This window comes from Solirubrobacter ginsenosidimutans, from assembly GCF_027587205.1.
The window spans coordinates 1-115,343 of record NZ_JAPDOD010000014.1 but is presented as its reverse complement, the minus strand read 5'-3'; the positions used below and the strand labels follow the sequence as shown (position 1 = coordinate 115,343).

99 protein-coding genes, 6 tRNA genes, 1 pseudogene and 1 riboswitch (1 of these 107 running past the window's edge) are annotated in these 115,343 nt (G+C 71.0%); of the genes and pseudogenes, 48 read left to right on the top strand and 58 right to left on the bottom strand.

Going from position 1 to position 115,343, the window contains the following annotated elements:
* The 4 genes in view from OM076_RS16115 to OM076_RS16100 are tightly spaced (at most 3 nt apart) and all read left to right on the top strand, a layout consistent with a single transcriptional unit that may run on beyond the window.
* On the top strand, positions 1-5,394 hold the 3' portion of the coding sequence (locus OM076_RS16115; RefSeq protein WP_270041028.1) for a PKD domain-containing protein. The gene continues 1,272 nt to the left of window position 1, outside the view; only the last 5,394 of its 6,666 coding nucleotides appear in the window; its start codon lies off the left edge, out of view; it ends in the stop codon at positions 5,392-5,394.
* Positions 5,391-8,633 carry a hypothetical protein gene (locus OM076_RS16110; protein WP_270041027.1) on the top strand — a complete coding sequence of 1,081 codons (3,243 nt, stop codon included), beginning with the start codon at positions 5,391-5,393 and terminating at the stop codon, positions 8,631-8,633. Before OM076_RS16115 ends, OM076_RS16110 begins: the two co-directional genes overlap by 4 nt.
* Positions 8,634-8,636: 3 nt before the next feature.
* A complete protein-coding gene (locus OM076_RS16105) occupies positions 8,637-11,930 on the top strand; it encodes an Ig-like domain-containing protein (RefSeq protein ID WP_270041026.1) in 3,294 nt (1,097 codons plus the stop codon).
* Positions 11,927-14,503: a lipase family alpha/beta hydrolase gene (locus OM076_RS16100; RefSeq protein WP_270041025.1), complete on the top strand. Its 2,577-nt coding sequence runs from the start codon at positions 11,927-11,929 to the stop codon at positions 14,501-14,503. Before OM076_RS16105 ends, OM076_RS16100 begins: the two co-directional genes overlap by 4 nt.
* Here OM076_RS16100 and OM076_RS16095 read toward each other — a convergent pair.
* The 4 genes from OM076_RS16095 to OM076_RS16080 all read right to left on the bottom strand — a co-directional run bounded on the left by OM076_RS16095 (position 14,487) and on the right by OM076_RS16080 (position 18,004).
* Positions 14,487-15,191, bottom strand: a complete 705-nt coding sequence (locus OM076_RS16095; RefSeq protein WP_270041024.1) for a hypothetical protein — start codon at positions 15,189-15,191, stop codon at positions 14,487-14,489. The genes OM076_RS16100 and OM076_RS16095 overlap by 17 nt on opposite strands.
* Positions 15,192-15,244: 53 nt before the next feature.
* On the bottom strand, positions 15,245-16,813 hold the full coding sequence (locus tag OM076_RS16090; RefSeq protein WP_270041023.1) for an OmpA family protein: 1,569 nt from the start codon (positions 16,811-16,813) through the stop codon (positions 15,245-15,247).
* Positions 16,814-16,906: 93 nt separating this feature from the next.
* Entirely contained in the window at positions 16,907-17,305 is a 399-nt protein-coding gene (locus tag OM076_RS16085; protein WP_270041022.1) for a hypothetical protein, read from the bottom strand.
* Positions 17,306-17,434: 129 nt separating this feature from the next.
* Positions 17,435-18,004: a hypothetical protein gene (locus OM076_RS16080; RefSeq protein WP_270041021.1), complete on the bottom strand. Its 570-nt coding sequence runs from the start codon at positions 18,002-18,004 to the stop codon at positions 17,435-17,437.
* A gap of 49 nt (positions 18,005-18,053) precedes the next feature.
* Between OM076_RS16080 and OM076_RS16075 the strand changes: the two genes are divergently transcribed.
* The 6 genes from OM076_RS16075 to OM076_RS16050 all read left to right on the top strand — a co-directional run bounded on the left by OM076_RS16075 (position 18,054) and on the right by OM076_RS16050 (position 22,621).
* Positions 18,054-18,416, top strand: a complete 363-nt coding sequence (locus tag OM076_RS16075; protein WP_270041020.1) for a nuclear transport factor 2 family protein — start codon at positions 18,054-18,056, stop codon at positions 18,414-18,416.
* Positions 18,417-18,444: 28 nt separating this feature from the next.
* Positions 18,445-18,978 carry a helix-turn-helix domain-containing protein gene (locus tag OM076_RS16070; RefSeq protein WP_270041019.1) on the top strand — a complete coding sequence of 178 codons (534 nt, stop codon included), beginning with the start codon at positions 18,445-18,447 and terminating at the stop codon, positions 18,976-18,978.
* Positions 18,975-20,132: a pyridoxal phosphate-dependent aminotransferase gene (locus OM076_RS16065; protein WP_270041018.1), complete on the top strand. Its 1,158-nt coding sequence runs from the start codon at positions 18,975-18,977 to the stop codon at positions 20,130-20,132. Before OM076_RS16070 ends, OM076_RS16065 begins: the two co-directional genes overlap by 4 nt.
* Before the next feature lie 19 nt (positions 20,133-20,151).
* Positions 20,152-20,730, top strand: coding sequence for a hypothetical protein (locus OM076_RS16060; protein WP_270041017.1), 579 nt, complete (start codon positions 20,152-20,154; stop codon positions 20,728-20,730).
* A 14-nt stretch (positions 20,731-20,744) separates the two neighbouring features.
* Complete coding sequence (locus tag OM076_RS16055) at positions 20,745-21,638, top strand: carbohydrate kinase family protein (RefSeq protein WP_270041016.1); 894 nt, start codon at positions 20,745-20,747, stop codon at positions 21,636-21,638.
* 104 nt (positions 21,639-21,742) lie between these two features.
* Positions 21,743-22,621: a hypothetical protein gene (locus tag OM076_RS16050; protein ID WP_270041015.1), complete on the top strand. Its 879-nt coding sequence runs from the start codon at positions 21,743-21,745 to the stop codon at positions 22,619-22,621.
* Here OM076_RS16050 and OM076_RS16045 read toward each other — a convergent pair.
* The 3 genes from OM076_RS16045 to OM076_RS16035 are packed head-to-tail and all read right to left on the bottom strand — an operon-like array spanning position 22,538 to position 23,924.
* Complete coding sequence (locus OM076_RS16045; RefSeq protein ID WP_270041014.1) at positions 22,538-23,017, bottom strand: DUF6691 family protein; 480 nt, start codon at positions 23,015-23,017, stop codon at positions 22,538-22,540. The genes OM076_RS16050 and OM076_RS16045 overlap by 84 nt on opposite strands.
* Positions 23,014-23,466, bottom strand: a complete 453-nt coding sequence (locus OM076_RS16040) for a YeeE/YedE family protein (RefSeq protein WP_270041013.1) — start codon at positions 23,464-23,466, stop codon at positions 23,014-23,016. Before OM076_RS16040 ends, OM076_RS16045 begins: the two co-directional genes overlap by 4 nt.
* Positions 23,467-23,498: 32 nt before the next feature.
* On the bottom strand, positions 23,499-23,924 hold the full coding sequence (locus OM076_RS16035) for a GFA family protein (protein ID WP_270041012.1): 426 nt from the start codon (positions 23,922-23,924) through the stop codon (positions 23,499-23,501).
* Between the two features lie 92 nt (positions 23,925-24,016).
* Between OM076_RS16035 and OM076_RS16030 the strand changes: the two genes are divergently transcribed.
* Together OM076_RS16030 and OM076_RS16025 are read left to right on the top strand one after the other, a co-directional pair.
* Positions 24,017-24,451 (top strand): hypothetical protein, encoded by a 435-nt coding sequence (locus OM076_RS16030; protein ID WP_270041011.1) that lies wholly within the window; start codon positions 24,017-24,019, stop codon positions 24,449-24,451.
* Between the two features lie 24 nt (positions 24,452-24,475).
* Positions 24,476-24,991: a hypothetical protein gene (locus OM076_RS16025; protein ID WP_270041010.1), complete on the top strand. Its 516-nt coding sequence runs from the start codon at positions 24,476-24,478 to the stop codon at positions 24,989-24,991.
* Here the strand turns inward: OM076_RS16025 and OM076_RS16020 are convergent.
* A complete protein-coding gene (locus tag OM076_RS16020) occupies positions 24,963-25,751 on the bottom strand; it encodes an HpcH/HpaI aldolase family protein (RefSeq protein WP_270041009.1) in 789 nt (262 codons plus the stop codon). The genes OM076_RS16025 and OM076_RS16020 overlap by 29 nt on opposite strands.
* Before the next feature lie 112 nt (positions 25,752-25,863).
* Positions 25,864-29,418 (bottom strand): PKD domain-containing protein, encoded by a 3,555-nt coding sequence (locus tag OM076_RS16015; RefSeq protein WP_270041008.1) that lies wholly within the window; start codon positions 29,416-29,418, stop codon positions 25,864-25,866.
* A gap of 100 nt (positions 29,419-29,518) precedes the next feature.
* Here OM076_RS16015 and OM076_RS16010 point away from each other — a divergent pair, with 100 nt between their 5' ends.
* On the top strand, positions 29,519-30,970 hold the full coding sequence (locus OM076_RS16010; RefSeq protein WP_270041007.1) for a calcium-binding protein: 1,452 nt from the start codon (positions 29,519-29,521) through the stop codon (positions 30,968-30,970).
* Here the strand turns inward: OM076_RS16010 and OM076_RS16005 are convergent.
* From OM076_RS16005 to OM076_RS15995, 3 genes are read right to left on the bottom strand one after another with little or no spacing between them, the layout of a single operon-like run.
* Positions 30,954-31,790 (bottom strand): class II glutamine amidotransferase, encoded by an 837-nt coding sequence (locus OM076_RS16005; RefSeq protein ID WP_270041006.1) that lies wholly within the window; start codon positions 31,788-31,790, stop codon positions 30,954-30,956. The genes OM076_RS16010 and OM076_RS16005 overlap by 17 nt on opposite strands.
* Before the next feature lie 60 nt (positions 31,791-31,850).
* A complete protein-coding gene (locus OM076_RS16000; protein ID WP_270041005.1) occupies positions 31,851-32,663 on the bottom strand; it encodes an ABC transporter permease in 813 nt (270 codons plus the stop codon).
* Entirely contained in the window at positions 32,660-33,628 is a 969-nt protein-coding gene (locus OM076_RS15995) for an ATP-binding cassette domain-containing protein (protein ID WP_270041004.1), read from the bottom strand. Before OM076_RS15995 ends, OM076_RS16000 begins: the two co-directional genes overlap by 4 nt.
* Positions 33,629-33,700: 72 nt before the next feature.
* Here OM076_RS15995 and OM076_RS15990 point away from each other — a divergent pair, with 72 nt between their 5' ends.
* Together OM076_RS15990 and efeO are read left to right on the top strand one after the other, a co-directional pair.
* Positions 33,701-34,816, top strand: a complete 1,116-nt coding sequence (locus OM076_RS15990) for an endonuclease/exonuclease/phosphatase family protein (protein WP_270041003.1) — start codon at positions 33,701-33,703, stop codon at positions 34,814-34,816.
* A gap of 87 nt (positions 34,817-34,903) precedes the next feature.
* On the top strand, positions 34,904-36,082 hold the full coding sequence (gene efeO / locus OM076_RS15985) for an iron uptake system protein EfeO (protein ID WP_270041002.1): 1,179 nt from the start codon (positions 34,904-34,906) through the stop codon (positions 36,080-36,082).
* On the opposite strand, the gene OM076_RS15980 is transcribed toward efeO, so the two are convergent.
* The 5 genes from OM076_RS15980 to OM076_RS15960 all read right to left on the bottom strand — a co-directional run bounded on the left by OM076_RS15980 (position 36,079) and on the right by OM076_RS15960 (position 40,809).
* Positions 36,079-36,543, bottom strand: coding sequence for a GNAT family N-acetyltransferase (locus OM076_RS15980; RefSeq protein ID WP_270041001.1), 465 nt, complete (start codon positions 36,541-36,543; stop codon positions 36,079-36,081). The genes efeO and OM076_RS15980 overlap by 4 nt on opposite strands.
* Positions 36,540-37,523 carry a diiron oxygenase gene (locus tag OM076_RS15975; RefSeq protein ID WP_270041000.1) on the bottom strand — a complete coding sequence of 328 codons (984 nt, stop codon included), beginning with the start codon at positions 37,521-37,523 and terminating at the stop codon, positions 36,540-36,542. Before OM076_RS15975 ends, OM076_RS15980 begins: the two co-directional genes overlap by 4 nt.
* Positions 37,520-39,730 carry a class I tRNA ligase family protein gene (locus tag OM076_RS15970; protein ID WP_270040999.1) on the bottom strand — a complete coding sequence of 737 codons (2,211 nt, stop codon included), beginning with the start codon at positions 39,728-39,730 and terminating at the stop codon, positions 37,520-37,522. The genes OM076_RS15975 and OM076_RS15970 overlap by 4 nt, the downstream gene beginning before the upstream one ends.
* A gap of 41 nt (positions 39,731-39,771) precedes the next feature.
* A tRNA-Leu gene (locus OM076_RS15965) sits at positions 39,772-39,981 on the bottom strand.
* A gap of 48 nt (positions 39,982-40,029) precedes the next feature.
* A complete protein-coding gene (locus OM076_RS15960; protein WP_270040998.1) occupies positions 40,030-40,809 on the bottom strand; it encodes a LysM peptidoglycan-binding domain-containing protein in 780 nt (259 codons plus the stop codon).
* Positions 40,810-41,021: 212 nt separating this feature from the next.
* Here OM076_RS15960 and OM076_RS15955 point away from each other — a divergent pair, with 212 nt between their 5' ends.
* The 4 genes from OM076_RS15955 (at position 41,022) to OM076_RS15940 (ending at position 48,035) form a co-directional block, all read left to right on the top strand.
* Positions 41,022-42,002 carry a DUF4232 domain-containing protein gene (locus tag OM076_RS15955; RefSeq protein WP_270040997.1) on the top strand — a complete coding sequence of 327 codons (981 nt, stop codon included), beginning with the start codon at positions 41,022-41,024 and terminating at the stop codon, positions 42,000-42,002.
* A 430-nt stretch (positions 42,003-42,432) separates the two neighbouring features.
* Positions 42,433-44,589, top strand: coding sequence for a PKD domain-containing protein (locus tag OM076_RS46115; protein WP_270040996.1), 2,157 nt, complete (start codon positions 42,433-42,435; stop codon positions 44,587-44,589).
* A 44-nt stretch (positions 44,590-44,633) separates the two neighbouring features.
* Entirely contained in the window at positions 44,634-47,414 is a 2,781-nt protein-coding gene (locus OM076_RS15945; protein ID WP_270040995.1) for a PKD domain-containing protein, read from the top strand.
* 84 nt (positions 47,415-47,498) lie between these two features.
* Positions 47,499-48,035 (top strand): hypothetical protein, encoded by a 537-nt coding sequence (locus tag OM076_RS15940; protein ID WP_270040994.1) that lies wholly within the window; start codon positions 47,499-47,501, stop codon positions 48,033-48,035.
* Here OM076_RS15940 and OM076_RS15935 read toward each other — a convergent pair.
* The 5 genes and pseudogenes from OM076_RS15935 to OM076_RS15915 all read right to left on the bottom strand — a co-directional run bounded on the left by OM076_RS15935 (position 48,032) and on the right by OM076_RS15915 (position 54,178).
* Positions 48,032-48,604, bottom strand: coding sequence for an SGNH/GDSL hydrolase family protein (locus tag OM076_RS15935; RefSeq protein ID WP_270040993.1), 573 nt, complete (start codon positions 48,602-48,604; stop codon positions 48,032-48,034). The two genes, OM076_RS15940 and OM076_RS15935, sit on opposite strands and share 4 nt — an antisense overlap.
* 86 nt (positions 48,605-48,690) lie before the next feature.
* Entirely contained in the window at positions 48,691-50,607 is a 1,917-nt protein-coding gene (locus tag OM076_RS15930; protein WP_270040992.1) for a M13 family metallopeptidase, read from the bottom strand.
* Between the two features lie 30 nt (positions 50,608-50,637).
* Positions 50,638-50,856 (bottom strand): annotated as a pseudogene (locus OM076_RS15925) (ABC transporter permease); the annotation flags it as partial.
* A 446-nt stretch (positions 50,857-51,302) separates the two neighbouring features.
* On the bottom strand, positions 51,303-52,229 hold the full coding sequence (locus OM076_RS15920) for an ArgK/MeaB family GTPase (RefSeq protein WP_270040990.1): 927 nt from the start codon (positions 52,227-52,229) through the stop codon (positions 51,303-51,305).
* Complete coding sequence (locus OM076_RS15915; RefSeq protein ID WP_270040989.1) at positions 52,226-54,178, bottom strand: ethylmalonyl-CoA mutase; 1,953 nt, start codon at positions 54,176-54,178, stop codon at positions 52,226-52,228. The genes OM076_RS15920 and OM076_RS15915 overlap by 4 nt, the downstream gene beginning before the upstream one ends.
* Before the next feature lie 57 nt (positions 54,179-54,235).
* On the opposite strand from OM076_RS15915, the gene OM076_RS15910 reads away from it, so the two are divergent.
* Positions 54,236-55,072, top strand: coding sequence for an MBL fold metallo-hydrolase (locus OM076_RS15910; RefSeq protein ID WP_270040988.1), 837 nt, complete (start codon positions 54,236-54,238; stop codon positions 55,070-55,072).
* On the opposite strand, the gene OM076_RS15905 is transcribed toward OM076_RS15910, so the two are convergent.
* From OM076_RS15905 to OM076_RS15885, 5 genes are read right to left on the bottom strand one after another with little or no spacing between them, the layout of a single operon-like run.
* Positions 55,069-55,401, bottom strand: coding sequence for a hypothetical protein (locus OM076_RS15905; protein ID WP_270040987.1), 333 nt, complete (start codon positions 55,399-55,401; stop codon positions 55,069-55,071). The genes OM076_RS15910 and OM076_RS15905 overlap by 4 nt on opposite strands.
* Before the next feature lie 2 nt (positions 55,402-55,403).
* Entirely contained in the window at positions 55,404-56,651 is a 1,248-nt protein-coding gene (ccrA, locus tag OM076_RS15900) for a crotonyl-CoA carboxylase/reductase (RefSeq protein WP_270040985.1), read from the bottom strand.
* A gap of 19 nt (positions 56,652-56,670) precedes the next feature.
* On the bottom strand, positions 56,671-57,618 hold the full coding sequence (locus OM076_RS15895; protein WP_270040984.1) for a magnesium transporter CorA family protein: 948 nt from the start codon (positions 57,616-57,618) through the stop codon (positions 56,671-56,673).
* A 3-nt stretch (positions 57,619-57,621) separates the two neighbouring features.
* Positions 57,622-59,175 carry an MFS transporter gene (locus tag OM076_RS15890; protein ID WP_270040983.1) on the bottom strand — a complete coding sequence of 518 codons (1,554 nt, stop codon included), beginning with the start codon at positions 59,173-59,175 and terminating at the stop codon, positions 57,622-57,624.
* Positions 59,172-59,621: a MarR family winged helix-turn-helix transcriptional regulator gene (locus OM076_RS15885; RefSeq protein WP_270040982.1), complete on the bottom strand. Its 450-nt coding sequence runs from the start codon at positions 59,619-59,621 to the stop codon at positions 59,172-59,174. The genes OM076_RS15890 and OM076_RS15885 overlap by 4 nt, the downstream gene beginning before the upstream one ends.
* A 54-nt stretch (positions 59,622-59,675) precedes the next feature.
* Between OM076_RS15885 and OM076_RS46110 the strand changes: the two genes are divergently transcribed.
* The gene (locus tag OM076_RS46110) at positions 59,676-60,602 is read left to right on the top strand and encodes a S1C family serine protease (RefSeq protein ID WP_270040981.1); all 927 of its coding nucleotides are present in this window, start codon (positions 59,676-59,678) and stop codon (positions 60,600-60,602) included.
* A 13-nt stretch (positions 60,603-60,615) separates the two neighbouring features.
* Complete coding sequence (locus tag OM076_RS15875) at positions 60,616-61,395, top strand: sugar phosphate nucleotidyltransferase (RefSeq protein WP_270040980.1); 780 nt, start codon at positions 60,616-60,618, stop codon at positions 61,393-61,395.
* 367 nt (positions 61,396-61,762) lie between these two features.
* Here the strand turns inward: OM076_RS15875 and OM076_RS15870 are convergent, their stop codons facing one another.
* Positions 61,763-62,176, bottom strand: a complete 414-nt coding sequence (locus tag OM076_RS15870; RefSeq protein WP_270040979.1) for a hypothetical protein — start codon at positions 62,174-62,176, stop codon at positions 61,763-61,765.
* Between the two features lie 76 nt (positions 62,177-62,252).
* Between OM076_RS15870 and OM076_RS15865 the strand changes: the two genes are divergently transcribed.
* Positions 62,253-63,926 carry an exonuclease domain-containing protein gene (locus OM076_RS15865; RefSeq protein WP_270040978.1) on the top strand — a complete coding sequence of 558 codons (1,674 nt, stop codon included), beginning with the start codon at positions 62,253-62,255 and terminating at the stop codon, positions 63,924-63,926.
* On the opposite strand, the gene OM076_RS15860 is transcribed toward OM076_RS15865, so the two are convergent.
* The 4 genes from OM076_RS15860 to OM076_RS15845 all read right to left on the bottom strand — a co-directional run bounded on the left by OM076_RS15860 (position 63,901) and on the right by OM076_RS15845 (position 68,730).
* Positions 63,901-65,769: a 3-keto-disaccharide hydrolase gene (locus tag OM076_RS15860; RefSeq protein WP_270040977.1), complete on the bottom strand. Its 1,869-nt coding sequence runs from the start codon at positions 65,767-65,769 to the stop codon at positions 63,901-63,903. The genes OM076_RS15865 and OM076_RS15860 overlap by 26 nt on opposite strands.
* Before the next feature lie 98 nt (positions 65,770-65,867).
* Entirely contained in the window at positions 65,868-67,745 is a 1,878-nt protein-coding gene (locus OM076_RS15855; protein WP_270040976.1) for a 3-keto-disaccharide hydrolase, read from the bottom strand.
* Positions 67,746-67,846: 101 nt separating this feature from the next.
* Positions 67,847-68,377 (bottom strand): hypothetical protein, encoded by a 531-nt coding sequence (locus OM076_RS15850; RefSeq protein ID WP_270040975.1) that lies wholly within the window; start codon positions 68,375-68,377, stop codon positions 67,847-67,849.
* Positions 68,374-68,730, bottom strand: coding sequence for a response regulator (locus tag OM076_RS15845; protein ID WP_270040974.1), 357 nt, complete (start codon positions 68,728-68,730; stop codon positions 68,374-68,376). The genes OM076_RS15850 and OM076_RS15845 overlap by 4 nt, the downstream gene beginning before the upstream one ends.
* A gap of 104 nt (positions 68,731-68,834) precedes the next feature.
* On the opposite strand from OM076_RS15845, the gene OM076_RS15840 reads away from it, so the two are divergent.
* Complete coding sequence (locus OM076_RS15840) at positions 68,835-69,194, top strand: VOC family protein (RefSeq protein ID WP_270040973.1); 360 nt, start codon at positions 68,835-68,837, stop codon at positions 69,192-69,194.
* Between the two features lie 37 nt (positions 69,195-69,231).
* Positions 69,232-70,980, top strand: coding sequence for a sensor histidine kinase (locus tag OM076_RS15835; protein WP_270040972.1), 1,749 nt, complete (start codon positions 69,232-69,234; stop codon positions 70,978-70,980).
* On the opposite strand, the gene OM076_RS15830 is transcribed toward OM076_RS15835, so the two are convergent.
* Positions 70,977-71,480 (bottom strand): TetR/AcrR family transcriptional regulator, encoded by a 504-nt coding sequence (locus OM076_RS15830; protein ID WP_270040971.1) that lies wholly within the window; start codon positions 71,478-71,480, stop codon positions 70,977-70,979. The two genes, OM076_RS15835 and OM076_RS15830, sit on opposite strands and share 4 nt — an antisense overlap.
* A gap of 58 nt (positions 71,481-71,538) precedes the next feature.
* Between OM076_RS15830 and OM076_RS15825 the strand changes: the two genes are divergently transcribed.
* Positions 71,539-71,877 carry a VOC family protein gene (locus tag OM076_RS15825; protein WP_270040970.1) on the top strand — a complete coding sequence of 113 codons (339 nt, stop codon included), beginning with the start codon at positions 71,539-71,541 and terminating at the stop codon, positions 71,875-71,877.
* Here the strand turns inward: OM076_RS15825 and OM076_RS15820 are convergent.
* The 3 genes from OM076_RS15820 to OM076_RS15810 are packed head-to-tail and all read right to left on the bottom strand — an operon-like array spanning position 71,874 to position 73,476.
* Positions 71,874-72,359: a hypothetical protein gene (locus tag OM076_RS15820; RefSeq protein ID WP_270040969.1), complete on the bottom strand. Its 486-nt coding sequence runs from the start codon at positions 72,357-72,359 to the stop codon at positions 71,874-71,876. The genes OM076_RS15825 and OM076_RS15820 overlap by 4 nt on opposite strands.
* 42 nt (positions 72,360-72,401) lie before the next feature.
* The gene (gene ygfZ, locus OM076_RS15815; protein WP_270040968.1) at positions 72,402-73,286 is read right to left on the bottom strand and encodes a CAF17-like 4Fe-4S cluster assembly/insertion protein YgfZ; all 885 of its coding nucleotides are present in this window, start codon (positions 73,284-73,286) and stop codon (positions 72,402-72,404) included.
* Between the two features lie 10 nt (positions 73,287-73,296).
* Entirely contained in the window at positions 73,297-73,476 is a 180-nt protein-coding gene (locus OM076_RS15810; RefSeq protein WP_270040967.1) for a hypothetical protein, read from the bottom strand.
* 20 nt (positions 73,477-73,496) lie between these two features.
* Here OM076_RS15810 and OM076_RS15805 point away from each other — a divergent pair, with 20 nt between their 5' ends.
* The gene (locus OM076_RS15805; RefSeq protein ID WP_270040966.1) at positions 73,497-73,856 is read left to right on the top strand and encodes a hypothetical protein; all 360 of its coding nucleotides are present in this window, start codon (positions 73,497-73,499) and stop codon (positions 73,854-73,856) included.
* A 4-nt stretch (positions 73,857-73,860) separates the two neighbouring features.
* Here OM076_RS15805 and OM076_RS15800 read toward each other — a convergent pair whose 3' ends face one another.
* Positions 73,861-74,415: a hypothetical protein gene (locus OM076_RS15800; protein ID WP_270040965.1), complete on the bottom strand. Its 555-nt coding sequence runs from the start codon at positions 74,413-74,415 to the stop codon at positions 73,861-73,863.
* A gap of 20 nt (positions 74,416-74,435) precedes the next feature.
* On the opposite strand from OM076_RS15800, the gene cofH reads away from it, so the two are divergent.
* From cofH to OM076_RS15780, 4 genes are all read left to right on the top strand, one after another.
* Positions 74,436-76,586, top strand: coding sequence for a 5-amino-6-(D-ribitylamino)uracil--L-tyrosine 4-hydroxyphenyl transferase CofH (gene cofH, locus OM076_RS15795; protein ID WP_270040964.1), 2,151 nt, complete (start codon positions 74,436-74,438; stop codon positions 76,584-76,586).
* Complete coding sequence (locus OM076_RS15790) at positions 76,583-78,247, top strand: alkaline phosphatase D family protein (protein ID WP_270040963.1); 1,665 nt, start codon at positions 76,583-76,585, stop codon at positions 78,245-78,247. The genes cofH and OM076_RS15790 overlap by 4 nt, the downstream gene beginning before the upstream one ends.
* A 63-nt stretch (positions 78,248-78,310) precedes the next feature.
* Entirely contained in the window at positions 78,311-78,871 is a 561-nt protein-coding gene (locus tag OM076_RS15785) for an RNA polymerase sigma factor (protein ID WP_270040962.1), read from the top strand.
* Complete coding sequence (locus OM076_RS15780) at positions 78,868-79,287, top strand: winged helix-turn-helix transcriptional regulator (RefSeq protein ID WP_270040961.1); 420 nt, start codon at positions 78,868-78,870, stop codon at positions 79,285-79,287. Before OM076_RS15785 ends, OM076_RS15780 begins: the two co-directional genes overlap by 4 nt.
* A 559-nt stretch (positions 79,288-79,846) precedes the next feature.
* Here the strand turns inward: OM076_RS15780 and OM076_RS15775 are convergent.
* Positions 79,847-80,692 carry an SCO family protein gene (locus OM076_RS15775; protein WP_270040960.1) on the bottom strand — a complete coding sequence of 282 codons (846 nt, stop codon included), beginning with the start codon at positions 80,690-80,692 and terminating at the stop codon, positions 79,847-79,849.
* A gap of 288 nt (positions 80,693-80,980) precedes the next feature.
* Between OM076_RS15775 and OM076_RS15770 the strand changes: the two genes are divergently transcribed.
* Complete coding sequence (locus tag OM076_RS15770) at positions 80,981-81,736, top strand: S1 family peptidase (RefSeq protein WP_270040959.1); 756 nt, start codon at positions 80,981-80,983, stop codon at positions 81,734-81,736.
* Complete coding sequence (locus tag OM076_RS15765) at positions 81,736-82,722, top strand: Vgb family protein (protein ID WP_270040958.1); 987 nt, start codon at positions 81,736-81,738, stop codon at positions 82,720-82,722. Before OM076_RS15770 ends, OM076_RS15765 begins: the two co-directional genes overlap by 1 nt.
* A 503-nt stretch (positions 82,723-83,225) precedes the next feature.
* Here OM076_RS15765 and OM076_RS15760 read toward each other — a convergent pair.
* The 5 genes from OM076_RS15760 to OM076_RS15740 all read right to left on the bottom strand — a co-directional run bounded on the left by OM076_RS15760 (position 83,226) and on the right by OM076_RS15740 (position 88,149).
* The gene (locus tag OM076_RS15760) at positions 83,226-84,557 is read right to left on the bottom strand and encodes an NHL repeat-containing protein (RefSeq protein ID WP_270040957.1); all 1,332 of its coding nucleotides are present in this window, start codon (positions 84,555-84,557) and stop codon (positions 83,226-83,228) included.
* Positions 84,558-84,739: 182 nt separating this feature from the next.
* Positions 84,740-85,678, bottom strand: coding sequence for a recombinase family protein (locus OM076_RS15755; protein WP_270040956.1), 939 nt, complete (start codon positions 85,676-85,678; stop codon positions 84,740-84,742).
* Positions 85,679-85,897: 219 nt separating this feature from the next.
* The gene (gene cofE / locus OM076_RS15750) at positions 85,898-86,626 is read right to left on the bottom strand and encodes a coenzyme F420-0:L-glutamate ligase (RefSeq protein ID WP_270040955.1); all 729 of its coding nucleotides are present in this window, start codon (positions 86,624-86,626) and stop codon (positions 85,898-85,900) included.
* Entirely contained in the window at positions 86,619-87,248 is a 630-nt protein-coding gene (cofC, locus tag OM076_RS15745; RefSeq protein ID WP_270040954.1) for a 2-phospho-L-lactate guanylyltransferase, read from the bottom strand. The genes cofE and cofC overlap by 8 nt, the downstream gene beginning before the upstream one ends.
* 7 nt (positions 87,249-87,255) lie before the next feature.
* Positions 87,256-88,149: a 2-phospho-L-lactate transferase CofD family protein gene (locus tag OM076_RS15740; protein WP_270040953.1), complete on the bottom strand. Its 894-nt coding sequence runs from the start codon at positions 88,147-88,149 to the stop codon at positions 87,256-87,258.
* Here OM076_RS15740 and OM076_RS15735 point away from each other — a divergent pair.
* From OM076_RS15735 to OM076_RS46875, 4 genes are read left to right on the top strand one after another with little or no spacing between them, the layout of a single operon-like run.
* On the top strand, positions 88,141-89,166 hold the full coding sequence (locus OM076_RS15735) for a UDP-N-acetylmuramate dehydrogenase (protein ID WP_308214342.1): 1,026 nt from the start codon (positions 88,141-88,143) through the stop codon (positions 89,164-89,166). The genes OM076_RS15740 and OM076_RS15735 overlap by 9 nt on opposite strands.
* A gap of 48 nt (positions 89,167-89,214) precedes the next feature.
* The gene (locus tag OM076_RS15730) at positions 89,215-90,186 is read left to right on the top strand and encodes a hypothetical protein (RefSeq protein WP_270040951.1); all 972 of its coding nucleotides are present in this window, start codon (positions 89,215-89,217) and stop codon (positions 90,184-90,186) included.
* Positions 90,186-91,820, top strand: coding sequence for a thrombospondin type 3 repeat-containing protein (locus tag OM076_RS46880; protein ID WP_270040950.1), 1,635 nt, complete (start codon positions 90,186-90,188; stop codon positions 91,818-91,820). Before OM076_RS15730 ends, OM076_RS46880 begins: the two co-directional genes overlap by 1 nt.
* The gene (locus OM076_RS46875) at positions 91,817-93,292 is read left to right on the top strand and encodes a thrombospondin type 3 repeat-containing protein (protein ID WP_270040949.1); all 1,476 of its coding nucleotides are present in this window, start codon (positions 91,817-91,819) and stop codon (positions 93,290-93,292) included. Before OM076_RS46880 ends, OM076_RS46875 begins: the two co-directional genes overlap by 4 nt.
* Positions 93,293-93,414: 122 nt before the next feature.
* On the opposite strand, the gene OM076_RS15715 is transcribed toward OM076_RS46875, so the two are convergent.
* The gene (locus tag OM076_RS15715; RefSeq protein ID WP_270040948.1) at positions 93,415-94,191 is read right to left on the bottom strand and encodes an enoyl-CoA hydratase/isomerase family protein; all 777 of its coding nucleotides are present in this window, start codon (positions 94,189-94,191) and stop codon (positions 93,415-93,417) included.
* Between the two features lie 25 nt (positions 94,192-94,216).
* Here OM076_RS15715 and OM076_RS15710 point away from each other — a divergent pair, with 25 nt between their 5' ends.
* The 4 genes from OM076_RS15710 to OM076_RS15695 are packed head-to-tail and all read left to right on the top strand — an operon-like array spanning position 94,217 to position 97,625.
* Complete coding sequence (locus OM076_RS15710; protein ID WP_270040947.1) at positions 94,217-95,188, top strand: hypothetical protein; 972 nt, start codon at positions 94,217-94,219, stop codon at positions 95,186-95,188.
* A 17-nt stretch (positions 95,189-95,205) separates the two neighbouring features.
* Positions 95,206-96,585 carry an amidase gene (locus OM076_RS15705; protein ID WP_270040946.1) on the top strand — a complete coding sequence of 460 codons (1,380 nt, stop codon included), beginning with the start codon at positions 95,206-95,208 and terminating at the stop codon, positions 96,583-96,585.
* Positions 96,582-97,352 carry an inositol monophosphatase family protein gene (locus OM076_RS15700; RefSeq protein WP_270040945.1) on the top strand — a complete coding sequence of 257 codons (771 nt, stop codon included), beginning with the start codon at positions 96,582-96,584 and terminating at the stop codon, positions 97,350-97,352. Before OM076_RS15705 ends, OM076_RS15700 begins: the two co-directional genes overlap by 4 nt.
* Before the next feature lie 30 nt (positions 97,353-97,382).
* Positions 97,383-97,625: a DUF6411 family protein gene (locus tag OM076_RS15695; protein ID WP_270040944.1), complete on the top strand. Its 243-nt coding sequence runs from the start codon at positions 97,383-97,385 to the stop codon at positions 97,623-97,625.
* 9 nt (positions 97,626-97,634) lie between these two features.
* Here OM076_RS15695 and OM076_RS15690 read toward each other — a convergent pair.
* The 4 genes from OM076_RS15690 to argG form a co-directional block, all read right to left on the bottom strand.
* A tRNA-Leu gene (locus OM076_RS15690) sits at positions 97,635-97,717 on the bottom strand.
* A 19-nt stretch (positions 97,718-97,736) separates the two neighbouring features.
* Positions 97,737-98,219, bottom strand: coding sequence for a hypothetical protein (locus OM076_RS15685; RefSeq protein ID WP_270040943.1), 483 nt, complete (start codon positions 98,217-98,219; stop codon positions 97,737-97,739).
* Positions 98,220-98,325: 106 nt separating this feature from the next.
* Positions 98,326-100,089: a S8 family serine peptidase gene (locus OM076_RS15680; protein ID WP_270040942.1), complete on the bottom strand. Its 1,764-nt coding sequence runs from the start codon at positions 100,087-100,089 to the stop codon at positions 98,326-98,328.
* Between the two features lie 48 nt (positions 100,090-100,137).
* Positions 100,138-100,219, bottom strand: a riboswitch (cyclic di-GMP riboswitch).
* 110 nt (positions 100,220-100,329) lie between these two features.
* Positions 100,330-101,682 carry an argininosuccinate synthase gene (gene argG, locus OM076_RS15675; protein WP_270040941.1) on the bottom strand — a complete coding sequence of 451 codons (1,353 nt, stop codon included), beginning with the start codon at positions 101,680-101,682 and terminating at the stop codon, positions 100,330-100,332.
* A 74-nt stretch (positions 101,683-101,756) separates the two neighbouring features.
* Here argG and OM076_RS15670 point away from each other — a divergent pair, with 74 nt between their 5' ends.
* Positions 101,757-102,617 (top strand): DUF3592 domain-containing protein, encoded by an 861-nt coding sequence (locus OM076_RS15670; RefSeq protein ID WP_270040940.1) that lies wholly within the window; start codon positions 101,757-101,759, stop codon positions 102,615-102,617.
* Positions 102,618-102,621: 4 nt separating this feature from the next.
* Here the strand turns inward: OM076_RS15670 and OM076_RS15665 are convergent, their stop codons facing one another.
* The 4 genes from OM076_RS15665 to OM076_RS15650 all read right to left on the bottom strand — a co-directional run bounded on the left by OM076_RS15665 (position 102,622) and on the right by OM076_RS15650 (position 106,306).
* Complete coding sequence (locus OM076_RS15665) at positions 102,622-103,488, bottom strand: RNA polymerase sigma-70 factor (RefSeq protein WP_270040939.1); 867 nt, start codon at positions 103,486-103,488, stop codon at positions 102,622-102,624.
* A gap of 11 nt (positions 103,489-103,499) precedes the next feature.
* Positions 103,500-104,051, bottom strand: coding sequence for a carboxymuconolactone decarboxylase family protein (locus OM076_RS15660; RefSeq protein WP_270040938.1), 552 nt, complete (start codon positions 104,049-104,051; stop codon positions 103,500-103,502).
* 84 nt (positions 104,052-104,135) lie between these two features.
* Complete coding sequence (locus OM076_RS15655) at positions 104,136-105,497, bottom strand: hypothetical protein (protein ID WP_270040937.1); 1,362 nt, start codon at positions 105,495-105,497, stop codon at positions 104,136-104,138.
* The gene (locus tag OM076_RS15650) at positions 105,494-106,306 is read right to left on the bottom strand and encodes a hypothetical protein (protein ID WP_270040936.1); all 813 of its coding nucleotides are present in this window, start codon (positions 106,304-106,306) and stop codon (positions 105,494-105,496) included. The genes OM076_RS15655 and OM076_RS15650 overlap by 4 nt, the downstream gene beginning before the upstream one ends.
* 200 nt (positions 106,307-106,506) lie before the next feature.
* Here OM076_RS15650 and OM076_RS15645 point away from each other — a divergent pair, with 200 nt between their 5' ends.
* Positions 106,507-107,451, top strand: coding sequence for an aminoglycoside phosphotransferase family protein (locus OM076_RS15645; RefSeq protein ID WP_270040935.1), 945 nt, complete (start codon positions 106,507-106,509; stop codon positions 107,449-107,451).
* 35 nt (positions 107,452-107,486) lie between these two features.
* Here OM076_RS15645 and OM076_RS15640 read toward each other — a convergent pair.
* A tRNA-Leu gene (locus tag OM076_RS15640) sits at positions 107,487-107,568 on the bottom strand.
* Between the two features lie 17 nt (positions 107,569-107,585).
* Positions 107,586-108,182 carry a hypothetical protein gene (locus OM076_RS15635; RefSeq protein ID WP_270040934.1) on the bottom strand — a complete coding sequence of 199 codons (597 nt, stop codon included), beginning with the start codon at positions 108,180-108,182 and terminating at the stop codon, positions 107,586-107,588.
* Positions 108,183-108,238: 56 nt separating this feature from the next.
* On the opposite strand from OM076_RS15635, the gene OM076_RS15630 reads away from it, so the two are divergent.
* Positions 108,239-108,309 (top strand) — tRNA-Trp (locus OM076_RS15630).
* Positions 108,310-108,384: 75 nt separating this feature from the next.
* Entirely contained in the window at positions 108,385-110,451 is a 2,067-nt protein-coding gene (locus OM076_RS15625; RefSeq protein ID WP_270040933.1) for a protein kinase domain-containing protein, read from the top strand.
* Here OM076_RS15625 and OM076_RS15620 read toward each other — a convergent pair.
* Complete coding sequence (locus tag OM076_RS15620; protein ID WP_372518047.1) at positions 110,432-111,058, bottom strand: FHA domain-containing protein; 627 nt, start codon at positions 111,056-111,058, stop codon at positions 110,432-110,434. The genes OM076_RS15625 and OM076_RS15620 overlap by 20 nt on opposite strands.
* Positions 111,059-111,281: 223 nt before the next feature.
* Between OM076_RS15620 and OM076_RS15615 the strand changes: the two genes are divergently transcribed.
* Positions 111,282-113,345 (top strand): hypothetical protein, encoded by a 2,064-nt coding sequence (locus OM076_RS15615; protein WP_270040931.1) that lies wholly within the window; start codon positions 111,282-111,284, stop codon positions 113,343-113,345.
* A gap of 97 nt (positions 113,346-113,442) precedes the next feature.
* Here the strand turns inward: OM076_RS15615 and OM076_RS15610 are convergent, their stop codons facing one another.
* Positions 113,443-113,580, bottom strand: coding sequence for a hypothetical protein (locus OM076_RS15610; RefSeq protein ID WP_202957087.1), 138 nt, complete (start codon positions 113,578-113,580; stop codon positions 113,443-113,445).
* 71 nt (positions 113,581-113,651) lie between these two features.
* On the opposite strand from OM076_RS15610, the gene OM076_RS15605 reads away from it, so the two are divergent.
* Together OM076_RS15605 and OM076_RS15600 are read left to right on the top strand one after the other, a co-directional pair.
* Positions 113,652-113,722 (top strand) — tRNA-Gly (locus tag OM076_RS15605).
* Positions 113,723-113,738: 16 nt separating this feature from the next.
* Positions 113,739-113,812, top strand: a tRNA-Pro gene (locus OM076_RS15600).
* Positions 113,813-114,456: 644 nt separating this feature from the next.
* Here OM076_RS15600 and OM076_RS15595 read toward each other — a convergent pair.
* Positions 114,457-114,945 (bottom strand): RNA polymerase sigma factor, encoded by a 489-nt coding sequence (locus tag OM076_RS15595; protein WP_270040930.1) that lies wholly within the window; start codon positions 114,943-114,945, stop codon positions 114,457-114,459.
* Between the two features lie 175 nt (positions 114,946-115,120).
* A partial coding sequence (locus OM076_RS15590) for a hypothetical protein (RefSeq protein WP_270040929.1) occupies positions 115,121-115,343 on the bottom strand: 223 nt, incomplete at its 5' end.

The following is a 115,343-nucleotide window of genomic DNA, read 5'->3' as shown; positions in this document are numbered from 1 at the left end:
CGGATCACGATCCGCGGGACCAGCGCGGTCTACGCGCGCAGCGTCGACGGGAAGTACACGACGCTGGTCTCGCGCCAGGCGGGCACGCTCAACACGACCCCGCACGGCGACAGCCGCCCGGTGGCGATCAGCGCCGACGGCCGCCGCATCCTCTACTCGGCGACCGGCGGCGACGTCGTCCTCGACCAGGACGAGAGCGAGGAGGACCCCGACCTCTTCGTCTTCAACCTCGACGGCGGCGCCACGACGCTCGTCACCGCCAAGGCCGGCAGCGCGAGCGCGGCGAGCAACGGCACGCCCGGCAAGGCGCTGTTCAGCGCCGACGGCAAGGTCGTCGTCTTCGAGTCCACCGCGACCGACCTCGTCCCGGGGTTCGTCGACCACAACGGCGCCGCCCCGAACCTCTACAAGCGCGACCTCACGACGAACACGACGACGCTGCTCGACGGCGCCAAGAGCTCGGCCACCGACGGCGCCGCCGGCACGCCGGAGCTGAAGGGCATCAGCCGCGACGGCCAAACGGTGATCTACACGAGCGACGCGCCGGACGTCCTCGCCGACCACGCCGGCGTCGCCCATGACCTCTACGCCCGCACGGGCGCGACCAACACGCTCGCGGGTGCAGGCGCCGACACCGCCGCGCTCAGCGCCGACGGCACCCACGTGTTCTTCTCCGCCGCCGACGGCCAGGTGTGGATGCGCGCGGGCGGCGCGCTGACGCTCGTGACCCGCGGCGTCCTGCCCGAGCAGGGCGCCAACGGGCCGTCGCGGGTCATCGACGCGACCGACACCGGCGACCAGATCCTCGTCTCGAGCACGGCGACCGACCTCACGCCCGCGCTGAAGCACCACGGCGACGAGCCCACGCTCTACCGGATCGCGACGGGCAGCTTCGAGGCCGAGCCGCTCTCCGCCCGCGCCGACGACACCGCCGACAAGACCCCGACGGCCCGCACCGGCGCGATGAGCGCCGACGGCACGGTCGTCGCCTACACGAGCAACGCCGCCAACCTCGTCGACGGCCTGATCGACGGCAACGGCGACGGCACGGACGCCTACGCCTGGATGGAACGGCGCGCCGCCGAGCGCGACCCGCTCAAGCCGACGGTCAAGATCACGACGCCCGCAGACCAGCAGGTCTACCGCGAGGGCGCGATCGTCCAGGCCGACTACAGCTGTGACGACGAGGGACCCTCGGGTCTGGCCTCCTGCGAGGGGCCGGTGCCGGTCGGCCAGCCGATCGACACGTCCGGCACCGGCTCGCTCACCTTCACCGTGACCGCCAAGGACGGCGCCGGCAACACCGACAGCGAGACCGTCACCTACCGCGTCGCGGCCGCGAACAAGAAGCTCACCTTGGCCTCGCGGGCCGCGGCCAACGCCGGCAACAGCCTCCCCACGGGCAACGCGCAGAGTGACACGCCGGTCTTCAGCAGCGACGGCGGCTACCTCGTGTTCCGCTCGGACGCCAAGGATCTCGTCGACGGCTTCATCGACGGCAACGGCGGCGAGAAGGGCGACGTCTTCCGCCGCGACGTGACCACCGGCAAGACCGAGGTCGTCAGCGCCGGCCTCCCGCGCGGCTCCGACAACGGCCGCCCGCGTGGCGCCAACGCCAACGCCTCGACGTCGAACACGGCGCGCGCCATCAGCGCGGACGGCCGCTACGTGCTGTTCAGCTCCGACGCCACCGACCTGATCGCCGCCCAGAGCTCCCCGGTCGGCACCCAGCTCTACCTGCGCGACATGCAGGAGGGCGTTACCAAGCTCGTCACGCACGCCCCCAGCGGGCTCGCGGGCGGCGACGCCGACCCCACCGGCTACGGGTTCTCGCGCGACGGCAAGACGATCGTCTTCGCCTCCAAGGCGCCGGCGCTCGTGGCCGACGACCACAACAACGGCGCCGACGTCTTCACCTACGCGATGGACACCGGCGCGCTGACGCTGGTCTCGGTCGAGGCGACCGGCAAGTTCCCCGCCGCCGGCACGAGCCTCGCGCCGCAGATCTCTGGCGACGGGCGCCGTGTGGTCTTCAGGTCGGACGCGAGCAACCTGACGGGCAAGCCGATCGAGGACGGCCGCGACCACCTCTACTGGCGGGACCTGACGACGTCGCAGACGTTGCTCGTCGACCGCAAGTGGGACAAGCCCGAGGAGGCGGCGAGCGCGAGCGAAGGCGGCGCGCGCCTGAGCGCCGACGGCGCGACCGTGCTCTTCGGCACGCGGGCGGGCGAGATCGTCGGTGGGTATGCGCCGCCGATCGCCGGCGAGGAGACGACGCAGCTCTACCTGCGCGACATGACGACCGGCGGCGCGGCCGTGCTCGTCAGCGCGGCGCAGGACAACCCGAAGGGCGGCACGGGCGGCACCGTCGACGAGGCCCAGCTCTCCCGCGACGGCAAGACCGTCATCTGGTGGAGCCAGTCCAAGCGGGTGATCGCGGACTTCGTCGACCACAACGACCGCGCGGGCTGGGACGACGGTGGCGATCTGTACCTGCGCCGCGCCGACGGCCCGGCGACCCTCGCCGTCCACGGCCCCCAGGGCGCCAACCACGGCCTGGAGATCTCGCCGCTGATCCGCTCGCTGGCCGACAACACCCGCTTCGCGACCATCTACGTCCCGACCACTGGCTGCGACCAGTGCCACTACGCCGAGGACGTCTTCCGCCTCGACCTCAAGCGCGGCCGCTTCAACAACGTCATCGTCGCGGCCAACACGCCGATCGACGACATCGTGACCTCCGACGACGGCCGCCGGATCGCGGCCACGACCGAGGCCGACAACCTGCTCGACGGGTTCGTCGACAACAACTTCAGCGCGACGGACGTCTTCTCTTGGTACGACGCCCCGCCGGTCGCGGTGGCGGACTCGCGCATCACGGGCTCGCTGAAGCTCGAGTTCGACGCGTCGGAGTCCGAGGACACCGACGGCCAGATCGAGTTCTACGCGTGGAAGTTCGGCGACGGGCCGGCCACGGGCGAGGGCGTAAAGGCCCAGCACAGCTACCCCGACGAGGGCAACTACGACATCACGCTGACGATCGAGGACGACGGCGGCAATGAGGTGGTTCACACCTTCGAGGTCGTCGCGATCAAGGGGATCCTGACAACCGGCCGGCAGCCGATCGATTTCATCGGCGTCGACAAGTACCTGCGCTGCAGTGTCGTCCGCGACGGGCCGGTGCTCGCCGACGGCGGCGGCGCCTGCGGCACGTTCGCCGCGGTCGACGGCAAGACGTACGGGCCGCCGGAGATCGTCGACGGGATTGAGACCTACACGCCCGTCAGCCAGGACCTGGCGACCGCGGGCGACGTCACGACGCTCACCACGGTCGTCGCGCTCGGCGCCACCGGCGTGAAGGTGCGCCAGACCGACGCCTACCTGGCCGGCAAGACCTGGTATCGCACCGACGTCGACGTCGTCAACGACGCCGACGCGGCCAAGTCGGCCACGATCTACCGCGCCGGGCGCTGCGCGATCGGCGACGAGGCCGGGCGCCGCTCGCTGCACGACGCGGGCACCTCGATGGCGGGTTGCGACGGCGCCGCGTCCAACGGCCGGCAGCTCGCCGCGTGGTTGCCGCTGAGCGGCGGCGCACGGCGCGACGCGGGTTCCGCCGAGGCCGTGCTCGGGCGCATCAAGGACGCCCAGCCGCTCGCCGACACGTGCGCGTGCGGCACGCAGCCCGACCCGGCCGCCGCCATCGGCTGGCGGGTCGAGGTCGCCGCCAAGGGGCACGCGTCGCTCGGCTCGCTCGCCGCGTTCGGCCCGGACGGCTCGATCCCGCTCACGCTCGCCTTCAAGGCCGACAAGAGCGAGGTCCAGCCGCTGGACGACAACGCGTTCACCGTCACGCTGCGCAACCCCAACGCGGGGGAGCGGGCGGTGTCCGCGGTCGCGGTCGACAACGCGGCCGCGTGGGATGTCACGCCCGGCACGACCACCGGCCTGACGACCGCCGAACCGGTCGTCGACGGCGGCGTCCCGACCTGGAAGGACATGAAGGTCGCGGGGCACGCGTCGGGTGAGCTGCGCTTCGCGGTGCAGCACCGTTCGGGCGAGCGCACGGCGACCTCGAAGGCGACGCCTTCCGGCGGCGACGTCGCGAACCTCGCCGCGACCGGCTTGGCCGACCTGAGCAGCGCGACGGCCACCGTGGTCGCCAAGTCGATCGGCACCGCCAAGCCGAACACGGCGATCACGAGCGGCCCGACCGGCGCGACGACCGATCGCAACCCCGCGTTCACGCTCGAGGCGTCCAAGGAGGGCGTGCACTACGAGTGCCGCTTCGGCGAGGACGCCTGGGCGCCGTGCGAAGGCAACCCGCACATGCCCGGCCCGCTGGCCGACGGCCCGTATGTGCTCGAGGCGCGCGCGGTGGACGCGATCGGCGCCGACGACACGCCCGCCAAGCGGACGTTCCTCGTCGACACCGCCGCGCCCGCCACGACGCTCTCCAGCGCGCCGCACGGCACGATCCGCGACCCGCGGCCGAACTTCTTCTTCTCGGCCAACGAGGCGGGGGCGAAGTTCCAGTGCCGGCTCGGTTCCGGCGCCTGGTTCGCGTGTGAGAGCCCGTACCGGCCGAGTGTGTTGGCTGACGGCGACTGGACGTTCGCGGTGAAGGCGGTCGACGCCGCCGGCAACGAGGACGCCACGCCTGCCACCGCTGCGTTCACCGTCGACACCACGCCGCCGGTGACCGTCATCGACGGCATCACCGGCAAGGTCCTGGGCGCCGCCCGCGGCGGGTCGAGCGCGTCCGCGGGCGGCGGCTCCGGCTCGACCGTGGCGCTCGGCGCCGACGGGGCGGCCGCGCTGAATGTCGCGTGCCCGGCCGACGGCCCGGCGTGCGAAGGCTCGGTGGGGTTGGCGAGCACGCCGCCGACGGCCTCGGCGGCGCAGGTGCGCGGCTCCGTCCCCGCCAATGCGGTGACGCTCGCGCGGGTCTCGTTCTCGGCCCAGCCCGGGCAGACGGTCAGCGTCCGCCTGAAGCTGAGCGCGACGGTGCGCAACACCGTCGAGCGCGTCGGCAAGATGGCGGTCTTCACCACGCTCGACCTCGGCACCGGCACGGTGACCCGTGGGTCGGACGTGGTGCTCACGCCCGACCCGCGCACGGTGCGCCTGCTCAAGGCGGGTCGCACGGTGAACGTCGTCGGCCACGCCGTGAAGCTGCGGCTGCGCTGCCCGGCGGCGGCCTGCAGGGGCTCCGTCCGGATCGGCGCGCATGACCGCGCGGCGTTCTCGATCAAGCGCACGGGCTTCGTGCGCGTGCGCATCGCCAAGCAGACCAAGCGCGGCAAGGAGCTGTCCGTGCTGCTGAAGACCCGCTCGGCGCCGTCCAAGCGGCTGACTTTGACCCTCAGGGCACAGGAGGCCCGTCGATGACCCGCACCCTCGCGTTGCTCGCGAGCCTCATCGTGCTCACGCTCGCTCCCGCCGCGCTCGCGGCGGGGAGCGAGGTGCACATCACCTCAGGGCCCGAGGGCGCCACGCGCGAGAGCGCGCCGGCGTTCGCCTTCACGGCCACCGACGCCGCGGAGTGCCGCCTCGACACCGGCCCGTGGAACCCGTGTGCGAACACGTTCCAGGCGCCCGCGCTGGCCGACGGCAGCCACCTGTTCGTCGTCCGCACCACGGACCACAGCGCGAATGACATCCGCTCGTTCCGGGTGGACACTGTCGCGCCGGCCGTGACCATCGACGGTGCCGACGACGTCACGGTGAACGACATCAGCACGACGGTCAGCTTCGGCTCGCCCGAGGGCGGCGTCGAGTTCAGCTGCGCGGTCGACGGCGAAGCCGCGGTGCCGTGCACGACGCCGTGGACGACGCCGGTGCTGACCAACGGCCAGCGCTCGATCCGCGTCATCGCGACCGACGAGGCGGGCAACGCGGGCGTGGCCACTCGCCTCGTGAAGATCGCCGCGGCACCGCCGGAGACCGTCCTCGACGGCCCGCGCGGGTCCACCCGCGACCGCGAGCTGCACTACGGCGTCTCCGCCGACCGCGCCGGCTCGACGTTCGAGTGCAAGGTCGACGAGGGCGAGTGGGCGAAGTGCGACGCGGCGTTCGATCCGCCCGCGTTCGCCCCGGGCGCGCACACCGTCCTCGCCCGCGCGACCGACGCGGCGGGCAACGTCGACCTCACGCCGGCGGGTGCCGACGTGACCGTCGAGAGCTGCGAGACGAAGGTGACGATCGGCGTCCTGGAAGCCGTCGCGGACTGCTTCACGCGCAACGAGAACGGCAACCTCGAGGCCGAGGGCTCGGTCAAGGTCAACGGCATCACGTTCAACGCGATCGGCGGCCACAAGCTGGTCTTCGACACGAAGAACAAGAAGCTCGCGCTGGGCGACGTGCACCTCAAGCTCGGCTCGATGACGCTCTACAAGGGCGATCTCGGCTACGCGGTGCCCGACGGCGATCGCGTCACGCTCGCGAAGTTCGACATGAAGACGCACTCGCGGACGGATGTGAAGTCCAAGGACTCCGAGAGCGCTTTGGACCTCGAGGGCGACGACAACGCCAACGTCCAGGGCTTCCAGCTCGCGGGCGAGGCCAAGCTCGAGCTGCTCAAGGGCGGCAAGGCGTTGCTCTCGGGCAACGTCACGCTGCCGAACGTCTTCACCGACGCCGAGGGCAACGGGCTCTCCGGCGCCGTCCAGATCGGGTCCGACAACGAGCAGGGCGTGCATCTGAGCGGCATCCAGATCAAGGCCCCGCTGGTGTTCATCGGCAAGGTCGAGGTCCACAACTTCTTCGTCAACTTCGCGGGGGAGCGCAACGGTGACGCGAAGGGCACCTGCAACGCCGATTCGCCCGGCCTGCGCTGGGAGGGCGGCGCCGAGAAGGTCGTGCTGCCGACGCCGGACAAGCTGACCGTCGAGAGCGTCGGCGTGGGCTTCGCCGACGGGGCGTTCTCCTACGCCAAGGGGACGCTGCAGGGCGGCTCGCCGGGGCTCTCGATCGGCGCGGGCGTGCGCGTGCAGAAGATCGCGATCTCGGTCTGTGCCGGCCCGCCGGTGACCGTCGAGGGACGCATTGCGATGACCGCCGCCGACGGCAAGTTGACGATCCCCGACGGCGGCCTCCTGTTCAAGGGCGGCGACCCGTGGTCGCTGCGCGCGGAGGCGCCGAGCGCCGTCTTCAAGGCCGACCGCGACTACACGTTCAAGGACGTCTTCGTCCAGTACGCGTCCTCGGGCGCGATCGACTTCGGCGCGCGGGTGAACTTCTCGCTCGGCCTGAAGGGCTCGGTGCCGATCGGCTCGCTCGACGCCGCGCTGGCGATCGACGCCGGTGTGAAGGGCTGGATCGAAGGCGGCAAGTTCAACGCCGACATCGACGCCACCGGGTGCTTCACCGGCAAGTTCACGATCGGCGACGCGATCCCGGTGAACATCCCGAAGGACCTCTGCCCGAAGATCAGCGGCGTCGTCTCGAGCACCGGCATCGGCCTGTGCGGCGAGCTCAAGGTGGGCGACAAGAACCTCGGCGGCGTCGGGGCGGGCTACGCCTGGGGCGGGGCGCTGAAGTTCATGGCGGGCACGTGTGACGTGGGTGCGTGGCGGGCGACGCGGCCGAGCGCCAGCGCCGCTTCGCCGGGCGCGAAGCGGGTGACGTTGCCGGGTGGGCAGCGCGGCGTGCTCGTCTCCGTGCGGGGGATCGGCCGCGTGCCGGTCGTGACCTTGCGCGGGCCGGGCGGCGCGGTGGTGCGGACGTCCGCCGACGTGGACGCGGCCGCGAAGACCGCGAAGTCGCTCGCGTTCGCCAACCGCGGCGAGAAGACCGTCTACGTGCTGCTCGCCACGCCGCGTGGCGGTCGCTGGACGGTCGAGCCGGCGTCCGGCTCGCAGATCGCCGAGGTGAAGGTCGCGAGCATGCGCCCGGCGGCGTCGGTGAAGGCGCGCGTGACGGGGCATCGGGTGACGTACCGCATCCCGCGGGTGAAGGGTCAGACGGTGACCTTCGAGGAGCGCGGGCGCGGCGTCGCGCACGTGCTCGGAACGGTGCGCGGGGGCGGGCGCGGCACGCTGCGCTTCACCCCCGCGGACGGCGCCGGCGGGACGCGCAAGATCGTCGCGACGGTGGTGCAGGACGGCCTCCCGCGCAAGCGCATGACGGTCGCCACGTACAAGGCGCCGCGGCGCGCCAAGCCGGGTGTTCCGGGCGCGGTGAACGTCGCGCTGGGCGGCGGCGAGACGCGCGCGAGCGCGTCGGGGGCCGGCGCCGCCGACGCGGCGCGACCCGACGAGGCCGACACGGCGCGAGCGTCGAGTTTCTCGCGCTCTGTTGACGAAAGTCGACGCTCGTTGGCCGGCGAGGCCGGTGGTGCCGCCGCGGGGCGGGCCGGCGTCGCCGACACGGCGCGCGCGAGCGCGGCCACGAAGCGCGCACTCACGATCACGTGGAAGCCCGCCAAGGGGGCCGCGCGCTACGGCGTGCGGGTCGTCCTGCCCGACGGGCGCAAGTTGTTCTTCCTGCGCGACGCGGATGACCGCAGCGTGCGTATCGCCGACGCGCCGGCCGACGGCCGCGTGATCGTCCGGGTGGTGGGGCTGCGTGCCGACAACGGCACGGGTCCGGCCGCCACGTCCAACACGAGCCTCTCTGGAGGGAAGTAAGTGATGCAGGGACGCATCCGCCGCCTGGTCGCCACGACCGTTGCGGCCATGGCGCTGTTCGGGACGGGCACCGCGCTCGCCGACGGCACGTCGGTGACCGGTGGGCCTTCGGGCACCACGACCGACGCGACGCCGACCTTCACGTTCACCGGCGAGCCCGGCGCGCGCTTCGACTGCAAGGTCGAGCCCACGAGCCCGGACTTCAAGCCGTGCAGCTCGCCGATGACGGTGCAGCTCACCGACGGCGACTACACGTTCACCGTCCGCGCGACCGACCAAGCGGGCAACGTCGAGACGAACCCGCCGAGCCGGACCTTCACGGTCGACACGAGCGCGATCGACACCGCGATCGACGCCGGTCCCGACGGCCTGACCAACGACCCGACGCCGAGCTTCACGTTCTCCACGGCGGCGTCCGGCGCGACGTTCGAGTGCCGGATCGACGGCGCCAACTCGAGCGTCCCCACCTACACCGGCTGCTCGACGCCGTTCACCGCGCCCAAGCTCCAAAGCGGCGCCTACACCCTCAAGGTCCGCGCCAAGAGCCCAGACGGCAAGGTCGACTCGACGCCCGCCGAGCGCGCGTTCACGCTCGACGCCGACAAGCCGGAGACGACCTTCACGAACGCTCCCGACGAGGGCTCGAAGATCACGATCCGCACGCCGGAGATCGTCACGACCTCCTCCGAGCCCGGCAGCACCTTCGAGTGCCGCCTGGACAACGTCACCAAGGAGAAGGTCGACACGGTCCCGTGGGCGCCGTGCGACGCCACGTGGAAGCTGCCGAGCCTCGACGGCGGCCAGCACACGGTCGAGGTCCGCGCCACCGACCCGGCAGGCAACACCGACGACTCACCCGCCAAGCGCACGTTCACCGTCCTCGTCTGCGACACCGAGGTGCGCTTCGGCGTCATCGAGGCGCTCGGCAAGTGCCTGGCCAACACCGGCACCGGCGCCGCACCCGTCTGGGAGTCCACGCAGAACATCAAGCTCAACGGCCTCACGCTGCCCGTCCTGGACGGCCAGAAGATCGTCCTCACCGGCCCGACGCCGGAGAAGCCGGGCGGCTCGCTGGCGATCACGAACGTCAAGCTCGAGATCGCCGGCATCAAGCTCTACGACGGCGGCTTCAGCTGGGACCTGCCCGACGGCAAAGCGGGCGAGGAGAAGGAGTTCAAGAAGATCGACCTCTCGGGCGCCGGCCAGAAGCTCTTCGGCATGAAGGTCGAGGGCTACGCGGCCCTGCGCCTACGTCGTCCCCAGAACGAGGGCGGCGCCTACAAGACCGTCTTCGCCCTGCACGTCGCGCTGCCCGAGGTCTTCAAGGCCGGCCCCAGCGAGGGCTCCGGCGGCGTCACCGGTGACGTCTCGATCAACATCGACGCCGAGGGCGTCCACCTCGACGGCCTCAAGATCCAGGTCACCAACGCCTACATCGGCAAGCTCGGAGTCAAGAGCGTCTGCCTGAGCTTCGCCGCGGCGGGCTCGTCCGCCGTCGCGCCCTGCACCGCGCCGAGCATCGGCGGCGGCAAGCCGCAGCCGTACATCGAGTGCCGCTCGGACAATCAAGAGGACCGGTGGGACGGCGCGATCGCGATCGTGCTGCCGACCGAGGCCAAGACCGAGCTCGGCCTCTGGGGCGGGCTGCGCGGCGGGCGCCTCAGCCACGCCGGCGCCTACGTCGACAACCTCGGCACCGCCGTCCCGCTCGCGCCCGGCGTCTTCCTGCAGAGCGTGCGCCTCGGCGTCTGCCTCGAGCCGCCGCCCTTCCAGGTCAAGGGCGGAGCGGGGATCTCGCTCGGCCCGTCGGTCAATGGCGTCTCGCTCGTCCGCCTCGACGGCGACATGCACTACTCCGACGCCTACGGCGACCAGCCGTGGTTCATCCGCGCCGACGGCCGCCTGCGGCTGTTCGACAAGCAGGTCGCCTCCGCCTACTTCCAGTACTGGGGCACGGGGATGATCGACTTCGGCTTCGAGGCCGGGATCGACTTCGGGCCGGCCAACATCAACGGCAACGTCGACGGCTGGATCCAGACCAAGTCGCCGTCCACGTTCAACGTCCAGGGTCACGTCGAGGTCTGCGTCGACAGCGTCGCGTGCGCCGAGGGCGACGCGGTCTTCTCGACCGTCGGCGCCGCCGGCTGCATCAGCGTCTCGATCGTGCGGGTCCCGATGCTGGTCAAGAACGACAACTGGAAGTGGTACGCGCCCTGGCGCATGCACGTCGAGATGGTCCCGATCAAGGTCAAGGGCGGCGCGGGCTACACGTGGTCGCGCAAGGACCTCGACCTGATGCTCGCGTCGTGCTCGATCGGCAAGTGGGTGCTGGCGCGCCCGTCGCAGGCCGGTGGCGCCCCGACGCTCGTCCTGGTCCCGGCCGACATGCCCGCCTTCACGGTGCGCATGCACGGCAAGGACGCGCCGCCGAAGGTCGACCTCGTCGGCCCCGACGGCCGCCGCATCGCGATGGACGACTACGAGGGCGGTGGGTTCGTGAAGGGCTCGCACCTGATCGCCACCAACCCCGACGACAACACGACGTCGATCATGGTCACCAACCCGGCCGCGGGCGAGTGGAAGATCGAGCCGCACGCCGACTCGTCCCAGATCACCGAGGTCGACCGCGCCTACGCCGAGCCCGAGCCGACGCTCGGCGCCGGGGTCGGCGGCACCGGCTACAAGCGCACGCTGGGCTACGCGTACGGGACGAACCCGGGCCAGAAGATCCAGTTCGTCGAGCGCGGCGAGCGCACGACCCAGGTACTCGGCGACGCCAAGCCGGGCCGCTGCAAGGCCGAGCCGGGCGGCATCGACTCCGAGATCAAGATGGCCTGCGGCCAGCTGAAGTTCACGCCCGGCCACGGCCCCGCGGGCAAGCGCGAGATCGTCGCCGTCATCACGCAGGACGGCCGCCCGCGCGACGAGAAGGTCGTCGCGACCTACGTCGCTCCGAAGGACCGCCTGCCCGGCCGCCCGCGGCTCCTGCGCGCCCGTCGCGCCGGCAGCAACGTGCTGGTCCGCTGGGCCGCCGTGCCCGGCGCGAACGGCTACACGGCGTCGGTGACGACGTCCGACGGGCGCAAGCTGTCGTTCGCTCCCGCGTCCGCGCGCAAGGCGATCAAGGTGCCCGGCGTCGGCCGCGACACCACGGTCCGCGTCGCGCTGCGCGCGCTGCGGATCGACGGCGCGGTCGGCAAGGCCTCCCGCCTGAAGGTCAAGGCCACGCGCAAGGACAACGTGGCCAAGCGCAAGGCGAAGCCGCTGAAGATCAAGCAGAAGGGAGGCCGTCGATGAGGCGCCTTGCCGCCGTCGCGCTCGCCTCGCTGGCGGCGCTCGTCACCGTTCCCTCCGCCGCCCACGCGGACCGGACGGATGACTTCAACAAGCCGATCCTGTTCGTGCCCGGCCCTGAGCAGGCGGATCCGAGCTGCGCGCCGTTCGACGACATGCAGGAGCACTTCGGCGAATACACGACGACGGTGGCCGGCCAGAAGGTGGGCTTCACGGGGCAGCTGATCGGCCTCGGGCTCTACGCGGGCTCGGACGGATGCAGCGAGGTCGTCGGGGCGGCGCGGGGCGACTCGATCGCGCAGCTCGGCGCCAAGCTCGCCGCCTGGATCAACCAGGCCTACACGTCGCAGAAGCAGCCGGTCGACATCGTCGCCCACGGCGGCGGCGGGCTCGTCGTGCGCTCGGCGCTGGCGCAGCAGCCGAAGCTGATGGTCGAGGACGTCGTCGCGCTGGGTGCGCCCAACGGGGGCTCGGCGGCGCTGGCCGCCGCCTGCGGCAGCCGGGCGGTCTGCGCGGAGCTGGCGCCTGGCAGCGACACGGTGAAGGGCCTGGCCTCCAACCCGCAGGGCGCGGGCGGCACCGACTGGTCCGTGATCGGCTCCGAGGCGGACACGCTGGTGCCCGCCGACTCGGCGGTCGCGATGGTCGCCGAGCACAAGACGATCTACCGCGCCGGCGGCCCGTCGCACGACGGCCTGCTGACCGACAGCTCCGACAACCAGGACGCGAAGATCCGCTACTCGCACGGCGCCGGCAAGTGGGTCGACTGGAACCAGGCGCCCCACGCCGTCGAGCGCGCCGCCGAGGACATGATCTTCGGCGGCGGGGCGAGCGCCGAGGTGTGCGGGCTGCAGGCGACCCAGCCCGAACTGTGCGGCCAGACCCCCGTGATCCTCGTGCCCGGGTTCGGCGCGTCGCAGATCGACTGCACGAGCCAGTTCGGGACGGGCAACATGTGGCCGCAGGCGCTCTTCAACAGCGACCGCTGGATCCAGATGTCGCTGGCCGATGACGGCAAGTCGCCGGCCGGGACGAGCGAGTGCGCGCGGACCGCCGCGCCGAACGGCCACGTGATCCAGAACATCGCCGGCCTCAAGGACTGGGCGAACATCCACGGCAAGTCCTGGGCGTGGCTGCAGCGGATCGCCCCCGGGCGCGCCTACGAGTTCGGCTGGGACTTCCGCAAGGGGCCGGACCAGTCGATCGCGGTCCTGGATCGCTTCATCGACGCGATCCGGGCGCGGCACGGCGTGCAGCGCGTGGCGATCGTCTCGCATTCCTACGGCGGGCTGCTGACGCGCTGGTACATCGACGACCCGCAGCGGGCGCGCAAGATCACGCGGGTGGCGAACTTCGGGTCCCCGTGGTGGGGCGCGCCGAAGGCCTGGTTCGCGCTGGCCTACGGCTACGAGTCCCCCGCGGGCGGCCCGATCGACAGCACCACCAAGCCCGAGATCTTCGGAGCGTTCACGCACAACCTGACGGGGCTGTACTACCTGATCCCGCCGCAGGCCTGGTTCGATGGCGCGCCGCCCCTGCTGCGCAACTGGCTCGAGGTCGACGACCAGTCCGTCAAGAGCGTGACGGGGGTGGTCGACGCGATCCGCGCCTTCAAGGGCAACGCGGGGATCGCGGCCGACGTGGCGAACAATCACGCGGCGCACATCGACGGCTTCAGCCGCAAGAACGGGGTCGATTGGCGCACGTTCATCGGCTCCGGGCTCGGCACGCTCGGCCACGTCCGCGCCTACTCCGACAGCAAGGCGGTGCAGTACTCGTGGATCAACGGCGACGGCACCGTGCCGCTGTTCTCCCAGCGCCAGTCGGCCAAGGCCGGCGACGATCAGCTGGGCGACGACGTCCCGACCTACAACTTCTGCGGGATCCCGCACATGGGCGAGATGGAGGACGCCAAGCTCCAGGACGCCGTGACGCCCTTCGTGGCCACCGGTGCCGACCCGATCGTCGACGGCAACACGCTCAAGCGCCAGCCGTGCTCGATCGACGCGAGCGAGTTCGTCAAGACCGGCAAGGAGGACGAGCGCTCGCTGTGGCTGTCGAAGCTCGCCAGCGCGGGGGCGGCGAGCGTGAAGGCGCACGCCGCGCAGGCCCCGGCGCGGATGACGGTCGACGAGGCCGAGCGTGCGGGCCTGATCGAGGTCATGCACGACGCCGGCCGCCTGACGTTCATCACCAACCAGCCGGTCGTCGTACACAGCGAAGGCGAAGGCAGCCTGCAGGTCACGCCGATCACCGGCGACGGCAAGCGGGGCCAGGCGCGCGTCTACGACGGCCCGGTCGAGGTCACCGCCGACGGATCCAAGAGCACGTCGCCGTCACCGAGTCGCGCGGCGGACGCGAAGGCGCCGCGGACCGTCGCGAAGTTCCGCCGTGGCCGCCTGACGCTGAAGGCGACCGACGCCTCGGGCGTCGCGGTGACGATGGTCAAGGTCGGCAAGGCGAAGGCGCGTCCCTACAAGCGGGCCATGAAGGTGCGCCGCGGGAAGACCGTCCGCTACTGGTCGATCGACACCTTCGGGAACACGGAGAAGGCGCGGACTAACAAAGCCGGCTAGGCAGCTTCGCCCAGTCGGTCTCCGCCAAGGCGGCGCGGATCGCGTTCACGCGGTCCGCGCCGAGCTTCTGCTCGGTCTCCTTACCACCGGCGCGGTCGACCCGCTTGCCGTCGGCGAAGACCTCCAGGCGCTCCTCACCGAAGCTCACGGAGACCAGCGGCGTGCCTTGCGGCGGATCGTCGCCCGCGGGCGCCTCATCGGTGCCGCTGTTCATGAACAGCGCGTCGCTGATCGCGCGCAGCGCCTCGACCTCACCGATCTCGCACCGCGCTTGGAGCTCCACGACCTTGCCGTCGCTCCACAGCCGCCACGTGCTGGGCACCGGCGGCTTCTTGCGCAGCTGGGCGATCGTGGTGAGCAGCGCTTCCAGGCGCGGGGCGGCCTTCGGCCACTCGTCGACCTCGATCGTGCGGCCGCCGAGCGTGAACCTCGCGTTCGCCGCGTCGGGCGGCGGCGGGTCCGAGCCCGCGATGTGATCGGGGAGGTCGGCGGTGGCCTCGATCGCGCCTCGGATCGTGGCGATCTGCTCCGGCGTGAACGGCTCGTAGGCCTTCCACTGCGGCTTGTCCTCGCCCGCGGTGCTGTGGAGCTCGTAGCGGCCGTCGGCGAACACGCGGCCGCCGTAATGGTGCAGGTGGTTGCCCGCCTCGTAGGCCAGCAACAGGCCGGTCGGGCTCGGCTCAGCCACGGGCGTCGAGGCTCCGCATCCGGCCAGGATCAAGATCGCGAGGGCGAGCCATCTCACACGGCGACGGGGTCGCCGGGCGTCGGCGCGGGGAAGTCCCCGGGGCCTGAGGAGGCGGCGCCGGCCGAGCCTGGCAAGGGGTCGTTCTTGGCGGTATGGGTGCCGAGCGCCCACGGGCTCTGCGCCGTGATCTGCTCCAGCGCGGCGTGGAAGGTCGAGTAGTGCTGCGGGCGCACGACGTTGCCGACGGACATGATCGAGTCGGTCGGCTCGCACACGGCGCCCTTGAGCGGCACACCGCCCGAGTCGACCATGTTCTTGACCAGGTTGTCGTGGGTGGCGGTGTCGCCCATCGCCGGCGTGCCCTGGGCGGGCGTCTGGCCGGGGGAGACGAGCGGCGTGGACGCGTATTCGTCGCCGAGGCCGAACGCGTGCCCGAACTCGTGCTGCAGCGTGTTCTGGGTCCCGCCGCTGCCGATCACGATGTCCACGCGGCGATCGTTCTCGACTTCGCCGCCGGTGGCGGTGGTGTCGCCGACGCCCGAGTCGGACACGCGCGTCGTCACGTTGACGAACCCGTGGTCGCGCATGAAGTCGGCGACGTGCGCGGCGCGGCGCTCGGACAGTGCCTGGTTGGCCGCCGGATCGCCGGTCGCGGAGGCGCGGCCGGTGAGGACGACGGGCGTCTGGATCGAGCGCGCGTCGGCGACGCCCGGGCTCGTCTCGGCGCCCTTGAACGTGTCGATCACCTTTTGCAGCTTCGTCGCCTGCCCGCCGACCACCGCGTCCTGGTTGACGCCGAAGGTGACCTTGTGGTTGAGGAAGCTGCCGGATGCGCCGGTGTTGCTCGTGACGTTCATGACCTGGTCGCGGGCGTTGGTCTGGGCGCCGGGCTCGACGTTGGCGCCGAGGCTGACGTCCGCGGGAATCTTGACCGGCTTGATCGTCATGTGGGAGGTGGGCATCGCGGACTTGGCGGCGACCTGGATGTCGACCTTGACCGTGGAACCGAGCCAGCTCCAGCCCTTCTTGCGCAGGAAGAACTCGTGCTGGCCGCTCCAGAAGGGCTCGATCGTCGTCTCGACGTCGGTCATGAACTGGGTCTTCTCGGGCGCGGTGTCGCCCGCGGGCCAGCGGAAGGCGGCGAGGCGGGTCTGGCGCTCGATCTCGGTCGGTAGGGCGTTGGCGTCGGCGAGCGCCTTCTCCAGGCCGGGGCGAGCGACCCCGGCGGCCGAGATGCCGTCGACGAACTCGACGCCGCAGCGCATGATGATCGTCAGCTCGCCCGCTGCGGGGTCGTAGGTGGCGTCGAAGCCGCCGGGGGCGTTGTTGAGCCCGGCGCCACCGGCGCCAGGCGTGAGGTCCGTGCCGCGGCGCACGCCCTCGGCCGCCCAGTCGTCGGCCTCCTTGATCTCCGCCTCGGTGGGGATCTCGTCGCGGGCGAGCGTGCGTCCGTTGCTCTGCGCCCAGCGCGCGACCATGCGCCCGAACGCGGCGTTGCCGACCTTCTGCTGCAGCGCGAGCATGCGCTGCGGGATGGGGAGCGGGCCCGCCGCTTCGGAGACCGCCGCCGCGGGCGCGGCGGTCTCGGTGAGCTGCTCAGCGTGCTGTTGCTCAGTGCTCACGTGGCGACACTAACCGACTTGCGGCGCGTCGGTCCAGGGCAGAACGTGCGGCCTTTCGGGTCACGTGCGGGCACGCGCACGCATGCACGCCAGTCAGAGACCGCCCATCCCCACCGGCGGAAGCCCGGCCTTCTCCGAATCGGAGAACAGGTCCCGCATACCCGTGCCGCCTCCAGGGGTCACGACGTCCACGGGAACACCCAGCGCCGCGACGCGCGTGGGCAGGTCACGGCGCAGCCACTTCGATATGCGGCGCGGCAACGTCGAGACGATCACCTGGTCGTAGGCACCGGTCGCAAGCACGTCGCGAATCGCGTCGAACGGATCGCCGCTCGTGCCCGTCAGGCCCTGCACGGGGCCGCCCGACGCACGCTCGAGAAGCGGCAACGCGACTTCAAGCGTCCAGTCGGTGTTCTCGCCCTTCGGCGCGTCAGGGACCAGCAACGCAAACGTCGACGGCTGATCACGCGCGTACCGCTTCACGGCATCCAACAAGTCGGGGGTCGCGGCCGTGCGGTTGGCGACGACGAGGACGTGGCGCGGAGATCCCATGGATTCCCCCTCTGGCGGAGTTCGTCACGCAGCGTGACGCGCACCCACGTTGCCGTCAAGCGATGGGCACTAATGCGGGTGGTCGCCGCCGCCGGTGGAGGCGGGCGGGCGGGACTCCTCGGCCAGTGACGTGATCGTCAGCTCGCCGCGGGCGGCTTCCTCGAGGACGCCGGTCGCCTCTTCGCCGCTGCGCGCGTACAGCTCGACGAGCAGATGGACGACGATCTGCTCCTCCTCGTGCTTGTGGAAGCGCACGTGGGTGAAGAACTCGCGCGTGCCGTGGTCACCGAAGGCGGCGTAGGCGAGCGCGTCTGCGGCCTCGGGGCCGGAGCACGTCTCCACCGACTCGGCGTCGACGGTCACCGTGCAGGACGCGACCCAGGGCGTTCCCACGACCATGCGCTCCCAGCGGTCCTCCACCGGCTCGATGCGATCGTTGTGGAAGATCAGGTGCGGCTGGTCGTGCATGCAGTCCAGGCACTGGACGACGGCCTCCTGCAGCTCGTCCACGACGTCGGCGCGCTTGCCGGTGTCCGGGTCGATGCGATGGATGCCCTCGTAGTGCACCTGCACTTCGAGGTCCTGTGACCAGCAGCGATAGCAACGCAGCCACGAGCGGATCGGTCCTGCCGTAGACATGGCGAGCCATTCTATGCTCCGCCCCGTGCGCCGCCCGATCGTCGCTGTCTTGGCCATTTCCGGGGCGTTCGCCGGGTGCGGTCAAGGACCGTCCGATACCGACAAGGTCCATGACGTCGTGGAGGCCTTCGGGAAGGCGACGGCGGCGAAGGACTACCAGCGCCTGTGCGACGACCTGCTCGCCCCGAAGCTGGTCTCAGAGGTCGAGTCGGCGGGGCTCCCGTGCGAGGCGGCTTTGAAGCAGGGCCTCGGTTCGGTGTCCGCGCCGAAGCTGACGATCGGCGCGATCACCGTGTCCGGCGACGCCGCCACGGCGGACGTCCAGTCCTCGGCGCGGGGCGAGAAGCCGTCGCGGGACACGCTGCAGCTCGTGCGCGTCAACGACTCCTGGCGGATTGCGTCCTTGAAGTAGCAGCAGTTGCTCATTATGATGCGCAGTCGTGAACTTGGCTGCGTTGCGGGGCGACATGTCGGTACTCGAGCTCTCGCGCCGTTCCGGCGTGGCGCGCAACACGATCGCGGCGCTCGAGCGCGGTGAGGGCAACCCCACGATCGACACGCTCTACGCGCTGGCGGACGCGCTCGGCGTGGCGTTGTCGGATCTGCTGGTGGAGCGCTCGGCGCCCGAGGCCGTGGCGGTCGTGCGGGCGGGCGCGGGGCTGCACGTCGAGGGCGCGGCGATCGACGCCGACCTGCTCGAGCGCATCGAGCGGCCGGGGCTGCTGGCCGAGCTCTACGCCATCCGCTTCCATGCGGGTGAGGCGCGGCACGCGCAGCCGCACCCGTTCGGGGTCGAGGAACGGCTGCACGTGGTGAGCGGGCGGGTGCGGGTGGGGCCGGTCGGCTCGCCCGTCGAACTGGGCCCCGGCGACTACGCGACCTACTCCGGGGCGGTGCCCCATCTCTACGAGGCCCTCGACGGACCGGCCTCGGGAACCCTGTTGATCCTGACTCCCGGGAGGTTCGCCCGATGAAGCGTGCAGCGCGGATGGACGGCATCGCCGGCTTCGGCATCGATCGCGTCGCGGCGGCGGTGCTGGACGGTGACGTGCTGCGGCTGGAGAACCTCGACACCGACCTCGGCCTCCCGCCTGAGGCGGTCGCGGTCACCCGCACCGCTCTGGATGACCCGGTCTCGAACTCGTGGCTGCCGTTCACCGGCGACCTCGGGCTGCGAGCGGCGATCTCCGACCACATCGCCTCGCGCCACGGGCGGGTGTATGACCCCGAGTCCGAGATCGTGGTCACGTGCGGCGGCACCGAGGGTGTGCTCGACGTGCTGCTGGCGACGCTCGACCCCGGCGACGAGGTCGTGCTCACCGATCCGATCTACGCGGGGCTCGTCAACCGGGTGCGATTGGCGGGCGGCGTGCCGGTCTTCGCGCCGCTGTCGGTCGTCGACGGGGAATGGCGACTCGACCGGCTCGCGCTGGCGGGCGCGGTGAGCGACCGGACCGTCGCGCTGCTGCTGATGAGCCCGTCGATGCCGTCGGGCTGCGTGCTCGACGCCGACGACTGGACGTTCGTGGCAAACGTTTGTCAGCGCCATGACCTGTTTCTGGTCTATGACGCGGCGATGGAGGCGCTCCTGTTCGACGGCCGGGCGCCGGTCGGGCCGCTGGACGTGCCCGGGATGGAAGAGCGCACGGTGATCGTGGGCTCGATGTCCAAGGCGTACCGGATGATCGGGTGGCGGGTGGGGTGGGTCGCCGGGCCCGCGTCACTCGTGAGCGACGCGGGGTGGGTGCACACCTACAACACGACCGGGAACGTCTCCGTCTCGCGGCGCGCGGCCGAAGCGGTGCTGCGCGGGCCGCAGGAGCATGTGGCGCTCGTGACGGCCGAGCTGCAGCGCCGGCGCGACGCGATCTTCGACGCATTGCCGGGCTGGCCGCTGGTGCGGCCCGCCGGCGGCTGGTCGATGCTCGTGGACGTGGCGGCGCTGGGCGTCTCGCCGGCCGAGGCTTCCTCGGCGATGCTCTCCGCGGGCGTGGCGGCGACGGGGATGGCCGGGTGGGGCGCGGGCGTGGCCGAGCGCTATGTGCGCTTCGTCTTCAGCGCCGAGCCGGTGGACCGGCTCGCGACGCTCGGCACGCGGCTCGAGCGGACCGGTCTCGTCGGTCGGTGAGCGATAGCCTGGCGCGCGGATGCTTCACCCCGCCGAGCATCGCGCGCTGCGCGAGCTCCACGCCACCGCGCGCCAGCTCGAAAGCCACTGGGCGAAGCTCGCCCGGCGGCTCGACGACGACCTCCTCGCCGAGGGCGCCGACGAGGCACACGAACTGCTCGTCGAGCTGCGGTCGCGGGTCGGCGAGGAGCACGATCTTCACGGTCAGCCGGCCGCCCAGGCCGTCGGTGCGCGGCTGGCCGGTGCGCGCGGCGTTTCGGACCTCCTGCTCGAGCGCAATCAGGCCTTCCGGACCGCGCTGCTGGATCTGCAGCATGTAACGACGCTGCTCGGCTACCTGGCGGCGCTGGCGCGGACGCGTGGGGATACGGCGCTCGCGACGTGGGAGACCGGGTGGGAGACGCGGCTTCGCGCGTTCGAGGAGCGCGGCCGCGCCGCCGCCGTGGCCTTGGGCGCCGATCCGGACGCCGCGATCGCCCCGGCGGATGAAAGCCGGGTGGGCCGAGCGGGAGCGCGCCTCGGTGTCGCTTTCGGGACCCTCGGCGAGGCGATCGACCATTCGCCGATCGGTCGTATGGCCCGGCGCCGCTCAACCTGAAAGAGTTCCCGCCAATGAGCGTCGACGTGGTCGTGGCGGTCCCCGCCTTCATGGACATGACGTTTGTCGGTCTGGAGGGCTTGCCGCAGCTCGGCGAGGAGCGCTTCGCGGGTGACCTGGTGCGCTCACCGGGTGGCGGGGCGATCACCGCGATCGGCTGCGCGCGCCTCGGCCTGTCCACGGCGCTCGCCGCCCCGGTCGGCCACGACGCCGCCGGCGACCTGATCGGCCCGATGCTCGAGGCCGAGGGCATCCAGCTCACCGGGCCCCGCAGCGCGCGGACGCCGATCACGGCGGTGATGCCGATCGGACCCGAACGCGCGATGGTCACCTATGACCCGGGCGTGCGCGCCCGCGCGGCGGACGTCGCCTCGCTCTCCCCGCGCGCGGTGATCACCGGCCTGAGTCAGCTCGACGTGGTCCCCGGTAACACGCGCGCGTACGTGACCGTCGGCGACGACGACGCCCGCGCCTTCGCCGGCCGCCTTCCGGGCGCCGCGTCGCGCGCGACCGGCCTGTTCATCGAACAGCGCGAGGCGCTCGTGCTGACGGGCGCGTCGACCGCGGCGGAAGCCGCGGAGATGATCGGCGGGCGCGTGAAGATCGTCGTCGTCTCGCTCGGCTCCGACGGTGCCGCGGCGTGCGTCGACGGCCGGGCCGTGCAAGTCCTCGGCTACGACGTCGGCCCTTCGATCGACACCACCGGCGCGGGCGACCTGTTCGTGGCCGCCTGGGCCTGGGGCGACGCCGCGGGCCTCGCCGTCGACGACGCGCTGCGCTGGGCAGCGCTCTACGCGGCGCTCTCGGTGCGCGTCCCGACCGGCGCCGGCGGAGCGACCCACCTCGAGGAATTCGTCGCCGAAGGCGCCCGCCGGGGCCTCCCGGCCCCACCCGAGCGGGTCACCTGAGAGGGACGGGCGGCGGCTCGCGCGGGCGCCGGATCGGCGGCCGGCGGCGCGAGGGTCGAGTTTCTCGAGTTGTGCTCGAGAAACTCGACGCTCGATGGGCCGGTGTGCTCGTCGCACTCGTGCTCGCCGGGTGCGGAGGGTCGTCCTCGCCGCCCGCGCCTGACGCGCGGACGTCCGCACCCGACGTGCGCACCGCCACCCCGACCGCGACGCCCCGCCCGCCCGCGCTCTGCACGACCCTCAAGGCGCGCAAGGTCGGCACGGTCGACGCGCCCGCCGCGACCGAGCTCTCCGGTCTCGCGCGAGCCGACGACGGCACGTTCTGGACCCACAACGACTCGGGCGACGTTCCGCGCGTCTTCCAGCTCGACCAGCGCGGGCGCCTGGAGCGCGAGGTCGCCGTCACCGGTGCCGAGGCGGTCGACTGGGAGGACATCGCCCTCCGCAAGGGCACCCTCTACGTCGGTGACATCGGCGACAACCTGCTGCAGCGCCCGAACGTCACCGTCTACCGGTTCGCCGCGCCGCCGGCCTCCGTCACCAGCGTCGCCGCGCAGCGGATCGACCTGCGCTACACCGACGGCGCCCACGACGCGGAGACGCTGCTCGTCGACCCGAGCAGCGGCGCGCTCACCGTCGTCACCAAGGATCTCGGCGGCAACTCCGGCGTCTACGTCGCGAGCCACGGCAAACTGCGCAAGAAGGCGACGCTGCGCCTCGGCGCCGGGCAGCTCGTCACGGCCGGTGACGTCTCCGGCGACGGCCGCACGATCGTCCTGCGCACCTACGACCGCGCCTTCGTCTACACGCGCAAGCCGGGCGAGTCGCTCTCGCGTGCGCTCAAGCGCGCGCCCTGCACCGCCCAAGCCGACCTGCTCGACGAAGGCCAGGGCGAAGCGCTAGCGCTCAGCCAGAACGGCCGCGCGTTCTACACGGTCCCCGAAGGCGCCCGCCCGGCCCTGCGCCGGTACGCGCCCCGCTGAGGCGCGGCGCAGGAACACCCACACGCCGAGCACGACACCGGCGGCGGTGGCGAAGCTCCAGAACACGCCCTGTCCGACCTGCGCGGCGATCGGGCCCGGGCATGCGTCCGCGACCGCCCAGCCGATCCCGAACAGCACCGACCCCACCACATGCCGGCGCTCGGGCGCGACGGTCGTCCAAGCGACCGGTTCGCCGGTCAGCACCGCCCGCGCCTGCAGGACCTTCAACACCCGCAGGCCGATGAACGCCGTCAGCAGGGCGGAGATGAAGAAGAGGAAGAGGTAGGAGTCGCGGAACAGCAGCCCGTCGCGCAGCACGTCCGGGTCCGTCATCCCCGACCACGACAGCGCGAGGCCGAAGACGAAGCCGATGACCAGGGCGACGAAGCGCTTCACGTCAGCGCCTCGATCGCGAAGCTGACGACGATCGCGGTACCGAAGAACGTCGCCGTCGCCACCAGCGAGGCGGGGGAGAGGACCGCGTTGCCGGAGAGCCCGTTGCCCGAGGTGCACCCGCCCGCGGTCTTCGCGCCGAAGCCGATCAGCGCACCCGCGCCCAGCAGCACCGGCACGATCACCCACCGGCTGCCGCCGGTGAACGTCGAGGTCAGCCAGCCGTAGCCGTCGAGCCCCGCGCCGAAGATCCCGAAGACCACGCCGCCGGCGAGGAGGCCGATCAGCAGCCACCCGCGGGTGTCGAGGCGCGCCGAGCGCGACGACATGACCTCGACCGCGTTGGACCAGGCGCTGGTCGCCCCGAGGCGCTCGTTCAGGAGCCACCGCATGGCCACCACGCAGAGCCCGACCACCGGCCCACCCACGTACCACGCCAATTGCTGGTGCACAGCAACTGACGATAGCTGATCGGGTTACATGGTTAATCGCTCTCGCGGGTCTCGGGATAGCGCGGAAGGCCGTCGTCGGGGATCGGCGCCCAGTCGGGCGCCGAGGACAGCCACTGCCGCCAGCGCGGAGCGATGCCCGGGTCGCCGTCGAGTGCCCCGAACCGCACGCCCACGACCCCGTCGGAGCCGAGGTCGCCGGACCACACGTGACCCCCGCATACACCGCAGAACGACTTTGGCAACCCGGTCGCCGGTCGCCAGGTGCGCAACTCACCCGCACCGGCAAGTATTTCGACTGCCGACGCGCCAACTATTCCGTTCGTCGACCAGGCGGTCCCGGTGCGGTGCTGACAGCGGTGGCAATGGCAGTAGCCGGCGGTCGTGAACTCCGCAATTACGTGGAAGCGGACCGCCCCGCACGCACAGGAGCCCGCGAGTGGCGCTTCGGGCGATGGCATGCAGCGGAGCTTACTTCCGGTACGCGGACTCGCCTTGCGGGTAGTAAGCGCTTGTCCCAACGGCCCCTGCGGCCGATACCGTAGTTACAGACATGCACAACGCGCGGATCGACACCACGCAGGGCCTCGACGGCGAAGCCGTCGTCCTCGCCGTGTTCGATCTCCCCGACGAGGAGATCGCCGCGTCCGCGCACGCCGTGAAGGCCTTCTCGGGCGAGCGCTTCCGCAATGTCGAGCTCTCGATCGACGACGTGCTCGAGTTGCGCGAGCTGACCGCGCTGGCCGACGAGCTCGGCGACCTCGTGCTGCGCCCCGGCGTGAGCACGCTCGTGATGCGCCCCGCCCGCCTCAACGCGTGGCGAGATGCGCTGACCTACTTCGTCGAGTCCCGCGACGAGCAGGGCTGGATGCGCGACGAGGACCGCGAGCCGCTCGCACTCGTCCGCGGGCTCCTCTGGCCGCTGGGCGACCTGTGCGCCGACGCCATGCGCGCCGCCCTCAGCCCGCCCACGTCGCAGCCCCTCTAAGGGAATTGGCATAGTGCCGCTCGGATGAGCGGCAGATTCGCCACGCCACGGCGACAGACCTGGGCGGACCGGATTCTCTCCGGGTCGGGCAGCGTCTACGGCACGATTCTCACGAGCTCGCTGCTCGTCTCGCTCAGCTCCGGGGAGCGCGGCAACGCCTGGGTGATGATCGCGGCGCTGGCGATCGCCGAGAGCGTCTTCGCGCTCGCCCACGCGTGGTCCGCGCTGCTGATCGAGGGGCACGCCCGGGCGCGCCTGCCGGGGCCCGCCGAGCTCGGGCACGCGCTCGGGCACGAGTGGCCGCTGGTCAAGGCCAGCTTGCCCGCGATTGCGATCCTCCTGCTGGCGGCGATCGGGCTGATCGGTGTCGACACCGCGGTGAACCTCGCGCTGGCCGTGAACACCGCCGTCCTGTTCGCCGGCGGGCTCGCGCTGGCCTGGGTCGCCGGCCTGCGCGGGCTCAAAGCGCTCGCGGTCGGGCTCGTGGCGTGCGTGCTCGGCCTCGTGCTGATCATCCTGAAGATCTGGGTGCACCACTGAGCGTGCGCAGCGACTCCACGGCGCTCTTGGCCGCCTGCATCATGAAGCCGCCGTCGGAGCCGAGGGCGATCATGCGGAACCCGTCGGCCAGCGCCGCCGGCACCTGATCCACGGACGTCAGGAAGATCCCCGCGGTCTTGCCGGCCGCCGACGTCGCCGCGACGACGCGCTCGATCGCGACGCGGAAGCGCGGGTCGTCGAACTGCCGGAAGATGCCCATCGAGTAGGAGAGATCCGAGGGCCCGACGAAGAGCACGTCGACACCGTCGACCGCCGCGATCTCCTCGCAGGCCTCGACCGCCTCCGGCGACTCGATCTGCGCGATCCCGAGCGTCCGCGCCCGCGCCGTCGCGATCGGATCGGGATCGGTCCCGAACCGCGCGCCGCGATGGAAGAACGCGATCCCGCGCGAGCCGGGCGGCCCGTAGTGCAGCGCCGACGCCCACGCCTCGGCCGCCTCGGCCGAGTTCACCTGCGGGCACATCACGCCCTCGACGCCTAGGTCGAGGGCCCGCGCCGTCCGCCCGCGCACGTCGGACTCGACCCGCACCAGCGCGTGCACGCCCGCGGCGGAGGCACCGAGCAGCTGAGCGTGCAGCAGCGACTCGTCCCCGCCGCCGTGCTCGAGGTCGACGAGCAGCCAGTCGAAGCCCACCAGCCCGAGCGACTCGGCGGCCAGCGGCGATCCGAGGGTCAGAAAGGTGCCGAACAGCGTCTCGCCCGCGGCCAGGCGGGCCTTCATCGGGGTCTCTGGCGTCATAGGCGCCCCAACCTACCCACCCGCGGCTCGATCAGGTTCGCGCTCGCGACGCGAGCGTCGAGTTTCTCGCGCTCTGCTCAAGAAAGTCGACGCTCGCTCACCATCCCACGGGTCACTCGTTCGCCAGCACCCACAGCTTCGTACGCGCGGTGACCTGGCCGGACGTGATCGTGAGCAGGTACGTGCCGGGCTTCAGGCGCTTGCCGCTGCGCCCGGTCGCCGCGACCGTCATGGTGTTCGCGCCCTTGCGGACGGTGACGCTCTTGTTGGTGAACGGCGAGTAGACGCCGGGAACGCGCTTGCCGTCCGGGTGGGGCCGCCCGTGGGCCGGCGGGCACTTGGACGCGCCGCCCTTGCCGGACAACCGCTGGAGGCGGAACTTCACCGGCCCGGCGATGGCGAGCGAGAAACGCACCTTCATGGTCTGGGTCTTGGCGATGCGAGCGCGGAGGTCGTCCGCGCGCAGGCAGCGGGGCGTGATGCGCACGCCGGTGATGGCCTGCTGGAGGCTCGCCGGAGTGGTCGGCGTGGACTCCGGGGCGGGGGCCGGCGTGACCGTCGGCGCGGGCGCCGCGGGCAGCTCGGCGACGGTCAGGTCATGGCGGGCGACGGGGCTCTTGGCGCCGTCGCTGTCGGTCGCGAGCAGCGTGATGCTCTTGGCCCCGGACGTCGTGTACGTGTGGGTGACGGTCTTCTCACCCGCGCCCGTGATCGGCTCGGTCGTGCCGTCGCCCCAGTCGAGCACCGCCGTCAGGAGGTCGTCGCCGACGTCCGCCGTGCGGATCGTCAGCGTCGTCTCGCCGTTGGAGGCGACCGCGTCGGGGCCGGTGATCGTCGCCGTCGGCGCGGCGTTGGTGACGTGCAGCGTCGCCGTGTACTCGTGGCGGCCGCCGTCGCGGTCGAGGATCGCGCCCTTGATCGTGTGCGTGCTCGGGCCGTCGGTCGTGGGCACCACGACGGACGCGGTGCCGGGAGTGAACGTTCCGTCGCCGTCGACGTCCCACTCGTAGCTGAACCCGGCGGCAATGTCTGCGGCGGAGACGTCATCGGCGGCGGTGAACTCCAACGTCGCGGGCGCGCTCTCGGAGACCGTGACGTCGGCCAGCGTCGCGGTGGGCGCGACGTTGTCGACCGTGATCGTCTTCGTGTAGGTGCTGACGCCGCCGTCCTTGTCGATGACCGCGGCCTTGACGGTGCGGCTCACGGGTCCGTCGGCGGTCAGCGCCGCGGGCAGCGAGACCGCCGCCAGCGGCGACGCGGTCGCGTAGTCGAGCGTGCCGACGTCGTACGTCCCGTCGTTGTCGAAGTCGTACGCGTACTTCATGCCCGCGGCGCCGTCCGCCGCCGAGGCGTCGGTGACGCCCGCGAACGAGATGTCGGCCACGTCGCCCTCGTCGACGGTCGCCGGCGCGGTCAGCGTCGCCGCCGGGGCGACGTTCGTGACCGTGACCGTCGCCGTGCGCACGGTGAAGCCGCCGTCCTTGTCGATCACCCGGACACGGATGGTGTGCGTCGCGGGGCCGTCGGCGGTCAGCGCGGCGGGGAGCGTGGCCGTCGTCGCGGTGGACGCATTGGCGTAGGTGACGGCGGTGTCGTCGGTGGCGTCGTCGTTGAAGTCGTACGCGTAGCGCACGGCGTCGCCGCCGGCGTCGGCCACGTTGGCGAGCCCGACCGTGGCCGTCGAGCCCTCGTCGACGGTGACGTTCGCGAGCGTGCCGGTCGGCACGACGTTGCGCACCGTGACGGTGGCGGTGTAGGACGAGAAGCCGCCGTCCTTGTCGATGACGGCAGCGCGCACCGTGCGCGTGACCGGGCCGTCCGCCGTCAGCGCCGCGGGCAGTTGCGCCGTGGTGGCGCTCGACGCGTTGGCGTAGGTCAGCGAGCCGATCTCGTAGGTGCCGTCGTTGTCGAGGTCATAGGCGTAGCGCACGGCGTCGCCGCCGGCGTCGGCCACGTCGGTCAGGCCGACCGTGGCCGTCGAGCCCTCGTCGACGGCGACGTTCGCCAGCGTCCCGGTGGGCGCGGCGTTGTTGACCGTGATCGCGGTCGTGTACTGATGGCCGACGCCGTCCTTGTCGAACACCACCATGCGCACCGTGCGCGTGCCGGGGCCGTCGGCGAGGAAGGACGCCGGCACCGTGGCGGTGGCCGACGTGGTGGCCGTCGCGTAGGTCGAGCCGCCGACCTCGTACGTGCCGTTGTTGTCGAAGTCGTATCCGTAACGGAAGCCCGCGGCGGTGTCGACCGATGACGGGTCGTTGACGCCGGTGAACGAGACCGTCGCGGTCGAGCCCTCGGCGACGGGGCCGCTGTTGCCCACCGTCGCGTTCGGCACCGCGTTGTTGACGGTGACGGTGGTGGCGGCGGAGGTCGTGGTGAGGGAGCCGTCGGAGACGCGCACGCGGACGGCGGCCGAGCCCGGCCCGTCGTCGAGGCCGAGCGCGTCGAGTTGCGCCGTGGTCAGGGTGGGCGAGGCGCCGGTCGCGTCGCCGTAGGTGCCGTCGCCGTTGACGTCCCACGAGTAGGTCAGGGGATCGTTGTCGGCGTCCGTCCCGGACCCGGCCAACGTCAGCGCGCTGCCCTCGGTGAAGCTGTAGGGACCGCCCGCGTTCGCGGTTGGCGCGCGGTTGGGCGTGACCGTCGTGAACTGCGCGTCGCCCGTATAGCTCGTGCCGGCGGCGTTGGTGGCGAACGCGCGGAAGGTGTACGTCGTCCCACCGGCGAGGCCGGGGGCGCTGACGGCGAAGGCGCCGGGCGTGTCGCTGGCGCCCGCGTTGACCTGGGTCACGCCCGCGCCGCCGATCACCGGGTTCGCGCACGTGCAGTACACAACGCCGCGCTGGCTGATCGTGGCGCCGCCGGTCGAGGTCATCGTGCCGCCGAGCGTCGCCGAGTTGGTCGTCACGTTGCTGCTCGTCGGCAGGGAGACGACGGGCGCGGTCGTGCCGGTGGTGGCGCGCAGCGCGACGAAGGAGAGGGCGAACGGGTTGATCCCGCCGGTCGGGTTCGTCCAGCGCCAGACGATGCCGGCGTTCTGCGCGAGGTTCGCGCCGGTGTTGCCGCTGCGGGAGGAGCCTGCGCCGCGGATGGTGCCCTGCGACGTGCTCCAGTTCATGTCGGCGACGACGAGGTCGATCGAGCCCTGCGCGGTGATCGCCGTGGTGCCGGACGCGGGGGCGAGCGTCATCGTCCCGAACATGCCGTCCTTGGTCACCGTGCCGTTGGTGACGAAGCTCGCGGAGTTGCCGCCGGTGTTCTGCTGACCGGCGCCGCCGTTGATGATCGGCGCCGCCTGGTCGACGCCGGCGAACACGGTCGCGCCGGCGATCACGGGCGCGGCGCCCGACACCGTCACGGTGACCGTGGCGGTGCCGGCGTTGGGTGCGACGAGACCCCAGGTCTCAGAGCGCACGCCGCTCTCGGTCGCCTGCTGCTGGAGCGTGAGCACCTGCGGGCCGTAGGTCACCGAGGAGACGGTCACGGCGTTGGTCGTCGAGACGCCGACGGCCAGGTAGCGATTGGCGGTGGCCGGGACGGTGAGCGCGAACGAAGCGGTCGTGGTTCCGGTGGACGAGCCGGAAGCGACGGGTGAGACGTCGGCCGCTGCGGCGGCCGGAACGACAAGCGAAATGATGAGCGCGATCAGCGCGAGGACTCTCCGGGGCATTGGTGAGGACCATATTCGCCTGTCGACGCGGTCAACATCATCCATCCGGCTAGGGATATCCCTGATGTGCTCAAGTCCGCCGGGCCGGAGCATGGCGTCCATGAGATTGACCAAGCCCCTCCTGGCGACGCTCGCGGCGGTCCTGCTGGTTCCCGCGGCGGCGCAGGCCGGAACGCTGTCCTACGAAGGCGACACGCTCGTCTACCGCGCCGATCCGGGCGCCCGCGACTCGCCGTCGCTGGACAAGGGCGATCAGGGCGAGCTCACGTTCTACGAGGACAACCTCAAGCTGGCGCCGGGTTGTACGCAGGAAGACCCGTCGTTCGCGGCACACTGCCCGATGCCGGCCAAGATCCGGCTCGAGCTGGGCGATGGTGACGACTCCAACGGCTTCGGGTCGAGCTTCCCGCAGAACGTGCACGTGGACATCCTCGGCGGCGACGGCAAGGACATCCTGCAGACCTACGGCTCGGCGGGGACGACCCTCGACGGCGGCGCGGGCAACGACACGCTCAAGGGCTGGGACACCGACGAGACGCTGCTCGGCGGCCCGGGCGACGACGAGATCAACGGGTCCGGCGGCGCCGACCACATCGAGGGCGGCGACGGCAACGACTCGATCTCGCCCGACACCTACCACGACCCGGCCAACGACTACGTCGACGGCGGCCCCGGGATGGACGTCGTCGACGACTGGACGATTCCGAGCAACGACTACAACCCGCCGATCTCCGTCTCGATGGACGGCGTCGCCAACGACGGCCGTCCGGGCGAGACCGACAACGTCGTCAACGTCGAGAAGATCGAGTCCCACGTCTCCGGCACGCTCGCCGGCGGCCCGGGCGACGACATCTTCACCGTCTACGCGAACCTCGACGAGGGCAACTCGGCGCTGATCGGCAACGGCGGCAACGACAAGCTGACCGCCGGCGACTACCAGGACACGCTCGACGGCGGCCCGGGCAACGACGTGCTGATCGGCGGTCTCGGCAACGACACGATCACCGGCGGCCCGGGCCAGGACACGATCAACGGCGACGCGACGGCGTCGACGTGCGGGCTCTACTCCTGCAAGGTCCCGTTCGGCAACGACACGATCAACGCCCGCGACGGCGAGGCCGACACGATCGACTGCGGCGTCGGCCAGGACACGGCGATCGTCGACGCGATCGACATCGTCTCCAGCTGCGAGACGGTCGACGTGGCCGGCGGCTCTCCCACGCCCCCGCCGGGCGGCGGCCCCGCTGGACCGGTCGCGACCGTCACCGGCAAGCTCTCGATCAAGGCGATCGCGTCCAAGGGGCTCGGCGTGAAGGTGCCGTGCGCGACCGCCTGCAAGGTGTCCGTCTCGCTCGTGGTCAAGAAGAAGACCGTGGCGTCGGCCAGGAAGACGCTGCTCAAGGCGGGCGACGCGAAGCTGACCCTCAAGGTGAGCAAGAAGTCGCTGAAGGCCTTCAAGAAGCTCAAGAAGGCGTCGGCCACGCTGAAGGTGACCGTCGTCGGCGCCGACGGCAAGGCGTCCTCCGCGAAGACGCTCAAGCTGAAGAAGTAGGTGCGAACGGGACCTCGGCGTCGTCTCCGGGCTGGACGATCAACGCGGTGCCGGCGGGCACCTCGCGCCACAGCCCGGGGAGGTCGGTGAGCGGCTCGGAGACGATCACGCGCGCTTCGTCGGAGAACATCGCGAAGCGCTCGTCGTCGGGGTAGAGGGCGCGGATCGCCTTCGCGTCCTCGCTGACGAAGAGCGAATTGACGACCGGGCCGCTGGCGTAGCGCGCCGCGTACAGGCGCTCGCCGTCGCTGACGGCGATCGTCATCTGCAGCGGCTCGGCGATCCCGTGGCGGTGGCCGGTGGCCTCGACGAAGCCGGCCGTCCGCTCGAGCGCGCCGAGCGGATCGTCCGCGAGGCCGAACGTCAAGGCGAGGAAGAACATGAGCTGCGAGTCCGTGGTCCCGTCGATCGCCGCGAACAGCGACGGGTCGACGGCGAGGATCAGCTGGCGGCGCAGCTCGAGGTGCTTGTCGATGAACCCGTTGTGCTGGAACAGCCAGTTGCCGTGGCGGAAGGGGTGGCAGTTGGTCTGCTCGACCGGCGTGCCCGTCGCGGCCCGGACGTGGCCGAGGAACAGCGGCGAACGGATGTGGCCGGCAAGGTCGATCAGATTGCGGTCCGCCCAGGCGGGCTGCGTGCTGCGGTACAGGCCGGGCTCGCTGCCGTCCCCGTCGTACCAGCCCAAGCCGAAGCCGTCGGCGTTCGGATAGCCGCTGGCGAGGCGGTCGCGGCGGCTCTGCTCGACCAGCCCGTGCGGCGTGTCGTACAGCAGGATCCGCGGGCGGATCGGGTTGCCGAAGTAGGCGATCCATCGACACATGCCTGCAACCTACGCCGGCGGGGGTGAGCCGGCATCGCCCGGCGAGGATGTGGCTGCGTCTCAGCGGCGGTACAGGCGCACCGTCAGCGGGGCGAAGATCGCGGTCAGCGCGACCGCGGTGGCCAGCACGATCGCGAGGTCACCCGCCTCGGCGTTGCCCTCCATCAGCCCGCGCGACACGGTCGCGAGGATGCTGATCGGATTGACCTCGACGAAGGCCTCGAGCGCGGCGGGCAGCGTGCTCGGGTCGACGAAGACGTTCGACAGGAACGTCAGCGGGAAGATCGCCATGAAGCCCGCGTTCATCACGGCGCTCGGCGAGCGCAACAGCAGGCCGAGCGTCGTGAACACCCAGCTGAGGCCGAACGCGAAGACGATGGTGACGGCCAGCGCGGCGAGCGCCCCCGGCACGCCCGCGTCCGGCCGGTAGCCGAGGATCACACCGAAGACGATGATCACGATGCCCGCCACCAGGTAGCGCACGGTGTCACCCAGCAGCGCGCCGAGGAGCGGCGCGGGCTTGGCGATCGGCAGCGACCGGAAGCGGTCGATCACGCCCTTGGTCAGATCGGTGTTGAGCGCGACGCCCGAGTAGACCGTCGTGAACAGCACCGACATCACGAGGATGCCGGGGAGCACGTAGTCGAGGTACTCGCCGGTCGAGCCCTCGATCGCGCCACCGAACAGGTAGGTGAACATCAGCAGGAACATCACCGGCGTGATCGTCACGTCGAGCAGCTGCTCCGGGACGTGGCGGACCTTCAGCATCCCGCGCCAGCCGAACGTCAGCGCGGCGCTCGCGGCGGAGGCGCGCGGCGGCCGCGGCGTGGAGGCGAGCGCGCTGCGCAGGGAGTCGTTTTCGAGCGTGCTCATGCCGTGGCCTCCACGGGCTCGTCGTCGGTCGGGTGGCCGGTGAGGGCGAGGAAGACCTCGTCCAGGCTCGGCTGGCCGAGCGTGAAACCGGCCAGGCCGATGCCCTGCTGGGCGAGCGTGGCGACGGCCTGCGCGCCGCGCTCGGCGTTGGCGCACGGGGCGGTGAGCGCCGACGGGTCCGGCTCGCGCTGGGCGGCGCCGAGCTCGCGCTCGAGGATCGCGCGGGCGTCCTCGCGCTGCTCGGGGTCGAGCAGCCGCACGTGCAGGGCGCCCGAACCGACGCTCGCCTTCAGCTGGCTCGGCGTGCCCTCGGCGATCACCTTGCCGTGATCGATCACCGCGATCCCGTCGGCGAGCTGATCGGCCTCGTCGAGATACTGCGTGCAGAGCAGGATCGTCGTGCCCGTCTCCTGGAGGGCCCGCACGATGTCCCACACCTGGTTGCGCGAGCGTGGGTCAAGGCCGGTGGTCGGCTCGTCGAGGAACAGCAGCTCCGGTGTGACGACGATGCTGGCGGCGATGTCGAGCCGCCGTCGCATCCCACCGCTGAAGTGCTTGACCAGCCGGCCGGCGGCTTCCTCGAGGCCGAACGCCGCGAGCAGCTCGCCCGCGCGGGCCTTGGCGGCCGCACGCTTGAGGCCGAGCAGCCGGCCGAGCAGGACGAGGTTCTCCCGGCCGGTCAGGTCCTCGTCGACGCTGGCCAGCTGCCCGGTCAGGCTCACGAGCCCGCGGACGGCATCGGCGTGCGCGACGACGTCGTGACCCAGCACGCGGGCGGAGCCGCCGTCGGGCGCCAGCAGCGTGGCCAGCATCCGGATCGTCGTCGTCTTCCCGGCCCCGTTGGGCCCGAGCACCCCGTATACGGAGCCGCGCCGGACTGCGAGGTCGACCCCGTCCACGGCCGGGACATCGCCGAAGGTCTTCACGAGGCCGGAGGCCTCGATCGCGAGATTGGAAGGTGTCATCGCGGGGTGTGACTCCTTTGCGGCTGAAAACTCATCGCGTACTCATGAAGGTAGCTGGGATAGGTTCTCTCGATGCCCAGGAGATTCGTGTTCGCGTTCGCGGCCGCTGCCGCGCTGCTCGGTCCCGCGGCGGCGGAGGCGGCCAAGCCGCCGGAGGTGACCGTGATGACCCGCAACCTGTTCCTGGGGGCCGATCTCGCGCCGGCGATCAACGCGCCCGACATCCCGACCGCGATCGACGGCGCCGGCACGGTCTGGAACGAGCTGCAGAGCACGAAGTTCCCCGAGCGGGCCGCCCCGCTGGCGCGCGAGATCAAGGCGTCGGGCGCGGATCTCGTGGGCCTGCAGGAGGTCGCGCTGTGGCGCAAGCAGACGCCGTCGGACGGTGGGGCGAAGCCGATCAGCCCGCTCGCCGGCGCGACGCCGGCCACGGCCGTCGAGTTCGACTTCCTCGCCCTGCTGCAGTCCGAGCTCAAGAAGGCGGGCGCCAAGTACAAGGTCGCGGTCGTCCAGAACGAGTTCGAGGCCGAGTTGCCGGTCGACGCCGACCACGACGATGCCACCGGCACCGGCCCGCTCGCGAGCTTCGGCGCGGACTTCGACGCGCGCCTGACGATGCGCGACGTGATCCTCGTCCGCACCGGCAGCAAGGTGAAGGTCGGCAAGGCCCGCACCGGCCATTACAAGACCCGCTACGAGCCCAGCGTGGGCGGCATCAAGATCCCCGTGGACCGCGGCTGGACGTCGGTCGAGGCCAAGGTCGGCACGCGCGCGTTCCGGTTCCTCAACACCCACCTCGAGGCCTTCGGCGACCCGAAGATCCGCGAGGCGCAGGCCAAGGAGCTGACCAAGGGCCCGCTGAAGACGAGCGAGCAGGTGATCCTCGTCGGCGACCTCAACTCCGGCGACGCGCAGGACCACGAGCCCGAACAGCCGGGCGACGAGCTCGCGTTCAAGGCGCTCACGAAGTTCGGCTTCAAGAACAACGGCGCGCGGCAGTCCTGCTGCTTCAAGAGCCTGTTCGACCCTGCCGGCGTCTTCGACCACACCGTCGACCACGTGCTGTCCAAGCCGGGCCTGAAGACGGTGAAGGCATCGGTCACCGGCCACGACGCCTCAGAGCGCACGCCGTCGGGTCTGTGGCCGTCCGACCACGGTGGCGTCGTCAGCCGGGTGCGGCTCCGCTAGCGGCAGAAACTAGCCGCTTGCGCGTGGCCGTTCTCATGCCTTTTCGCTAGCGTCTTAGGCCACCCTAAGGACGGGAGTCAAGCGTTGTTGTCCACGGTCAGTTTCGTCTGGTTCAAGCGCGCTGCGCGCGTCGTGCCGCTGTGCGCCGTCGTGCTCGCGAGCTGCGGCGGCAGCGACTCGGCGACGCCGAACGCCCAGTCGACCGCATCGGGCAGCAAGCCGGCGGCGACGGGTGGCGGAGGCCCGAAAGCGGTCGAGATCAAGCTCACCGACGCGGGCTGCGATCCGGCCACGATCAAGCTCGACGCGGGGCGCACGACGTTCACGATCACGAACGCCGGCACGGGCCGCGTGAGCGAGGCCGAGGTGCTGAGCGGCGCGCGCATCCTCGGCGAGAAGGAGAACCTCGTGGCGGGGCTGTCGGGCTCGTTCACGCTGGACCTGCAGCCGGGTCAGTACTCGCTGTCCTGCCCGGGTGGGACGACCGCGGCGACAGGCGTCGTCACGGTCGGCGGCACGGCGGCGGCGGCCTCGAGCGACCCGCTGCTGGAGGGGGCGGTCACCGGCTACCAACGCTACGTGACGACGCAGGCGAAGGAGCTGGTCACGCGGGTGCAGTCGTTCGTCGCCGCGGTCAAGGCGGGTGACGTGGAGAAGGCCAAGGAGGAGTTCGCGGCCGCGCGCGTGCCCTACGAGACGATCGAGCCGGTCGCGGAGAGCTTCGGCAACCTCGATCCGGACATCGACGCGCGCGTGAACGACGTCGAGAAGGGCCAGAAGTGGACGGGCTTCCATCGCATCGAGCAGGCGCTGTGGGAGAAGAACTCGACCAAGGGGCTCGAGCCGATCGCCGACAAGCTGCTCGCCGACGTCAAGACGCTCCAGACCAAGACGCTGTCGCTGACCTACAAGCCGGACGAGCTGGCCAACGGCGCGAACGGGCTGCTCGACGAGGTCGCCACCTCAAAGATCAGCGGCGAGGAGGATCGCTACTCGCACACCGACCTGAGCGACTTCGAGGCCAACATCAACGGCGCGCAGACGACGTTCGGGCTGCTCGCTCCCGTGTTGCGAGCGAAGGACGCGACGCTGGCGAACGACATCAACACGCGCTTCGACGCCGTGCAGCAGGAGCTCGCGACGCTCAAGCAGGGCGACGCCTACCCGAGCTATGACACCGTCGACGACGCCGAGCGCAAGCAGCTCAGCGTCCTCGTCGCCGGCCTCGCCAAGCCGCTGGCGAAGATCTCGGACGCGCTCGGCTAGAGGTCGCGGTAGTAGTAGCGGTCGGGCCCGGGCGGCGGCAGGTCCGGGCCGCGTGTCCAGCCCCGCCGCTCATAGAGGCGCACCGCTTCGACGTAGAGCGCCCGTGTGCCGAGGCTGATGCGCTGGTAGCCGCGCTCCTTCGCCACGGCCTCCGAGCGCGCCAGCATCTCGCTCCCCAGACCGATGCTGCGAAATTCCGGCTTCAGGAAGAGCTTCGACAACTTGATCTCGGTGTCGCTGTAGGGCGTCAGGATCGCCGAGCCGATCGGCTCGCCGTCGACCTCCGCGACCAGCTGCACCACGCCGTCCGCGGCCGCGCCGAACGCCATCACGTCCGCGTCGGAGTCATCGGGATCGGCCGCCACGTGGTACTCGTTGAGGATGTCGAACACGAAGCGCCGGACCGGTCGCCCGTCCTCCGGGCGCGCGTCGCGGATCGTCCAAGTGCGTTCGGCGCTCATGGCCATAGCCTGCTTGCCTCCAAAGCCTCTGCGGTACGGGGATCGTCGACGACGCCGACGCGTTCGAAGTGGCGGATCGTCGCTTTCGACGACGCGCGGATGCCGGCGCTGACCGTCGCGGCGGGGTACGACTCGGTCATCACCTGATCGATCTGCTCGGCGGTCAGCCCGCACGCGCGGAGGTTCCCCGCGATCGCCACGAAGTCCGGTTCCAGGAAGGCGAGGATCATCTCGGGCAGGAGCGGGCCGATGAGCGCTCGCTGCGTCTTGTTCAGGCGCGGCCAGGTGAACTCGAGCAGGCGATTGAAGTAGGCGTGGTGCCGGCCCTCGTCCTGGGCGTGGTCGGCCACGAGCTCGCGAACGGCCATGACGACCCGCGGGTCCTCCGGGATGTCGTCGAGGATCGCCGAGATCAGCGTCTCCGAGACGATCGTGAAGAAGATCATCACGAGCCGCTGCTCGTCCGGCACGAGGTCCAGCTGGAACCCCTTCAGCTTGCGGAAGAAGTTCGGCTCCTCGAAGACGCTCGGCCCCACGCCCGTCTTGACCGCGACCTGGCGCCCGAGATCGTCGGAGAACTGCGCGTGCCACGCTTCGTCGGTGTAGATCTTGTAGGCGTCCTCCACCATCGTCTCCGGGAGGTCGAAGCCGGAGCGGCGCCGGCTGATCATCGCCGTGACCGGGTTGACCGCGCCGACCTCGAGCTCGGACGTGAACTCGAGGTAGGTGTGCAACTGCTGGATCAGCACGCGGTTGACGGTGTCGGCGCCGAGCCCCTGTACGAGCGCGTGTTCCGAGACCGGGACGAGCTCGGGCGGGAAGTACACGAGCCCGCTCGGCTCTTCCTCCTCGATCGCCCGCCGCGGCTTCGTGCGGACGCTGGACCGCGAGTGCCAGCTCCTGAACGGGCTCGTGTACGCGGCCTCGGCGATCCCGATCGACCGCACGCGCGGGAGGGGCTTGCGCTGGGGCGCGCTCATGCCACTACGGCAGCGGACTCCGGCCAGCCCGCGTCGGCCACGAACCCTTCGCTCCCGGACCGCGCCCAGAGCTCCTCCGCGATGTGCGGGGCCACCGGCGCGAGCAGCCTGACCAACAGGCAGAGCGCGTACACGATCGCGTCGCGGTCCTCGGGGGTCAGCTCGCGACGGGCCACGACGCGCGTCTCGAAGTCCTCGATCCGCTCTAGCAACGACACCAGGTTGCGGGTGGCGCGGTGCATGTCGAGTCGCTCGTAGTTCTCGGTGGTCTTCCTGGCCGCGGTGTCACACCAGCCCGCGAGGCGCCGGCGCAGCCCGTCCGAGAGGTCGAGCTCCGGCGGCGGGCTCGAGGCCGCGCCCAGGCGAGGCTCGGCGTACGTCCAGAGCCGCCGCAGGAAGGAGCGCGAGTAGATCAGCAGGCTCTCGTCCCAGGTGAACGCCTTCGCGGGCGCGGCCGCGTGCAGCATCGCGAAGCGCAGCGTGTCGGCGCCCATCTGCTCGACGATCTCGTGCGGCGCGACCGTGTTGCCGAGGTGCTTGCTCATCTTGCGCCCGTCGAGCTGCACCATCTCGTGCGTGTAGGTCGCGCGGTAGCACTCGCCGTCCGGCAGCCAGGTGAAGTGGCCGAGATCGCGCAGCATCTTCGAGATCGTCCGCTGATCGAGGACGAACTGGCCGGTGTCGGCGCCGTTGATGTACCACTCGACCGGGACCCAGCGCTGGAGCTCGGGGTGGGTGAGCAGCGAGTGCCCGCGGTCCGCCGTCGGGGCCGGCAGCGGGTACTGCTGCGAGCCGGCGTCGAAGTGGCAGTCGAGCGTGTCCGTCTCCCGCTGCGCCGGCCCGCCACACGCCGGGCATTCGCAGTCCAGGAAGTCGGGCCGCTCGAGGAGCACGTTGCCCTCGGCGGTGACGGTGAGGTCGTCCGGGAGGCGCACGGGGAGCTGGTCGAGCCGCAGCGGGACCGTCCCGCAGGCGTCGCAGTGGACGATCGGGATCGGGGCGCCCCAGGCGCGCTGGCGCGAGATCGGGAAGTCGCCGGCGCGGAAGCGCTTCGCGGGCCGCGTGACCAGCGGCTCCTTCTTGCCGCGCCAGACCGCGCCATGCCGCAGCGCACCGCCGCCGGCGGGTTCCGTGCGCTGCGCGAAGATCGCCTTGTCGGTCCGGTCGACGGACGGGATCCCGAGCACCGCCGTGGGGCCGAAGCGCGCGTCGACCGAGGACGAGATCAGCACCGGCAGGGGGCGGGGGATGCCGGGCACGAAGACGGAGAGGCTCGTCTCGATGACGGTCACCTCCTCGAGCTTGCGGTCATCGCGCTGCCAGCCGGCGTCGCGCAGGCCGGCGAGCTGCTCGCGAACGCCCGGCGCCTCCGTCCAGCTGTCGATCTCCGGGTGGTTGGGGGAGAGGAGCGCGAACTCGGCCGCCTCGACGGCGTCGTCGCCCGCGTGCGGCGTGAACAGAAGGAGCTGCTTGCCGTCCAGCGTCTTGCCATCCAATTCCACGCCGTCCACACGTCCGAGCACGGAGCGCTGCGCGCCGATCGCGCCCTTGTTCCACGCGGTGAGCTCGGCGAGGCGCTGGTCGTTCTCCTCGGCGTAGGCGCTTCCGCGGACGTACCACTGTGACCGCCGGACGAGCCGCACCGGCCCGTGGCAGCGCCAGCATTGGCCGCCCTCGGTCTGCGCGCGGGCGAGCACCGTCTTGCAGCTGTCGCACCAGTCGATCGAGCCCTCGCGCTCGTAGATGAAGCCTCCCTCCAGGAGCACGAGGAACAGCCACTGCGACCAGCGGTAGATGTCCTCGTCGCAGCTCATGAAGGTGCGCGACCAGTCGAACGAGAAGCCCAGCGCGTCGAACTGCTCGCGCATCCGGGCGGCGCAGGTGTCGACCCACTCCCGCGGCGGCAGCCCGTGCTCGAGCGCCCCGAGCTCGGCCGGCAGCCCGAACGCGTCGAAGCCGAGCGAGTAGAGGACCGAGTCGCCGCGTGCGCGCCGGAAGCGGGCGTGCGCGTCGCCGATCGAGTAGCTGCGGACGTGGCCCATGTGCGCGGCCCCCGACGTGAACGGGTGGCTGTTGAGTACGTGGACGTCCTGGCGGCCCGCGACGGGCTCGGCCGGCGTCTGGAACGCGTTCGCGCTCCTCCAGGCCTCCTGCCACTTCAGTTCGATCGCCGCCGGGTCGTATCCCGACGCCGGGGAGGCTTCCAATGTGTCAGTTATCTCCATTGGCTCCTGACTCCAACTAACGATGCGCCCGACGGGACTCGAACCCGCATCTAACGGCTTTTAAGGCCGCGGCTTTTTGACAACGATTTTGATCTGAGATCCCCAGTGCGACCCGGAAACTGCGGCGATCAAGTCGCCGGCACGCGCCGAGGCGGCGCCGGCTCGAATGACTTGCACGCTGGTTGCCCTCAGCATCGACTCTCGCCACCGTTCACCGGTTAAGCTACGGACGCGTGCGTACGGCAGAGACTGCCGCTCAATACTAGGCCCGGAGGCCTTGGTTACTTCAGCCGCAGCCTGAGGCCGGGGAAGATCAGGTCGGGGTTGCCCGAGCCGATCCGATCGGCGTTCAGCTGCCACAGACGGTCGACCTTGAAGGCCACCTGCGCGATGCTCGCCGACCCGCCGAACAGGCCCTGAGCGATGGCCCAGAGGCTCTGGCCTGGCTGGACGACGCGCGTGGGGCCGCCGTCGCTGCCCGAGCTAGTGCGCTGGTCTGCGTTTTGGTCTTCCTTCCCTCCCTTCTTGTCCGAACCGTTGCCGCTCCCCCGGTGTGCGACCGTCACCTTGAAGGTGAACGGCCGACCCGAGGGGGCGTCTAAGCACTGCAGCGGGCCGGATAAGAAGATGTCGGCGTTGGTCATCGCGATCACGTAGCCGCCGTCCTGGGGCGCCGGCTCGAAGCGCTGGACGTCCTTCGCTCCGTCGCGCGACGAATCCACGGGGTTCAGAATTGGTGTCGTGGCCCCCACGCTGAGGTCGTCGGCCCCCGGCAGGTAGATGATCTGGCACGGTGGCGTGTCGTCGCCGGAGGACTTCGTCCGGATCGTGATCCGGTCGCCCTTGACGAAGGATGCCGAGTAGAACGCCACGGAGTAGCCCGAGTAGAACGCGCCGTCGTACAGCTCGCCCTTCACGGTCGTGCCGAACGTGAGTTCCGGCGCCTCCGCGATCGTCTTGCCGCCCTCGGCGTACGCCGCCGACGTGCCGCCGGTCAGGCACGCGGCGAAGCAGAGCGCGACCAACGCTCCCGCCACGAGCCGGACCACAAGCCGACCCATGTGTCCCCTCCTCTAGGTGACCACACATCTCGGCGAGAGGGTAGAACGAAAGACCGCAAGTCGCCACCGACCCAAAAGGCGAGAACTCACCGTGTGACAGTGAGATGAGAAGAGTAGGTAAGTGAGATGAGAAACGCCGCGCGGGCCTGTGGACAGATGTCATCACAGAAATGCGTCCCGGGCGTCGTGACCGCCGTCATAATGGCCCGCCGATGCGCTCGAAGCTTGTAATCGCGCTGGTCGCGCCACTGCTCCTGATGGCCGGGTGCGGTGGCTCCGGCAAGGACGCCGCCCCGAAGTTCGACGGGCCGGTCGTGCCGTGGGCTTCGGACCAGCCACCCGAGTTCGCCGCGCGCGCCCCGGTCTCCGCTCCGTGCCAGGCGGCCGACCTGGCCCCGCACGGACAGGTCGATTTCGAGGCCTACGGAAACGGCGGAGCGATCGCCGTGATCGCCCTGCAGAACAAGGGCAAGCAGGTGTGCCGGCTCGAGGGGACACCGCGCGTGAAGCTCGTCAAGGACGGCGGACCGAAGCAGGTCAACACCGCCCTTCAGCGTCCGCCGCTGATCTTCCCGGACACGGCGTATCCGCTCTCGGACCTGCTCGCGATCAAGCCGGGCGAGTACGTCGGCGTGACGGTCACGTGGACGAACTGGTGCGATCCGCAGATCCCCGGCAAGACGCGCGTGCCTCCCAGCGCCGTCCGCATCACCCTGCCCAACGGCACCGGTCACGTCGATGCGGACTACAACGCGGTGCCGCCGTGCAGCGATCCGAAGAGCCCGTCATCGCTCGGCGTGTCGCCGTTTGAGACCGCGAAGGTGCAGGCGCCGCAGCCGTGGACGAGCGGGTCGGTCACGGCGTCGGTCCCGGATCAGCCGGTGCACGCGCGCAGAGGCGAGATGCTCCGCTTCAACGTCGTGCTCAAGAACACGTCACGCGTGCCGGTCACGTTCGATCGGTGCCCGTCGTACGTCCAGCAGCTCGTGCCCATGGGCCAGGTCGACGTGCACGTGCTCAACTGCGCCGCCGCGAAGCCGATCGCCCCCGGGAGAAGCGAGGCGTTCGCCATGGAGATCCGCGTTCCCAAGAACGCGCCGGTCGGCGGCAACGGCCTCTTCTGGGCCTTGGACGCGTTCGGCGGCAAAGCGCCGCAGATCAACGCGCGCGCCACGATCGACAGCGGCGTTTAGCCGCGGGCCGTTTCTCATCTTCGGGAGTGTGGAGAGATCCACACACCCACAGGGTCTAGGACGTGTTGCTCATGCCCCTTCGCGCGTGCAGAATGCCCGCGATGGAGAGGAGGGTAAGGACGGCATCGTCGCGAATCGGCGACCGTTCGCGGAGGTCTGGTCCGCGGCGGATGCCTTCGAGGTCAACGACGACGTCCGTCCCCCCACTCCTGTCCGGAAACAGGTAGGCCCACGCGCGTCTCGCCCGTGAGCCCACACATCCGATGGTCCTTTCGCCAGGAGGTTCCATTTAATGCAGGTGCTTCGCAAACTGAAGCGACGTAAGTCGCTTCCTGTCGCTGCGTTTCTAGCGACAGCGGGGGCGGCGGTCTTGGTCGCCAGCGGTATAGCGCCGCCGGGGGCAAGGTCAGCCACCGGGCAGGTAGCTCCGGTGATCGACCCGACCTACATGTACGGCCAGTTGTTCAACATGGGCTACGACGACGTCTACCGCGTGTCGGGGGCGGACGGAGACCCGCGCAACTTCGCCGATCCGTACAACATCCCGTCCACCATCAACGGGTGGCAGGAGTTCTGGAAGCAGTGGAAGACCCAGCTGACCGACACGTCGGCCATGGGCGACGTCGCGAAGTTCGCGACGGTCTCGGACCACTACTTCCGCCGGTCGCCTGAGCAGCGGACGAACCCGAACTACTCGTTCGACCCGAACTACAAGTTCGACTCCGACGACGCCGAGGTCACGATCCCCGGCGCCGGGTGCCCGGGCTCGCGCGTGCTGATCGCCGCACACGGCGACCTCGCGCCGGTCAGCCCGACGATCGTCGGCGAGATCAACAACCCGACCGGCTCCACGGCTGCAGCCGACGGGTTCGGCGCGGCGCGGCGTCACATCACGCTGAGCAACCTCTCCAACGGCGGCGCGTACGACGACACCTCCGGCGTCGCGATGACGATGGCCGAGTACCAGGCGCTGCTGCGCTGGTACGCCGCGAACGGCACCTATCCCTCCAAGACCTTCAAGGTCGCGTTGATCGACGCGGACGCGGGTCGGGCGAAGGACGGCACCTACATGCGGGAGGGTTCGGAGTACTACACGAAGAACCTCATCCCGAAGGGCCCGCAGGGCCAGTACGCGATGTTCGGCATGATGAATGCCAACGGCGCGAGCTACCCCGCGTACCACCTGGGCACCGCCCACTACTGGAACAACACCACAGGCGGCGGCGTCGGCCCGTGGCACACGTTCATCACGGACACCCCGTCCGCGGCGAACCAGCTGTATCCGGACACGGCCGGCGCCATCGCGGCCAACAGCTCCGCGATCTCCGCGTTCGACGGCGACCTCAAGAACGCCGTGACCGGCGGCTTCGCACAGCAGAGCGCGAAGTACAACGGCTCGATCAAGCAGGAGAACCCGCTCCGCTACGACGCTTCCGGCTCCGCGCCGGGCGCGCTCCCCACGCCGACGACGCCGGAGACCCCGACCGTTCCGGCCTACACGCCGGCCGAGCAGGCCCAGTACTCCGCGGTTCACCCCGCCGGTACGGCCCCCGAGGCGCAGATGCTCTCGACCGAGGATCCCGCGGCTTCGTTCTGGAAGTCGGGCATCCCGGGCTTCAGCGTCGGTGGCGTGCAGGACACGAACTCCGTCGAGAACCCCTACCCGACCACGACGAGCGACGCCGTCAAGGCGACGCCGATCATCCAGCACATGGGTGGCACGTCGCTGCAGATCGGCAACGAGTCCAGCCTCGTCGGCGGGATGTCGACGGCTGCGGCCGCGACCGCCGTCGGTGACACGAACGTGAAGGTGGCCTCCGTCGGCACCGCCACCGCGCCGCTGTATGTCGCGGGTCAGCCGTTCGTGGTCGACACCGGCCAGAACGTCGAGGTCGGGCAGATCGCGACCGTCGGCACGGCCGGCGCCACCGGCACCGGCATCACGCTGACCGCGCCGCTGAAGTACGCGCACGCCAGTGGCGTGCCGTTCCGCGTCGACGAAGGCCAGCCTGTCGGCCTGACCGGCGACTCGGTCGAGCACCTCAACATGTGGGCCTCAGGCGCTCCGCACGGCGTCGACGACGAGTCGCAGCCGACGGAGGAGCTCATCCGCGCGCTCGAGCTGCCGGCGACGTACACCGCGCTGCTCGTGAGCGATTCGAAGTACGCCGGCGCGGTTGCCGCGCCGAAGGGCACCGTCGCGTACTTCGAGACGACCCCGGTCAACCCGACGGACACCAAGACCGTCAGCTTCGACGCGAGCTTCGCTCGCAACGCCGACGGCACGACCGACGGCCTGACCTACTACTGGGACTTCGGCGACGGCACGTCCGCCACCGGCAAGACCGTGTCCCACACCTACACGGCCGCTCAGTGGGCCGACGTCAAGCTCGTCGTGGCCAAGGGCTCCGACGACTCCGCCTGGGGTGTCTACCGCCAGGCCCTCGCGGTCAACAGCCCGACGGGCTCGGCACCCGCGACGCCCGCCTGCGGCACGCTGTCCACGGCGGAGCGCAGCACCCTGATCACGGCCGCGAAGGCCGCCGGTGTCACCGGCGGGTCCGCGCCGGCAAAGGAGGTGCACTAGTCATGCGTGCCCTCTCATCTGTGAGGAAGGCGGCGCGCACAGCGATGCGTCCGCGCTACCTCGCGCTCGCTGCCGTCGTGGCGGCGGGAGCGACCCCGATCATCGTCTCGAGCGGCGGTGCCGCGACGGACGCTCCGCCCGCCTCGAACCCGGCGCACCCGGTCGTCGACGCGAGCTGGATCTACGCCAACGACTACTACAACGCGACGCACTTCATCTACAAGCGGGCCGGCTCCGACGGCTGCCTGCAAGGTGCGACGTCATGCCCGTTCGGTTCCCCGGGCGACGCGAACAACCTGCCGCAGAACTACAACGGCACGCAGGAGTTCAACAAGTGGTGGGCTGACCTGGGCACCACGAGCACCGCGCAGCCCAACGGCGTGCTCGGCAAGTGGATGTCCAAGCGCGACCACCTCTTCGCGCAGGCCACCTACCAGATCAACACGCAGGAGCTCACGATTCCGGGCGCGGCCTGCCCCGGGCAGCAGGTCATGCTGGCCTTCCACCCGGACAGCCAGGGCGTCTCGGCCCCGCAGGCCTCCGCGCTCACCGGCGCCACCCCGTACAGCAACATGTACTCGGGCGACTGGGGCACCGGTTCACCGTATGACTCCAACATGGGCGCGCTCATGAACCTGGAGGAGATCGGTTCGGTTCTTCGTTGGCATGAAGCGAATGGGACGTACCCCAAGCGGACGATCAAGTCCGCTGTGTACGACGCAGAGTTACAAGGCCTCATCGGCTCCGGGTTCTACAGCTCCACTGGTAGTGGCGCGACAACCCTTATTGAACCGATGAGTGCAGGAAGCAGCAAGATGGTCGTAGCAAATGCAGCAGCCCTCGTCCCCTCAGGTACATCAGGAATCTTTGCCGTCGGATCGCCGGTCGCGATCGACGATTCCGACACCCAGAACAACGTCGTCGCGCAGGGAAGCACCTTCTCCACGACGCCCACCACACTGTCCGCGGCCACCGTCGTGGGCGCCACGAACATCAAGGTCCAGAGCGTGGCCAACCTCACCGTCGGCCATCAGATCCGGGTCGACACGCTCGGTGACCCGAAGCAGGAGTTCAGCACCATCCAGGCCATCGGCACCGCCGGTGCGTCGGGCACAGGCGTCACCCTGTCCACTCCGCTCAAGCAGGCCCACGCGAGCGGCGCTGCGGCTACGGACAACGGCACCGGCATCATCCTCGCCGCGCCCGTGCAGAAGGACCTCCCCGTGGGCACGACCGTCAGCGGGCCGACCACTGGCCTGATCTCCGACGGCCCCCAGGGCCAGATCGTCGGCGTTCTGAACAACGATCAGAACGGCATCAACTACCCGGCCCTGCACTGGGGCACCGATCACTACCTCAATGACCTGGTCAACGGTGGCGTCGGTCCCTGGTTCAACAACATCAACGCCACGCCGACCACGAACACCGGCTCGATCTACACCCCGGCCGGTTTCGCGCGTCTGCAGGCGAACCTCCCGAACGTCACGGCGTTCCGGTCCAACGTCGAGAGCGCCGTCACGCGAGCGATCGCGGATCTCGGCCAGAAGTACAACTACTCGATCCCGGTCGAGAACCCGCTGAGCTTCAAGAACACGGGCTCGACGCCGGACAACCCGCACCCGGGCTCGCTGCCGTCCTACATGCCGGCGGATCAGGCGAAGTACACGCCGGTCAACGACGACCGCACCGGCCGCACCGACCAGGTGTCGTTCGGCAACCGCGGTATCCCGTCGCTGGGCAACATCGGTGTGTACGACTCCAGCACCAATCAGGCAGTCGGCGGCTCCGAGAACCCGTACCCGTCCAGCTATCCCAGCAAGCCGGGGATCTCTGGCCTGTACGGGCAGGACACCATGAGCGACAACTTCCCGAACCTCAACTTCTTCGCCGGAGGCGAGGTGCACGGGCCCGGCGGCTATGACAAGCCGTCCGAGGGTCTGTTGCGGGGCGTCGAGTTCGTGGCGACCTACTTCTCGTACGCGGTTGCCTCCGACTCGCTCGGCGGCAAGGTCGACAAGCCGAACCGTCCGATCGCCTACTTCGAGCAGAGCCCGAAGAAGGCCACGGCCACCAACACGGTGACCTACGACGCCGGCTTCAGCCGTGACGCCAACGGCGACACCGACGGTCTCGAGTACTACTGGGACTTCGGTGACGGCAGCGCGCCGCAGAAGACGAACCTCCCGAAGGTCACGCACACGTTCCCGACGCAGGCCGGTTGGCATGACGTGAAGCTGATGGTCTCCAAGGGCGATGGGACCAAGACGACGACGAACGTCGGCGACTACCGACAGGTGGAGCCGATCAACTTCGCCCCGACGTACTACCCGGCGACGCCCCCCGCGGGCGAGCCGCAGCCTCCCACCACCGGTCCCGCCGCGGACCCGTGCGGGCAGCTGAGCCCGGACGAGCTGGCGTCCTTCGTTCAGACGTCCAACGGCCCGGTGCAGGGTGCACCGGCCCAGTCGGCTCCCGTCTCCGGCACCGTGCCGGCGACGCTGTCGCTGACGCTCGGCGGCAACGCCTCGTTCGGCCCGTTCGCGGCCGGCGTGGCGAAGACGTACAACACCACTACGACGGCTGACGTGGTCTCCACGGCAGGCGACGCAGCGCTCAGCTGGTCGGGTCCGAACCACCTGACCAACGGCGCGTTCACGATGACGCAACCGTTCACGATCGACCTCTCGAAGTCGATGTGGAGCGCACCCGTGTCGCACGACATGGTGACGGTCGGCTTCCACCAGCCGATCGGCGCCAACGATCCGCTGCGAACCGGTAGCTACTCGGCGACAGTGACGTTCACGCTGTCGACGACGACGCCGTAGAAGGGCTCGGGCGGTCGGGGGCCTTTGCGCCCCCGACCGCCCACCCGTTCCGCCGTGCCCGTCTCTCGTTACCCTTATCCACGCATGCGGCTCTTCCGTTTCGGGTGCGTTCTCGCAGCGGCTGGGCTCCTCGCCGGCTGCGGCAGCAAGGCGGCCTCGTCGCCGTCCTCCACGCCCACGGCCACCACCGCGGCGTCCGCGGCGACGCCGACCCCCACGGGGACGCCTTCCGCGAAGCACCTGACCTCCCCTGACGACCTCGCCTCGTGCGCGGTGCTCGAACAGGCGGTCCAGGCGGTCTCGCAGCTCGTCGGGCACACCACCGAGGGGATCACCCAGGCGCAGAACCCCAAAGAGCTCGCGAAGCAGGTGGGGACCGCGCAGCAGAGCCTCCTCGACTCGGCGAAGCTGGTCGAGCTCGCCGACGCGCCGAAGGCGCTGGCCGGCTCTCAGCGCCAGTTCGCGCAGGCCCTGCGGATGTTCGCCACCGACTTCGGGCGCGGCAAGGCCGCCGCCGCGAAGGGCGACATGGCCAACGCGACCCAGCTGCTGACCGACGAGACCGCGCTGCGGAAGATCCAGACGTCCGCGAAGCGGATCGACGATATGTGCGGGGCTTAGCGCAGCCGCGACTCGATCAGGCGCGCGATCGCGGCGTGGCCTGAGGAGTTCGGATGGAAGTCGTCGCCGGGGCCGAGGAACGTCGGGCGGCCGGCCGGCCCACGCGCGTCGGTCAGCGGCGAGAGGTTCGCCACGGCGCCATCGGTGCAGGCACGCCGGATCGTCGCGTCATAGAACGAGACGGGGATCTTGGCGGCCGGCCGGCTCGCCACGTCCTTCGGGACCCAGGTGGTCAGGCAGACGAGCTTCGCCCCGGGTGACGCGGCCGTGACCTTCGCGAGCAGGGCGCGGTAGTCGTCCGCGAACCGGGCGCGGGGGGTCTGGAAGAGGAAGTCGTTCGTGCCTGCCTCGACGACGACGTCGTCCCCGCGCGAGGGCAGCGCGCCGGCCGCGAGCTGCGCGGTCGTCGCTCCCGGCACCCCGAGCACGTCGAGCCGCGAACGGGTGGCCGCCGCGACCAGTTGGGGGAACGCCTGGTCCTGCGTGTCGGCGAAGCGCCCCGCTGCCAGTGAGTCTCCGACGACCACGAGCTGCGTGCTCGCGCTCCGCGGTTGCGGGCTCGGGCTCACGCGCGGCGCGTCGCCGCCTGCGTTCCCACCGCATCCCGTGAGCAGCGCGGCTATGGCGATCGACCACAGCCGCGCGCCCCTTCGGGTCACCAGATCTCGATGCGCTCGTCGCGCGGGCGCATGATCGGTGCGTCGTCGGGCAGATCGAAGGCCTCCCGGAACGCCTCCATGTTGGAGACCGGGCCGAGCACCCGCAGCGGCCGCGGGCTGTGCGGGTCGATCCCCGCGAGCGTGCGCTGCAGATCGTCGCTCATCTTCACGCGCCACAGCCCGGCGTTGGCGAGGAAGAACCGCTGTGCGGGGGTGAGGCCGTCGACGGCGGGCGCGCCGGCGGCCACGCGCGCATGCGCCCGCTGCGCGAGCGTCAACCCACCGAGGTCGGCGATGTTCTCGCCGAGCGTCAGCTTCCCGTTGATGTGGACGTCGCCGAGCACGGTGTAGGCGTCGAACTGCTCGACCAGCTGATCGGCGAGCGAGGTGAAGCGGGTCGCGTCCTCGGGCGTCCACCATTCGCGCAGCGCGCCGTCGGCGTCGAAGCGGCGGCCCTGGTCGTCGAAGCCATGGGTGATCTCGTGGGCGATGACCATGCCGATGCCGCCGTAGTTGATCGCGTCGTCGGCGGTGGCATCGAACAGCGGCGGCTGCAGGATGCCGGCGGGGACGACGATCTCGTTCAGCGTGGGGTGGTAGTAGGCGTTGACGATGTGGGCGGGCATCTCCCACTCGTCGCGGTCGACCGGCTCGCCGAGCTTGGCCAGCTGGCGGTCGAGCTCGAAGCGGGTGGCGTTGAGCCGATTGGCCGCGTAGGCGGTGCGGCCGAGCTGCAGGCCCGACCAGTCGCGCCAGCGATCGGGATAGCCGATCTTGACCTGCACGGCGTCGAGCTTGGCCTCCGCCTTCGCGCGGGTGTCAGCGCCCATCCACTCGCGCGTGCGGATCGAGGCGCGCATCTCCTCGACGATCTCCTCGACCATGCGTGCGGCACGGTCCTTGGCGTCCGCGGGGAAGCTGAGCGCGACGTAACGCTCGGCGAGCGCCTCGCCCAGATCGGCGCCGACGGCGTCGATCACCCGCTTCGTGCGCGTGTGCTGCTCCTCCTGGCCGCGGATCCGGCGGCCGTAGAACGCGAAGTCCTCCTCGTCGATGCGGGACGGCAGCGCGTCGGCGACCGCGTGCACGACCGCGAACTCCAGGTAGGCGCGCAGCGTGGCGGGCGCGGTCGGTTCGATCACGGCGGCCAGGCCTTCGAGCAGGCGCGGGTTCTCGACGTTGACGGTCTCGGCCGCGGCGGCGCCGAGCGCGTCGAGGTAGCGCGGCAGGTCGATCGTGGGAGCGAGCTCGGTCAGCGCGGCGCGGTCGAAGCGGTTGTGGATCCGGTCGGTGTCCCGGCGCTCCTCTGCGCGCAGGTGCAGCGCCGCGAGGCGGGTCTCGAACTCGAGCACCGCCGGCGCCTGCGCGGGGTCGCCGCCGACGTGGCCCAGCTGCGCGGCGACGTGCTCGACGTACGCGGCACGCAACGCGACCGCCGCGGGCCCGTCGTCGAAGTAGGACTCGCGGTCGGGCAGTCCGAGTCCAGCCTGCGTGAGCCAGAGCAGATTCTGGTTGGCGTCGTCGTGGTCGGCGGTCACGCCCCAGCCCAGCAGCGCGAAGATCCCCGCGCGGTGGAGCACGGGCAGCACTGCGAGCACGTCGTCGCTCGCCCGGATCGCGTCGAGCAGCGGCGCGATCGGCTCGATGCCGGCGGCCTCGATCCCGGCGAGATCCAGGCCCGCGGCGAAGTGATCGCCGAGCAGGCGGTCGACGGCGTCGACCGGTTCAGCCGCCGCGCGTTGCAGCAGCTCGCCGAGGACGACCTCGTTGCGCCGGCTGACCTCCTCGAACGAGCCCCAGGACCCGTAGCCGGCGGGGATCGGGTTGGCGTCCAGCCAGCCCCCGTTGGCGAAGCGGTAGAAGTCGACGCCGGGGTCGGCGGACGGGTCACGATCCGAGGCAGGAAGGGTCATTGAACATCCCCGATTCTACGGGGCGCGGCCTCAGGCGAGCTTGCGCCGGTAGCTGGCCATCGCCAGGGCGTACGCCATGACGAGGAGGCCGAAACCCGCCGAGGGCGACCCAGATGTCGCTGCTGACCGGTTGCTGGGCGAACAGGTCGCGCATGGCGTGACGATCGAGGTCACGGGCTGGTTCTCGGCGAAGGCGCGTACGGAGGCGGGCATGGGGTAGGACTTCTCGAGCGGGGGCCTCGCCGACGATCTCGCGGATCGGGGTCCCGTTCGCCGCGTCAACGGCGCCGGGTGGGGGAGGGGGGAGTGGCGCGCCCTTGGTTGCTGGCTCGCCGTGAGTCCGCTACGCGGCTCGGCTCTGTTGGCTCGAATTGGCGTGCCGGGATACCGACAGTTACGGGCTACGGAGAAGGAAAGTGTGTCCCTCGCACGCCTACTCCCGGTCGCCGTGGTCGGCCGTGCGCGTTTGGCGGTCGGGTCGCCGTTTTCGATCAGGGTCGCACTGTTCGAGCTGGCGCGTTGGTGGGGGTGATGTACAAATGAGTCCTCACAGGACCCGTTTGTACATCACCCCCTCGCAACCCGCTCCCGCGGGGTGACCGGCGTGCGTGAGAACGCCCTTTCTGTCTCCGTGGCGCACCGAAACCACCCCTCCCCACCCGGCGCAGTTGACGTTCGTCCTCGAGAGGCCTCCGCTAGTGCCCTACGCTTCGCTCGAGGCGGCGGAGCAGCTCCGGCACGTCGAGTGCCGGGTCCTGTTCGGCGAGCCAGCGGGTCGCGGCGCGGCGACCGCCGAGGCTGCGCAGGCCGCGTTCGCCGTGCTCGTGGACGAAGTCGGCGAGCGCGGCGAGGCGGCGGGCGCGGGTGCGGGCGGCGGCGAGGTCGAGACCGGCGCGGTGCGCGTCGAGCGCGTCGGCGAGCTCCGCGATGCCGGTCGTGGGGCGCAGCGCGCTGACGGGGAGGACCGGGACGGCGCGGGCGCCCAGAGCGCCGAGCGCGGCGCGCAGATCGTGCTCCGCGCGGCGGGCGGTTGCGCCGAGGTCGGCCTTGGTCACCACGAGCACGTCGGGCACTTCCATGATCCCGGCCTTGAGGAACTGCAGCGCGTCCCCGGAGCCCGGCTGGACGACGACCACCACGGTGTCCGCGGCCTCGGCGACGTCGGTCTCGGACTGGCCGACGCCGACCGTCTCGATCACGACGACGTCGAACGCGGTGCACAGCGCCTGGGCCGCCGCGCGGGTCGCGGGGGCGAGGCCGCCGAGGCGCTCCCCCGCGGCCATCGACCGGATGAAGACGTCGCGGTCCGCCGGGTCGTGCTCGATCCGCGCCCGGTCGCCGAGCAACGCGCCGCCGCTGCGCTTGGAGGACGGGTCGACGGCGAGCACGGCGATCGATCGTTCGCGCGACCGCCACTCGCGCAGCAGGGCCGAGAGGAGCGTGGACTTCCCGACGCCGGGCGGCCCGGTGACGCCGACGATGTGGCCGGCGCCGTCGCCGGCGGCGGAGACGAGCGCGGCGGCCTCGATGCGCGCGGTCCGGGTCTCGAGCAGGTTCAGCGCCGCGGGTGCGGCGGTCCGGTCACCGGCGCGCAGCCGTGCGCCGAGCGCTGATCCATTCACACCTTGACCGAGTTGCGCTCCGCCACCAGGGCGACGATGTCGCGCATGATCCGGTCGAGCTCGAAGTCCTTGGGGGTGTAGACCGCGGCGACGCCCGCGGCCTTCAGCTCCGGGACGTCGGCGTCGGGGATGATGCCGCCGACGACGACCGGGATGTCCGCGCCGTCCAGGGCCGCGATCACGTCCGGGATCAGCTCGCGGTGCGAGCCGGACAGGATCGAGAGGCCGATCACGTGCACGCCTTCGTCGACCGCGGAGCGCGCGATCTGGGCCGGCGTGAGGCGGATGCCCTCATAGACGACGTCCATCCCCGCGTCCCGTGCGCGCACGGCGATCTGCTCGGCGCCGTTGGAGTGCCCGTCCAGGCCCGGCTTGCCGACCAGGATCTTCAGCGTCCGACCGAGCGCCTCGCTCACGCGTGCGACCTCGTCGCGCAGCGCCTCGTCGGCGGCGGGGGAGGCGGCCTGGCCGACGCCGGTCGGCGCGCGGTAGGAGCCGAAGACGTCGCGCAGCGCGCCCGCCCACTCGCCCGTGGTCACGCCCGCGCGCGCGGCCGTGAGCGTCGCCTCCATGATGTTCTCGTCGCTCGCCGCGACGCGCCGCAGCTCGTCCAGCTCGGCCGACACGTCACCCCGCGCGGCGCGCCAGGACTCGAGCGCCGCCCGTGCCTCGGCCTCCACGCCCGGGTCGACGACCATGATCCCGCCGCCATCGGCGGTCAGCGGCGACGGCTCGGTCTCGGTGAACCGGTTGACGCCGACGAGGACCTGCTCGCCGCTCTCGATCCGGGCGATCCGCTCGCGGTGGGACTCGACCAGCGCGGCCTTCATGTACGGCACGGCCTCGACCGCACCGCCGCGCTCCGACACCCGCGCCAGCTCCGCCCGTGCGCCCTCGAGCAGCTCGCCCACGAGCCCGTCCATCACGACCGAGCCCTCGAAGATGTCGGGGTACTCGAGCAGGTCCGTCTCGTAGGCCAGCACCTGCTGGATCCGCAGCGACCACTGCTGGTCCCACGGCCGCGGGAGGCCCAGCGCCTCGTTCCACGCCGGCAGCTGCACCGCGCGCGCCCGCGCACCGCGGCCCAGCGTCACGGCGAGCGCCTCCAGGACGATCCGCTGGACGTTGTTCTCGGGCTGGGACTCGGTGAGACCGAGCGAGTTGACCTGCACGCCGTAGCGGAAGCGCAGCGCGCGCGTATCGGTGACCCCGTAGCGCGAGCGTCCGAGCTCCTCCCACAGGATCCCCATCGCGCGGAGCTTCGCGTGCTCCTCGATGAACCGCACACCCGCGTTGACGAAGAACGAGATCCGCCCGAAGACGGCGGTCATGCGGTCCTCCGGCACCCGGGCGCGGACGGCGTCGAGCACCGAGATCGCGGTGGCCATCGAGAACGCGATCTCCTGCACCGGCGTCGCTCCCGCCTCCTGCAGGTGGTAGGAGCAGATGTTGACCGGGTTCCACTTCGGGACGTGCTCGACCGCGTAGGCGACCATGTCGGCGATCAGCCGCATCGACGGCTCGGGCGGGAACGCGTAGGTCCCGCGCGAGAGGTACTCCTTGATGATGTCGTTCTGCGTCGTGCCCGAGAGCGAGGCCATCGCCACGCCCTGCTCCTCGGCGGCGACGATGTAGAGCGCGAGCAGCCACGCGGCCGTCGCGTTGATCGTCATCGACGTGTTCATCTCGCCGAGCGGGATGCCGTCCAGCAACGCCGCCATGTCACCGCGGTGCGCGACCGGCACGCCGACCTTGCCGACCTCGCCGCGCGCGAGCTCGTGGTCGGCGTCGTAGCCCGTCTGCGTCGGCAGGTCGAACGCTACCGAGAGCCCGGTCTGGCCCTTGGCCAGGTTGCGCCGGTACAGCTCATTCGACTTGACCGCGGTGGAGTGACCCGCGTAGGTGCGGATCATCCAGGGCCGGTCGCGCTCGGGCAGGCGATGGCTCATATACAGATGGTATTGACCCGCGAGTCAACGCGGACTCACTCACTAGCCTAGGTCCGCATGCGGGCGATCGATGTGCTGCACCAGGGGCGCGAGCGGGTGATCTGCTGCTGGGAGGTCGACGGCGTGCTGATCGACCCGGGTCCCGGAGTGACCGAGGAGACGCTGCTGGCGGCGCTGGACGGCGCCGAGCCGCGCGCGCTGCTGCTGACCCACATCCACTTCGACCACGCGGGCGTGTCCGGGGCGCTGGTACGCCGCTGGCCCGAGCTGCCCGTCTACGTCCACGAGCGCGGCGCGCCGCACATGGCCGACCCCTCGCGGCTGATGGCCAGCGCGGGACGCCTCTACGGCGGAGATGTCGGCCTGCGGCAGCTGTGGGGCGAGATGGTGCCCGTCCCCGAGGCCAACCTGCGCGTGCTCTCCGGCGGCGAGCGTGACATCGAGGGCGCGTTCCGGGTCGAGTACACCCCCGGCCACGCCTCCCACCACGTCAGTTACCTGCACGAGCCGTCCGGGTGGGCGTTCGTGGGCGACGTCGGCGGGGCGAAGATCCCGCCGCACGACTTCACGGTCGCGCCGACGCCGCCGCCGGACATCGACGTCACGGCCTGGGAGCGCTCGATCGCGCTCGTGCGCGCGTGGAAACCCGCCGGCCTCGGCCTCACCCACTTCGGCCCGGTCGAGGACGCGGACGCCCAGCTCGACCGCTGCCTCGAGGCACTGCATACGCAGGTCGAGCTCGAGGGCGGCCACGACGAAGCGGGCTTCGTCGCCGCGATGGAGGCCCGCGTCAGCGAGGCGATGGGCCCGGACGCGGCGACGATGATCCAGGCCACGCCGCTGGACCAGCTCCATATGGGGCTGGCCCGCTGGCGGAAGAAGTTCGGGGCTTAGTCGCCGTTGGCGGCCACGGCCTCGTGCGTGAGGCCGCCTTCGTAGATCAGGTCGTTCCAGGTGTAGAGCACCGGCACCTGGTACCAGGACGCGTACGACGCGCGCCAGCTGACCATCTCCGGGCCGTACCAGTAGGCCTCGAAGCTGAGCTTGTCGTCGAACGAGACCAGGTGCGTGAACTTGTACATGTCGTCGCGATTGCGCAACACGCGGTAGTCCGTCGCGCCGTAGCGCGTCGCGACCGACGCGATCTCCTCCAGCGCCGCGGCGAGCTGGTCGCCTCGGAACAGCGTCGCGTACCACGGGATCTGCGCTACTCCGGCTGCCATCTCTACGCTCCCACCTCCGCCCGGATCGCGCCCGGGCCGTCCGCTGTCTTTCCAAGCCCTTCGGAGGCCGCGCCGACGAGGATCGCGATCTTGCCGAGGTGCTTGTTCTCGTACATGAGCTGATGGGCTTCGGCGACCTGCTCGAACCCCAAGGTCCTCCAGAGTACGGGACGAACCTTCCCGGCCTCGATCAGCTCGTTCGCGCGATGGCATTCCCACGCGTTGGCGAAGTGCGAGCCGATGATGCGCTTCTGGCGCATCCACAGGTAGCGGACGTCGAAATCGAGCGTGAACCCGGACGTCGCGCCGCAGATCACGACCGTGCCGAACGGCTTGACGACCAGCACGGAGGTGGGGAAGGTGGCGCGCCCGACGTGCTCGAAGACTATGTCGGGTTCCCCGCCGAGGCGCTCGGCGACCTCCTTGCCGAAGCGGCGCGACTCCTTGAAGCGCACCTTCTCCTCGTCGTACGTCTCGTTGCCGACCCGCATCATCCCCGCGAACGCGTTGCGGTCGATGTAGTCGCGCGCGCCGAGGGACTTGACCAGCTCGCCCTTCTCGACAGAGGACACCACGCCGAGCGAGTCGGCGCCGGACAGCTTGCAGAGCTGCGTCGCGAACACCCCCAGGCCGCCGGCGGCGCCCCAGATCAGCACGCGGTGACCTTCCTGCAAACGTGCCTGGTCGACGAGCATCCGGTACGCGGTGAAGAACGTCAGCCCGTAGGAGGCGGCCTCCTCCCAGGCGAGCGCCTTGGGCTTGCGCAGCAGCTGCTGCGCCTGGACCTTGCAGAACTGCGCGAAGGAGCCCCAGGTCGTCTCGTAGCCCCAGATCTGCTGTGACGGCGCCGCCAGCGGGTCGAGCCCGTGGACCTCGACGTCCTCGTAGGACGCCTGGTTGCAGTGCACGACGACCTCGTCGCCCGGCTTCCAGCGCGTGACGCCCTCGCCGACCGCCCACACGATCCCGGACGCGTCGGACCCGCCGATGTGGTGGTCCTCCTGGTGGTAGCGGAAGACCGAGATCGGCTTGCCCAGCGCGGCCCACACGTTGTTGAAGTTCACGCCCGCGGCCATCACGCGGACGATCACCTCGAACGCGCCCGGCCGCGGTACCGCCATCTCCTCCAGCTGGAACGCCTCGGTCGGCTCGCCCTCGCGCTCGGCGCGGATGACCCACGCGGCCATCGTCTCGGGGAGCTCGCCGGGCTCGACGTCGAGCTGAGCGATCTGGCTGGTATCGACGGACATGGACAAACCCTATGCCCTCTCAGAACCAGTCGTGCCGCTTGATCCAGAACAGTGTGAGCAAGACCACAGTGGGCACGACGAGGCTGCCGACGCCGAAGGTCAGGAAGGCGTGCTTTGAGTCGATGTGGTCCACGAGCCAGCCGAAGTTCTGCCCGAAGAAGCCGGTGACGACGGTGTAGGTCACGAAGATCGTGCCGCCGACCGTCAGCCGCGAGGCGACCGCGTTGAGCCGGTCGGAGTTCGCGTTGAAGTAGGTCTGCGTCAGCGCGAAGAGGTCGTCGAGCTGACGCTGGAACTCGCCGGTGATCTGGATCAGGTGGTCGCCGATGTCGCGCAGATAGGGGCGCGAGCCCTTGGTCAGCCCCTCGAGGGCGAGGATGAACTCGTGGGCGGTCTTGAACTGCTCGTGCTGGGCGGCCGTCAGCCGCTGCAGCTCGCGGACGTTCTGCTTGAGCCGGTAGCTGCGGCCGAGGTGCTCGCGCTTCGGGCGGGTCAGGATCTCCACCTCCAGCGTGTCGATCTGACCCTCGACGGCGCTGATCACGGGATAGAACGCGTCCGTCAGCCCGTCGAGGACGCGGTAGATCAGGATCTCCTCGTCGTGGGTCGGCTCCTCGGCCAGCGACGCGTGAAGATCGACGAGCGCTTGGCAGGGCTCGGGGTGGACCGTCGCGATGAACTCGCCGGAGATGTAGATGTGCACCTCCTGCGGCTCACCCGGCCGGTCGAGCCCGCCGGTCGCCCGGGCGGTGTAGAAGACCAGCAGGACGTGACCCTGGTAGGGCTCGATCTTCGGGCGCTGCCCCATCTCGAGCGTGTCCTCGAGCGCCACGGGGTGCAGGTCCAGCGCCGCGCCGAGCTGGCGGACGGCGCCGGGGTCCGGCCTGTCGAGGTCGATCCAGAAGAAGTGGTCCGCTTTGCGCAGCTGCGCGATGAGCTCTGGATCGACCTCCGTCAGGACGTGCACGGGCTAGACCATCGCAGCCTCTGTGTCAGCCTGCGTGGGCGCGGGCGCGGCCTCGTGCTGCGGGCGGATCGGATCGATCATGAACCAGGCCGCGAGCGCCGCCAGCCCGGTCGCGATCGCCGCGATCGTCAGCCCGGCGCCGAGCGCGTCCACGAAGGCTCGCTCACTCGCGGCGCGGACGGCATCGGACGCGCCGCTCGTCGCGGCGCCGCTGCCGAGCGCGTCGACGAGCTTCTCCCGCGTCCCTTCAGGAACGTTCGGGAGCGACTGCGCGAGGTCGTGCCGGCCGACGCTGGCCACCAGCGCGCCGAGCGCCGCGACGCCGAACGTCCCGCCCACCATCCGGGTCATGCTCAGCGTGCCGGAGGCGACGCCCGCCTTGGTGCGGTCGACCGCGTTCATCGCCGCCGTGCTCATCGGCGACATCGTGAAGCCCATGCCGAGGCCGAGCAGGACGAACGGGACGACGAGGAAGCCGAAGCTCGTGTCGACCTGGATCCGCGACTGCCACGCGAGGCTCGCGGTGACGAGCGTCAGCCCGATCACCAGCGGCGTGCGCGGGCCGACGCGGTCGGCGAGGCGGCCCGACAGCGGGCCCGCGACCATGATCACGAGCGTGCTGGGGAGGAAGCGCACGCCGGTCTCCAGCGGCGAGTAGCCGAGGATGTTCTGCATGTAGAGCGCGAGGAAGAAGAACACCGCGAACATGCCGAACGAGATCGCGAAGGCGACGACGTTGGCGCCCACGAACGAGCGCGACTTGAAGAACGTGAAGTCGACGATCGGCGCGTGCGAGCGGCGCTCGATCAGGATGAAGCTCGCCAGGCCCACAGCGGCGACCGCGAACAGGCCGATGATCCGGGCCGAGCCCCAGCCCCACGCGTTGGCCTGCACAAGCGCCAGCACGAGCGCCGTCAGGCCGACGGTCAGCGCCGCGATGCCCGGGATGTCGACCTCGCGCGTCGCGGTCTCGTCGCGCGACTCGTGGGTGGCGAAGAGCGTAACGACGATCGCCACCGCCGCCACGGGGATGTTGATGAAGAAGATCGCGCGCCAGCTGACGTCCTCGGTCAGCCAGCCGCCGAGCAGCGGCCCGAGCGCGAGCGCGATCGCCGACACGCCCGCCCAGGTGCCGATCGCGCGGCCGCGCTCAGCGGGCGGGAACGTGTTGGTGATGATCGACAGCGTGCCGGGCATCATCAGCGCCGCGCCGAGGCCCTGGACGGCGCGCGAGGCGACGAGCCAGCCCTCCGACGGGGCGAAGCCGATCGTTCCCGACGCGACCGCGAAGACGACGACGCCGATCAGGAACACCTTGCGGCGACCGAAGATGTCACCGAGCCGGCCGCCCGTGACCAGGAACACGGCGAAGGAGAGCGAGTACGCGTTGATCGTCCACTCCAGCGAGGAGAGCGAGGCATCGAAGCTGCGCTGGATCGACGGCAGGGCGACGTTGACGACCGTGTTGTCGAGCATCACCATGAACAGGGCGAAGCACATCGCCGCGAGCGTCCACCAGCGGCGATTTTCTTCTGAGAGGCGGATGCGTGAGGTCACTGGCGAGTGATCCTTTCCACGATGGGGAGCAACGCGGCGAGCAGGCTGTCCCGCTCCCCGGGCGTGATGTCGGCCACGAACATGTCGAGCGTCTGGTGCCGGGCGCGGACCATCCGCTCCACGACCTCGCGGCCGTGGTCGGAGAGCGCGATCAGGCGCGAGCGCCGGTCTTCAGCCGATTCGCGGCGGGTGACGAACGCCCGCTGGATGAGCCCGTCGACCGCCCGGGAGGCGGCGGGGAGCGACAGGCTGAGGTGGCCGGCGAGCTCCGACAGGGAGTGTTCGCGGCCATCCTCGAGCAGGAACAGCATCTTCACCTGCGTGAAGGACATCCCGAGCTCGTCGACCACGCGGAACAGATCCGTCGACGAGCGCCGGTTCAGGTGCGCCCACACAGCCGCCAGTGCCTCGGTCAGCTGTTCCGCGGACGCAACCTTTGCGTTCATGCAAGCAATTTACGCCCGGTGTCAAGTGCGGCCGACCGAACTATCATTTCGTAAGTGACTACCGATACGGAAGCTCTAGACGCCTACTCGCGTGTCGTCGTCTCGGTGGCGGAGAAGCTCGGGCCGTCCGTGGCCAACCTGCGCGTGGCGCGCCGGGGCACGGGGTCGGGCGTCGTCATCACCCCTGACGGCTTCATGCTCACCAACGCCCACGTGATCGGCAACGGCCGTCGCGTGCGCGCGTCCTTCACCGACGGCTCCGACGTCCAGGCGAGCGTCGTCGGCGTCGATCCGTTGTCCGACCTCGGCTTGCTGCGGCTCGATACGGCGGCCGCCCATCCCGCCGAACTGGGGGACGCGGCGAACCTGCGCGTCGGCCAGCTCGTGGTGGCGATCGGCAACCCGCACGGCTACGCGGGCTCGGTGACCGCGGGCGTCGTCTCGGCGCTCGGCCGCTCGCTTCCCGCGCGCGACCGCACGGCCACGCGGATGATCGACGACGTGATCCAGACCGACGCGGCGCTGAACCCGGGCAACTCGGGCGGCGCGCTGGTCGACGGGACGGGGACCGTCGTGGGCATCAACACCGCGGTCGCGGGGGTGGGATTGGGGCTCGCGATCCCGATCAACGCGACGACCCGGCGGATCGTGTCGGCGCTGATGCGCGACGGCCGCGTGCGCCGCGCGTGGATCGGCATCGCCGGCGGCGCGCGTCCGCTGCCGCCGCGGATCGCGGCGCTGGTCGGCCGCGACAACGCCGTCGAGGTCGTCGAGGTCATCGGCGACTCGCCCGCTGCGCGCGCGGGCCTGCGGGCGGAGGATCTGATCGTCGCCATCGACGGCGTGCCCGTGCGTGGCGTCGACGACCTGCAGCGGCTGCTGGGGGAGGAGCGGATCGGCGTCGGTGTCGCCCTCAGCGTCGTCCGCGAGGGCGAGCCGCGCGAGGTCACGGTTCGGCCTGAGGAGCTCTCATCCCGCTGATACCCTCCGCGCCATGCCGACCTCGCCGTCGCTCAAGGGCGTCATTCTCGCGGGGGGAACCGGGTCGCGCCTGTTCCCGCTGACGAAGATCACGAACAAGCACCTGCTGCCGATCTACGACCGGCCGATGATCAGCTACGCGGTCGAGGCGATGGTCGGGGCGGGTGTCGACGAGGTCATGATCGTCACGGGCGGCACGCACGCCGGCGAGTTCCTGCGCCTGCTGGGCAACGGCCACGAGGCCGGGCTCTCGCGCCTGATGTACGCCTACCAGGAGAACCCCGGCGGCATCGCCGAGGCCCTCGGCCTCGCGGCGCGGTTCGCGGGCTCTGACCCGGTCGTCGTGATGCTCGCCGACAACGTCTTCGAGCAGTCGATCGTCACGGCCATCGACGCCTTCCGCGCGGAGCCCGAGGGCGCGCGCGTGATCCTCTCCGAGATGGCCGACGCCGCGCATCTCTCGCACCTCGGCGTCGCCAAGCTGGGCGACGACGGCGTGATCTCCGAGATCGTCGAGAAGCCCGCCGACCCGCCGAGCCGCTTCGCCGTCACCGGCGTCTACTGCTACGAGTCCTCGGTCTTCGACGTCATCCAGACGCTCGAGCCCTCCGGCCGCGGCGAGCTGGAGATCACCGACGTCAACAACTTCTACGCCCGCGAGGGGCGCCTGCGCTACGACGTCGTCCAGGGCTTCTGGGGCGACGCGGGCGAGTCGATCGACGGCTACTACGTCGTCAACGACTACGTCCGCGAGCACGGCGCCAACCGCGCGCCGTCGACCGCCGGCGCCTAGAGGGACCGCAAAGTCAACTGCGCCGGTTGGGGGAGGGGTCTCGTCCCGGTCGCCGTGGTTGACCGTGCGCGTTTGAGGGCCCGAGCGCGGTTCTCGATCAGGTTCGCGCTGTTCGAGTTGGCGCGCGGGTGGGGGTGCGGAACGAGAGCTTCCTGCGAGGCAGCTCTGGTTACACACCCCCTCGCCGATGACCGATCGGCGCGCGTGAGAACGCACTTTCTGTCTCCGTAGCCCGTACCTTGACGGTCAGTCTCCACCACACCGCGAGGTCGGGAGGCCGGCCACCCCGCGAGTTCACGGCAGCCCGGGACGGGTGGCACCACGAAACCGCCCCCCTCCCCACCCGGAGCAGTTGACGTTCGTCCCTCTACGGCAACAACAGGTCGTCCTGGGACGACTTGCGCGGCGGCCCGATCTTCACGGCGGCGGCGCGGATCGCGTCGTCCTGCGTGTGGACGGAGTAGAGGCCCTGGCGGGTGTGGATCGTCAGGCGGCCGGTCGAGCGCGGGGCGATCTCGGGACTACTGGCCGTGGTCCCGCCCCTCGCGCCGCCCAGTTCGTTGGTCTCGAAGGTCACGGTCTGCGGCGAGGAGGACTGGTTGGAGACGACCAGGACGACGATGCCCGCGCCGACGCGCGCGGGGGAGACCTGGACAGCGTCCTCGTGGATCGCGGCGGTCAGCGTGACCGGGGTGGGCGGGCGCAGGTGGTTCTCGCGCGTCTGAGAACCGCCGCAGCCCGCGAGGGCGATCGGGACGGCGAGCAGGACGATCCGGCGCACGCTTGGGAACGGTAATGCACGGCGGGCACGCAAGCGCCGTTGCACCGTCCGACCCGCGCGACATGCTGCGGGGTCCATGCTCGAACAAGCGTTCGCAACGGCGGAGTTCCTCGCCGTCGACACGGAGACCAACGGCCTCGCCGGCGATCGCTGCGAGCTGACGGAGATCGGTGCCGTGCTCGTCGGCGGGGGCGAGTTGCACGACGAGTTCGAGTCGGTCGTCGGCGTGGCGCACCCGCTGGGGCGCGGGATCCAGCGCTTCACGGGGATCACGCAGGCGATGGTCGACGCGGCCCCGGCGCCGGAGGACGTGCTGCCCGAGTTCGAGCGGATGCTGCGCGGGCGGGTGCTGGTGGCGCACAACGCGTCCTTCGACGTGCGCGTCCTGCGCCAGGCGTTCGCGCGGGCCGCGCTGGAGTGGCCGGCGCCGCCGGTGCTGTGCACGGTGCAGCTCGCGCGCCGGTTCGCGCCGCTGCAGCGGCGCCGCGGGCTGGCGACGCTCGCCGCCGCGCTGGGGGTGGAGGTCGACGAGGTCCACCGCGCGCTGCCGGACGCGAAGACGTGCGCGCGGGTGTTCTGCTCGCTGTTCGGCAAGCTGAGCGCCAACGCCCCGACGATCGCGGACGCGATCGCGCTGCTGGGCGCGCGCAAGGTCCGCTCGCGCCCGCCGAAGATCAAGCGCCCGCGCGGCGAGCGTCCGCACCTCGCGGGTCTCCCGCACGAGCCCGGCGTCTACATCTTCCGCGACGCCGACGGGCGGCCGCTGTACGTCGGCAAGTCGGTCGACCTGCGGACACGCGCGCGCTCGCACTTCACGACCGGCGCGACGTGGGCGGCCGACGCCGAGCATGTCGACCATCAGGTCACGGAGTCCGAGCTGGGCGCCCTGCTGCTGGAGGACCGGCTGATCAAGGCGCTGCGCCCGCCGGGCAACGTGCGCGGGAAGACCGAACCCGACGGCTACGTCTACCTGCGCTGCCGGCTGGACATCCCGTTCCCGATCCTCGAGGTCGCGCGCGAGCCCGCGGCGGGGCACGCCGTGTGCGTCGGGCCGGTGCGCGGGCGCGCCGCCGCGGCCGAGCTGGTCGAGCAGCTCAACTCGCTGTTCGGCCTGCGCCACTGCGGGCGCGCGCTCCCGCGTCGCGAGCACCCCTCGGCCTACGGCCAGATGGGCCGCTGCCTGTCGCCGTGTCTGAACGACCTGGACCCCAACCTCTACCGCGAGCGGCTGGACCAGGCGCTGAAGCTGTTCGTCGGCCGCGACGGCGGCCGCGCGCTGCTGGAGCGGGTGGACGAGCAGACCAAGGTCGCCTCGGCGGAGCGCAAGTACGAGCGCGCGGCCTGGCTGCAGCGCCGCAAGCACCGGCTCGAATCACTGCTCGAGCGCCTCGGCGGCGTCCTGCGTGCGACCCACACCGGCGCCCGGCTCGTACTCGCGCCGCATCCGGAGGCCGCGGGTCGCTTCGACGCGATCTGGATCGCGGGGGGCCGCGTGGTCGATTGGGGCCCGGTTGCCGCCCCCGAAGAGCTGACGGTCAGGTCGGCGAGCGCGTTTCGCGCCGCTCCGGCGCCCGGCAAGCTCGGCGGCTGGCTGCCCGCCGACGCGGTCGCCGAGGCGCGACTGGTCGGCCTGTGGGTCGCCGCGAACCGCCCGCCGACCTTGGAGCTCGGGGCCCGGACGGGGGAGGCGGCGCACACCGCCTTCCTCGCCCGGGCCGGGCGGACTACGGCGTCGTCGTCGACAGCGTGAAGGTCAGCGTCTTCGCGTAGCTGCCGGTGCGCAGCGCGTCGGTCGCGTTGATCAGCTGGCTGAACTGCAGGGCGACCGCGTCGTTGGAGATCGGACCGCTGTAGGTGAGCAGGTTCAGCGGTGAGGCCGACGAGCCGACGTTGTTATACGCCGTGCCGGTGTTCGCCGAATTCCGTGCCCGCCCCTGCAGCGGCTGGGGGAGCGAGAACGTGCCGTTGACCAGGTGGCCGGTGGCGACCGGGCTCGGATCGGCGACGCTGAGCAGCGCGTCACCCGCCGTGGAGACCACGGTGGCCGTCGTCGCGGCCTCGTAGGTCTTCGTGATGCCGGGCGTGAACGGCCCGAAGGAAGCCGGGGTGCCGAGCGTGAGCGACAGCGTCGCCGGCACGGTGCCGCCCGGCGTCGTGCCCGCGTTGGTGGCCGCGAGGATCTCCGGCGCCGCCGCGGTCTTCCACACGGTCGCCCCGCCGTTGTTGGCGTTGACCGCGCAGTGCAGGGCCTTGCCGACGTCCGCGGCGGTGGGCATGTAGGTGGCGCTCTCGCCGATGATCTGCGAATCCAGCCAGGTCAGGTCCTGGTTGCCGTACTCGGGCTCGCTCGGCGTCGTGACGTTCCAGTAGTCCAGCTGCGACGGGGCCCGCAGGCGCGGGTTGGTCGGCAGGACCTTGTTCGAGCGATACCAGCGGACGAAGTACTCGGTGCCCGCGGCGGCGTTCCAGGTGCCCGTGTTGCAGGTCAGCGCGTTGCCCTGGTAGCCGGAGCCCGTGACCGTCGGGAGCGCCGTGTTGACCGGGATGTCGGCCGGCGTGACGTCCTTGACCTGGATCTCGCGGTAGGAGATGCGATCGGAGCCGCCATGGGTCTGCAGGCCGAGGTAGCCGCGCACGAACTGGCGCGCCATCGTGCCCGGGTCGCCGTTGCGCGAGGCGATCTTCGGGATCGAGTTGTCGAACTGGTTGATCATCTTGCCGTCGACCAGGACCGTGTACTGCTGGCCGATCGTGCGGATCTCCAGCTCGTGCCAGACGCCCTTGACCAGCCGCTGGTTGGTGCCGGACTGCTTGGCATTGAGGTTGCGGAACCCGTAGACCGAGCCGGTCTTGATCGGGTCCGACCCGCCGAACTCGCCGGTGCCGGTCAGCGTCTCGTTGATCTGGATCTCATGGCCGCAGTAGACCTGGGTCCAGTGCTGGTGGTTGTTGGCGTTGCCGTTGACCGTCAGCGTGCCGGTTCCGGCGAGGTTGCTCACGTCCTCCGTGCCGCTGCGCGCGCAGTACGCGCCGCTGTACGTGCCGGGCGGAGGGAACGGGCCCGGCATGCCGGCGAACGTGTAGGTGGTCGACGGCGCGGGCGTCGTGAGGTTGCAGATCGGCAGCGCGCCGGCGCACACGTCGTAGTTGAAGCCGGCCGGCTTCTGCGCCAGGACGTCGTTGGTCGTCGCGCCCGTGTAGCGGATCTCGGGCGTGCGGATCATGATCCCGCCGTTGCGGGTCGCCGCGGGCGTGTTCTGGACCGTGTACTGGATGCGGAGGACCGCGTCGCCGAACGTGCGGACCGGATACCAGTAGGAGCCGAACGGCGAGGCGCCGACGAGGAAGGAGCCCTCGACCGTGTCGAGCGTCGCCTGGCCCTGGCCGCCCTGGGACGCCGGGCGCGACTGCGCGGCGGTCCCGGCGGCGAACGCCCACTTGTCGAACGAGGCGTCCGAACCGGTCGCGGACCCGTCGAAGATGTAGTGGAAACCGGGGTCAGGCGGCGGGGCCACGTACTGCGCCCGCGCCACCCCCGGTACGGCCACGATGGCCGCTCCCGCGAGCCATCCCGCGATCGTGCTGCGTCGCATCTTGCTCCTCCCCTCCTGGACTAGATGAGAGGGAGGTTACGACTAGATGATGACGGAAGGGGCGGCAGAAGCCGCCCCTTGTCCGCTGGCTTACGAACTTACGGAGTAGTGGTGCTGAGCGTGAAGGTCAGCGTCTTGCTGTACGCGCCGGTGCGGAGCGCATCGGCCGCGCTGATGTGCTGGCGGAAGCTCACCGCGACCGCGTCATTGGCGACGGGGCCCGCGTAGGTGAGCAGGCCCGTGGGCGCGGCGCTGCCGCCCACGTCGGCGAGCGGCTTGCCGGTGCCCGCGGCGCTCGTCGCCGCGGCCTGGAGGGCCGAGGGGAGCGAGAACGTGCCGTTGACCAGGTGGCCGGTGGCGGTGGCGCCGGCGTCGGCGATCGACAGCGCCGCGTCGGCGGCGGAGGAGATCACGGTGGCCGTCGTCGTGGCGTCGTAGTCCTTGGCGATGCCCGGCGTGAACGGCCCGAAGGAGGCCGGGGTGCCGAGCGTCAGGCTGAGGGTGGCCGGAACCGTGCCGCCGGCGTCGCCGTTGGCGTTGGTGGCGGAGAGGATCTCCGGGGCGACGGCGGTCTTCCACACGGTGGCGCCGGCGTTGTCGGCGCTGACCGCGCAGTGCACGACCTTGCCGACGTCCTCGGCGGTGGGCGTGTAGGTGTCACCTTCGCCGACCAGCAGCGAGTCGCTGATCGTCTGCGCCTGCGTGCCGTAGGTCTGGTCGATCGGCAGGGTCTGGTTCCAGTAGTCCGTGGCGCTCGGGGCGCGGAAGCGCGGGTTGGTCGGCAGGATCTTGTTCGAGCGGTACCACTTGACGAAGTACGTCGTGCCGGCCGGCGTGCTCCACGTGCCGTGGTTGCAGGTCAGCGCGTTGCCCTGGTAGCCCGAGCCCGTGACCGACGGCATCACGGTGTTCTTCGGGATGTCGGAGTCGGCGATGTCCTTGACCTGGATCTCGCGGTAGGAGATGCGGTCGGTGCCGCCGTGCGTCTGCAGGCCGAGGTAGCCCTGCGTGAACTGGCGCGCCATCGTCGGCGCGTCGCCCGCGCGGGTGTTGATCTTCGGGATCGAGTTGTCGAACTGGTTGATGATCTTGCCGTCGATCATGATCGTGTACTGCTGGCCGATCGTGCGGATCTCGTACTGGTGCCAGACGCCCTTGGTCAGGCGGTTGTTGGTGCCCGACTGCTGCGCGTTGAGGTTGCGGAAGCCGTAGATCGAGCCCGTCTTGATCGGGTCCGTCGACGGGTTCGGGCCGCCGCCGTTGAGCGACTCGTTGATCTGGACCTCATGGCCGCAGTAAACCTGCGTCCAGTGCTGGGCGTTATTGGCGTTGCCGTTGACGGTCAGCGGCTGGCCGTTGGTGCCGTTGACGTTGTAGACGCCCGCGGCGGTCTGACGGGCGCAGTAGCCGCCCGTGTACTCGAACGCCGGCGTGGAGGCGTTGGAGGCCGGCGGGAACGGGCCAGGAGCGCCGGCCCAGTTGTAGGTCGTCGACGCGCCCGGCGTGGTGCGGTTGCAGAACGCCAGCGCGCCGCCGCACACGTCGTAGTTGAAGCCGGTCGGCTTCTGGGCGAGGACGTCGTTGGTCGTCGCGCCCGTGTACGCGAAGTACGGCGCGCGGATCATGATTCCGCCGTTGGGCGTCGACGTCGGCGTGTTCTCGATCTGGTACTGGATCCGGAAGACCTCGTTGCCGAACGGACGCGGCGTGTACCAATAGGACCCGAACGGGGAAGCCCCGACGCGGATCGTGCCCTCGGCGACATCCAGTGTCGCCTGCCCCTGAGTGGCGGACTGCGCAAGCGTGCCGCTGGCGAACTTCCACTTGTCAAACGACGCGTCCGAACCGGTGGCCGTGCCGTCGAAGATGTAGTGGAAGCCCGGTGCGGGCGGCGGTGCGGTGTACTGCGCCTGCGCTGCGGTCGGCGCCGCGAGCGCGGTCAGCGCGACGCAACCGGCCAGAACCCTCCTGTGCAAGGACCCCTCCTTGAGAATGCTCTATGGACCGAGGGGACTTTATGACGACATTAGGGCCTAAGTCAATGACTTTGACCGGTCATCTGTCGAACTTCTGCCGCTCATTGTTCGCCATAGGGTTTCGGCACGGCGAGTAGTGAGAGCAGCGTGATAACCCACCCGGCCGGGCCCGCGCCGGCGATCACGAAGACGCCCCCGACGGCCAGCGCGGCCACCGCCGTCAGGGTCGACGGCACCGAGCGCGTGAAGTGATAGGCGAGGATCCCGCCGATCATCCACCCGAAGCCGAAGGCCGGGATGAGCGAGACCCCGAGCGCGGTCAGCCCGGTCATCCCGAAGATCGCCGCAGTCGCCACCGCGAGCGGCGAGCGCCGGATGCCGAGCAGCAGCAGGCCGGCGGCGAGGATCGCGAGGAAGCCGGCGACGTCGCCCGCCTTGCGCTCCACCGGCCGGGCGCCGGTCCGCGGGACGCTGCACTCCCGCCCCGGGGGCCACAGCACCAGCTTGGTCTTGAACGCGGCCCCGCCGTTCGTCCGGTTCGCGTTGCAGAAGTCGTTGCCCTTCAGCGACGAGAGACCCGCGGCCGCGAAGACCATGAAGATCGCGGCAAACGCTAGGGCGCCCGGCTTCAAGCGGCGAGCATAGCCAGCGCGTCGCCCGAGAGCTCCGCCTTGGCGATGAACCCGCGGGCGCCGCAGTGCTCGAAGTGCGGCGGGTAGTCCGAAGCGTCGCGGCTGGACGTCAGCACCACGGCCGGTCCGCCGCCGGGGCACCGGCACAACAGGCCGGCGACCTCGATCCCGTCGAGGTCCGGCAGACCGAGGTCGAGCAGAACGACCTGCGGGTTCAGCCGCCGGACGGCCTCGAGCCCTTCGGTGCCGGTGGCGCTTTCACCGATCACGTCGAAGCCGTCGGCTTCGAGCAGGGCTCGCGCGGCATGGCGGAAGCCTGCGTGATCATCGACTATGAGGACGGTTTGCGGCACAGGGATAGCTTGCCCACGGGGCGATGGATTCAAAAGCGCGGTAGCTCCCGTCGCCGGGCAGGCCAGCCGCACCCCGCGTCGAGAGCTCTCCGTAGGCTGATGGTGTGATCACCGGGCTCGACCACGTGCAGGTGGCCGCTCCGCCGGGCTGCGAGGCCGAGGCGCGGGCCTTCTACGGCGCGTTGCTCGGGTTATCTGAGGTTCGCAAGCCACCCGAGCTCGCCGCGCGCGGCGGGGTCTGGTTCGCCTGCGGTCCGCAGCAGTTGCACGTCGGGGTCGCGGCCGACTTCACGCCGGCGACCAAGGCGCACCCGGCGTTCGCGGTGGACGGGCTCGAGCAGCTCGCCGCGCGGCTCCTGTCGGCCGGGGCTGAAGTCCGTTGGGACACCGATCTCCCGGGCGTGGCGCGGTTCTACGTCGCGGACCCGTGGGGCAACCGCCTGGAGCTGCTGGCGGCGCGGTAGGTGGACACGCGCCCCGTGGTGCTGTTGAGTCCTTCTCATGAGGGGCTCGCGCGGCGTCATCGGCGTCCTCGCAGCGGCCGGATTCCTGTTCGGCGTGGCCGCGCTCGCCCTCGTGCTCACCAACGACCACGAGGAGATCACGGGCCCGTTCGTCGTGCTCGCCTTGACGCTCGGCTGGTCGTTCATCGCGACCGGGCTCTACGCGCTGTGGCGGCGCCCGGAGCAGCCGATCGGGTGGTTGATGACGCTGGTCGGGTTCCTGTGGTTCCTCGGCGCGCTCCCTGAGTCCGACTCGGCCGTCATCTACACCGCCGGGCTCGCGCTCGGCGGACTCTGGGCGGGCCCGCTCGTGCACCTGTTGATCGCGTTCCCGACCGGCCAGGTCGCCCCGGGCCTGGAGCGGAACGTCGTGCGGCTCGGTTACACGCTCCCGCTGGTGCAGATGCTCGTCCTGCCCGTGCTGCCCGATTCGGCGCGCGACTGCTCGCGGTGCCCGGAGAACCTGCTGCTCGTGTCCGCGCAGCCTGGCTTGAGCGATGCGCTGATGATCGCGCTCGGCGCGGCGGCGGTCGCGATGCTCGCGGGCGTGGGTGTGGTCCTGGTGCGGCGCTGGCGCGCTTCTGGGCCGGTCCAGCGCCGCGCGCTCGCGCCGGTGATCTGGACCGGGGCGGCGATCGTGGTGATCGGCGTGCTCGGGGTGATCCCGGACGCGGTCGGCGCGGACGCGGTCACCGCGGTCATGAACTCGCTGCTGATCGCGGCCATCACCGCGCTCCCGTTCGCGTTCCTGATCGGCCTGCTGCGCTCCAGCCTGTCGCGCGCCGCCGCGGTCAGCGCGCTGGTCGAGCGGGTGGGCGCGACGACCGTGCGCGACGCGCTGGCCGAGGCGCTCGGCGACCGCGCTCTCTGGCTCGCGTTCTGGCTCCCGCGGCTCGGCGGCTACGTCGATCCGGACGGGCATCCGGTCGCACTCCCGGCGCCGGGAGGGCCGCGGGCGGTGACCGAGATCGAGCACGACGGGATCCGCGTGGCGGCGATCGTCCACGACGCGGCGCTGCTCGAGGAGCCGGAGTTGGTTCGCGCCGCGGGCGCCGCGGCGGGGCTGGCGCTGGTCAATGAACGCCTCGACGCCGAGCTGCGCGCGCACTACGAGGAGCTGCGCGCCTCGCGCACCCGCATCGTCGCCGCGGGCGACGCCGCCCGGCGCAAGATCGAGCGCGACCTCCACGACGGCGCGCAGCAGCACCTCGTCTCGCTCGCGCTGACCCTGCGCCTCGCGCGCTCCTCGGCGGCGCCGGACTCCAAGACGGCCATCCTGCTCGACGCCGCGATCGACGAGCTCAAGCACGGTCTGTCCGAGCTGCGCGAGCTGGCCCGCGGCATTCATCCCGCTGTGCTCACCGAGCGCGGCCTGGAGGCCGCGCTCGCCGGTCTCGCCGTCCGCGCGCCGGTGCCGGTGACCGTCACCGGCACCCTCGAGGAGCGGCTCCCGCCCGAGCTGGAGAGCGCCGCCTACTTCCTCGTGTGCGAGGCGCTGACCAACGTCGCCAAGTACGCGTCCGCCACCGAGGCCGAGGTGTCACTGCGCCTCGAGGCCGGCCACGTCGTGATCGAGGTGCGCGACGACGGGTGCGGCGGCGCCGACGCGCGCAACGGCAGCGGCCTCAGCGGGATCGCCGACCGCGTCGCGGCGCTCGATGGCGTGCTCGTGGTCCAGAGCCCGCGCGGCGCGGGCACGCTCGTGCGCGCCGAGCTACCGCACCGCGTGCCCGTCGCAGCGCTCTAAGCCAACGCGAGGAGGGCGGCGCGAGCCTGCTCCGGCTCGGCACCTTCGGCCACCGCGGCCAGCGCCGCCCGCCACGCCGCCGCGAGCACGCGTCCGAGCAGCGGCGGAGCCGTGCTCAGGCTTGCGGTGAGCATCTCGGCCAGCCGATCGCCGCCCGCCCCCGCCGGGGGGTCACCGAGGATGTGGGTGAACCCCTCACGCACCGCGAAGTCCAAGCCGACGACCAGCGCGCCCTTGACGGCCGCCGCGCGATCGTCCCCGGCCGCCGCGACCGCGCCCTCCATGCGGTCCAACAGACGCCGTTCGACGTCGTCTCGCACGAAGGCATAGAGCCCGAGCTTGCTGCCGAAATGGTGGTAGAGCGCGCCCGTGGTGACGTTCGCCGCAGCCGACAGCTCACCGACGGTGACCGCGTCGAATGGTCGCGCCCCGAACGCCTTGACCGCGGCGAGCGCGAGCCGGCCCTTCGGGGACGTCGATACCGGAATCCACTGGCGCATGCGCACATAATGCCGTTATGCTCTAAGCGAATCCAGTTACGACGCGGAAGGATGGGCCATGAAGCTCGAGTTCCTGTTCACGCCGACCTCCGACCTGAAGGCGTCGCTCGCCCTCTACCGCGACGCTCTCGGCTTCACCGAGGTCTGGCGCGAAGGCGATGCGACCGTCGCCCTGTCGCTGCCGGGCACCGACGTCCAACTGATGCTCGACGCCAACGACCCCGATGCGCCGTGCGGCCCGCTCTTCGTCGTCGACAGCGTCGAGCGCTTCCACGCCGCCCGGCCGGACAATCTCGTCGCGATCGAGGAGCCGTCAGAAATCCCAGGCGGATTCCTGGCCACCTACCAGGACCCGGGCGGCGCGATGCTCTACGTCATGGACCAGTCGGCCGACTAGGCCCGCTTGCCGCCCCAGGCGAGCACGGTGAGCGGGCCGAGCGGCGCGCGCTCGTGGACCGGCGCCGGCGTGACCTCCGGCACCACGTCCGGGTCGTGGGCGACCACGTGCGTGACCGACACGCCGGTGTAGCGGGCGACGGCGTGGGGGAGATCCCCGCGCACCCACTTCGAGGACTGGCCCGGCAGGGTCGCCACGATCACCTCGTCGTGGCGCAGCGGGTCCCAGACTTCGGCGAGCGCCTCCAGCGGCACGGGGTCGCAGACGAAGCCCTCGCAACGCTCGATGCCGGCAGCACGCCAGGCGTCCAGGGCGGCGTCCAGGCGGGACTTGCATTCGGCGCGGGCGACGCTGCCCGGCCCGGCGGCCGGCATGACCAAGGTCGCGTGAATCGGCCCCTTCTCGCCGCGGTGCACGAGCGCCTGGATGACCTCCGGCGTCGCGGCGGTGCGGTTGGCGAGCACGATCACGTGAGCGGCCATGGGCTGCCCCCTTCGGTCCGAACTGTTAGTGCATGACCGACTTTACCGCTCGAACGGGACGTCGACGATGAGTGCCGTCGAACCCTTCAATGCGACCCGGTCGCCGGGGTTCGCTTCGCGGCGCACGAGGGCGAGCGCGATCGGTCCATGGGCGGGTGAGACGACGACCGAGCCGACCTTGCCGACGACCTTCTCACCCAGCGTCAGTTCCGTCCCCGGTTCGACCGGCTCGCTCAGTCGCAGGCCGAGCAGGCGGCGGTTCGGCTTGCCGCGGTAGTACAGGCGCGCGACCGTCTCCTGACCCACGTAACAGCCCTTGGTGAAGGAGACCGCGCGCTCGTTGAGGCCCGCTTCCTGGGGGATCACGGTGTCGTCGAGATCGACCCCGTAGCGCGGGCGGCCGTGCTCGACCCGCACCACTTCGGCGGACGTTTCGTCGCCGTCCTGGAACGGGAGCGCCGCGCGAACCGCGTCACGGTCCTCGGGCGCGAAGAACAGGTCGACGCCGACGTCGGTGCGCACCGCGACGACCGGAGCGCCCCCGAGCGTGACCCGCGCGTTGTCGTGCTCGCGCTCTGACACCAGCGGCGGGGCGTCCGGCCCGATGACCGACAGCAGCCCCAGCTGCAGCGTCCGCTTGTGCAACTCGACGTCGCGGCCGAGCTTGTAGCGGCTGATCATGTTGAAGAGCTCCTGCAGCGCCACCCGCTCGCAGTCGAGCAGCAGCTCATCGCCCAGGTCGAAGACCCGCATGTCCCCGAGCATCTTGCCCTTGTGGGTGAGAAACGCCGCGTAACACCCGTGGCCCGGGGTCAGGCCGAGGATGTCGTTGGTCACCTGGCCGTGGAGGAAATCCTTGGCTTCAGCGCCCGTCAGCGCGAGCTTCCCGCGTTCAGAGCGGTCGACGACGAAGGTGCCGGTGGTCACTCACGAAACATTAGCGCTCTTCGAGGCGGGCGAGCCGCCGCGTGACCTCGCGCGAGAGCTCGTCGAGCACGCGCTCGCGTGACACTCCGCCCTCGGGCGCCGCACGCGCGACCGCCGCCTCCTCCGCGCCGTCGAGCCGCTCGAGCAACGCGAGGAGACCCTCGAGGTCATAGGGGATCTGATCGGCCATGTACGCTCTTTGACGCCATCATGCCGCTTGCCGAAGAGTTTCACGAAATTCTGGACGCGCTCCCGTCGGATTGGACCGACCTGGAGCTCGATCTGCGCGTCCAAGAGGACCGCTACATCGACGCCGCCTCGCTGCTCGTGACGTGCAACGCGCAGCCGTATTCGCACCACGACTGGCATTTCCACCTCAACGTCGCCCACCACTTCGGCCATGCCGCGGCGGCCGAGGTCGTGTGGGGCACGCTGAAGCTGCTCGACGACTCCGGGATCTCCGGCGAGCTGGTCCTGCGCGAGGTCCGCGAAGGCCGCGTCGAAGTGGTCCAGATGTGGGGCCGCCCGGAGTCCGTGCGGCAAGAGTTCCGCAAGCTCCGCGCGCAATAACCCGCTAGTTCTCTTTGCGCGCGTCCGGGACGACCGTCGGGTCGCGTCCCGGGCCGGCGCTCAGCTCTCCGAAGTACGGCGCGCCCGCCGTCCACGTCGGCGCGACCTTGTCGAGCTCGGTTGACAGCTGGTCGCGGTCGAGACCGGGAACCTGGCCCGTCATCGCCGAGACGGCCTCGTCGGGCTCCAGCTGCGCCTGCGTGTAGCCCCGCGACAGGGCGCGGACGACCGCCAGCACCTTCGGGCGCTCGTCCTGCAGCGTGACCTCGTCGGCGCAGAGCACGAGCTTGGCCGGGCGCACGATCGCCATCACGACCACGCAGCCGCGCGGGGGCGTGCTGACGAGGCGGAAGTCCGCGTCGCCGGAGCGCGCGACGTTCAGCGTCACGCCCTCGGCTTCGTCGTAGCCGCGCGCGGTGGCGAGGAAGACGCCCGCCTCGTCGGCGCCCGGCGTGTCGCCGAGCACGAGCGGCACGTCGCCGAAGGAGGACGTGGACTGGATGCCGCCGCAACCCGTTAGGGCCAGGGCGAGGGCGAGGAGGATGGCCGGCGATCTCACACCGGTATCGTGGCGAATGGATGCGCCGGGTCACTTTTTCGCGCAATGTCACGCTCTCGCTCTCGCGGACGTGCAGCGCCCACTGCAAGTACTGCTCGTTCGCGACGCACAAGCCTCACCTGCACCAGCCGGAGGAGGTCGAGCGCCTGATCGACCACGCCGCGCGGCGCGGGGTCAAGGAGCTGCTCGTGCTGACCGGCGAGAAACCGAACATCCAGCCTCAGCTGGACGCGCTCGGTTTCGAAGATTTCGTCGCCTACGTCGTCTGGGCGTGTGAACAGGCGCTCGAACGCGGCGTGCTGCCGCACACGAACCTCGGGACGCTGGACGCGACCGACCTCGCCCGCCTGCGGGCCGTGACGGCCAGCCAGGGCCTGATGCTCGAGTCCACCAACGCGGACCTGATCGCCCACCAGGGCTCGCCCACCAAGCACCCCGCCGTGCGGCTGGAGACGATCCGGACCGCGGGCGAGCTGAAAATCCCCTTCACGTCCGGGATCCTCGTGGGCATCGGCGAGTCCGAGGAGGACCGGATGGCCTCGCTGGAGGCGCTCGCCGGCTACGAGCACATCCAGGAGATCATCCTCCAGAACTACGTCCCGCACCGGAAGTACTACGGCGAGGAGCCGGCGGAGATCGCCACCGAGGCGGCCGAGCGCTTCTGGGCCACGGGCCTGAGCGACTCGCCCCACCGCGATCTCCCGAGCTGGGCGTGCCCGGTCAACATCGAGGACATGAAGCGCCTGGTCAAGGAGACCCGGCGCCTGATGCCCGAGATTGGCATCCAGATCCCGCCGAACCTGGCGGACTGGTGGCCTGAGCTGGTCCAGGCGGGCGCGACCGACCTCGGCGGCCTGTCGTCCAACGGCGATCACATCTCGCCCGAACACCCGTTCCCGAGCCCGAAGCAGGTGCGCGAGCGCCTGACCGGGATCGCGGCGGTCTCGGAGCGGCTCTGCGTCTACCCGCAGTACATGACCGACGAGTGGATCGCGCCGCGCGTCCTGGACGTGATCGAGTCCAAGTACCGCTCGTTCATGCCGCGCAAGACCTACGCCGGCACGACGAGCGACTCGATCCAGCGCGCCCGCGACGGCGAGCCGCTCACGGCGGAGGAGCTTGAGGCGATGTTCGCCGAGAGCCGTCCCGAGGTGATCGAGGACATGCGCCAGGCCGCGGACGAGCTCCGGGAAGAGCTCGCGGGCGACCTCGTGACGTTCGTCGTCAACCGCAACATCAACGTCTCGAACATCTGCACGGTGGGCTGCGCGTTCTGCGGCTTCGGGGTGGGCAAGCGCTCGCCGGACGCCTACGAGCACAACCAGGCCGACTTCGTCCGCCGGATCCACGACGCGCAGGCCTTCGGCGCGACCGAGATCTGCATGCAGTCGGGCATCCACCCGGACTGGGGCCTGGAGGACTACCTCGGCTGGCTGCGGCTGGCCAAGGAGACCGCGCCGGAGATCCACCTGCACGCGTACTCCCCGATGGAGGTCGCGCACATGGTGGACGTGAGCGGTCAGACCCCGCACGCGATCTTCGAGCAGCTGCGCGAGGCCGGCCTGGGCAGCGTGCCCGGCACGGCCGCCGAGGTCCTGCACGACGGCGTCCGCCAGCGCATCAGCCCGAACAAGCTGCCCGCCGCCCGCTGGGTGGAGATCATCACCGCCGCCCACGAGGTCGGTCTGCGCTCGACCGTGACCGTGATGTTCGGCCACATCGAGACCCCCGCGGAGCTGGCCGAGCACATGCGGGTCGTCCGCGAGCTGCAGGACAAGACCGGCGGCTTCACGGAGTTCGTGCCGCTGAGCTTCATCCCGTTCCAGACGCTGCTGGGCCGCACGCACGGCATCGCCGAGATCTCCCGCGAGGAGAACCTCAAGCACACGGCGGTCTTCCGCCTGGCGCTCGGCCGCACGATCCCGTCGCTGCAGGCGAGCTGGGTCAAGATGGGCCTCGATGCCGCGACCGAAGCCCTGCGCTGGGGCGTCAATGACCTCGGCGGCACGCTGATGGAGGAGTCGATCAGCCGCATGGCCGGCGCCGACCACGGCGTCAAGCTCGATCCCGACGACCTCGTCGCCGCCGCCCACCGCGCCGGCCGCCCGGCGGCCGAGCGCACGACCCTGTACTCGATCCGCAGGCACTACGACCTGGCCGCCGCCGCGTGAAGCTCGTGCTGGGCCCGCTCCTGCGGCACGCCGGGACCGACGAGGCCACGGTGTGGGTGCAGACGAGCGAGCCCGGCACGGTCGAGGTGCGCCCGGAGGGCCGTCGCGCGGCCACTGAGCGCACCTTCACGGTCGAGGGGCATCACTACGCGCTGATCCACGTCACCGAGCTGCCGCCGGACACCGCCACGCCGTACGAGGTCGCACTCGACGGCGAGGTCGTCTGGCCGGAGCCCGAGAGCCGCTTCCCGCCCTCGGTCCTGCGCACCCACACGCCGCACGACCCCGTCCGGATCGTCTTCGGCTCCTGCCGCGTCGCCGCGCCGCACGAGCCGCCGCACACGTTGCGCAAGGACGAGCACCCGGACGGGCGCGAGGTCGACGCGCTGCGCGGGCTCGCGCTGCGGATGGCCAAGACACCGGCGGAGGAGTGGCCGCACGCGCTGCTGCTGCTCGGCGACCAGGTCTACGCCGATGAGGTCCATCCGGGGCTCGAGGGGCACCTCGACGGCGGCGACATGGTCGTCTCCTACGACGACTATGTGCAGCTCTACGTCGCCGCGTGGGGCGAGCCGGTGATCCGCTGGCTGCTCTCGACGATCCCCAGCGCGATGATCTTCGACGACCACGACGTCCACGACGACTGGAACACGTCGATCGAGTGGGTGACGGAGATGCGCCAGAAGGCGTGGTGGCGCAAGCGCATCGTCTCGGCGTTCGAGAGCTACCTGATCTACCAGCACCTCGGGAACCTCTCGCCGGTCGAGCGCGCGGAGTTCGAGCTCTACGAGCACCTGCGCACCGCCGAGGACCCGACGCCGCGGCTGCGCGCCTTCGCCAAGCAGGCCGATGAGGAGGTCGAGGGCACGCGCTGGAGCTTCTGCCGCGACATCGGCCCCGCGCGCGTCGTGATGATCGACTCGCGCGCCGGCCGCGTGCTCGACCCGGGCAAGCGCAGCATGGTCGACCCCGACGAGTGGCGCTGGATCGAGGAGCACGCGACGGGCGGCGTCGATCACCTGCTGCTGGGGACGTCGCTGCCGATGTTCATGGGCCCGGCGCTGCACTGGCTGGAGGCCTGGAACGAGGTCGTCGCCGATGGGGCATGGGGCAAGGGCGTGAAGATCGTCGCCGAGAAGCTTCGCCAGGAGCTCGATCTCGAGCACTGGCCCGCCTTCCAGGCCTCGTTCCGGCGGATGTGCGACCTGCTGGTCGAGGTCGGTGCCGGGCGCCGCGGGGCGGCACCGTCGACGATCTGCCTGCTCAGCGGCGACGTCCACCACGCCTACCTGGCCGAGGTGGGCTTCCTCTCCGGGTCCGGGGTGCAGTCGAGCGTCTGGCAGGCGGTCTGCTCGCCGTTCCGCAACCCGCTGGACACCAAAGAGCGGCGGATCATCCTCGGCGCCTGGACCCGCGGTGCCGGCCGCACGGCGCGTGCGCTGGCCAAGCGCGCGGGCGTGGCCGATCCGCCGGTCCGCTGGCGCCTCGCACATGAGAAGCCGTGGTTCAACAACCAGATCGCGATGCTCGAGCTGGAGGGCAAGCGCGCCACCTTCGTCCTCGAGAAAGCGATCCCGCCGGAGGACGGAAAGGGCGAGCCCGTGCTGGAACGCGTGTTCGCCCGTCCGATCGAACCCAACGCCGACTACACACGGACTTAAGACACACTCTCCGCGCTGGGGTCATGATCTGGTAGCGAACCGCTTGGAGCCGCTACGCACCCCGTGATCAGAACCGATGCAGATCTGCTCGCCGAGGCGAGACACGATCCCCTCGCTTTTCGCGAGTTCTACGACCGCTATGCCGCGTGGGTGCGGTCGTGGTTCATGCGACAGACGGGCTCGGAGACGGCTGCGCTGGACCTCACGGCGGAGACGTTCGCGCAGGCCTGGCACGCGTCGCGGCGGTTCAAGGACATGGCCGACGGTTCGGGGGCGCCCTGGCTGTTCGGGATCGCTCGCAACCTGCTGCGCCAGTACCACAAGCACAACCGCATCGAGAGCGCCGCGCGCGAGCGCCTCGGCATGCCCACTGCATGGGCAGAGTGTGAGGACTACGAGGCGGTCGACGAGCGCATGTTCGCGACCTCGCTCGCGCCGCTGCTCCAGCACGCGGTGCGCGCGCTGCCGACCGAGCAGCGCAAGGCCCTTGAGCTGCGGGTCGTCCAGCAGCTCGACTACGAAGAAGTCGCCGGCGCACTGGGATGCAGCCAGAACGCCGCGCGCTTGCGCGTCTCGCGCGCCCTGCGGGCGCTCGGACTAAAGCTAAGGGGAGCAGAGGCATGACCGCACCGCCCGTGGCCGCCGATCACGCCCATGCGCGCCGTATCACTGAACGGACGCGCTCGGCACGGCTGATTCGCGATTCGATCGGGCTCCTGAGCTCGAAGTGGTCCGTCGACGTCCTGCTGGCGCTCGGAGACGGCACCCGTCGTTACCACGAGCTGCTCGAGGACCTCGCGCCGATATCGGAGAAGGTGCTGACGCAGACGCTGCGCGCGATGGAGCGCGACGGCCTGCTGGTGCGCCGCGTCCACGCCGAGGTGCCGCCGCGCGTCGAGTACGCGCTGTCGCCGCTGGGCGCCACGATGGCCCCGCCGCTGAAGGCGCTCGGCTCGTGGTCGCTCACGCACGGCAAGCGGGTCGAAGAGGCGCGCGAGCGCTTCGACACCCGCGCCGCCGCTCGCGTCCGCGCCGCCTGAAAAGGCACTGTTCCAAGCGCCGGTTTCCTGACCGAAACTTGCGTATACGCGGCGCGCAAGGCCTTTTCACGCGCCGCGAAGGGGAATGGCAGCGATGACCGATGCGGCCACGCAGCCTGTTCCCCGCGCTCGACCCGACGGCGTTCGCCGCCCTCCGGAGTCCGGCGCCCGCGGCTGAGCTGCTGGGTGCGCCGGCGATGACGGGTGGTGTGGGTTCGGCCACGGACCCGGACGAAGACGGAGCGGGCGGGCACAGTGGGCTGGGGAGCCCTGCGAGCTGCTCGCGTGTGGAGGACGGCCGGCGGGCCGGCACGGCGGATGTGACCACCGTCGCGCCACTGTCGCCCGCCGCCGTCGACCCGTCTGCACCCGCACCGCCCGTCATCGCCGCCGCCCCGATCGACTCCACCTTCGCGGCCCCAATCCCTATAGCCGCGACGCTCCGCTCACATCACCCCCGCTGGGTCGCTATCCCCTGGCGAAACCCGGCCATCATCGAGCGGAGCCACTCGACCGCGGCTCGCCGGAGGAACGCCGGCGGGTCGCGGTTCGAACGTTCCTAGGGCTCCGCGAGCAGCGCGCGCAGGTCGCGCGCGAGCGACCGCGGTTCCAGCGCCTCGAACGGAATTCCGAGCCGCTGCGTCCCGTGCTTGTCGATCAGCAGCACGTACGCGGAGTGCTCGAAGTCCCAGCCCGCCACATGCCGGGCCCGGCCGCGGTAGGCGAGGTCCGCCGGGTCGGGGTAGGCGTCGTCGGCGCCGGACGGGGTCGTCGTCGGCTGGGGCGGCACCTCGTAGTGGAACGGCTGCGTCTGCGGCTGGTTGTACTGCGGATTGGCGGTGAAGAACGCGTCGGCGCCCGCGGCGGCCGCCTCGGCCTCCTTGCGCGAGGCCTGCAGCGGCGCGATGCCGTAGTGGATCCACACCGGCCGCAGCTCGTCGCGGGTGCCGATCAGGTACTGCCCGGCGCCGGCGGGAAACGCGCGCCGGTTGAGCCAGTCCCGCACCCGTTGTGGGGTGTCGCCGATCGGGTCGACGCTGATCACGTACGCCTCGACCCCGCGCCCGCCGACCATGCGCATCGCCTGGGCGATGTCGCTGCCCTCGGCCGGGCAGAGGTCGCGACAGGTCGCGTAGATGAACGTCATCGCGATCACCTTCCCGCGCCCGTCCGCGAGGCTCGTGCGCCTGCCGTCCTGGTTGCGCAGCGAGAAGTCGTAGGCCTGCTGGCGCGGGGGGATGAACCGCGCCGCCGCGGGCTCCGGCCGCGTGGCGGTCGCGGCGAACACGCCGCCGATGCCGCCGAGCACGAGGCACATCAACGCCACGAGGGCGAGCCGCCGGATCGGCGCTGCTCCTTTTGGCGGGGCCTGCTCGGGGTCGTCGGTGCGGTCGAGAAGTGCCACGGGACGGCCCAGATCTATCGCCGGCGCCCAGCCGCAAAGAGCCTGGCGGTAAGAAATCGAACACCACGCCGGGGCGGGCACGCGATCGGGCCGACGTATACGCAAGCAACGGTCAGCAAACGGGCATCCCGAACCCTTCGGGGAGCTTGTTCGCGCCACCAAGACCGCCATAGGATCGGCTCGATGGACCGGTCTCCGATGATGGCCCGTGTCGCCGTGGCAGTGGGTTGCGCGGCGGTTGCGACGAGCGGATGCGGCGGCGGCTCGCCCAGCTCCGCTGCGCCCCGCGTGAACGCGCAGGAGCGCATGGACTTCGCGGTGGTCGGGGTCGAGTCACGGATCGGCGGCGATCGCGTGCTCGGTTCCGGATTCGTGATCGACGGACAGCGCGGGCTCGTGCTCACCGCCGCGCACACCGTCTGGGGTGCCCGTTCGCTCAAGCTCGCGACCGGGCTCGGCGTGTTGCACGGCCGGATCGTGGCGCGCGCGCCCTGCGACGACCTGGCGGTGCTCGAGGTCTACCCGCGCATCCCGGGGCTCGCCCCACTACCCACCGCGCCGCCCGGCGCCGCGAACGGCCAGCTGCTGCGCTCGCTGGGGCGCCGCCACACGAACCCGGACGCCGAGGCCGCGGCGCTCGCGAGCATCCCGGTGCGCGCAACCGCCAAGGCGCCGATCTCCTCCGGCGGGATCCCGCTGCCGACCACCGGCATCCCGCTCGATTCCCCGCTGGTGCCGGAGATCTCGGGCGGCCCCGTCGTCGACGAGGCCGGGCGGCTCGTGGGCATGGCGCAGGCGATGAACGCGCCGCGGCTCGACGGGCCGGCGGTGACCGTGCCCTGGGCCGACATCCGCCTCCGGCTGGCACAGCTGCAGCCGGGCACCCGCAGCGTCTACGTCGGCTGGGCGCAGCAATATCGCTGCGTCGGCGACCAGGACGCCTACGCGCGGGAGATGCATCCCGCGTATCGGCTCAGCGATGCGAGATTCAACGTGCCCGTCGCCCCGACGCGGCTCCCCGGGACGGAAGGGATGGACGGCTGATGTCAGCGCTCGCGGATCGTCCTCGCGCCTCGCAGGGCCTGCCACGGTGGGCGATCGCGGCGGCGGGTGTCGTGTTGGCGGTGTTCCTGCTCGCGCCCGCGGTCGCGGTGCTGCTCACGCGCGAGTCGCACGTGGCGGTGGACGGCGAGAAGCTGCCCGCCGGGCATCAGCCGACCGACGTCGCCGTCGACGGGTCGACCGTGTGGGTGGTCAGCGGCCGCGACAACCGCGTCGTGGCGCTCGACTCGCGCGATGTCACGCAGGCTCCCGCGGTCCACGCGACCGGCTCCTCGCCACTGCGGCTGGCGGTCGGCCACGGCTCGGTGTGGACCGCCAACGCGGGTGACGACACCGTCACCCGGTTCGACCCGCTCATCCCGGGCAGCGGTCGCCAGATCAAGGTCGGCGCCGAGGCGGTCGACATCGCCGTGAGCACGGAGGGGACGTGGGTCACGAACGGGCTGGCGGGAACCGTCACGCGCATCGACCCGGTCTCCAACCGCGTGCTCGGCCAGCCCGTGCGCACGGGCAGCTTCCCCACGGCGCTGACGGTCGGCGCCGGCTCCGTCTGGGTCGTCAACTCGGGCGACGGGACCGTCTCGCGCATCGATCCGCGCGAGGACGTCGTGATCGGCCGGCGAATCCCCGTCGGGCGCGACCCGCAGGACATCGCGGTCGGCCACGGCTCGGTGTGGGTGGCCAACCGCGGCGACGGCACCGTCACGCGGCTCTCCGCGAGCAACGGCCGCCGCCAGGGCGCGCCGATCAAGGTCGGCGGCTCGCCGGGCGCGCTGGCCGTCACGCAGGACGGCGTGCTCGTGCTCGACACCGTGCGCGGCGACGTGTGGGCGATCGCGCCGCAGACCGGGACGTTCGAGCACCTGTCGCGGATCGGCGGCTTCCCGACCTCGCTCGCGGTGGGTGAGGGGAGCGCCTGGGTGGTCGATGCGCGCGGCGGGACCGTGACCCGCCTCAGCGAGCGTTAGTGCGCTGATCCGGACGAGGGACGAACGTCAACTGCGCCGGGTGGGGGAGGCGGAGTGGCTCGCCCTCCGTTGCTGCCTGCCGTGAGTCCGCCTCGCGGCTCGGCTCTGTTGCCTCGGTTGGCCGTGCCGGGATACCGACAGTTACGGGCGTGGCATTGAGAGTGTGTCCCGCACACGCCGTGTCCTGGTCGCTGTGGTCGGCCGTGGGCGTTTGAGGGCCTGACCGCGGGTTTCGATCAGGTTCGCACTGTTCGAGCTGGCGCGTTGATGGGGGTGCGGAACGAGAACTTCCTGAGAGGCAGCTCTCGTGCCGCACCCCCCGCCGCGGAGTGATCGGCGCGCGTGAGAACGCGCTCTCTGTCTCCGTGGCCCGTACCTTGACGGTCAGTCTCGGGGCGGAGTGGGGTGGGAAGGCCGGCCACCACGCCGACTCACGACAGCCCGGAACGGTTGGCACCACGAAACCGCCCCCTCCCCACTCGGAGCAGTTGACGTTCGTCCCTCTAGCGATCGACGCGGATCACGTCGTTGGTGCCCGCGGCGATCCAGACGTGCCGCGGATCGAGGGCGAGCGCCGTGGGTGAGGATGGGAGGGTGAGCCGGTCGCGCACCCGGCCGTCGAGGCCGAGGTGCACGAGCGTGCGGTCGCCGCGGGTGAGGACGTAGACGCCCTGCTCGTCGGCCGCGATGGCGATCGGGCCGCGCCCGACGTCGACCGGCGCGTCCCCGCTGCCGCTGTCCAGATCGACGGCGCGCACGGTGCCGGCGCGCGCGTCCGCGACCCACGCGACGTCGCCGGTCAGGGCCACGTCGACCGGCTCGCCTCCGAGATCGATCGCCGCACCCTGCGGACGCTTGGTGTCCGGGTCGATGCGGACGAGCGTCCCGGCGGCGTCGAGCGCGACCAGGCGTCGCCCGTCGCCCGCGAGGGCGATCGGCCGCGCCCCGACCCGCAGCACGTGCCGGCGGCCGCTCGGTTCCAGCGCGCGCACGGTGCCGTCCGCGGAGCTCGCGGTCCAGACGGTGCCGCCGAGGACGGTCAAGTCGGACAGGTCGGGCCCCGCCTCGTACGTGCGCCGCGTGGTCGGGTCCTCCCGCGACGCGCGCACGACGGCGCTGTGCTCGGTGTCGGCGATCCACGCGAACGACGGCTCGAGCACGACCCGCGCGGGCGTGCCGTCGAGCTTCAGCGCGGGCCCGGCGGGCCTTCCCGACGCCTCGTCGAGCACCCACACCGCGCCCGCGGCGGGCGCGGCGACCCAGAGCTCCCCGCCCGCGGACACCAGCCCGGTCGGCTGAGCCGGGACCCGGAACACGGTCATCGCGGGGGTGCCCGGCGAGCGAGGGATCAGCAAGACCGCGACGACGCTGAGCACGATCACGACCCCGATAGCGGCGAAGAGCGTGGACGACGTCCGCGCCTTGGGCTCGGCTGCGACGTCCGGCCCGGGGACATCTTCGTGCTCGACTGCGACCCGCGGCCGGCGGAAGGCATTTCCGCCCGGAGGTCGCGGGTGGACGGGCGCGGTGTGGCCGTCCGTGGGTCGCGTGTGGGCCGGGGCAACCGCGACGCCGCCGAGCGGCCGCGACCTGCCCGGCGCGATCAAGGGCTCGCGGCGGGCGGGCGCGGCGGGCCGGATATCGACCGGCGTCGCATCCCACCGCGCCAGCTCCCGACCGGGCTCCCCGCCCGCTGTCGTGTCGTGCCGCCGGACAGGCCCGGCGCCCGTGTCACGGTGCCGCTCACTCGGCGCCGGTCCGCCCTCCGTCCAAGCGCGCTGCACCCTTGCAGCGTCGGTGCGGCGGGCCCAGAGGCGATCGTCGTGATCGCTCACCCGCGGCGTCCTAATCCTCGGACAACGAGAGAAGCGTTAGTCGTGTACAGCACGACGAACCTTGCTCTCGCTGCACCGGTGCTCTTTCTCGGGCGCCATCTGCCGATTGTTCGACGGACGCGACCCCGGGCGCAAGGAGCTCGGTCAATCCACTCCCGTCCCATTGCGTAAACGGTCAGCGTCTAGATCTCGGGCGGCTTGAGTTTGGGCAGCTCGATGCCGCGGGTGGCGGCGGAGGGTCTGCGGTAGCCGGTCGCGCGCTGCACGCTCGACGGTCGCCACATGGCGCCGCCCCGCAGGGTCGGGACGCCTTCCTCGTTGAGGACGTCGGCGATCGCCTGCAGGGTCATGCCCTCGTCGCGCAAGCGCGCGATGCGCTCCTGCAGCTCGGGGATGTCGGCGACGGCCGTGCGCCCCTGGGCGCCGCCGCGGGAGCGTGCGGCTTCGAGCCCGCGGCGCGTGCGCTCGGAGATCCGCTCGTGCTCCCACCCGCCGACGCCGACGATCGCGACCGCCGCCAGCCGGCCGGCCTCGGTGGAGGTGTCGAGTTGGAGGTCGAGCGCCATCAGCGTCCGCTGATCGCTTTCGAACCAGCGCAGGAGCGGGGCGAGGTTGGCGACGTTGGACGAGAGGTCACGCAGGCGCGGGACGACGAGCACCTCGGCCTGCTGCTTGGCGATCTGCTCGAGCGCCCACGCCAGGGTGGGACGGCTCTCCGGTCCGGGGGACTCGACGTCGTGGACGACCGTCTGCAGCGCGAGCCCGCGCTCCTCGCAGAACGCGGTCACGTCCTCCGTGTGCCCGCGCAGGTCACCGTTGGACGTGTTCGGGACACACGTGTAGCCGATCGCGCGGCGTGCCGCCGCCGCCCCGGCATCCGCCGTCGTCGCGACCGCGGGCGACTCCGCCGGCGGCGGCTCGGGCGCGGCGCCTCGTCGCGGTCGTGCGAAAGCGATCCTCGCCCAGGCGAGCGCGCAACCGAGCACGACGTAGAGAACCGCGAGCCACGCGGGCGCACCGAGGAACGAGGCGACGATCCCGTCCACCGCGACGATCGCGCCGAGCGCCGTCGCCTGCAGCCGCACTCGCCGGGTCGAACCGGCCCCATCAGTGCCACGCATCAATACGAGTCCTCCACATCGCCTGCTTGGGCCGGCGAAGCCGGGCCCGTACGTCGACTAAGCCGTACCAGTGACGATTTGTCGCTTCAACTACCGAACCTGCCCCCGTCACGCGACATTCCGGCGCCTTGCAGGTCGTGACATACGCATCCAGGCCGGTCCAGGGCCTGTGACGGGCTTGCGTACGCGATGCGTTCGGTCAGTGCTCTGACAGTTTCGTCAGCGGAAGAGATCGTCCTCGGCGCGTCGCACGAGCGCGGCGACCCCGGGGCCGTCCTCGGCGGTGACGTGTCGCCCGAGCCCTCGGATCCGGACCGCGGGCTCGCGCGAGTCCTTGGCGCGGACGAGGTCGGCCGCGGCGGCGGCCTCGTCGGCGATCGCGATCACCGTCGCGTGCATCTCCCGCCCGGCGATGTCGGGCAGTCCACGCCAGTCCTGCAGCGGCGTCAGCCCGGCGATCCCGATCGCGATCTCGCACTGGCCCTGCCGCCACGCGCGGCCGAAGCTGTCCGTGACGATCACCGCGGGCCGCCCGGGGAGCGCCGCGCGCAGGCCTCGCGCGCTCGCATCGGGGTCGAGCGGGAGCAGCACCAGCGTGTCCGGCTCCGTCGCGTTGGAGGCGTCGACACCCGCGTTGGCGCAGACGAACCCGTGCCGGGTGCGGCAGATCAGGCGGCCGGCGTCGGCGCGGACCACCTCGGCCGACTCCGACAGGATCACCTCGAGGAGGCGGGGATCCTTCGCGTGCTCCGCCGCCAGCTCCAGCGCCCGCGGCCCGGGAACCACGTCGGCGAGGCGGACGATCCGGCCCTCGGCCTTGGAGATGACCTTGTGGGCGATCGCGACGACGTCGGTGGGGGAGAACTCGGCGGCCTGAGACAGCAGCGCCGCGAGATCGTCGCCCGGCCGGATCTCAGGCAGTCCCGGGACCGCCGAGAGCTCAAGCAACCGCGGCTTCCTCGAGCAGCGCGCGGGTGCGGACGGCGCCGCCGGGGCGCGCGCCGAGGGCGCGACGCAGCGCCGCGAGGTCGTCGCGCGTGTCGACGTCGAGCTCGAGCGAGCCCGCCTGGGCGACGTGGAACGAGGCGCCGGCCGCCTCGGCCAGGCCGCGATGGCGCGCGAAGGAGCCCTCGCCGAACGCGGGCGCGATCACGGTCGGCGGCGTCAGCAGCAGCGAGTTGGTGCCGGTGCCGTGGCGGTCGGGGACGATCACGACGCCGGCGCGGATCGCGAGCAGCGCGCTGACCTCGCGCGGGTCCAGCGTCGGGCAGTCACCGGGAACCAGCAGCACCCGCTCGGCGCCGCGTTCGAGCGCGGCCTCGATCCCGCGCGCGGCGGCCGCCGATTGCCCCGCCTCGACGGGATCGTGGACGATCGTCACGCGGCGATCGGCGCTGACGGCCTGTGCGGTGACCACGATCACCTGGTCGAGCTCGGGCACCTGCGCGAGCGCGTCGAGCACGTCGGCGACCATCGCCGCCGCGAGCCCGGGACGGTCCGGGAAGCCGCCGGTCAGCCGCTGCTTGGCGCGCCCGAAGCTCTTGACGGGAAGGACCGCGATCGTCCGCATCCGCGTTTTACGCTAGCGCGGCGGCGAACTCGAGCACCTCGCGCGCCACGCGGCGGCGGGACTCGGGATCGTTGAGCCCGACGTCGGTCTCAAGCGTGGGGACGTGCTCGGCGCGCTGATCGGCGACCAGCGCGTCGATCAGGCCCTCGTAGTGGTCGACGATCCCGTCGGAGTCGAGCGTCCGCCCCGCCCACCGCAGGCAGTCGGCCGTCGGGCCCTTGAGCACGGCGCCGCGGACGAGCGGGGAGACGGCGACGACGGGCGCCTTGGCGGCGTGGAGCTCGTGCTGGAGCACGCTGAGGATCGGGTCGATCGAGAGCACGGGGTTCGACGGGCCGATGATGATCGTGTCCGCGTCTTTGAGCGCCTGCACCGCCTCGGGAGCGGGGGTGACCTCGCCGCGGTATTCGACGTCCTCGATCGGCCCCTCGGCGCGGTCGCGGATCATGAACTCCTGGAAGGCGCGCTCCCGGCCGCCGGCGGTGATCCACGTCCGCAGCGGGTCGTCGGTCGCGACGAGCACCCGCGACGGCACGCCGAACGCGCGCCGCAGGTCGTCGATCGCCTGCGTCAGCCGCGCTCCCGCAGCCAATCGCCCGGCGCGGTGCAGGCCGATCGCGAGGTCGCGGTCGCCGAGGTTGAACCAGACGTCCTCGCCGAGCGCGCGCAGCTGGTCCATCGCGGCGAACGTGTCGCCGGCCAGACCCCAGCCGCGCTCGTCGATCGCGTCGGCGAGCCAGAAGGTGACGAGATCCGGGTCGGGGCTGACGTGTGCCCCATAGATCTCGAGATCGTCGCCGGTGTTGGCGATGACGGTGAGGTCGGGGCCGAGTTCATCCCGCAGACCGCGAGCGAGCTTCGCGCCTCCGGTGCCCCCCGCGAGCAGGACGACGTGTGCCACAGCGGCGGGCAGGCTACTAAGGTGAGGCGGCGCATGCGGCTCGCGCCTCTCACGACCCTCCGCCTGGGCGGGCCGGCGGGTCGCTTGATCGAGGCCCATACGGAGGACGAATTGGTCGCCGCGGTGCGCTCCCGCCCCGATCTCGTACTCGCCGGTGGATCGAATGTCGTGATTTCCGATGCTGGTGTGCCCGGCACGGTCGTGCTGGTGCGCACGCGCGGTGCGTCGGTTGACGGCGAGCTGCTCGTCGTGCAGGCGGGGGAGCCGTGGGACGAGGTCGTCGCGCGCTGCGTGGCCGAGCGGCGCCAGGGCCTGGAGTGCCTCTCCGGCATCCCCGGCTCGACCGGCGCGACGCCGATCCAGAACGTCGGCGCCTATGGGCAGGACGTCTCCGAGACCGTCGCCTGGGTGCGCGTGTATGACCGCGAGACGGACGCCGTGAAGGTGATGGACGCGGCGGAGTGCGGGTTCGACTACCGGCGCAGCGTCTTCAAATACCGCGATCGCTGGACGGTGCTGGCGGTCGCGTTCCGGCTGCGCGAGTCGGCGGAGTCCGGTCCGTTGCGCTACGCGGAGCTCGCGCGGGTGCTCGGGGTGCCGGTGGGCGGGCGGGCGCCGCTGGCCGACGTCCGCGCCGCGGTCTTGAACTTGCGGCGCGGCAAGGGAATGGTGATCGACCCTGACGATCCCGACTCCGTCAGCGCGGGCTCGTTCTTCACCAACCCGATCCTCACCCACGAGGAGTGGGCCAGGCTCCCGAACGCGCCCGCGTTTCCCGAGCCGGATGGGCGGATCAAGACCTCCGCGGCCTGGCTGATCGAACAGGCCGGCTTCCATCGTGGGTACGGGAGCGGACGAATTGGCATCTCGTCCAAGCACACCCTTGCCCTGGTCAACCGCGGAGAGGCGTCAACGGCCGACCTGATGGCGCTGGCGCGGGAGATCGCGGCCGGCGTGAAGGCCGTCTTCGGGGTGTCGCTGGTGCCCGAACCGGTCCTCGTCGGCCACTCATGGTGAATTGCAGGACTTGCGCACCCTCTCGCGCTGTGTTGGGTTAAGCACCATATGCGTCCCGTTCGCCACCTCTTCGCCGCCGCTCTGACGGCGGCCGTGCTCGCCGGCACCCCTGCGCTGGCCGCCGCCGCCCCGCCGGACAACGACAACTACCTGGCCTCGACGGCGGTGGTGCTCAACTCGACGACGTTCACCGCGAGCGCGGACCTCACCGAGGCGACGACGCAGCCCGATCTCTTCAATCCGAACCGCGACGGGCAGCCGCTCGGCGGCGGTGACCCGGAGCCGCTGACGTGCAACGGCGTCAGCTTCGGCAAGACCGTCTGGTACGACCTCGCGCCGCCGGTCGGCCTCGGGATGCAGCTGCGCGCGGCGGCGGCGTTCCCGGTCGCCGTGGCGATCTACGAGTGGAACCCGCAGACGTCGAAGATCACGCGGACGGTGGAGTGCAACGCGAACGCGACGGCGGACGACCTGCTGCCGTACCTGGACGCGGGCAAGAACTACACGATCCAGGTGGGCGGCGTCGCCGGCGCGGGCGGCCCGGTCTCACTGAAGGCCGACCTCTTCCCCGACACCGACAGCGACGGCTCCTACGACGCGCTCGACAAGTGCAAGACCGTGCCGGGCATCGACCGCTTCGGCGGCTGCCCGCCGGACCTGAAGGTCGTCCCGAGCATCGGCTTCGACTCCAACGGCACCGGGGTCACGATCCGGCGACTGGCGGTCGACCGCGTGCCCAAGGGCGCCAAGGTCGTCGCCAAGTGCGGCAGCGGCTGCGGCTCGCAGACGGTCAAGGTCAAGCGCTTCGGCCGTGTCTCGCTGACCAAGCTGGTGGGCAAGACGGCCCGCGCGGGGGCGAATGTGGAGATCCGCGTCACGCTCGCCAAGACCGGCACGTCGACCTACAAGTTCGGCGCGACTGGCAGCTACTTCGCCTGGCCGATCAAGAACGGCGGGATCGGCGCCCGCGTCACGAAGTGCCTGAACGTCAAGACGAGCAAGATCGAGACCTGTAAGTGATGTTCCGAACGGCGCTGCTGACGGCGCTGCTCGGCCTCGCTGTGGCGGCCCCGGCGGCTTCGGCCGCGCTGGCGCCGCCGCCGTCGGTGCTCGACTTCGAGGCGCAGCCGATCGGCGACCTCGACGACGCGGCGTTCGCCGCCGCAGGGGTGACGCTGTCCGCGCCTGGCCTGGGTACGGGCGAAGGGTTCTGCGGCGGCGGCGTGGGGTCGGCCCGCGTGGCCGCCGCTCCGCTGGAGTGTGCCCAGGTGACCAGTCCTGGCCATGACAGCGAACGCTCGCTCATCGTGTCCGGCGGCAGCCCGCTGACGATCACGTTCGCCGCCCCGCAGGCGAACGTGTCGATGTGGGTCTCGGCCGGCTCCGGCGACGTGACCGTCGAAGCGTGGTCCGGAGCACCGGGCAGCAGCACGCTGCTCAGCATCCTTCCGCCGATCACCGGCTCCAATCCGTTTGGCCGTGCCGCCGTGGTGCAGTCGGCGCTCGGCCGCGCCGACATCGGCTCCGTGCGAGTGTTCACGACGAACGGCTCGAACATGTCGGTCGATGACCTCACCTTCAGCCCCGTCGCGCAGCCGGATACGGAGATCCTGAGCGGACCGGCGGCGGTCGTCCGCGACACCGGCGCGAGCTTCGTCTTCGCCGGCAACCAGGCCGACACGCGCTTCGACTGCTCGCTCGACGGTGCCGTGGCGGTTCCCTGCCGGGCGCCCTACAACGTCTCCGGGCTGGCGGAGGGATCGCACACGCTGACCGTCGGGATGCGGGACCGGTTCGGGACGCCGGATCCGACCCCGGCCGTGTGGGCGTGGACGGTCGATCTGAGCCCGGTCGCGGCTCCCGCGCCGCCCGCCGCGGACGGCGACGGCGACGGCGTGCCCGACACGCGTGACAACTGCCCGGCCGCCGCGAACGCGTCGCAGGCCGACGCGGACGGCGACGGCGTGGGGGACGCGTGCGAGACCGCGCCGCCGGGCAACGTCCTGCCGATCGCCGGTGAGCGCATCGTGGCGACGGTGCTCAGCGGCGAGGTGTTCATCAAGCTGCCGGCGACCACCTCGCGGTCGTTCAAGCAGGCGCCGCTGTCGGGCTTCGTGCCGCTCAAGGGCCAGGCCGCGTTGCCGGTCGGAACGGTCGTCGACACCCGCAAGGGCCGCATGTCGATGGCGACGGCCGTCGACGGCCGCAAGATCGGCTCGGTCAGCCAGACGAAGTCGGCGATCGTGTCGGCGGGCATCTTCGAGATCCGCCAGCGCAAGGCCGCGCCGGGCTCGAAGACGAAGATCTCGACCGACATGGTCCTGCAGAGCGCGCCGGGCGCGGAGTCCTCCTGCGTGAGCACCAGCTCCGACGGCCCGATCAAGGGCCGCGGGCGCAACACCGTGCGCGGCCTGACGGCGACGACGCCCGCCAAGGGCTTCTTCCGCATCGTCGGCGCGGCGGGCATCAGCACCGCGACCGCCGCCACGACGTGGGCGACGAAGGACCGCTGCGACGGCACGCGGACCGACGTCGGCAAGGGCAAGGTCTCGGTGCTCGACCGCGAGTCCGGCAAGACGATCACGGTCGGCGCGGGCCGGTCGTACCTCGTCAAGGCGAAGCTGTTCTCGGCGAAGCAGGGCCGCCGGTCATGAGATGGCTGCTGCTCGCGACGCTGATGGCGGCGACTTTCGTGGTCGCCGCCCCGGCGCGCGCGCAGACGCCCGCGCCGACGGTCGCCACGTTCGACGGGGGCCCGCCCACGGGGATGTTCGACGGCACCTGCGCGGGCGACGTGGTCGCTTCGGGCGGGCGTGACGGCGGGCCGTTCTGGCGCGCGCAGTGCCCGAGCGGCCCCCTGCGGATCCATCTCTCGGCCCCGTCCAGGCTGGTCGAGTTCTTCGTCCGGTCACCGCAGGGCGCGGACTCGATGCTCATCCAGGCGTGTGCCGCGGATCAGTGCAGCGAAGGCACGATCGACGAACGGACGGCGCGTCCCGCTCCGACGACCTGGACCCCGGTGGTGCTCCAGGACTCCACTGGGGCGGCGCGCATCACCATCGTGACCGTGTCGGCCTTCGTGGGCTCGGCTCCCACCGCCACGGACGTCGACGACATCTCGTTTTCGCCCTTCGACCAGCCGGACACGACGATCGGCGAAGGGCCTCCGTTCCCGCTCGGGATCAACTCGCCGCTGGGCGGCACGTTCTCGTGCGTGATCGACGCATCAACCTTGGTCGACTGCGGGTCACCGTTCTCGCCGGTCGGGTTTGCCGTGGGGTCGCACGCGCTGCGCGCGTTCGCGATCGACGTCTACGGCCGCATCGACAAGGATCCGGCGACGACGACCTTCACGGTCCCGGACGCTTCGCCCCCGCCGGTCGTGGACACCGACGGCGACGGGGTCCCGGACGCGAGCGACAACTGCCCGGCCGTCGCCAACGCGACCCAGGCCGACGGCGACAAGGACGGCGTGGGCGACGCGTGCGATCTGCTCCCGCCGGGCGACGTCCCGCCCGCGCCGGGGAAGACGGCGATCGTCCGCGCGATCTCGGGCGAGGTGTTCGTCAAGCTCCCCGGGCGCCACCTGCTTCAGAGCGGTGGGTTCATCCCGTTGAAGGGCGTCGCCGCGATCCCGGTCGGCTCCACCGTCGACGCCCGCAAGGGCGAGCTCGAGATGCAGTCCGCGGCCAACGGGTTCTCCGCGTCCGACAAGCGCGCCAAGCAGCAGACGGCGCGGATGCGGGCGGGCATGTTCGCCGTGCGTCAGGCCAAGCTCAAGAAGGGCGCGGCCAAGGCGACGTCGATCTCGACCGACATCGGGCTGCTCTCGCCCCCGGGCGCCGAGGCGACGTGCCAGAAGGGCCCGTCGAAGGGCATCGTGCGGTCGCTGTCGATGGTCGCGAAGGGCTTCTATCGCGCACTCGGCGGGGCCAGCACGGCCACGGCCCGCAACGCGACGTTCATCACCACCGACCGCTGCGACGGCACGATCACCGAGGTCGGCAAGGGCCGCGTCACGCTGGCCGTCAAGGGCTCCAAGAAGCCGGTGGTCGTCCGCGCGGGCGGCGCCTACCTGGCCAAGGCGAAGCTGTTCGCCGCGCGCAAGGGCAGGCCGGGTACCTAGCCGGGGTTCGCGCTCGCGACGCGAGCGTCGAGTTTCTCGCACTCTGCTCACGAAAGTCGACGCTCGCTCACCATCCCACGTGTCGCCGTGGGCGGGGTTGACTTTCGGGCCGCTGTCGCGCTCTAACGGCCCTTGAACACCGGCGGGCGGCGTTCGGCGGCGGCCTGGACGCCCTCGCGGACGTCCTCTGAGCGGGCGCACAGCTCCTGCGCGGCGACTTCGAGCTCGAGCGTCGTGGACAGCGCGGGGCGGGCGGAGGCGTCGATCAGGCGCTTCGCCAGCCCGACGGCGATCGGCGCGCAGGCCAGCAGCTCGCCCACCAGCTCGTCGGTCGCGGCGGCGACGTCGGCCGCGACGCGGTTGGCGAGGCCGAAGCGCTCGGCGGTCGCCGCGTCGATCACCCGCCCGGTCATGATCAGCTCCTTCGCCCGCCCGACGCCCACGACCTGGGGCAGGCGCGAGGAGCCCCCCACGTCGGGCACGAGGCCCAGGCGCGTCTCCGGCAATCCCACCCACGCATCGTCGGCCATGACGCGCAGATCGCACGCCAGCGCCAGCTCGAGCGCGCCGCCGAGGCAGACGCCGTGGATCTGGGCGACGACCGGCTTGGTCATCTCCTCGGCGAGGTTCCACGCCTCCAGGCACGCGCGGCGGAACGTGCGCAGGCGGTGCGGCTCGGACGCGGCGCCGGCGAGCGCGCCGACGTCCATTCCGGCGGAGAACACCGGACCGGCGCCGCGGAGCACGACGCAGCGCACGGCGGGGTCGTCGGCGGCGGCGCGCAGGGCGGCGCCGACGGCGAGCACGAGGTCCTCGTTGAAGGCATTGCGCTTCTCGGGACGGTTGAGGACGACGTGGCGAACCGCCTCGCGATCCTCGGTGATGACGAGGTCAGGCACGGCGAGTGAGGGTACGCTCCCCGGGATGAGCCTGGCGGGCGGACTCCGAGAGCTCCTGCGCCCGCCGCCGCATCGCGGGCCGCTGATCGCCGCCGGAGCGGTGGTCCTGGCCGTCGGAATCGCATTGGAAGAGGTGCGGCTGGCCGACAAGGTCCCCGACGGCGTGCACATGGCGATCCTGCTGCTCGTGGGCGGGTTGATCTTCTGGCTCGGCGCCCAGGCGCCCAACGAGGCCGGGGAGCCGCCCGCGTACCAGTCGATCCTGCTCGTCACGGGGATCGCGATGCTGTTCGCGGCGCTGCTGCTGACGGCGAGCGTGCTCGGTGCCGACCTCGGCGACGTCTCGGCGGGCACGCTGATGTGGACGTCCGCGGTCACCGCGGGGCTCGCCTTGTGGCCGGCGTTCGAGCGCAACAGCGCGATCTCGCTCTTGATGGCCGCGATCCTCGGCGGCGTCGCGCTGCTCTCGGCCTGGTCGTTCGTCTTCGACGCCTCCTCACCGGCGCCCTATCGCTGGTTGCTCGCGTTCTACTCGGCGTTCCTGGTGCTCTCGGCGCTCGCGTTGCGCGAGCCCGCCCGCCGCCACGCCGAGGTGCTGATCGACGCCGGCGGGCTGGCGATCGCGGGGATCGGCGCCATGTCGCTGGACATCTTCGCCGTCAACCAGTCCTCGCTGCCGGGGATCTGGGAGGTCGTCCTGCTCGGCGCGGGCTTCGGGCTCGTCGCGTTCGGCGCCCTCGATCGCTCGCCCGGGCCCGCGTATCTCGGCGTGCTGAACCTCGTCCTGTTCATCTTCGTGGTCGCCGAGAGCGGCGACGAGACGCTCTTCTGGTGGCCGCTGACGCTGATCGCCATCGGTGCGGTGATGGTGATCGCCGGGTTGCGTCCGCGCCGCCCGCTCCCGCCGGAGCCGGACGCCTACCGGGCGGGTGAGGCGCCGCTGGCCGCGCGCGCCGACGAGGACGAGCTCGTCATCCGAGTCCACGACGACAGCTGAGTAAGGTGCGGCTGAGCATGGAGCGCGACGACCTCGCTTTCGCCGGCCTCGCCCGCCACGCCGATCTGATCGCGGCGGGGGAGCTCTCCTCGCGTGAGCTGGTGGAGCTCTACCTGGGGCGGATCGCGCGCCTGGACCCGGTCCTGAACGCGTTCCGGGTCGTGTTGGCGGAACAGGCGCTGATCGAGGCCGACCAGGCCGACGGGCGCCGCCGTGGGGGAGACCGGCGGCCGCTGCTGGGCGTCCCGATCGCGATCAAGGACGACATCCACGTCGCGGGGGAGATCACCGGCTACGGCTGCGACTGGGACCCGCCGGTCCGGCCCGCCGACTCCGAGGTCGTGCGCCGTCTGCGCGCCGCCGGCGCGGTGATCATCGGCAAGACCCACGTGCCCGAGCTGATGGCGACGGGCTTCACCGAGTCGCCCACCTACGGCGTGACCCGCAACCCGTGGGACATCCACCGCACCAGCGGGGGCTCGAGCGGCGGCAGCGCGACCGCGGTGGCGGCCGGGCTGGTCAGCGCCGCGATCGGCACCGACGGCGCCGGCTCGATCCGCATCCCCGCGGCCTGCTGCGGGCTGTTCGGCTTCAAGACGCAACGCGGGCGGATCTCGACCGCCCCGGATGTCAACCCGCACCGCGGGATGACCGTGTACGGGCCGTTGACGCGCACCGTGCAGGACGCGGCCCGGTTCATGGACGCCGTTCGCGACGGCGGCCCGTCCTTCGCCGAGGCGGCGGCCACGCCTCCGGGCCGGTTGCGGATCGCGCTGTCGGTCGGGCTTCCCCCGCTCGGCGTGTCCGTCGACGCCGAGCAGCTCTCGGGCGTGCAGTCGACGGCCGCGTTGCTGCGTGAGCTCGGCCATGAGGTCGTCGAGCGCGAGTTCGACTGGGGGCTGACGATCGGCAACCGCGTCCTCACCCGCTTCGTGCGCGGCCTCGGGGACAAGGCGGCGGAGATCGGCCATCGCGACCGGCTCTCCCGCCGCGCGAAGGGCATCGCCCGGATCGGGTCGGCGATCCCGAGCCGCGTCGCGGAATCCGCGGGCGCCGCCGCCGCCGAGGACGCCGCGCACCTGAACCAGATCTTCGACGAAAGCGACGTGGTGCTGACTCCGATGTTCACCCGCCGGCCGCTGCGCGTGCGCGAGTACGACGGCACCACCGGCATCCGGACGCTCGCCGGGCAAGCCCGCTGGGCGCCCTACAGCGCCGCGTTCAACCACACCGGCCAGCCCTCGGTCGCGGTGCCCGCGGGGTTCACGCCCGACGGCTTCCCGCTCTCCGTCCAGTTCGTCGGCCCGTTCGACTCCGAGGCGCGGCTCTTCTCGCTCTCCGCCCAGCTCGAGGAAGCTCGTGGCTGGGCCGGGCGGCGTCCGGCGGTGGCGACATGACCCAGGGCGAGCTGCGCGCGCTGGCCGAGTCCGTCGCCCGCGAGGCGGGTGCGCTGCTGCGCGACGCCTTCCGCGACCCGAACCTGCGGGTCACGTCGAAGAGCACGCCGACGGACCTGGTCAGCGAGGCCGATCACAACGCCGAGCGGTTGATCCGCGAGCGCATCGAGGCCGCCCGCCCCGGCGACGGCGTCCTCGGTGAAGAGGGCGGCGATCACGCCGGCACGTCCGGCATCCGCTGGGTCGTCGACCCGCTCGACGGCACGGTCAACTTCCTCTTCGGCATCCCCCAGTGGGCGGTCAGCATCGCCGCGGAGGACGAGCACGGCGCGCTCGTCGGCGTCGTCTACGACCCGACCCGCGACGAGCTCTTCTCCGCCGAGCGCGACGGCGCGCCGCTGCTCGACGGCCGCCCGATCACCGCCTCGACCAAGGCCGACATGGCGACTGCGCTGGTCGGCACCGGCTTCGGCTACGACGCCGAGGTGCGCCGCGCGCAGGCCGTGGTCGCCGCGCGCTTGCTGCCCGAGGTGCGCGACCTGCGCCGGCTGGGCGCGGCGGCGATCGATCTCGCCTGGACGGCGTGCGGGCGCCTGGACGCCTACTACGAGCACGGCCTGAACGCGTGGGACCTCGCGGCGGGCGGGCTCATCTGCGAGCGCGCGGGCCTCGACGTGCGCCCGCTGGAACCGGTCGGACCGTCCAACCCGGGCGTCCTGGTCGCGCCGTCAGCTCTGGCTGACGCGCTCGAGCCCTGGTTGGCGTGATCCGGGAGTCGTGAGGGTAGGCCTCACGACATGATCATCGCCGGCGTCATCGCCCTCTGCATCATCATCCTGATCCTCGCCTTCGTCGCGCCCCGGCTGTCACGTGGTCCGCAGCACGGGTCCCAGAAGGCGATCGGTCTCGGCGGCCGTGGCGCGAGCAAGGCCCCGGGACCGCTCGGCCGCTGGTTCAGCAAGCCGTTCTGGACGTCCAGCAAGGCCGTCGGCAAGAGCGGCGAGGCCGGCCGCAAGGGCCGCGGGAAGATGCCGTTCTAGCCAATCGAGTGCCCAGGGCGGGATTCGAACCCGCACGCCCGCAAGGGCAGAGGTTTTTGAGACCTCCGAGTCTGCCGTTCCTCCACCTGGGCTAGGCGGCGCCTGTGCAGTTTAGGCGGGTGCGGGCTCGGGGTGTCGTTCTTCGTCTCGCGGACGCTCCGCCTCGACGTTCCACTTCTGGCGGAAGGCGAGCATCGCGATCACCGCGAGTGCCAGCTGGATCGGGACGAGCAGGACGCACAGCAGCCCGAGGATGTCGGCGCTGAGCGCCGGGTCGGTGAACCCAGGCCCGTCGCGATCGAACCAGGCGGGCGCGGCGACCGCGCCGAAGATCGCGAGGATGATCGCCAGCGCGGCGACCATCGGGAGCACGCCGCGGGTCCAGCGCGCGACGAACAGCGCGAACACGAAGTCGATGACGATGAACGCGATCTGGATGGGCTTGGCGCCCTCCAGGGCCTCCCATCCGCCGACCAAGACGATCAGGACGATCGCCGCGGAGACGAGCAGTAGGGCGATGACCACGAGGCGGGCGAGCTGCGACGACGCCTTGCGCCGGTTCGGGTGCTCGATGACGCGATCGTCGTCGGCCATGATCGGCGCGACCATAGCGCTCGGGGCGAGCGGCTTGCGCCGCTCGCCCCGAATTGGCGTGATTAGGTTCCCGGGCGCTGCTTGCGGCCCCAGCTGGCGCGATTGATCATCCGATCGCCTCCGGGGTCGGCGTGGCGGTGGCGGTGGGGGTGGCGGTCGGCGTGGGCGTCGCGGCGGGCGCCTCGGCGGCCGGCTCCGCGTCGTCCGGGATGACCGCGTCGGTCGGGATCGGCGCTTCGAGCGTGCCGGTGTCCTCGCTCGCGGCGAGCGCGGCGTCGTACTCGGCGGCCTCGCTGGAGGCATCCTCGCCGGCGCTGGACCAGGAGCTGCGGCTCCAGGAGGAGCGCTGCGGGTCGATCACGCCGCCTGCCGTCTGGCACATGCCACACGACCAGCTCGAGCGGGCCCAGCCGGCGTTCAGCGCGCCGGTGGCGGTGCTCCAGGAGGAGCGCGTCCACGTGCTGATGTCCTTGCCCGCGCGGGTGAGCGCGTCGATCAGGTAGTTGGGCTGCAGGTAGCGGTTGACCACCGGGACGGCGTTCGTCTGGGTGAAGACGGCCTTCTCGATGTCGATCTGGCCGCCCTTCTCGCCCGGCATCCACCGGTCGGTGCCCATCAGGAGCGCCTTGACCTGATCGGGCGTGAGCGTCGGGCGGGCCTGCAGGAGCAGCGCGGCGGCGCCGGCGACGACCGGAGCCGCCATCGACGTGCCGCCGGCCTTGAAGTACGAGCCGCCGATGGCGCAGTTCGGGCACAGCTGCAGGAACGCGCTGCCGGGGGCCAGGACGGACACGATGTGCGCGCCCGGGGCGAGGACCTCCGGCTTGGAGAAGCCATCCTGCGTGGTGCCGGTCGAGGACCAGTCGGCGCGCTTGCCCGAGCCCGCGTTGCCGGTCTCGTCGACGCCGCCGACCGAGATCACGAACGGATCGTTGGCCGGGGCGTAGCGGACGGCGTCGGGGGCGACGCCGCGGTTGCCGGCGGCGGCGACGACGACGATGCCCTTCTGCCAGGCGTACTCGACGGCCGCGTCGAGCGGGTCGAGCTTGTAGGACTGCTGCGTGTCGGCCGCCAGCGAGAGGTTGAGGACGCGGATGTTGAAGTCCGCCTTGTGGTCGACGGCGAACGCGATGCCGTTGATGACGTCCAGCACGGTCGCGTTGCCGGCGTCGTCGGACGCCTTGATCGCGATCAGGTTGGCGTCCGGCGCGATGCCGACGTACTTGCCGTAGAACGGGTCCTTCGGCGCGCGGTTGAACGAGTTGCCGGCGATGATGCCCGCGACGTGCGTGCCGTGGCCGAAGCCGTCACCCGCCGTGGCGGCGCCCGGTGAGGTCACGACGTTGGCGACGACCCGCGAGCCGCCGTCGGCGCCCTTGAAGTCCGGTGCGTCACCCGCGACGCCGGTGTCGAGCACGGCGACGCCGACCCCGGCGCCCGTGATGCCGCGCTGCCAGAGCTTGTCGGCCTTGGTGGTCTTCGGGTAGGTCGTGGCGAGCTGCCCCAGGTTGCCCAGCCCGGTGCTGTGCACGCGGGTGTTGAGCGTGAGGCCGACGACCTTGCGATCGGCGGCGAGCGCCTTGGCCTGCTTGGCCGGAAGCTGGACCGCGAGGCCGTTGATGAGCGGCACGCGGGTGACGACCTTGCCGCCGTAGGACGCGACGACGGCCTTGGCCTGCTTCTCGGCGAAGCCCGCCTTGAACTGCACGATCGCGGTGACCTTGCGGACCGGCGAGGAGGCGGCGACCGCGGTGAGCCGCGCCTGCGCTGATGGTGCCGCCTGAACCGCCGTGGTGCCGGCAAACGTCGGCACGGCCGCGGCCACCAGAGCCACCGCCAGCCGGCGACGCCAGCGAGTTTCAACCTTCATAGACAACGTTCAGGGCACCTCCGTGTGCGCTCTTCGATCCCTCTCGAAGCTGGCGGCCGAGCTATCTCGCGTCCGTGCGAGACCTCTAGCTTTGCGTCCCCACCTCACGGCGGGTTTGCCTTGTTTTCAGCCCTGTTGGTCAGAACATCGACCAAACCACGATGGGGTTGAGACCCTATGGAGGCTTTCTGGACACTCGTCCGAGTCCCCCGGTCGGGGGGACCCGGACTTCAGCCGGCGTCAGGTGAGCTGGCGCGAGTCGGCGGCGCTCTCCACGGCGCGGCCGATGATCTGCTCGACGTCGGGCAGCAGGCCGGACTCGCTGTAGGCGGCGAGCCGTCGGCGCGAGTCCTCGATGTCCAGGTTGCGCATCGTGAGCTGGCCGATGCGATCGCCGGGGCCGAACGCCGCGTCCTCGGTGCGCTCCATGCTCAGCCGCTCGGGCTGGTAGGTGAGGGCGGGGCCCGTCGTGGAGACGAGCGTGTAATCGTCGCCGCGGCGCAGGCGGACGACGACCTCGCCGGTGATCGCGCTCGCCACGAAGCGCTGCAGCGGATCGCGCAGGGTCAGCGCCTGCGGGTCGAACCAGCGGCCCTCGTAGAGCAGGCGGCCGAGCCGGCGGCCCATCGTGCGGTAGTTGTCGACGCTCGCCTCATTGTGGATCGCCGAGATCAGCCGCTCGTAGCCGATGTTCAGCAGCGCCATGCCCGGGCCCTCGTAGATGCCGCGGCTCTTGGCCTCGATGATCCGGTTCTCGATCTGGTCGCTCATGCCCAGGCCGTGGCGCCCGCCGATCGCGTTGGCCTCCATGACGAGGCCGACGAGGTCCGGGAAGCTCTGGCCGTTGATCGCGACCGGCCAGCCCGCCTCGTAGGTGAGCGTGATCTCCTCTTCGGCGATCTCGATCGACTGGTCCCAGTGGGCGACGCCCATGATCGGGGCGACGATGTCCATCGAGGTGCCCAGCGACTCGAGCTCCTTGGCCTCGTGCGTCGCGCCCCAGAGGTTCGCGTCGGTGCTGTAGGCCTTCTCGGCGCTGTCGCGATAGGGGAGGTTGCGCTCGGTCAGGAACGCGCTCATCTCGGCGCGGCCGCCGAGCTCGTTGACGAAGTCGGCGTCCAGCCACGGCTTGTACACGCGCAGGTTCTTGTTCGCGAGCAGTCCGTAGCGGTAGAAGCGCTCGATGTCATTGCCCTTGTACGTCGAGCCGTCGCCCCAGATGTTCACGTCGTCGTGGGCCATCGCCTGCACGAGTAGCGTGCCCGTGACCGCGCGGCCCAGCGGCGTCGTGTTGAAGTAGGTCTTGCCGCCGGTGGAGATGTGGAAGGCGCCGCACTGCAGGGCGACGAGGCCCTCGTGGGCGAGCAGCTCACGGCAGTCGACGATTCGCGCGATCTCCGCGCCGTACTCCTTCGCCCGGTCGGGGACGCTCTCGAGGTTCGGCTCGTCGTACTGGCCCAGATCAGCGGTGTAACAGCACGGAATCCCGCCCTTCTCGCGGATCCACGCGACCGCGACCGAAGTGTCCAGGCCTCCGGAGAACGCAAGACCGATGCGCTCGCCCGTCGGCAGGCTGTGCAGGATGTGAGTCACGTCGACACTCCCCGAGAGTTGGAACCCGGCGCGCACTGTAGCTTCGACCGCGCATCGGGTTAGATGAGCGTTAGATGGGATTCGAGCTCGGGCCGAAGCTGTTCCGCAATGCACCACGCGGCTGGCTATCGGCGCGCGCCTACGCTGAGGGCCATCGCGTCTCCTCGCACCACTACGGGTCCGAAGGGGCTCCGGAGGTCGAGACCAGCATGCATCTGGCCGTCACGTGGCGCGTCGAGGTTCCCGGCCGCGAGCCGTACTCGCTGCGCGAGGAGCGCTCGGTGCCGAACTGGCTGGACCCCGGCGGGATCGTGGGCAACGGCAACCGCTGGTACAAGGTGCGCGTGCGGCCGCAGTTCGGGCTGATGAAGGAGCTCGGCGTACCGTGCGTCGTCAATCCGGTCGACCCGACGGACATCTGGATCGACTGGGACCAGGCGTACAAGGAGCACGAGCCGGTCTGGGAGCGCGAGGCGCGCGTGCGCCGCGAGGCGACGCGGCGCGAGGGCGGGATCGACGCCGTCCTGAGCCGGTTCAGCCACCCGCTGATCGGGAAGCTGCGTCCCGATGACGAGCCGTACGTCGAGGCCGAGCTCGAGCGGCGCAAGGCGTTCCAGCGCGACGTGACGGCCAACTTCAGCCATTCCAACCCCGTCCTTGACGCGTCGCACAACGAGATCAAGCGGCGCATAGACGATCTCGAACGCATCCAGAACGAGGGCCGGAAGTTCTCCGCGGTCGTCGTCTCGCGCGTCGAGTCCGGCCGCAAGCTCGGCCTGATGCCGGTCGTCGACCTGGTCTTCGAGGTCGAGGGCCGCCGTGTCGCGTTCGAGCACGTGTTCGGCCCGCGCCACGCCAAGCGCTACACGGTGGGCGCGCGGGTCGACGTGTGGGTCGACCCGCTCGACCCCGACAACCTCTGCCCGGGCAAGTGACGCTTCACCGGGCGAGCGTGGCCGGTGCTTGGATTCGCGTGAGCTTCAGCGGATTCCGGATCGCGTAGATCCGGGTCACGCGCCCGTTCTCCACGACCAGACTCACCACGGTCGGGTCGCCGTCCATGTCGATCCGCGCGGCGGGCGCGCCGTTGAGCCACATCGTCGTGGTCTCCAACGCTCCCACCACCTGGTTCACCCGCGCCATCAGCTTGGCCACGACCTCGGCCCCGCGGATCGGGACCCGGGCCGCGGTCACGAGCCCGCCACCGTCGGCGATCAGGACGACGTCCGGCGCCAGGAGGTCCATCAGCTCCTGGATCTGTCCCGTCTGCAGCGCGAGCAGGAAGCGCTCGGTGACGGCCTCCTGCTCGGACTGACTCACCCGCACGAGCGGGCGCCGCGCCGCCACGTGCTCGCGCGCCCGCCGGGCGGTCTGGCGCACCGTGGCGGCGGACTTCCCGATCGCCTCGGCGATCTCGCCGTAGGGCACGTCGAAGACCTCGCGAAGCACGAACACCGCCCGCTCCGTCGGCCCGAGCGTCTCCAGCACGGTCAACATCGCGATCGAGACGCTCTCCGCGAGTTCGACGTCCTCGGCGACGTCCGGGCTGGTCAGCAGCGGTTCCGGCAGCCACTCGCCGACATATTCCTCGCGCCGGCGGGACACCGTTCGGAGGCGGTTGAGCGCCTGCCGCGTGACGATCCGGATCAGGTACGCACGCGGCTCCTGCACCTGTGCCTGATCGACGCCGGCCCACCGCAGCCAGGATTCCTGCAGCACGTCCTCCGCGTCGGCGGCCGAGCCGAGCATCTCGTACGCGACCGTGAACAGCAGGCTGCGATGCGCGACGAACGGGTCCTCGGTCATCACGTCTCAGGCTACGCCGGGCGCGCGGCCAGCGGGACCTCGCACGCGGCCGAGAAGCCCTGCGACTCGATCCCCAGCGTCGTGTTGGTCCGGGTCGCGAAGTTCGAGAATGCGATGTGCGCGGTGAGCTCCACCATCGCCGCGGGGCCGAGCTGGTCGAGCAGGCTCTTGGACAGCTCGTCGGTGACCGTCGGCGGCGTGTTGGTCATCGCCTCGGCGTACTCGAGCACGTCGCGCTCCAGTGGCGTGAACGCGTCCGATTCCCGCCAGCGCGGCACCTGACTCGCCTTGGCGACGTCGAGGTTCTGGTTGAGCGCCTGGAAGTACCCGATGTCAAGGCACCAGGAGCAGCCGACCTGCGCCGCGACGGCCATGTGCGCGAACGACTTCAGGCCCTCGTCGGCCGCATCCCACTCGCCGGTCTTGGCCCCGATCTCCAGCGCGACCTGGGCGACCTTGGGGTTGTTCCACATCACCTCGAGCGGTTCGGGCACGGCACCGAACTGCTCGATCATCTTGTCGGTGAGCCCGTTGAGCTGTGCCTTGGGAACGCGTAGTGCCATGGTGTTCTCCTGTTGCGTCTGGCGTGTTCGGCATCAAGACACCGCCGCGTTCGCGAATGTGACATCGAAGCGATCTGCGGCGGTTTAGAGCGCCACCTCCCGGAGTTCGCCGTGGCGCGCGAGGCCGAAGTTCCCGCCGAACGAGGTCCGTACGTCGAGCGTGTGGGCGTTCCGCCGCCGCAGCCGGCGGCCGGTGCCGGTCAGGGCGAAGGTGAGCGTTCTGGCGTGCGCGGTCGCGGTCGAGGGGAGGTTCAGGCGCGCTCGCGCGACCGTCCGGCACGGGTGCGTGCCCGTGTCGTCGAGCGCGTCGCAGGGACGCTGCTCCGTCGACTGCTCGACCAGCGAGACCTGCGCCCGGCAGCCGTTGGCGCAGAGCACCCGCGTATGGGCTCGCCCGCTGCGATCGAACCGGAGGCTGGTCTGATCGAAGCGCACCGGGCATCCGGGTGCGGCGCCTGGGGCGGTGGGCTCGTCGAGATCGAGGACGGTGACCTGGCGAGCGCCCGAGCAGGAGAACCCGCGGAGCGCCACGTGCCTTCCGTCGAAGCCGAGCAGGCTTGGGAGGCCGAGCCCGGGTGCGCCGAGGGCGCGCGATGTGGCGGCGTCGAGGTCGATCAGGCGGGGCGGGTCGGCCTCGAAGACGATCCGGCGCCCGACCGCCCGGACCGTGGCGCCGCTGCCGCGGGCGGACACGAAGGTCGGCGTGGGCGCGCTCGCCGGCCAGGTGTACAGCCCGGGGCGCGGGAGGCCGTCGAGCGTCGAGGTGTCCATGACGAGCGTCCCGTCCGCGAGCACGGCGACCGCGGTGTCTCCGCGCACGTACCCCGGCGGGAGGCGGCGCTGGGCGCCGGTGGTGACGTCGATCACCCGGACCGAGTCCTGCAACGGGATCGCGAGGTAGGGCTCGGCGTACGCGAGTTCCTCGTTGCGCGGGGCGGGGCCGTCGCCGGCGATGGGGGTGAGGGTCCCGTCGGCGCCGATCGTCGCGACGGCTGCGGGGCCACATCTCGCGCCCGCGAAAGCGAAGCCACGCGTGCCGGCCGTGACGGTGATCGACGGTGCGTCATCGGCTGGCGGTGGCGCGGCGCAGTCCACGACCGCGTGCTGCCTCCCGTCATAGTCGCCGAGGATCACGCGGTCTCCGGCGTCGTCGCGGAGCGCGACCAGGAACCCGGTGGCGTTGGCGGCGAGCGAGACGTCCGGCACGCCCTTCGAGTACGGGATCTCGAGCAGGACGCGGTCGCCGGCGTCGGCCAGCTGCTTTTCCCGCACGACGATCGCGGGTGCGCCGAACGGGTCGGGCTCGGCCACGAGCACGCGCCCGGACGTGTACGCGATGGCGTTGAAGCTCTCGTCGTACGCGACCGACACGGGCTTCGCGGCCGCCGTTGCGGCAGGGGTCAGCGCGACCGCCAGCGCGGCCAGGACGGCTGTGAGCGGTCTCATCGGTAGCCGTAGTCGCGCAGCAGCCTGAGCAGCTTGCTCCGGTAGGTCTTCGCGGACGCCTTGCTGCCAAGGACGCCGCGCTTGATCTGGCGGTCGAGTTCCTTCAGGCCTGTGGAGCCGTGGCCCAGCAGGTACTGGTCGGCGACATAGGCCGCGATCACGCCGCGGCTGCTGCGGTCGTTCCTGCCGGCCTTGGCGAACGAGCGCTTGGCCTCGGCCGCATTGCTGCGGATCAACGTCGTGTACTTGGTCGTCACGTCGGCCAGGAACGGCACATCGTCCTGGCGGACGAAGTCGAACACCTGGGGCGGCGGGAACGAGGACACGTGGCTCGTGAACAGGTCCTCGAAGCGCACGTCCTGGGTGACGAACTCCGGTCGCCCGTCGTGGTCGAGATCGTCGAGGTTGTAGCCCGCCGACGCGAAGCCCTCGACGATCTGGTCGTACGTGCCCTTCGCGGCATTGAAGTCATAGATCCCGGAAAGCGTGCAGCAGTGCTGGCCGCCGGTGTAGGACGTGACCAGCACCTCCAGGTCGTCGAGCCCGTCGAGGTTGACGACCTTGACATCGTCGGCCCCGTTGCCCGGCAGCGAGCACTCGTCGCATACGACGTCGGGGATCGACTGATTGAACGCCGTGACGCCGTCGCGCGTGATCGTCAGCGCGGCACCGGTCACCCCGAACTGCCCCGGCGTCCACGTGAGCGTCGCCGTGGTGTTCCCGGACGTCACCGTCTCAGTCTCCGCGCGCGCCGCGGCGGGCAGGACCAGCAGGAGCGCCAGCACGGCGACGAGCAGGCTCTTGGTCATGCGCCCGATTCTCCCCCAGCGCGGCACGCTCGGACAATCGGGGTCTCACCCTGGACTTTGCCTGTGCCCCTCAGCTCACCGGCGAGTCGCTCAGACGCCAGCCGTCGTCGGAACGCTCGAGCTCGACCGTCTCGCCGCCGTAGGAGATCGTCGCGCTCGCGCTGTTCGTCGAACCCTGCTCCCCACCTATCGTGACGCGGGTGCTCCCGGCGCTCCCCGAACGGCTTCGGCTCCAGTTCCTCGGTCTGATCGGCGAGCAGGTAAAACCATGGCTCGACGACTTGCCGGGTCTCGTCGGGCGTCTGTGCCGGGAGTGGGACGTCCAGCTCGAGGGCACGTTCGCGGGCGGGTGGAGTGCCTACGTGGCCTTCGGGACGCGACGCGGCGAGCCGGTCGTGCTGAAGGTCGCCCCTCGGCCTGCTGACGGACGTGCGGAGATCGGCGGGCTCGTGGCCCGCGACGGGGTCGGCGTGCCGCGACTGCTCTGCCACGACCTTGCGGCCGCGGCGTTGCTGCTGCCACGCGTCCAGCCGGGCGTCTCGGTGAACGCGCGGGAACTTCGTGCTGATGAGGCCGCCGGGCTGCTGCGCCGCCTGCACGTTCCCGTCGACGTGCCGCCTGAGCACGTGCCGTTGCTTCGCGAGCGGCTCGCGGCGCAGTGGGCGGCGCACGCAACCCGCAACCGCAGGCTCTCGCGGTCGCTGCCGGACGAGCTCGTCGCCGACGCCGCGTCCGCGGCAGAGCAGCTCAGCGACTCGTGGTCGCGATCCGTGCTCTTGCACGGTGACTTCGAGGCGCGCAACCTCCTGCACGCCGCGGGTGGCCTCGTCGCGATCGACAGCCCGGCGGCGGTGGGCGACCCGGGCTATGACGCCGCCTCGTGGGTGATGTCCGAACACGATGGTGACGCCCAGGCCTTCCGCGCCAGTGTCGCCCAGTTCGTCCACGCGCTCGCCTACCCGGAGCAGCGCCTTTGGCGCTGGGCATGGCCGCTCGCGGTCGACAGCCTCCTGGCCAAGCTGTCGGAGCCGGGCTGGTCGTCGGAGGCCGTAGGCGAGGCGTTCGCCGTCGCGGGTCTCGTCGCCGGCGTCGCCGCCCCGGACTGGCGCGGTGCGCTGGCCGAACGGCACGCGGCGACGCCCTGAAGTCCCGTACTCGGACATCGGGGCGGCCACCCATATGCGGGCGGAGGGACTCGAACCCCCACGCCTTGCGGCACCGGCACCTAAAGCCGGCGTGTCTGCCAATTCCACCACGCCCGCGCGGGCACCATCGTACGTCACGTCTTCCGCCCGACGTGCTCGTCCAGCAACGCGACGCTGTCGCGGTGCGAGATCGAGATGTTGCGGCGGTTGGATTGCGTCCAGCGCAGGCCGAGTTGCTCGCACGTCGAGCAGAACAGCGCGCGGATGTCGGCCGACATGTTCGAGAAGAACCAGCGCGGATACTCGTACTCGGCGACCCGCCCGAGTGGCAGCTTGGTCTTGAAGCGGTTGACGGTCCGGCAGCCGTCCGAATGCAGCAGTCCGGCCAGGAACCGCCAGGGAAATGCCTCAACGATCAGCTCTTGCCAGGGCTCCAGGACGATCGGCCGCTCGTGCTTGCGACCGGGACCGTGCTGGGGGAACACCTCGGGCCAACGAGTCCAGCCGTTCTCGATCCGGACGCAGTTGTGGACGGGGTGCGGCCGCACGTGCGGAATTCGCCCTGGGAACGCGGCGCGGATCGCGAGGCAGCAATCCACGATGATCCAGAAGTACGCGAGATCGGCGACGATCACGAGTTGGTACGAGCGGGCCGTCCGGGACACACAGCCGTCGCCTAGATACCAGCCCAAGAGGTACGCGTAGGCGGCGTCGTCGGCGGGTTCGAACATCACGAACATATGTTCGCATGAATCTCGGACGGAATCGCCTACAATGGCCGCCTCCCGGGCGACTGGTGTAACGGGAACATCGGGGTCTCCAAAACCCTGGCTCGAGGTTCGATTCCTCGGTCGCCCGCTGATTCGGCCCCTGACGGGGCTTCTCGAAGGACCTCCGTCACATCCGGCGACTTCGCCCGTTGTGAACGGGTGGATGCTGCTTCAGACCGGTCGGCCGATATACCTCACCACTGTGGGTGAGCTCGAACCAGGCTCCGTTTTCGCCGGACATCGCATCGAAGCGGTCGCAGGACGCGGCGGGATGGGGGTCGTGTACCGGGCGACCCAGCTCGCGCTCGACCGCACCGTCGCGCTGAAGGTCATCGCGCCCGGGCTGCTCGAAGACCAGACGGTGCGTAGCCGTTTCGTGCGCGAGTCGAAGGTCGCGGCGTCGATCGACCACCCCAACGTGATCCCGATCTACTACGCGGGCGACGAGCACGGCATCGCCTACATCGCGATGCGCTACGTGGCCGGCGACGACATCCGCAGCCTCGTCCGGCGCGAGGGGCACCTCACGCCGGAGCGGGCCGCGAGGATCGTCGCCCAGCTCGGCAGCGCGCTCGACGAGGCCCACGCCGCCGGCCTGGTGCACCGCGACATCAAGCCCGCCAACGTGCTGCTGACCGCCGAGGATCACGTCTACCTCACCGACTTCGGGTTGACCAAGCACGCGCTCAGCGTCGCCGGCACGACCAAGCCGGGGCACTGGGTCGGCACGCTCGATTACGTCGCGCCCGAGCAGATCCGCGGCGAGCGGATCGACGCCCGCGCGGACGTCTACGCCCTCGGCTGCCTGTTGTTCTTCACCCTCACGGGCATCGTGCCGTTCCGGCGCGACTCCGACGAGGCGCGCCTCTGGGCGCACCTGTCCGAGCCCCCGCCGAAGCCGACGGACCTCGTGCCCGAGATCCCCAGTGCATTCGACTACGTGATCGAGCGGGCGCTCGCCAAGGACCCGGAGGAGCGCTACCAGTCCGCGGGCGATCTCGGCCGCGCCGCGCTCGCCGCCGCGGCCAACCAGCGTCCCGCCGAGCGCGAGCGGCTGGTGGCCAAGGGCGCCGCCGCGCCCGTCGAGTCCCCGACCGTCACGGCCGCCCCGCGCCCGCCGGCGGCGACGGCTCCCAGGGAAGCTGAGACTCAGCTTCAACCTGAGGCTGAGACTGCGCATCTCAACACTCAGAAGACCCGGAGACCGGTCGCACTGATCGTCGCGGGCATCCTGGTCGTCGGCGCGATCGGTGTCTTCGCCGCGTTCTCACAAGGCGGCGGCAACGACGGCACGGCGGCCAAGGCCACCGCCACGCCGACCCGAACCGCCACCGCCACGGCCGCCGCTGCGGGGCCCAAGATCGTCAACGAGCTCACGGTCGGCCACCGACCGAACATCGTGCTCACGGCCGGCGGCAACGTGTTCGTCGGCTCCTTCTCCAAGGACCGGATGAGCATCGTCAGCGCGGCGACCGCAAAGCTCCGCTCCTACGCACCCCGGATCGGCATCGGCGCGTCCGATGCCGTCGCCAGCGACGGCTCGGTCTGGGTGGCGTCGTCGCGTACCAACCAGATCGTGCGCCTGGACGCTCGCACCGGCCGACCGATCGGGCACCCGATCCGATTGCCGTTCGGCGTGACCACCGTCGCGGTGACGGCGGATGCGATCTGGGCCGGGCTCCAGCCCGGCAACCTCCAGCCCGACCAGCTGGTCAGGATCGACCGCAAGACGGGCGACATTGGGGCGCCCGTCTCATATCCGTATGGCATCCGCTCGATGACGGCGAGCCCGACCGCGCTCTGGATCTCGGCCCGCCGGCGGGCGCTGATCCAACGCGTCGATATCAAGACCGGCACCGTCGTCAAGCCCTTGCGCATCGCCTCCGGCCGCAGCGACGACCTCGTCTACAGCCGCGGCTCGCTCTGGGCGGCGGTCGGCTCAGAGAACACGGTCTACAAGGTCAGCACGTCAACCTTCGATGCGATCCCGATCGACGTCGGCGGCAGACCCCTCCGGCTCGCGGTGACCGACGACACCGTGTACGTGACCAACTACAGCTCGAGCGACCTCACGATGATCGACAGCAGGTCGTCCCGGGTGATCGGAGATCCGTTCCAGCTCAGCGTCACGCCGTTTCCGCTCTCGGCCGACGAGGCGGGCAAGACCCTCTGGGTCGGCAGCGTGGACGACAGCCGCCTGACCGAGATCGCTACAGGTCGCGGCGGGTGATCACGCCGGTGCGCAGCGCCTGAAGCGCCAGCGACGCGCGCTTCTGGTTCTGCGGCAGCGCGTCGACTCCGAAGACCTCGAAGAGCGCCCGCAGGGTGCTCTTGACGGCGTCGACGGAGACCACGAGCTCGTCCGCGATCTGCTGGTTGGTCGCCGGCGTGGCGTACGTCGACTCCTTGAACGGCCGGCACAGCGCGATCAGCACCCGCCGCTGGGCAGGCGTGAGCAGCTCGCCCACGTGCGGGCCCATCGCGGTCACGGTCGGGCGCGAGACGGACTCGCCGCCGGGCGCACGGTAGGCGATCGCGACGCCGCCGACGTTGAGCACGTCGCCGTCGTGCAGCCGCTCCCGTGAGGTCACCCGCTTGCCGTTGAGGTAGGTCCCGTTGTGCGAGAGGCCGTCGTCGACGACGGTCCAGTCGTCGCCGATGCGCTCCAGCGCGGCGTGGACGCGTGAGATCTCGGAGTCCCAGTCGAGCACGACGTCGTTGGACGGCCGGCGCCCGACCGTCACCCGCTCTCCCGTCGGGATGAGGTCGACGATCCGCTGCTGATTGTCCCCGTCGCGATAGACGAGAAACGGCGTGCCCCGGCGCTCGGCCGCGATGCGGTCCTTGAGGTCCTGCGGGGTTGCGACGTGCGCGTCGAGCGGTGAATCGGCCACGGACACAAGCGTACGGCCCGAACGCGCTCAAGTGGCGCTCACCAAGGGTGGGACCTCGCTCCACCTTCGGGTGTGAAGCGTGTACCCCGATGGATCTAGCGCGGCCGTGGTTGCTCCGGGAACGTCTTGGTCACTCCCCAGGACCTCACCACACAAGGACGACCCAATGCTTCGCCCCCTCCTCGCCGCGGCTGCCGCGGCGCTGGTTTTGGCCGCCCCAGCCAAGGCCGCCCCCTACGACGACAACGCCTACTGGGCGTTCGCCGACAAGCTCCAGCAGCGCATCGACGACCACTGGAGCGAGCAGGACGGCTACTTCCACCTCGGTGGCGGCGGCTCGGAGCCGATGTCGAACTCGATGCTCCTGCTGACCTACAGCGTCGCCGCCATGGAAGGCCACGAAGGCCCCGCCCGTAACGACCATCGCGCCCGTGTCCTCGCGGATCGGCTCGTGAGCGCGCCGCCGTTCGTGACGAAGAAGACCGGCAGCGGCCAGGTCCACGCGCCCGGCTGGGTGAACTCGATGACCAACGCCCACAGCGGCCAGCACCTCGTCTTCGACGCCGAGGTCGTCGATGGTCTGACCTACGCCTATCGGGCCCGCGAGGCCTTGCAACTGCCCGACAGCACGGTCAAGAAGATCCGCAACGCGATCCACAGCACCGCCCACGGCAGCTTCTGGCGCTACCCGACGATCCGCCTGAACCAGATCAACTGGTACGCGCTGATCTACGCCGCCGACGCCACCGTGACCGGCGACAACACGCTGCTCAAGCGCGACTTCTCGCAGCAGCTCACCCGCTTCTTCAACGGCGTGCGCGGGACCGCGGCGCGGGCCGGGAACTTCGGCCCCGGCATGCGCTTCCACTACCTCCCGGGCCAGTCGATCAACGGCCGCATGAACCTGGATTCGGCCGAGTACGCGAACATCGTGCTGACCTTCACCCGCTTCTACGACCAGGCGCGCCGCGCCGGCATGGCGCCGATGTCGGCCTCCGCGCAGAATCTGATGCACCAGTGGGTGACCCGCGCGGTCTCCGGCTACTGGACCCACGCCGGCTACATGAACTGGGACTCCGGCCTCGGCTTCCAGCGCTGGCACCAGAGCAAGAAGCTCGGGCTCACCCAGGAGGCGCTCGTCGGCCTCGCGTCCTCCGACTCGCTGCTCCCCGGCAAGCAGTGGGGCGAGTGGTCGAAGTCGATGCTCGACAACGGCTTCGACTTCTACGAGCGACTCGCCGAGCGCGCCCCGAACGGCCTGGTGCCCGGCGTCCTCTTCGACGTCAACGTCGTCCCGCAGGCCTCGAGCAGCGCCTACCTGGCCGCCGCGCGGATCGAGGCGAACGCCGCCCGCGCCGTCGACGCCGGCCTGGGGAAGAAGACCTCCGCCACGCCCCCGCCGCTCTACAGCTACGACCCCGACATCGGCCGCCTCGCCGTGACCACGCCCACCTACAACACCGCCGTCGTCCCGGTCAATCAGCAGGCCTTCCCGTACGGCGGCCTCGACCTCGCGCGCCTGTTCGACGGCCAGCAGGAGGTCGCAGCGAACATCGGCGGCCGTCCGCCCGCCTCCTTCGGCCTGCTCGTCCGCGACGTCAACGGGCGCCAGGTGACCGCCTCGCAGCTCGGACGGCCGCGGATCGTGCCGGGTTCCAGTCCGCTGCGCCTCACCAAGGCGCCGAGCGGGGCGGGCGCGATCTCTTCAGCCGCCGTCGGCCGCGCCTACGCGGGCCCCTTCAGCGACCTGCGGGCCACCGGGACCTCTTCCACCCGGGACTTGTCCTTGCGCGTCACCCATCGGTTCACCCGGGATTGGATCCAGACGAACTGGACCGTCACCCGGCGGACCGGAACCGCGCGCTACACCGCCGACGTCCTGTTCCCGAGCTGGAAGGGCGAGGGAACCTCGCCCGCGAGCATCGTGGCGGTGATGAAGGACGGCACGAGCGTCACCGTGGGCTCGCGCCTGGTGCCCCTGACGGGCGTGGCGTACCTGTGGGTCCGCAGCGAGCGGTCCGGCTACGTCGTCGTGCCGCAGTCACGCCCCGCGGGCGCCGGCGTCCACGTCATCCGCCCGTCCGCCCAGAGCTCGGATCCCAAGCCCGGCCCGACCGCCGCGATCCAGATCGCCCGCGCGAAGACGTTCAACCGCGCCGCGCTGGCCGTCCGCCTCACGCCCGTGCACAACGCGCAAGAAGCAGCTGCCGCGGCGGCGCGGCTGAAGTGACCCGACCAACTGTCTGGGAAGACGCCTCCCGCTGACCTCGGATTCCTGGCCCTCCCGTCCCCTCCTCCCAAGGGGGGCGGGAGCCCACGATTCCGCTCTAGCGCTGAGGCGGCTCGACGAGAACCAGCTTCCCCCGGTTGAGCATCTGCGCGATCGCGCAGGCCTTCTCGATCTGCGAGTAGGTGTACCGAACGGGGTTATGCAGGGTCTCGATATGGACGCCAGGAATCTGCATGAAACACTGATTCCCCGATCTCGGGATCGTATTCACGTCCGGCGCCGATATCATGCTGACGGAGTCCGCCCGCGGGCGAAGTGTTGTGGTTGCACAGGAGCCTTCCAAGCTCTTAGGGCGGGTTCGATTCCCGTCGCCCGCTTTTGGACGACGAACCACGGGGAGTGGCGCAGTCTGGTAGCGCACCCGGCTGGGGGCCGGGCGGCCGCAGGTTCAAATCCTGTCTCCCCGACTAAAACATCCTGCAAATCTCGTAGTTCTTGGAAGTGGTGCAAAGGCCTCACGGGGTGCAATTGGGCCCTCGGGGTCCAATTGGAGCCGATCGGTCGCGAATTGGTGCGTGGCGCGAGGGCGTCGATTTCGGTCCTTTCTTCGCACCCGGTCGATGCGAGCGCGATAGATCGCATCTGTGCGGTCGTTCGACCGGGCACGGTTCGCCCTTTCGCCCACGGTGAACGGGGGTGCCGCGAGCCAAGGGGCCGGCCAGCGCGCGACGGCGTCGGAGGACGCGAGGTGGGCCGGGGTGCGCGCAGCGTCCGCGCGGCGACGGTCGACCCGAAGCGCTGCTCGCGGTCGAGGCGCGGTCGAGATATCCGCGGCGAGGGATCGGCTTGTGGTTCCCTTCCCGCCAACGGAAATGAGGAGCCGCGTCGGCGTTCGTCGACGCGATGGACATGTCGACGTACGTTGACACCCACGGCGACACGAATGAGCTCGCCGCACGATCTCGCCGCCGCGGTCCGCGGGCGCCGTCAGGAGCTCGGGGTGGACGGGCGTCCCCGCGTCGGATGACGTCGCGACAATCCCGAGCGCCGTCGCGGCCTTGACAGGCGCCGTCCTCGACCGCCGGGCAGTGTCAGGCGTAGGTTGGCCTTCTCAGGAGAGGTGGCAATCCGCCAGCGGGTGCCCGCTCTCGCAGGGGGCAGAGCGCATCGCCGTCGGCACCTCGTTGGCGATCATCACCATGCTTGGCGTCCCATTCCCTCGGCGCACCCTGCTCGGTCCAGCCGCCGGCGCACTGCTCGCCCGACGGGCGGAAGCGGCGCGGATCGACGGTCGGACCTGACTCGTCCTCGGCGCCCGTCCACGCACGACGCGGCCATCGCGCTCGGCGCGGCGACGCGCGATGTTGACGACAATCCCGACCACCCATGTGCGCAACCGCGACCGGCCCTCGAAGCCATCGAGCCCGCGAATGACCGCGAGCCACGCCTCCTGGACGCATTCCTCGGCGGACGCATAGGTGGTGACGAACGTGTCGGCGACGCGCAACATCAGAGGCGACCACTCACGGACGATCTCGCCGAACGCGCGCTCGTCGCCCGCCCGCAGCCGCCGCAGCAACTCTGCGTCGTCGTCGGCCATCCGCGCAGCCTACGAGCCCGCGGTCTGCACGAGATGAGGACGAAGTGCGTAACGGCGGCACACCCTGACGAACGGCCGGTCGTCGGCCGGCGGGTGAGTCTGCGAGCACCACAACGCGCACCACCCCGACTGGTAGGCCGGGGCGGCGGGTGCTGCAGGGAGGTGGTGTTGGCGCTCAGGCGGTCGGCACCGCAGCCATGGCCGGGGCGCGCTCCTCCTTGCGGTCGGAGGCCGGGAGGGCCTTGAAGGTGAGGACACCGAAGCCGAGGCCGGCGAGCAGCAGCGCGATGCCCATGACGACGGCGAAGTTGGCGACCTGTTCGGCGAAGTAGGAAGTGTTCAGGGCGGTGGTCAGTGCGGTCTCGGTGACCCAGATGTTGCGCTGGGCGTTCGCGACG

Coding starts and splice junctions, on each gene's coding strand:
- OM076_RS15595 (WP_270040930.1), bottom strand. CDS start 114,945: ATGGCCGACGACGACGCAGAGTTGCTGCGGCGGCTGCGGGCGGGCGAC.
- OM076_RS15610 (WP_202957087.1), bottom strand. CDS start 113,580: ATGCAGATTCCTGGCGTCCATATCGAGACCCTGCATAACCCCGTTCGG.
- OM076_RS15755 (WP_270040956.1), bottom strand. CDS start 85,678: ATGCGTGGCACTGATGGGGCCGGTTCGACCCGGCGAGTGCGGCTGCAG.
- OM076_RS15655 (WP_270040937.1), bottom strand. CDS start 105,497: ATGAGACCGCTCACAGCCGTCCTGGCCGCGCTGGCGGTCGCGCTGACC.
- OM076_RS16025 (WP_270041010.1), top strand. CDS start 24,476: ATGAGCGGCAGATTCGCCACGCCACGGCGACAGACCTGGGCGGACCGG.
- OM076_RS16105 (WP_270041026.1), top strand. CDS start 8,637: ATGCAGGGACGCATCCGCCGCCTGGTCGCCACGACCGTTGCGGCCATG.
- OM076_RS16020 (WP_270041009.1), bottom strand. CDS start 25,751: ATGACGCCAGAGACCCCGATGAAGGCCCGCCTGGCCGCGGGCGAGACG.
- OM076_RS15975 (WP_270041000.1), bottom strand. CDS start 37,523: ATGAGCGCGCCCCAGCGCAAGCCCCTCCCGCGCGTGCGGTCGATCGGG.
- OM076_RS15730 (WP_270040951.1), top strand. CDS start 89,215: ATGCGTCCCGTTCGCCACCTCTTCGCCGCCGCTCTGACGGCGGCCGTG.
- OM076_RS15820 (WP_270040969.1), bottom strand. CDS start 72,359: ATGGCCGCTCACGTGATCGTGCTCGCCAACCGCACCGCCGCGACGCCG.
- OM076_RS15660 (WP_270040938.1), bottom strand. CDS start 104,051: ATGGCACTACGCGTTCCCAAGGCACAGCTCAACGGGCTCACCGACAAG.
- OM076_RS15805 (WP_270040966.1), top strand. CDS start 73,497: ATGCCGCTTGCCGAAGAGTTTCACGAAATTCTGGACGCGCTCCCGTCG.
- OM076_RS16055 (WP_270041016.1), top strand. CDS start 20,745: ATGAGCGTCGACGTGGTCGTGGCGGTCCCCGCCTTCATGGACATGACG.
- OM076_RS15910 (WP_270040988.1), top strand. CDS start 54,236: ATGCGGGCGATCGATGTGCTGCACCAGGGGCGCGAGCGGGTGATCTGC.
- OM076_RS15955 (WP_270040997.1), top strand. CDS start 41,022: ATGCGCTCGAAGCTTGTAATCGCGCTGGTCGCGCCACTGCTCCTGATG.
- OM076_RS15990 (WP_270041003.1), top strand. CDS start 33,701: ATGCCCAGGAGATTCGTGTTCGCGTTCGCGGCCGCTGCCGCGCTGCTC.
- OM076_RS15710 (WP_270040947.1), top strand. CDS start 94,217: ATGAGCCTGGCGGGCGGACTCCGAGAGCTCCTGCGCCCGCCGCCGCAT.
- cofC (WP_270040954.1), bottom strand. CDS start 87,248: ATGCGGACGATCGCGGTCCTTCCCGTCAAGAGCTTCGGGCGCGCCAAG.
- OM076_RS15825 (WP_270040970.1), top strand. CDS start 71,539: ATGAAGCTCGAGTTCCTGTTCACGCCGACCTCCGACCTGAAGGCGTCG.
- OM076_RS15830 (WP_270040971.1), bottom strand. CDS start 71,480: ATGCGCCAGTGGATTCCGGTATCGACGTCCCCGAAGGGCCGGCTCGCG.
- OM076_RS15665 (WP_270040939.1), bottom strand. CDS start 103,488: ATGACCGAGGACCCGTTCGTCGCGCATCGCAGCCTGCTGTTCACGGTC.
- OM076_RS15670 (WP_270040940.1), top strand. CDS start 101,757: ATGGGATTCGAGCTCGGGCCGAAGCTGTTCCGCAATGCACCACGCGGC.
- OM076_RS15865 (WP_270040978.1), top strand. CDS start 62,253: ATGCTCGAACAAGCGTTCGCAACGGCGGAGTTCCTCGCCGTCGACACG.
- OM076_RS15835 (WP_270040972.1), top strand. CDS start 69,232: ATGAGGGGCTCGCGCGGCGTCATCGGCGTCCTCGCAGCGGCCGGATTC.
- OM076_RS16000 (WP_270041005.1), bottom strand. CDS start 32,663: ATGAGCACGCTCGAAAACGACTCCCTGCGCAGCGCGCTCGCCTCCACG.
- OM076_RS15905 (WP_270040987.1), bottom strand. CDS start 55,401: ATGGCAGCCGGAGTAGCGCAGATCCCGTGGTACGCGACGCTGTTCCGA.
- OM076_RS15650 (WP_270040936.1), bottom strand. CDS start 106,306: ATGACCAAGAGCCTGCTCGTCGCCGTGCTGGCGCTCCTGCTGGTCCTG.
- OM076_RS15875 (WP_270040980.1), top strand. CDS start 60,616: ATGCCGACCTCGCCGTCGCTCAAGGGCGTCATTCTCGCGGGGGGAACC.
- OM076_RS15960 (WP_270040998.1), bottom strand. CDS start 40,809: ATGGGTCGGCTTGTGGTCCGGCTCGTGGCGGGAGCGTTGGTCGCGCTC.
- OM076_RS46875 (WP_270040949.1), top strand. CDS start 91,817: ATGAGATGGCTGCTGCTCGCGACGCTGATGGCGGCGACTTTCGTGGTC.
- OM076_RS15940 (WP_270040994.1), top strand. CDS start 47,499: ATGCGGCTCTTCCGTTTCGGGTGCGTTCTCGCAGCGGCTGGGCTCCTC.
- OM076_RS15680 (WP_270040942.1), bottom strand. CDS start 100,089: ATGAAGGTTGAAACTCGCTGGCGTCGCCGGCTGGCGGTGGCTCTGGTG.
- OM076_RS15765 (WP_270040958.1), top strand. CDS start 81,736: ATGTCAGCGCTCGCGGATCGTCCTCGCGCCTCGCAGGGCCTGCCACGG.
- OM076_RS15700 (WP_270040945.1), top strand. CDS start 96,582: ATGACCCAGGGCGAGCTGCGCGCGCTGGCCGAGTCCGTCGCCCGCGAG.
- OM076_RS15915 (WP_270040989.1), bottom strand. CDS start 54,178: ATGAGCCATCGCCTGCCCGAGCGCGACCGGCCCTGGATGATCCGCACC.
- OM076_RS15860 (WP_270040977.1), bottom strand. CDS start 65,769: ATGCGACGCAGCACGATCGCGGGATGGCTCGCGGGAGCGGCCATCGTG.
- OM076_RS15930 (WP_270040992.1), bottom strand. CDS start 50,607: ATGACCCTTCCTGCCTCGGATCGTGACCCGTCCGCCGACCCCGGCGTC.
- OM076_RS15980 (WP_270041001.1), bottom strand. CDS start 36,543: ATGAGCGCCGAACGCACTTGGACGATCCGCGACGCGCGCCCGGAGGAC.
- OM076_RS15995 (WP_270041004.1), bottom strand. CDS start 33,628: ATGACACCTTCCAATCTCGCGATCGAGGCCTCCGGCCTCGTGAAGACC.
- OM076_RS16010 (WP_270041007.1), top strand. CDS start 29,519: ATGAGATTGACCAAGCCCCTCCTGGCGACGCTCGCGGCGGTCCTGCTG.
- OM076_RS15705 (WP_270040946.1), top strand. CDS start 95,206: ATGGAGCGCGACGACCTCGCTTTCGCCGGCCTCGCCCGCCACGCCGAT.
- cofH (WP_270040964.1), top strand. CDS start 74,436: ATGCGCCGGGTCACTTTTTCGCGCAATGTCACGCTCTCGCTCTCGCGG.
- OM076_RS16110 (WP_270041027.1), top strand. CDS start 5,391: ATGACCCGCACCCTCGCGTTGCTCGCGAGCCTCATCGTGCTCACGCTC.
- OM076_RS15695 (WP_270040944.1), top strand. CDS start 97,383: ATGATCATCGCCGGCGTCATCGCCCTCTGCATCATCATCCTGATCCTC.
- OM076_RS16030 (WP_270041011.1), top strand. CDS start 24,017: ATGCACAACGCGCGGATCGACACCACGCAGGGCCTCGACGGCGAAGCC.
- OM076_RS15780 (WP_270040961.1), top strand. CDS start 78,868: ATGACCGCACCGCCCGTGGCCGCCGATCACGCCCATGCGCGCCGTATC.
- OM076_RS46880 (WP_270040950.1), top strand. CDS start 90,186: ATGTTCCGAACGGCGCTGCTGACGGCGCTGCTCGGCCTCGCTGTGGCG.
- OM076_RS16015 (WP_270041008.1), bottom strand. CDS start 29,418: ATGCCCCGGAGAGTCCTCGCGCTGATCGCGCTCATCATTTCGCTTGTC.
- OM076_RS16065 (WP_270041018.1), top strand. CDS start 18,975: ATGAAGCGTGCAGCGCGGATGGACGGCATCGCCGGCTTCGGCATCGAT.
- OM076_RS15615 (WP_270040931.1), top strand. CDS start 111,282: ATGCTTCGCCCCCTCCTCGCCGCGGCTGCCGCGGCGCTGGTTTTGGCC.
- OM076_RS16100 (WP_270041025.1), top strand. CDS start 11,927: ATGAGGCGCCTTGCCGCCGTCGCGCTCGCCTCGCTGGCGGCGCTCGTC.
- OM076_RS15635 (WP_270040934.1), bottom strand. CDS start 108,182: ATGTTCGAACCCGCCGACGACGCCGCCTACGCGTACCTCTTGGGCTGG.
- OM076_RS16060 (WP_270041017.1), top strand. CDS start 20,152: ATGCTTCACCCCGCCGAGCATCGCGCGCTGCGCGAGCTCCACGCCACC.
- OM076_RS15625 (WP_270040933.1), top strand. CDS start 108,385: ATGCTGCTTCAGACCGGTCGGCCGATATACCTCACCACTGTGGGTGAG.
- ccrA (WP_270040985.1), bottom strand. CDS start 56,651: ATGTCCGTCGATACCAGCCAGATCGCTCAGCTCGACGTCGAGCCCGGC.
- OM076_RS15945 (WP_270040995.1), top strand. CDS start 44,634: ATGCGTCCGCGCTACCTCGCGCTCGCTGCCGTCGTGGCGGCGGGAGCG.
- OM076_RS15685 (WP_270040943.1), bottom strand. CDS start 98,219: ATGGCCGACGACGATCGCGTCATCGAGCACCCGAACCGGCGCAAGGCG.
- OM076_RS16005 (WP_270041006.1), bottom strand. CDS start 31,790: ATGTGTCGATGGATCGCCTACTTCGGCAACCCGATCCGCCCGCGGATC.
- OM076_RS15810 (WP_270040967.1), bottom strand. CDS start 73,476: ATGGCCGATCAGATCCCCTATGACCTCGAGGGTCTCCTCGCGTTGCTC.
- OM076_RS16080 (WP_270041021.1), bottom strand. CDS start 18,004: ATGTCTACGGCAGGACCGATCCGCTCGTGGCTGCGTTGCTATCGCTGC.
- OM076_RS15885 (WP_270040982.1), bottom strand. CDS start 59,621: ATGAACGCAAAGGTTGCGTCCGCGGAACAGCTGACCGAGGCACTGGCG.
- OM076_RS16035 (WP_270041012.1), bottom strand. CDS start 23,924: ATGCCATCGCCCGAAGCGCCACTCGCGGGCTCCTGTGCGTGCGGGGCG.